Source organism: Streptomyces sp. NPDC007917 (genome assembly GCF_042959105.1).
In the GTDB taxonomy this organism is placed as follows: domain Bacteria; phylum Actinomycetota; class Actinomycetes; order Streptomycetales; family Streptomycetaceae; genus Streptomyces.
Map to the genome: position 1 here is coordinate 338,614 of NZ_JBIBKK010000003.1, position 113,927 is coordinate 452,540.

At 72.4% G+C, this 113,927-nt stretch carries 97 protein-coding genes and 1 pseudogene (2 of these 98 only partly in view); 55 read left to right on the forward strand and 43 right to left on the reverse strand.

All coding sequences use genetic code 11. The annotated features are described in order from the left end of the window. Together ACFZDL_RS07430 and ACFZDL_RS07435 are read right to left on the reverse strand one after the other, a co-directional pair. Nucleotides 1-1,060, reverse strand: the 5' portion of a protein-coding gene (locus tag ACFZDL_RS07430) for a hypothetical protein (RefSeq protein WP_353596134.1). 365 nt of this gene lie to the left of the window's left edge; only the first 1,060 of its 1,425 coding nucleotides appear in the window; it begins with the start codon at nt 1,058-1,060; its stop codon lies beyond the left edge, outside the window. Nucleotides 1,061-1,252: 192 nt separating this feature from the next. Continuing rightward, nucleotides 1,253-2,773, reverse strand: a complete 1,521-nt coding sequence (locus tag ACFZDL_RS07435; protein WP_353596119.1) for a glutamate synthase subunit beta — start codon at nt 2,771-2,773, stop codon at nt 1,253-1,255. A gap of 229 nt (nt 2,774-3,002) precedes the next feature. Between ACFZDL_RS07435 and ACFZDL_RS07440 the strand changes: the two genes are divergently transcribed. Genes ACFZDL_RS07440 through ACFZDL_RS07450 form a run of 3 tightly spaced genes read left to right on the forward strand, consistent with a single transcriptional unit; the run spans nt 3,003 to nt 5,108 of the window. Further along, a complete protein-coding gene (locus ACFZDL_RS07440) occupies nt 3,003-3,452 on the forward strand; it encodes an RlpA-like double-psi beta-barrel domain-containing protein (RefSeq protein ID WP_353596118.1) in 450 nt (149 codons plus the stop codon). A 13-nt stretch (nt 3,453-3,465) separates the two neighbouring features. Beyond that, nucleotides 3,466-4,122, forward strand: a complete 657-nt coding sequence (locus tag ACFZDL_RS07445) for a cell wall protein (RefSeq protein ID WP_353596117.1) — start codon at nt 3,466-3,468, stop codon at nt 4,120-4,122. After that, nucleotides 4,119-5,108 (forward strand): MauE/DoxX family redox-associated membrane protein, encoded by a 990-nt coding sequence (locus tag ACFZDL_RS07450; protein WP_353596116.1) that lies wholly within the window; start codon nt 4,119-4,121, stop codon nt 5,106-5,108. The genes ACFZDL_RS07445 and ACFZDL_RS07450 overlap by 4 nt, the downstream gene beginning before the upstream one ends. A gap of 3 nt (nt 5,109-5,111) precedes the next feature. Here ACFZDL_RS07450 and ACFZDL_RS07455 read toward each other — a convergent pair whose 3' ends face one another. After that, on the reverse strand, nt 5,112-8,522 hold the full coding sequence (locus ACFZDL_RS07455; RefSeq protein WP_353596115.1) for a SpoIIE family protein phosphatase: 3,411 nt from the start codon (nt 8,520-8,522) through the stop codon (nt 5,112-5,114). A 241-nt stretch (nt 8,523-8,763) separates the two neighbouring features. Between ACFZDL_RS07455 and ACFZDL_RS07460 the strand changes: the two genes are divergently transcribed. Next, nucleotides 8,764-9,510: a ribonuclease BN gene (locus ACFZDL_RS07460; protein WP_391190714.1), complete on the forward strand. Its 747-nt coding sequence runs from the start codon at nt 8,764-8,766 to the stop codon at nt 9,508-9,510. A gap of 60 nt (nt 9,511-9,570) precedes the next feature. Here ACFZDL_RS07460 and ACFZDL_RS07465 read toward each other — a convergent pair whose 3' ends face one another. Together ACFZDL_RS07465 and ACFZDL_RS07470 are read right to left on the reverse strand one after the other, a co-directional pair. Further along, nucleotides 9,571-10,527: an MBL fold metallo-hydrolase gene (locus tag ACFZDL_RS07465; RefSeq protein ID WP_353596114.1), complete on the reverse strand. Its 957-nt coding sequence runs from the start codon at nt 10,525-10,527 to the stop codon at nt 9,571-9,573. A gap of 73 nt (nt 10,528-10,600) precedes the next feature. Then, nucleotides 10,601-11,563, reverse strand: a complete 963-nt coding sequence (locus ACFZDL_RS07470; RefSeq protein WP_353596113.1) for a serine hydrolase — start codon at nt 11,561-11,563, stop codon at nt 10,601-10,603. A gap of 37 nt (nt 11,564-11,600) precedes the next feature. Here ACFZDL_RS07470 and ACFZDL_RS07475 point away from each other — a divergent pair, with 37 nt between their 5' ends. After that, entirely contained in the window at nt 11,601-12,626 is a 1,026-nt protein-coding gene (locus ACFZDL_RS07475; protein ID WP_353596112.1) for a LysR family transcriptional regulator, read from the forward strand. 91 nt (nt 12,627-12,717) lie between these two features. After that, nucleotides 12,718-13,215 (forward strand): hypothetical protein, encoded by a 498-nt coding sequence (locus ACFZDL_RS07480; RefSeq protein ID WP_353596111.1) that lies wholly within the window; start codon nt 12,718-12,720, stop codon nt 13,213-13,215. A gap of 67 nt (nt 13,216-13,282) precedes the next feature. Here the strand turns inward: ACFZDL_RS07480 and ACFZDL_RS07485 are convergent, their stop codons facing one another. The 5 genes from ACFZDL_RS07485 to stsA form a co-directional block, all read right to left on the reverse strand. Next, complete coding sequence (locus ACFZDL_RS07485; RefSeq protein ID WP_353596110.1) at nt 13,283-14,113, reverse strand: ABC transporter permease; 831 nt, start codon at nt 14,111-14,113, stop codon at nt 13,283-13,285. Further along, a complete protein-coding gene (locus ACFZDL_RS07490) occupies nt 14,103-15,053 on the reverse strand; it encodes an ABC transporter ATP-binding protein (protein ID WP_353596109.1) in 951 nt (316 codons plus the stop codon). The genes ACFZDL_RS07485 and ACFZDL_RS07490 overlap by 11 nt, the downstream gene beginning before the upstream one ends. After that, complete coding sequence (locus tag ACFZDL_RS07495) at nt 15,050-15,364, reverse strand: PqqD family protein (protein ID WP_353596108.1); 315 nt, start codon at nt 15,362-15,364, stop codon at nt 15,050-15,052. The genes ACFZDL_RS07490 and ACFZDL_RS07495 overlap by 4 nt, the downstream gene beginning before the upstream one ends. A 12-nt stretch (nt 15,365-15,376) precedes the next feature. Then, the gene (gene stsB, locus ACFZDL_RS07500) at nt 15,377-16,795 is read right to left on the reverse strand and encodes a StsB family radical SAM/SPASM domain sactipeptide maturase (protein WP_353596107.1); all 1,419 of its coding nucleotides are present in this window, start codon (nt 16,793-16,795) and stop codon (nt 15,377-15,379) included. Nucleotides 16,796-16,879: 84 nt separating this feature from the next. Continuing rightward, on the reverse strand, nt 16,880-17,053 hold the full coding sequence (gene stsA / locus ACFZDL_RS07505) for a StsA family sactipeptide RiPP (RefSeq protein ID WP_391190623.1): 174 nt from the start codon (nt 17,051-17,053) through the stop codon (nt 16,880-16,882). Nucleotides 17,054-17,306: 253 nt separating this feature from the next. Between stsA and ACFZDL_RS07510 the strand changes: the two genes are divergently transcribed. The 6 genes from ACFZDL_RS07510 to ACFZDL_RS07535 all read left to right on the forward strand — a co-directional run bounded on the left by ACFZDL_RS07510 (nt 17,307) and on the right by ACFZDL_RS07535 (nt 25,938). Continuing rightward, the gene (locus tag ACFZDL_RS07510; RefSeq protein WP_353596105.1) at nt 17,307-18,050 is read left to right on the forward strand and encodes a Mut7-C RNAse domain-containing protein; all 744 of its coding nucleotides are present in this window, start codon (nt 17,307-17,309) and stop codon (nt 18,048-18,050) included. Between the two features lie 210 nt (nt 18,051-18,260). After that, entirely contained in the window at nt 18,261-19,430 is a 1,170-nt protein-coding gene (locus ACFZDL_RS07515; RefSeq protein ID WP_353596104.1) for an ATP-grasp domain-containing protein, read from the forward strand. A gap of 275 nt (nt 19,431-19,705) precedes the next feature. Continuing rightward, nucleotides 19,706-22,459, forward strand: coding sequence for a non-ribosomal peptide synthetase (locus ACFZDL_RS07520; RefSeq protein WP_353596103.1), 2,754 nt, complete (start codon nt 19,706-19,708; stop codon nt 22,457-22,459). Nucleotides 22,460-22,503: 44 nt separating this feature from the next. Beyond that, entirely contained in the window at nt 22,504-23,460 is a 957-nt protein-coding gene (locus ACFZDL_RS07525; protein WP_353596102.1) for an NAD(P)-dependent oxidoreductase, read from the forward strand. Nucleotides 23,461-23,483: 23 nt separating this feature from the next. After that, nucleotides 23,484-25,469 carry an aminotransferase class I/II-fold pyridoxal phosphate-dependent enzyme gene (locus tag ACFZDL_RS07530; RefSeq protein ID WP_353596101.1) on the forward strand — a complete coding sequence of 662 codons (1,986 nt, stop codon included), beginning with the start codon at nt 23,484-23,486 and terminating at the stop codon, nt 25,467-25,469. A gap of 31 nt (nt 25,470-25,500) precedes the next feature. After that, on the forward strand, nt 25,501-25,938 hold the full coding sequence (locus ACFZDL_RS07535; protein ID WP_353596100.1) for a hypothetical protein: 438 nt from the start codon (nt 25,501-25,503) through the stop codon (nt 25,936-25,938). A gap of 44 nt (nt 25,939-25,982) precedes the next feature. Here ACFZDL_RS07535 and ACFZDL_RS07540 read toward each other — a convergent pair whose 3' ends face one another. After that, entirely contained in the window at nt 25,983-27,764 is a 1,782-nt protein-coding gene (locus tag ACFZDL_RS07540; RefSeq protein ID WP_353596099.1) for a carbamoyltransferase C-terminal domain-containing protein, read from the reverse strand. A gap of 432 nt (nt 27,765-28,196) precedes the next feature. On the opposite strand from ACFZDL_RS07540, the gene ACFZDL_RS07545 reads away from it, so the two are divergent. The 4 genes from ACFZDL_RS07545 (at nt 28,197) to ACFZDL_RS07560 (ending at nt 40,651) form a co-directional block, all read left to right on the forward strand. Next, complete coding sequence (locus ACFZDL_RS07545; RefSeq protein WP_353596098.1) at nt 28,197-30,782, forward strand: beta-L-arabinofuranosidase domain-containing protein; 2,586 nt, start codon at nt 28,197-28,199, stop codon at nt 30,780-30,782. Between the two features lie 112 nt (nt 30,783-30,894). Then, complete coding sequence (locus ACFZDL_RS07550) at nt 30,895-34,263, forward strand: glycosylhydrolase-like jelly roll fold domain-containing protein (RefSeq protein ID WP_353596097.1); 3,369 nt, start codon at nt 30,895-30,897, stop codon at nt 34,261-34,263. Between the two features lie 125 nt (nt 34,264-34,388). Then, a complete protein-coding gene (locus tag ACFZDL_RS07555) occupies nt 34,389-37,691 on the forward strand; it encodes a family 78 glycoside hydrolase catalytic domain (protein WP_353596096.1) in 3,303 nt (1,100 codons plus the stop codon). Continuing rightward, nucleotides 37,688-40,651, forward strand: a complete 2,964-nt coding sequence (locus ACFZDL_RS07560; RefSeq protein WP_353596095.1) for a glycosyl hydrolase — start codon at nt 37,688-37,690, stop codon at nt 40,649-40,651. The genes ACFZDL_RS07555 and ACFZDL_RS07560 overlap by 4 nt, the downstream gene beginning before the upstream one ends. A gap of 52 nt (nt 40,652-40,703) precedes the next feature. Here the strand turns inward: ACFZDL_RS07560 and ACFZDL_RS07565 are convergent, their stop codons facing one another. Beyond that, nucleotides 40,704-41,864, reverse strand: a complete 1,161-nt coding sequence (locus ACFZDL_RS07565) for a PP2C family protein-serine/threonine phosphatase (RefSeq protein WP_353596094.1) — start codon at nt 41,862-41,864, stop codon at nt 40,704-40,706. A gap of 149 nt (nt 41,865-42,013) precedes the next feature. Between ACFZDL_RS07565 and ACFZDL_RS07570 the strand changes: the two genes are divergently transcribed. Then, nucleotides 42,014-42,802, forward strand: a complete 789-nt coding sequence (locus ACFZDL_RS07570; protein WP_353596093.1) for a DNA-formamidopyrimidine glycosylase family protein — start codon at nt 42,014-42,016, stop codon at nt 42,800-42,802. A 46-nt stretch (nt 42,803-42,848) separates the two neighbouring features. On the opposite strand, the gene ACFZDL_RS07575 is transcribed toward ACFZDL_RS07570, so the two are convergent. From ACFZDL_RS07575 to ACFZDL_RS07600, 6 genes are all read right to left on the reverse strand, one after another. After that, on the reverse strand, nt 42,849-44,714 hold the full coding sequence (locus ACFZDL_RS07575; RefSeq protein WP_353596092.1) for a transglycosylase domain-containing protein: 1,866 nt from the start codon (nt 44,712-44,714) through the stop codon (nt 42,849-42,851). 148 nt (nt 44,715-44,862) lie between these two features. After that, entirely contained in the window at nt 44,863-46,137 is a 1,275-nt protein-coding gene (locus tag ACFZDL_RS07580; protein ID WP_353596091.1) for a HAMP domain-containing sensor histidine kinase, read from the reverse strand. 2 nt (nt 46,138-46,139) lie between these two features. Then, nucleotides 46,140-46,913, reverse strand: a complete 774-nt coding sequence (gene cseB / locus ACFZDL_RS07585; RefSeq protein ID WP_353596090.1) for a two-component system response regulator CseB — start codon at nt 46,911-46,913, stop codon at nt 46,140-46,142. Further along, nucleotides 46,910-47,641: a hypothetical protein gene (locus tag ACFZDL_RS07590; protein ID WP_353596089.1), complete on the reverse strand. Its 732-nt coding sequence runs from the start codon at nt 47,639-47,641 to the stop codon at nt 46,910-46,912. Before ACFZDL_RS07590 ends, cseB begins: the two co-directional genes overlap by 4 nt. 55 nt (nt 47,642-47,696) lie before the next feature. Further along, entirely contained in the window at nt 47,697-48,668 is a 972-nt protein-coding gene (locus ACFZDL_RS07595; RefSeq protein WP_353596088.1) for a CU044_5270 family protein, read from the reverse strand. Then, on the reverse strand, nt 48,665-49,213 hold the full coding sequence (locus ACFZDL_RS07600) for a sigma-70 family RNA polymerase sigma factor (protein WP_353596087.1): 549 nt from the start codon (nt 49,211-49,213) through the stop codon (nt 48,665-48,667). The genes ACFZDL_RS07595 and ACFZDL_RS07600 overlap by 4 nt, the downstream gene beginning before the upstream one ends. 105 nt (nt 49,214-49,318) lie before the next feature. Here ACFZDL_RS07600 and ctaD point away from each other — a divergent pair, with 105 nt between their 5' ends. Both ctaD and ACFZDL_RS07610 read left to right on the forward strand, forming a co-directional pair. Continuing rightward, nucleotides 49,319-51,034: a cytochrome c oxidase subunit I gene (gene ctaD / locus ACFZDL_RS07605; protein ID WP_391190631.1), complete on the forward strand. Its 1,716-nt coding sequence runs from the start codon at nt 49,319-49,321 to the stop codon at nt 51,032-51,034. Then, on the forward strand, nt 51,031-51,381 hold the full coding sequence (locus ACFZDL_RS07610; RefSeq protein WP_353596524.1) for a hypothetical protein: 351 nt from the start codon (nt 51,031-51,033) through the stop codon (nt 51,379-51,381). Before ctaD ends, ACFZDL_RS07610 begins: the two co-directional genes overlap by 4 nt. A gap of 120 nt (nt 51,382-51,501) precedes the next feature. Here the strand turns inward: ACFZDL_RS07610 and ACFZDL_RS07615 are convergent, their stop codons facing one another. From ACFZDL_RS07615 to ACFZDL_RS07635, 5 genes are all read right to left on the reverse strand, one after another. Continuing rightward, nucleotides 51,502-52,080: a LuxR C-terminal-related transcriptional regulator gene (locus tag ACFZDL_RS07615; protein WP_353596523.1), complete on the reverse strand. Its 579-nt coding sequence runs from the start codon at nt 52,078-52,080 to the stop codon at nt 51,502-51,504. A 240-nt stretch (nt 52,081-52,320) separates the two neighbouring features. Further along, nucleotides 52,321-53,076 (reverse strand): lysophospholipid acyltransferase family protein, encoded by a 756-nt coding sequence (locus tag ACFZDL_RS07620; RefSeq protein WP_353596522.1) that lies wholly within the window; start codon nt 53,074-53,076, stop codon nt 52,321-52,323. 125 nt (nt 53,077-53,201) lie between these two features. Next, nucleotides 53,202-53,957: a GNAT family N-acyltransferase gene (locus tag ACFZDL_RS07625; protein WP_353596521.1), complete on the reverse strand. Its 756-nt coding sequence runs from the start codon at nt 53,955-53,957 to the stop codon at nt 53,202-53,204. Between the two features lie 194 nt (nt 53,958-54,151). Next, nucleotides 54,152-54,805 carry a peptide deformylase gene (def, locus tag ACFZDL_RS07630; RefSeq protein ID WP_353596520.1) on the reverse strand — a complete coding sequence of 218 codons (654 nt, stop codon included), beginning with the start codon at nt 54,803-54,805 and terminating at the stop codon, nt 54,152-54,154. Nucleotides 54,806-55,021: 216 nt separating this feature from the next. Beyond that, on the reverse strand, nt 55,022-56,524 hold the full coding sequence (locus ACFZDL_RS07635; protein WP_353596528.1) for an aminopeptidase P family protein: 1,503 nt from the start codon (nt 56,522-56,524) through the stop codon (nt 55,022-55,024). A gap of 385 nt (nt 56,525-56,909) precedes the next feature. Here ACFZDL_RS07635 and ACFZDL_RS07640 point away from each other — a divergent pair, with 385 nt between their 5' ends. The 7 genes from ACFZDL_RS07640 to ACFZDL_RS07670 all read left to right on the forward strand — a co-directional run bounded on the left by ACFZDL_RS07640 (nt 56,910) and on the right by ACFZDL_RS07670 (nt 64,295). Then, nucleotides 56,910-58,091 (forward strand): MFS transporter, encoded by a 1,182-nt coding sequence (locus tag ACFZDL_RS07640; protein WP_353596519.1) that lies wholly within the window; start codon nt 56,910-56,912, stop codon nt 58,089-58,091. Between the two features lie 66 nt (nt 58,092-58,157). Beyond that, complete coding sequence (locus ACFZDL_RS07645; RefSeq protein WP_353596527.1) at nt 58,158-59,006, forward strand: cupin-like domain-containing protein; 849 nt, start codon at nt 58,158-58,160, stop codon at nt 59,004-59,006. After that, nucleotides 59,003-60,262, forward strand: coding sequence for an aminotransferase class I/II-fold pyridoxal phosphate-dependent enzyme (locus tag ACFZDL_RS07650; RefSeq protein WP_353596518.1), 1,260 nt, complete (start codon nt 59,003-59,005; stop codon nt 60,260-60,262). The genes ACFZDL_RS07645 and ACFZDL_RS07650 overlap by 4 nt, the downstream gene beginning before the upstream one ends. Next, nucleotides 60,262-61,359 (forward strand): aldolase/citrate lyase family protein, encoded by a 1,098-nt coding sequence (locus ACFZDL_RS07655; protein ID WP_353596517.1) that lies wholly within the window; start codon nt 60,262-60,264, stop codon nt 61,357-61,359. The genes ACFZDL_RS07650 and ACFZDL_RS07655 overlap by 1 nt, the downstream gene beginning before the upstream one ends. Further along, nucleotides 61,346-62,272 carry an acetaldehyde dehydrogenase (acetylating) gene (locus tag ACFZDL_RS07660; RefSeq protein WP_353596516.1) on the forward strand — a complete coding sequence of 309 codons (927 nt, stop codon included), beginning with the start codon at nt 61,346-61,348 and terminating at the stop codon, nt 62,270-62,272. Before ACFZDL_RS07655 ends, ACFZDL_RS07660 begins: the two co-directional genes overlap by 14 nt. Continuing rightward, a complete protein-coding gene (gene dmpG / locus ACFZDL_RS07665) occupies nt 62,269-63,288 on the forward strand; it encodes a 4-hydroxy-2-oxovalerate aldolase (protein ID WP_353596515.1) in 1,020 nt (339 codons plus the stop codon). The genes ACFZDL_RS07660 and dmpG overlap by 4 nt, the downstream gene beginning before the upstream one ends. Further along, complete coding sequence (locus ACFZDL_RS07670; RefSeq protein WP_353596514.1) at nt 63,285-64,295, forward strand: ornithine cyclodeaminase family protein; 1,011 nt, start codon at nt 63,285-63,287, stop codon at nt 64,293-64,295. The genes dmpG and ACFZDL_RS07670 overlap by 4 nt, the downstream gene beginning before the upstream one ends. Nucleotide 64,296: 1 nt before the next feature. Here ACFZDL_RS07670 and ACFZDL_RS07675 read toward each other — a convergent pair whose 3' ends face one another. After that, on the reverse strand, nt 64,297-64,788 hold the full coding sequence (locus ACFZDL_RS07675) for a MaoC family dehydratase (protein ID WP_353596513.1): 492 nt from the start codon (nt 64,786-64,788) through the stop codon (nt 64,297-64,299). Nucleotides 64,789-64,883: 95 nt separating this feature from the next. On the opposite strand from ACFZDL_RS07675, the gene ACFZDL_RS07680 reads away from it, so the two are divergent. After that, nucleotides 64,884-66,248 carry a hypothetical protein gene (locus ACFZDL_RS07680; RefSeq protein ID WP_353596512.1) on the forward strand — a complete coding sequence of 455 codons (1,365 nt, stop codon included), beginning with the start codon at nt 64,884-64,886 and terminating at the stop codon, nt 66,246-66,248. A gap of 47 nt (nt 66,249-66,295) precedes the next feature. Here ACFZDL_RS07680 and ACFZDL_RS07685 read toward each other — a convergent pair whose 3' ends face one another. Next, nucleotides 66,296-66,889 (reverse strand): XRE family transcriptional regulator, encoded by a 594-nt coding sequence (locus ACFZDL_RS07685; RefSeq protein ID WP_353596511.1) that lies wholly within the window; start codon nt 66,887-66,889, stop codon nt 66,296-66,298. A gap of 87 nt (nt 66,890-66,976) precedes the next feature. Between ACFZDL_RS07685 and ACFZDL_RS07690 the strand changes: the two genes are divergently transcribed. After that, nucleotides 66,977-67,510 carry a GNAT family N-acetyltransferase gene (locus ACFZDL_RS07690; RefSeq protein ID WP_353596510.1) on the forward strand — a complete coding sequence of 178 codons (534 nt, stop codon included), beginning with the start codon at nt 66,977-66,979 and terminating at the stop codon, nt 67,508-67,510. A gap of 85 nt (nt 67,511-67,595) precedes the next feature. Then, a complete protein-coding gene (locus ACFZDL_RS07695; protein WP_353596509.1) occupies nt 67,596-68,885 on the forward strand; it encodes a zinc-dependent alcohol dehydrogenase in 1,290 nt (429 codons plus the stop codon). Between the two features lie 128 nt (nt 68,886-69,013). Here the strand turns inward: ACFZDL_RS07695 and ACFZDL_RS07700 are convergent, their stop codons facing one another. Together ACFZDL_RS07700 and ACFZDL_RS07705 are read right to left on the reverse strand one after the other, a co-directional pair. Next, a complete protein-coding gene (locus ACFZDL_RS07700) occupies nt 69,014-69,205 on the reverse strand; it encodes a DUF2795 domain-containing protein (protein WP_353596508.1) in 192 nt (63 codons plus the stop codon). Nucleotides 69,206-69,316: 111 nt separating this feature from the next. Beyond that, on the reverse strand, nt 69,317-69,814 hold the full coding sequence (locus ACFZDL_RS07705) for a DUF2267 domain-containing protein (RefSeq protein WP_353596507.1): 498 nt from the start codon (nt 69,812-69,814) through the stop codon (nt 69,317-69,319). Nucleotides 69,815-69,968: 154 nt separating this feature from the next. Between ACFZDL_RS07705 and ACFZDL_RS07710 the strand changes: the two genes are divergently transcribed. Genes ACFZDL_RS07710 through ACFZDL_RS07720 form a run of 3 tightly spaced genes read left to right on the forward strand, consistent with a single transcriptional unit; the run spans nt 69,969 to nt 73,108 of the window. Continuing rightward, complete coding sequence (locus ACFZDL_RS07710) at nt 69,969-70,784, forward strand: methyltransferase domain-containing protein (protein ID WP_353596506.1); 816 nt, start codon at nt 69,969-69,971, stop codon at nt 70,782-70,784. 48 nt (nt 70,785-70,832) lie between these two features. Beyond that, nucleotides 70,833-71,336 (forward strand): NUDIX domain-containing protein, encoded by a 504-nt coding sequence (locus tag ACFZDL_RS07715; RefSeq protein WP_353596505.1) that lies wholly within the window; start codon nt 70,833-70,835, stop codon nt 71,334-71,336. Nucleotides 71,337-71,392: 56 nt separating this feature from the next. Continuing rightward, nucleotides 71,393-73,108: a GAF domain-containing protein gene (locus ACFZDL_RS07720; protein ID WP_353596504.1), complete on the forward strand. Its 1,716-nt coding sequence runs from the start codon at nt 71,393-71,395 to the stop codon at nt 73,106-73,108. Between the two features lie 6 nt (nt 73,109-73,114). On the opposite strand, the gene ACFZDL_RS07725 is transcribed toward ACFZDL_RS07720, so the two are convergent. Beyond that, a complete protein-coding gene (locus tag ACFZDL_RS07725) occupies nt 73,115-73,873 on the reverse strand; it encodes a response regulator transcription factor (protein ID WP_353596503.1) in 759 nt (252 codons plus the stop codon). Nucleotides 73,874-74,121: 248 nt separating this feature from the next. Between ACFZDL_RS07725 and ACFZDL_RS07730 the strand changes: the two genes are divergently transcribed. After that, the gene (locus ACFZDL_RS07730) at nt 74,122-74,703 is read left to right on the forward strand and encodes a hypothetical protein (protein WP_353596502.1); all 582 of its coding nucleotides are present in this window, start codon (nt 74,122-74,124) and stop codon (nt 74,701-74,703) included. 10 nt (nt 74,704-74,713) lie between these two features. Here ACFZDL_RS07730 and ACFZDL_RS07735 read toward each other — a convergent pair whose 3' ends face one another. The 6 genes from ACFZDL_RS07735 to ACFZDL_RS07760 form a co-directional block, all read right to left on the reverse strand. Next, nucleotides 74,714-75,382 carry a CBS domain-containing protein gene (locus ACFZDL_RS07735; RefSeq protein WP_353596501.1) on the reverse strand — a complete coding sequence of 223 codons (669 nt, stop codon included), beginning with the start codon at nt 75,380-75,382 and terminating at the stop codon, nt 74,714-74,716. An 80-nt stretch (nt 75,383-75,462) separates the two neighbouring features. Continuing rightward, nucleotides 75,463-76,152: a pyridoxamine 5'-phosphate oxidase family protein gene (locus ACFZDL_RS07740; RefSeq protein ID WP_353596500.1), complete on the reverse strand. Its 690-nt coding sequence runs from the start codon at nt 76,150-76,152 to the stop codon at nt 75,463-75,465. 6 nt (nt 76,153-76,158) lie between these two features. Further along, nucleotides 76,159-77,241, reverse strand: coding sequence for a zinc-dependent alcohol dehydrogenase family protein (locus ACFZDL_RS07745; RefSeq protein ID WP_353596499.1), 1,083 nt, complete (start codon nt 77,239-77,241; stop codon nt 76,159-76,161). Between the two features lie 96 nt (nt 77,242-77,337). After that, the gene (locus ACFZDL_RS07750; RefSeq protein ID WP_353596498.1) at nt 77,338-78,264 is read right to left on the reverse strand and encodes a universal stress protein; all 927 of its coding nucleotides are present in this window, start codon (nt 78,262-78,264) and stop codon (nt 77,338-77,340) included. A gap of 19 nt (nt 78,265-78,283) precedes the next feature. Continuing rightward, the gene (locus tag ACFZDL_RS07755) at nt 78,284-78,943 is read right to left on the reverse strand and encodes a CBS domain-containing protein (RefSeq protein WP_353596497.1); all 660 of its coding nucleotides are present in this window, start codon (nt 78,941-78,943) and stop codon (nt 78,284-78,286) included. A 152-nt stretch (nt 78,944-79,095) separates the two neighbouring features. Then, complete coding sequence (locus ACFZDL_RS07760; RefSeq protein WP_353596496.1) at nt 79,096-80,367, reverse strand: FAD-binding protein; 1,272 nt, start codon at nt 80,365-80,367, stop codon at nt 79,096-79,098. Between the two features lie 206 nt (nt 80,368-80,573). Here ACFZDL_RS07760 and ACFZDL_RS07765 point away from each other — a divergent pair, with 206 nt between their 5' ends. The 16 genes from ACFZDL_RS07765 to ACFZDL_RS07840 all read left to right on the forward strand — a co-directional run bounded on the left by ACFZDL_RS07765 (nt 80,574) and on the right by ACFZDL_RS07840 (nt 95,833). Further along, nucleotides 80,574-81,401, forward strand: coding sequence for an MIP/aquaporin family protein (locus tag ACFZDL_RS07765; RefSeq protein ID WP_353596495.1), 828 nt, complete (start codon nt 80,574-80,576; stop codon nt 81,399-81,401). A gap of 22 nt (nt 81,402-81,423) precedes the next feature. Then, nucleotides 81,424-82,941, forward strand: coding sequence for a glycerol kinase GlpK (gene glpK, locus ACFZDL_RS07770; protein ID WP_353596494.1), 1,518 nt, complete (start codon nt 81,424-81,426; stop codon nt 82,939-82,941). Between the two features lie 128 nt (nt 82,942-83,069). Then, nucleotides 83,070-83,618: a hypothetical protein gene (locus ACFZDL_RS07775; RefSeq protein WP_353596493.1), complete on the forward strand. Its 549-nt coding sequence runs from the start codon at nt 83,070-83,072 to the stop codon at nt 83,616-83,618. A 6-nt stretch (nt 83,619-83,624) separates the two neighbouring features. Beyond that, complete coding sequence (locus ACFZDL_RS07780; protein WP_353596492.1) at nt 83,625-84,668, forward strand: SRPBCC family protein; 1,044 nt, start codon at nt 83,625-83,627, stop codon at nt 84,666-84,668. 30 nt (nt 84,669-84,698) lie between these two features. Further along, on the forward strand, nt 84,699-85,151 hold the full coding sequence (gene gvpJ, locus ACFZDL_RS07785) for a gas vesicle protein GvpJ (protein WP_353596491.1): 453 nt from the start codon (nt 84,699-84,701) through the stop codon (nt 85,149-85,151). Then, nucleotides 85,148-85,960, forward strand: a complete 813-nt coding sequence (locus ACFZDL_RS07790) for a GvpL/GvpF family gas vesicle protein (RefSeq protein WP_353596490.1) — start codon at nt 85,148-85,150, stop codon at nt 85,958-85,960. The genes gvpJ and ACFZDL_RS07790 overlap by 4 nt, the downstream gene beginning before the upstream one ends. Nucleotides 85,961-85,962: 2 nt before the next feature. Continuing rightward, nucleotides 85,963-86,214 (forward strand): gas vesicle protein GvpG, encoded by a 252-nt coding sequence (locus tag ACFZDL_RS07795; RefSeq protein ID WP_353596489.1) that lies wholly within the window; start codon nt 85,963-85,965, stop codon nt 86,212-86,214. Nucleotides 86,215-86,217: 3 nt separating this feature from the next. Continuing rightward, the gene (locus ACFZDL_RS07800) at nt 86,218-86,658 is read left to right on the forward strand and encodes a gas vesicle protein (RefSeq protein ID WP_353596488.1); all 441 of its coding nucleotides are present in this window, start codon (nt 86,218-86,220) and stop codon (nt 86,656-86,658) included. Continuing rightward, nucleotides 86,658-87,092, forward strand: coding sequence for a gas vesicle protein (locus ACFZDL_RS07805; protein ID WP_353596487.1), 435 nt, complete (start codon nt 86,658-86,660; stop codon nt 87,090-87,092). Before ACFZDL_RS07800 ends, ACFZDL_RS07805 begins: the two co-directional genes overlap by 1 nt. After that, nucleotides 87,089-87,886: a GvpL/GvpF family gas vesicle protein gene (locus tag ACFZDL_RS07810; RefSeq protein WP_353596486.1), complete on the forward strand. Its 798-nt coding sequence runs from the start codon at nt 87,089-87,091 to the stop codon at nt 87,884-87,886. Before ACFZDL_RS07805 ends, ACFZDL_RS07810 begins: the two co-directional genes overlap by 4 nt. Next, nucleotides 87,883-88,074: a gas vesicle protein gene (locus ACFZDL_RS07815; protein ID WP_353596485.1), complete on the forward strand. Its 192-nt coding sequence runs from the start codon at nt 87,883-87,885 to the stop codon at nt 88,072-88,074. Before ACFZDL_RS07810 ends, ACFZDL_RS07815 begins: the two co-directional genes overlap by 4 nt. Further along, nucleotides 88,052-88,396: a gas vesicle protein K gene (locus ACFZDL_RS07820; RefSeq protein ID WP_353596484.1), complete on the forward strand. Its 345-nt coding sequence runs from the start codon at nt 88,052-88,054 to the stop codon at nt 88,394-88,396. The genes ACFZDL_RS07815 and ACFZDL_RS07820 overlap by 23 nt, the downstream gene beginning before the upstream one ends. 67 nt (nt 88,397-88,463) lie before the next feature. Further along, nucleotides 88,464-92,873 (forward strand): trypsin-like peptidase domain-containing protein, encoded by a 4,410-nt coding sequence (locus ACFZDL_RS07825; RefSeq protein WP_353596483.1) that lies wholly within the window; start codon nt 88,464-88,466, stop codon nt 92,871-92,873. 54 nt (nt 92,874-92,927) lie between these two features. After that, nucleotides 92,928-93,527, forward strand: coding sequence for an XRE family transcriptional regulator (locus tag ACFZDL_RS07830; protein ID WP_353596482.1), 600 nt, complete (start codon nt 92,928-92,930; stop codon nt 93,525-93,527). 66 nt (nt 93,528-93,593) lie between these two features. Beyond that, the gene (locus ACFZDL_RS07835) at nt 93,594-94,112 is read left to right on the forward strand and encodes a GNAT family N-acetyltransferase (RefSeq protein WP_353596481.1); all 519 of its coding nucleotides are present in this window, start codon (nt 93,594-93,596) and stop codon (nt 94,110-94,112) included. A 146-nt stretch (nt 94,113-94,258) separates the two neighbouring features. Further along, entirely contained in the window at nt 94,259-95,833 is a 1,575-nt protein-coding gene (locus ACFZDL_RS07840; RefSeq protein WP_353596480.1) for an alkaline phosphatase D family protein, read from the forward strand. A gap of 51 nt (nt 95,834-95,884) precedes the next feature. Here ACFZDL_RS07840 and ACFZDL_RS07845 read toward each other — a convergent pair whose 3' ends face one another. Together ACFZDL_RS07845 and ACFZDL_RS07850 are read right to left on the reverse strand one after the other, a co-directional pair. Then, the gene (locus tag ACFZDL_RS07845; protein ID WP_353596479.1) at nt 95,885-97,363 is read right to left on the reverse strand and encodes an MFS transporter; all 1,479 of its coding nucleotides are present in this window, start codon (nt 97,361-97,363) and stop codon (nt 95,885-95,887) included. A 111-nt stretch (nt 97,364-97,474) separates the two neighbouring features. After that, nucleotides 97,475-99,079, reverse strand: coding sequence for a fatty acyl-CoA synthetase (locus tag ACFZDL_RS07850; RefSeq protein ID WP_353596478.1), 1,605 nt, complete (start codon nt 99,077-99,079; stop codon nt 97,475-97,477). Between the two features lie 194 nt (nt 99,080-99,273). Between ACFZDL_RS07850 and ACFZDL_RS07855 the strand changes: the two genes are divergently transcribed. After that, nucleotides 99,274-99,936, forward strand: a complete 663-nt coding sequence (locus ACFZDL_RS07855; protein ID WP_353596477.1) for a TetR/AcrR family transcriptional regulator — start codon at nt 99,274-99,276, stop codon at nt 99,934-99,936. 27 nt (nt 99,937-99,963) lie between these two features. On the opposite strand, the gene ACFZDL_RS07860 is transcribed toward ACFZDL_RS07855, so the two are convergent. Continuing rightward, nucleotides 99,964-100,344, reverse strand: a complete 381-nt coding sequence (locus tag ACFZDL_RS07860) for an ArsR family transcriptional regulator (protein WP_353596476.1) — start codon at nt 100,342-100,344, stop codon at nt 99,964-99,966. Between the two features lie 132 nt (nt 100,345-100,476). Between ACFZDL_RS07860 and ACFZDL_RS07865 the strand changes: the two genes are divergently transcribed. Further along, complete coding sequence (locus ACFZDL_RS07865; RefSeq protein ID WP_391190653.1) at nt 100,477-101,736, forward strand: MFS transporter; 1,260 nt, start codon at nt 100,477-100,479, stop codon at nt 101,734-101,736. Between the two features lie 38 nt (nt 101,737-101,774). On the opposite strand, the gene ACFZDL_RS07870 is transcribed toward ACFZDL_RS07865, so the two are convergent. Next, entirely contained in the window at nt 101,775-102,542 is a 768-nt protein-coding gene (locus tag ACFZDL_RS07870; protein WP_353596475.1) for a sulfite exporter TauE/SafE family protein, read from the reverse strand. A 42-nt stretch (nt 102,543-102,584) separates the two neighbouring features. After that, complete coding sequence (locus tag ACFZDL_RS07875) at nt 102,585-103,232, reverse strand: TetR family transcriptional regulator (RefSeq protein WP_353596474.1); 648 nt, start codon at nt 103,230-103,232, stop codon at nt 102,585-102,587. Nucleotides 103,233-103,372: 140 nt separating this feature from the next. On the opposite strand from ACFZDL_RS07875, the gene ACFZDL_RS07880 reads away from it, so the two are divergent. Both ACFZDL_RS07880 and ACFZDL_RS07885 read left to right on the forward strand, forming a co-directional pair. Continuing rightward, on the forward strand, nt 103,373-104,575 hold the full coding sequence (locus ACFZDL_RS07880) for a cytochrome P450 (protein WP_353596473.1): 1,203 nt from the start codon (nt 103,373-103,375) through the stop codon (nt 104,573-104,575). A 5-nt stretch (nt 104,576-104,580) separates the two neighbouring features. After that, on the forward strand, nt 104,581-104,796 hold the full coding sequence (locus ACFZDL_RS07885) for a ferredoxin (protein ID WP_353596472.1): 216 nt from the start codon (nt 104,581-104,583) through the stop codon (nt 104,794-104,796). A 48-nt stretch (nt 104,797-104,844) separates the two neighbouring features. Here ACFZDL_RS07885 and ACFZDL_RS07890 read toward each other — a convergent pair whose 3' ends face one another. After that, nucleotides 104,845-107,526 carry a SpoIIE family protein phosphatase gene (locus ACFZDL_RS07890; RefSeq protein WP_353596471.1) on the reverse strand — a complete coding sequence of 894 codons (2,682 nt, stop codon included), beginning with the start codon at nt 107,524-107,526 and terminating at the stop codon, nt 104,845-104,847. 249 nt (nt 107,527-107,775) lie between these two features. Between ACFZDL_RS07890 and ACFZDL_RS07895 the strand changes: the two genes are divergently transcribed. Both ACFZDL_RS07895 and ACFZDL_RS07900 read left to right on the forward strand, forming a co-directional pair. Then, a complete protein-coding gene (locus ACFZDL_RS07895; RefSeq protein WP_353596470.1) occupies nt 107,776-109,221 on the forward strand; it encodes a glyceraldehyde-3-phosphate dehydrogenase in 1,446 nt (481 codons plus the stop codon). 79 nt (nt 109,222-109,300) lie between these two features. Continuing rightward, nucleotides 109,301-110,659: a CAP domain-containing protein gene (locus tag ACFZDL_RS07900; protein WP_353596469.1), complete on the forward strand. Its 1,359-nt coding sequence runs from the start codon at nt 109,301-109,303 to the stop codon at nt 110,657-110,659. A gap of 127 nt (nt 110,660-110,786) precedes the next feature. Here ACFZDL_RS07900 and ACFZDL_RS07905 read toward each other — a convergent pair. The 3 genes and pseudogenes from ACFZDL_RS07905 to ACFZDL_RS07915 all read right to left on the reverse strand — a co-directional run. Beyond that, nucleotides 110,787-111,887, reverse strand: a pseudogene (locus ACFZDL_RS07905) (endo-1,4-beta-xylanase); the annotation flags it as partial. Nucleotides 111,888-111,903: 16 nt separating this feature from the next. Further along, the gene (locus ACFZDL_RS07910) at nt 111,904-113,553 is read right to left on the reverse strand and encodes a glycoside hydrolase 43 family protein (RefSeq protein ID WP_353593582.1); all 1,650 of its coding nucleotides are present in this window, start codon (nt 113,551-113,553) and stop codon (nt 111,904-111,906) included. Nucleotides 113,554-113,854: 301 nt separating this feature from the next. Next, on the reverse strand, nt 113,855-113,927 hold the end of the coding sequence (locus ACFZDL_RS07915; RefSeq protein ID WP_391190716.1) for a TerD family protein. 455 nt of this gene lie beyond the right edge of the window; the window shows 73 of its 528 coding nt (coding positions 456-528); the start codon falls outside the window, past its right edge — the gene reads right to left on this strand; it ends in the stop codon at nt 113,855-113,857.

Here is a 113,927-nt window from a genome sequence, read left to right on the forward strand (position 1 = left end):
AACCCGAGGTGTCCAGCGCGACGACCACCACCTTGGTGCGCTCCGCGCCCCTCCGGGAGAGCATCGGGTCGTGGCCCAGCGCCAGCAGCACGGCCCCCTGCTTCTTCGGATAGACCAGCCGCTCGCCCTCGCGCAGCTTGGAGGCCAGCACATCGGAGAGCCAGCGCCGCCACCACTCGACCCGCCTGGTCCGCGGGGTCTCACCGCGCAGCGCGGCCAGGCCCATACGGCCCCACATGCGCTCCAGCCGTCTGCCGCCCCCGGCGCTGCGGTCCGCCAGGGCCAGCATCTCCTCCCGGGCGATGCCCTCGCCGCGCAGCGCCGCCCGCATCGCCTCGCTCAAGGTGGCCTCGACGACGGAGGAAAGCGTCTCCTCGTCCATCGGCAGCCCGGGGCCCGCCCCTTCGCCCTGCCCGGCCGCGGCCAGGTGCATATGGATGCACACCGCGGGCGCCACGGGCGGCCGTCTCATCCGCTTGAGCTCCCCGTACACCCCGAGGTCGGTGTCGACGAAGTCCTGGTAGGACAGCGGCGTCAGGCCCTGCTCGGCCAGATCGGCCACATAGCGCTGGTGCACCTCGCGCGGATCGACGCCCACCGGCTCGCGGCGGGTGCCCCCGAGGCCGTCCGGCACCTCCTGGGCGGGCAGCTCCGTACGCCCCAGCCGGACCATGGCCACATGGTTGATCGCCACCTCGGCGGCGAGCTCGAAGACCGGGTCGGCGCGCAGCTCCTCGTCCACATACAGATGGCGATGGATCAGATGGCGCGCCTCGTGGTACAGCACGAACCGCACCCCGCTCGGCCCGATCCGGACGAAGAACTCCGGGTTGTACAGCAGCAGGCAGCTGCCGTCGCCCACGGCCACCACCGCCGCCGTGTCCACCGCCGCGGTGGCGATCTGATGGTGGCACTTGGCGTACAGCCACGAGCCCACCACGCTGTCCTTGACCCCGAAGTCCAGCAGCGCCGCCTCCTTGAGCCGGCGGCCCTCCTCCGCCACCGCCGGATCCGCCACCTGACACTCCAGCAGCGCCCGTCGGTCGCGCAGGTCGATCACCCCCCGCGCCGCGGCATGCCGCCTTTCCCCCGTCGCCTGTGCCACTGTCCCCCCTTTTGTTCCGCATGCCGCTTTCCCGCATGCCGCGTCCCGGGCGCGGCCCCGCCCGGCACCGCTACCAAGAACGTTATCCACCGGGTCTGACAGCGCCGCCCCGGGTCCGGCGCGCAGGACCCCGCCGGGCCGCCGTGCTCAGATGACGAGCGGCCGGTCCGCCGGGGTGACGGGGGCCGGGAGCGTCGTGGAGCCGGCGAGATAGCGGTCCACGGCCGCGGCGGCGGAGCGGCCCTCGGCGATGGCCCACACGATCAGCGACTGGCCACGGCCCGCGTCACCCGCCACGAAGACCCCTTCGCAGCCGGTGGCGAACCCCTCGTCCCGGGCGATGTTCCCCCGGGCGTCGAGCTCCAGGCCGAGCTGGTCGATCAGGCCGCTGTCCCGCTCCGGACCCGAGAAGCCCAGCGCCAGCAGGACCATGTCCGCCCGCAGCACCCGCCCGGGGCCCGGCTGGGGCCGCCCGTCGGCGTCGACCCCGACCAGCCGCAGCGCCCGGACACCGCCCGGCGCCCCCGCCGAGCCTCCCGGCCCTCCCGCGCCGGGGTCCGCCCCCTCGAAGCGGATCGTGGCGGCCGAGAACAGCCGCGCGTCCACCTCGGCGTCCGGGGACGTGCCCAGCTCCTGGGCCTCCTCATGGGCGGCGGACATCCGGTAGATCCTGGGGTGGACCGGCCAGGGCTGGTGCTCGGGCCGCTCGGTCCCGGGCCGGGCGTGGATGTCCAGCTGGGTGACCGAGGCCGCGCCCTGGCGCAGCACGGTGCCCAGGCAGTCCGCGCCGGTGTCCCCGCCGCCGACGATCACCACATGTCTGCCCTCGGCGGTGATCGGTGGCCGGGCGAAGTCGCCCTCCTGGACCCGGTTGGCCAGCGGCAGATACTCCATCGCCTGGTGTATTCCGGCCAACTCCCGCCCCGGCACCGACAGCTCCCGCCACGCCGTCGCCCCGACCGCGATGACCAGCGCGTCGTAACGGGCCCGCAGCTCGGCGGCGTCCAGGTCGGTGCCCACGCCCACGCCCGTACGGAACTTGGTGCCCTCCGCGCGCATCTGCGTCAGACGGCGGTCGAGGTGGCGCTTCTCCATCTTGAACTCGGGGATGCCGTAGCGCAGCAGGCCCCCCACCCGGTCGGCCCGCTCGTACACCGCCACCGTGTGTCCGGCGCGGGTCAGCTGCTGGGCCGCGGCCAGGCCCGCCGGGCCCGAGCCGATGACCGCGACGGTCTTCCCGGACAGCCGCTCCGGTGGCTTCGGGGTCACATAGCCGCTCTCCCACGCCCGGTCCGCGATGGCCCGCTCGACGTTCTCGATGGTCACCGCGGGCTGGTTGACGGCCAGCACACATCCGCTCTCGCAGGGCGCCGGACACAGACGGCCGGTGAACTCCGGGAAGTTGTTGGTCGCGTGCAGCCGCTCGCTCGCCCGCCGCCAGTCGCCGCGCGCCACCAGGTCGTTCCACTCGGGGATGAGGTTTCCCAGCGGACAGCTCTCATGGCAGAACGGGATGCCGCAGTCCATGCAGCGCCCGGCCTGCGCGCCGACGATCGGCAGCAGGCCACCGGGCACCTGGACCTCGTTCCAGTCCCGTATCCGCTCGGCCACCGGGCGGCGCGGCGGAAGCCGGCGAGGTGTGGAGAGAAAGCCTTTCGGGTCGGCCATGGCGGCATCCCTTACCCGTGTCTGTCCGTGTCCCGGACCGGCCGCGTGGTGGCGGGCGCACCGTGGCGACCACGCCTTTCCCCACTGTACGTCCGGGCGCAAGGGCGCCCGGCCCGCCACCTGCGGCCGCCGCGCAATCGGCGGACGAGCGATCGCCGCCCGGTGGTGTTCCCCGCACGCTGGAGAAGACGCGCAACAAGGCGGAACAAGCACGGAAGGGAGCGGCGTCATGGCCCGTGGATCGAGGGGAGCGGCCGGATCGGCTGGAGCGACGCCCTTGTGGGCCGGGGAGGCCAGCTGGTTCTGCTGCGGCAACTCCTGGGGCCCGTGCGCGAGCACGGGCGGCGGCGCCTGCGGCACCTGCCGGTCCGGCGAGCCGCAGGCCGCCTGGCCGCACGCCTCCCGGGAGTGCTGGGAGATCACCAGGCCGGACCTGTGCGGGGAGGACATACCCAGACGCGGCTGCGGCAGCGTACTGACCGTCCGCCACCAGTGTTCCCACGCGGCGGTCCGTGTGACGATCACCGACTGCGGCCCGCGCACCAAGAGCTTCTGCTCCGAGAAGACCTGCTGCGACGGGGTCTGCCGGACCAACCGCGTCATCGACCTCACGCCCGCGGCCTTCGCCGCCCTCGGCAGCCTCAGCTCCGGCACCCTGCCGGTGCTGATCGACGAGTGACGGGGGACCGGCCATGACCCCGCCCCGGCAGGCGCCCCGGCGCCTCGAAGACCTCGCGGACCCCGGCAGACGGCGGTTTCTGACCGGCGTGGCCCTGGGCGGTGCCACCATCGTCGGCGCGACCTCGCTGGGCGCCGTCGACGCCGACGCCGCCTTCGCCGCGCCCCTCGCGCCCCTGGATCCGGCCGTCGCCCGGAGCGCGTTCGTGGAGGGGCGTATCCAGCGGATCGACGGCAGCGTGCTGGACGTCGCCGGATCCCACGGCGACCGGGCGCGGGTGCGGCTGACCAACGCCACCAGCGTCTGGAAGGCGGGGGTCGCCACCGCCGAGGAGATCGAGGCCGGTGACGGCCTCTACGCCCGCGGTGTCCCCATGCCCGACGGCACCGTGGCCGCGGACGCGGTGTGGGTGAACATCGTCAACCTCTACGGCACCGTCCGCCGCATCGACCGGGACCGGCTCCACCTGACGCACGGAGCGCACCGGATCGTCGGCCATCTGCTCCCCGCCGCCACCAGTGCCTCGTACGCGCGCGCCGCCCCCACCTCCGATCTGTCCCGGCTGCGGGTGGGCGACGGTGCCCAGGTCCTCGGCGCGTGGCGGCCCGCGGACGGGGCCGTGGACATCGTCCGGGTCTCGGTCGGGCCCCCGCCGGGGAGAGTACGGTGACCGCCCCGCCGGCCGCGGTGGCCCCGCTGCTGACCGCCGCGCTGCTCGGCTGGACCGGCGCGGCCAAGCTGCTGCCCCGCCGCCGGGCCCGCCCGGCGCCGCCCGCCGCGCTCGTGCGGCTGGTGCGCGGTGCCCGCCGGGCCGCGCTCGCCCTCCGGCTGCTCGGCGCCCTCGAACTGCTGCTCGCCGTCGCGCTGCCGGCGCTGCCGGGGACCGTCGCCCCCGGGGTGGCGGCCGCCGTCCTCGGCGCGGGGTTCACCGGCTATCTGGCCTACGCCCGCCGGGCCGCCCCGGGCTCGCCCTGCGGCTGTACGGGGAGCGGCACGGCCCCCGTCACCTGGCGCGCCTTCGCCCGCGCCGCCGCCGTGGCGGCGGGCGGCGCGGTGACGGCCGTCGCGGCGACGGCGGGGGAGCCCTGGTGGGCCGCGGTGGCGCGGCGGCCGGTCGCCTCGCTGTGCCTGGGCGGTGGCGCCGCGGCAGGGCTCGTTGTGCTCTTCGCCGATGGCCGCGTGGGCTGGTGGTGGCGTGGCGTCCGGGCGCGTGGCCTGCGGCGGCGGGGTGCCGGGCCGCCGCTCGCCGGGCCGGTGGACGGCGGCGTGGTCCCGGTGGCCGCCACGGTCGAGCTGCTGGAGCGCTCGCTGGCCTGGCGGGCGGCCGCCCCGGTGGTGCGGTCGGCGCTGCTGGACCACTGGGACGACGGCGGCTGGCGCGTTCTGCAGTACTCCGGGGTGCACGGCGGAGGCCCGGGCGCCAGGCCGGTCTTCGTGCTCTTCGCCCTGGACGCCGGGGCCAGCCTGGACACGGTGGCCGAGCCCGCGGTCCGCGTCGGTGTCGTCGACGCGGACACCGGAGAGCCGGTGGCGGCCCCGACCCGGCCGCTCCAGGGTCCCGGCCGGAGCCCAGGGCCTGGCGGGAGCCGACGGGAGGGCGGGAGCCCACGGGAGGGCGCGGGCCCACAGGATGGCGCGCGCCCGGGACCTGGCTGAGGTTCAGGGCCCGGTCGACGCGGCGAGCAGCGCGGTGTCGTCGTCGACGTGCCCGGGGGTGCTGAGCAGGCCCGTGGAGCAGTCGATGATCCGCTGCGGGTCGAGCCGCGCCGACTCGGACAGCCCCGCACAGGTCGCCCGCAGGGCCGCCAGCCCCTCGTCGACGGAGAGCCTGCTGTTCTCCACCAGACCGTCGGTGAACAGCAGCAGCCCGGCGCCGGCCGGCAGCCGCGCCGCGTGGTTCTCGGGCGCCCCCTGCGTCAGCCCCAGCGGAGCGCCCGGCCGGGTCCGCAGGAAAGCGGTGGCCTCGCCCGCCACCACCAGCGGCGGAAGGTGTCCGCCGGACGCCCACCGCAGCCGCCGGGTCCGCGGCTCGTACACCGCGTACAGACACGTCGCGAAGTGTTCGACGTCCAGCGACCGCAGATACGCGTCCAGCTTGGCGAGGAGCGTGCCCGGGGAGGCGCGGTCGAGCGCGAAGCCGCGCAGGGCGGGCCGCAGCCGGCCCATCACGGTCGCGGCGTCCACGTCGTGTCCCATCACATCGCCGATCGCCAGCCCCATGGCCCCGCCGGGCAGCGCGATGACGTCGTACCAGTCGCCGCCGATCTCCGTACCGGTGGTGCTGGCCCGGTAGTACGACGCGGTGCGCAGACCGGGCACCTGGGGCAGGTGCCGGGGCAGCAGCGCCCGCTGCAGGGTCAGGGCCAGCCGGCGCTCGTTGCGGAACCGGGCGGCGTTGTCGTAGGCGAGGGCCAGCCTGCCGGCGAGGGATTCGAGATGGCTCCGGTCCTCCTCGCGGTACGCCCGCCCGCGCCTGGCGACGGCCAGCGCCCCCAGCGTCCGGCCGTGGGCGACCAGCGGCACGGACAGCACGGTGTCGGGCAGGGGCACCCCGGTGCCTCCGGTGCCCAGGCTCTCGCCGAGGGCGCGCTCCAACTCCGGCGGCCCGGCCGTCCGCTCGCCGGCGGCGAACACGGGCCGCTCCGCCCGCGGGTCGGTCAACCGGATCCGGATCGCGTCGGCGAAGGCCGGAATCAGCACCTCCTTCGCGGTCTCCAGCACCTGCGGCGGGTCGAGGCTGTCGGAGAACAGCATGCTCGCCTGGGCGAGGGCGGTGAGCGCGGCCGCGTGGCGGCGGCTGTCGGCGAGCACCTTCTCGCGCAGCCGCGACAGCTCCAGGTTGGCGCGCACCCGGGCGAGCAGCTGACGGGCGGAGAAGGGCTTGGCGAGGTAGTCGTCCGCGCCCGCCCGCAGGCCCTGCACCGTCGCCTCCTCCCCGGCCCTGGCGGTCAGCACGATGATCGGCAGGCGGGTGGTCCGAGGATCCGAGCGCAGCGCCCGGACGAGCGCGAAGCCGTCCAGCCGCGGCATCATCACATCGGTCAGCACCAGGTCGACCGGGTGCGACAGGGCGGTCTCCAGCGCCGCCCGGCCGTCCCCGGCCAGCAGCACATCGTGGTCCGGGGCCAGCAGCTCCTTGAGGTAGTCGCGCACATCGGCGTTGTCGTCGGCGACCAGCAGCAGCGGCCGGCGGGTGCCGTCGCCGTCCCGCGAGACCACCGCAGCCCGTTCGCCGGCGTCGGCGGCCGTCTCCGCGTCGCCCCGCAGCCAGTGCAGCGCCTCCCCCGCATAGGCGGTGGTGCGCTCGCGCCGGGCGGCTCCGTCATGGCCGCGGAGGCCGACACAGGAGCCGGCGGCCCCCGCCGCCAGATGGGCGGTGCCGAACGGCACCTCCACGGTGAACGTGCTGCCCTCGCCGGGCCTGCTGCTCACCGAGACGGTGCCCCCGTGCAGCTCGACCAGGTCCTTGACGAGCGCGAGGCCGATGCCACTGCCCTCGTGCGAGCGCGAGCGCGCCCCGCGCACCTGGTGAAAGCGGTCGAACAGATACGGCAGCTCCTCCGGGGGCACCCCGGTGCCGGTGTCCGCCACGGTCAGCCGCGCCCGGCCCCCGGCGGCTGCCAGCCGCACCGTGACCCCGCCGGCGAAGGTGAACTTCAGCGCGTTGCTGAGCAGATTGAGGACGATCTTCTCCCACATCTCCCGGTCCACATGCACCGGCTCGGGCAGCGGGGGACACTCCACCCGCAGGCTGAGCCCCGCCAGGTCGAAGGCGGAGCGGAACACCGCCGCCAGCTCGGCCGTGAGACGCGACAGATCCACCGGCTCGAAGGTGCCCTTCAGCCGCCCGGCCTCCGCCCGGGAGACGTCGAGCAGCGTGTTGACCAGCTTCAGCAGGCGCAGCGCGCTGCGCTCGGCGAGCTCGAGCTGTCTGCGCCGCTCGGGCCGGTCCTCCACCGAGAGGGCTTGTTGCACCGGCCCCAGCAGCAGGGTGAGCGGGGTGCGGAACTCATGGCTGACATTGGAGAAGAAGGTCGTCTTGGCCCGGTCCAGCTCGGCCAGCGCCTCCGCGCGCCGGCGGTGCTCCTGCTGGGTGTGCGCCGCCGCCAGCGCCGCGCTGACCCCCTGGGCGAGCACATCGTAGAAGTCCCGGTAGGGGGCGTTGACGGGCAGCTTGGGGTTGACACCCATGACGAGTACGCCCGCCACCTCGCCCGAGCGGATGAGCGGATGGGCCAGGGCCTTCTCCCCCGGCCACCCGAGCAGCGAACCCGGCAGCCAGGCCGGGGCGGCGCCCTCGACCACCGGGGCCAGCCGCGCCGCGAGCCCGCCCTCCGCGGCGGTTTCGTCCAGCCGGAGGTCCCCGGCCGGCCCGGTGGCGTCCGCCGCCTGGGCCGTGGCGGCGGCCAGCCGCAGCCTTCCGGGCCGCGACGCCAGATAGACCGCGGTGAACGGCACGTCCTCGCAGTGGGCGTCCAGCACCTCCGCGACCGTCCGGGCGACGTCCTGCGGGGTGAGCAGCCCGGCCGTCCTGGAGCCGAGGGCGGCCAGCAGCCGCAGCCGCCGCTCGCCGAGCACCCGGGCCGTGGTCTCGGTGACGAAGCTCAGCACACCGCCCACCGTGCCGTCCGGCAGCATGATCGGCTGGAAGGAGATGTTGTAGTAGGACTGCTCCAGGAAGCCGCGCCGGATGAGCGAGAAGCTCATGTCCGTGACCGTGGTCGGCTTGCGGCTGTCCGTCACGGAGCGGAAGAGCGGCCCCGTGGTCCCCTCCCAGTTCTCGGGGAACACCTCGCCGCACGGCCGGCCCAGCGCCCCCGGGTGTTTGCTGCCGATGAGGGCGGCGTAGCTCGCGTTGTAGAGCATCCGGAAATCAGGGCCCCAGAACACCGCCATCGGCTGTTCGGAGCCGAGGGTGATCCGCAGGGCCTCGGTCAGCCGGGCAGGCCATGTCTCCGTCCGCCCCAGGGGGGTCGCCGGCCAGTCGACGCCGCTCATCAGCCTGCCCAGCGGACCGCCCGTGGCGAACAGCTCCTCCGCCGCTGAGCGCTGTCTCTCGGGCCCGTTCATGGAGTCGGCTCTCCTCACCCACAGTGTGGCACAGCGGTGCCGCGGCGGATCGGAGACCCATATGGGGTAGCGTCACCCAAAACGAACTTTCCGAATCATTGGTACGGTGTGCCGAGTGCGCGGGCCCACACCGCGGGACGACGGATCACCGCGAGACGACGGACCGCCGCGCGGCGAACGGGCGCGGCGGGACCACGAATCCCTCTTCAGTCGGCTGCACCAGGCCTTCCACGCCTCCCCGGTGGGGCGCGGGTGGCGGCGTGGCAGCGAGTTCGAACTGCTCCACCGCGCCATGGGTTTCGCCGCGCTCGGCTTCCTCACCCTCGTACCGCTGCTCATCGTGGTCGCCGCGGCCGATCCGGTGAACCGGCAGGGCTTCGCCCAGTGGCTGGCCGAGGGGCTCGGGGTGTCCGACGGGTCGCGGGACGAGGTGAGGCGGCTGTTCGCCCCGCCGCGGCAGGCGTTGGAGACCACGACGGCCTTCGGTCTGGCGACGCTGTGCGTGTTCGGCCTCCGGTTCGGCGCGGCGGTGCAGACCGGCTACGAGAAGGTGTGGGAGCTGCCCCCGGGCCGCTGGCACACCGTCTGGCGCCATCTGGTGTGGCTCGCGGTGCTCATCGGCTACCTCCTGCTGTCCTCGCACCTCGGTCCCGGTCGGCGGCTGTGGACCGGGATCGTGGGAACGGTGGTGTTCTTCTGGTGGTCGCAGCGGGTGCTGCTCGGCGGGCGGATCGGCTGGGGCGCCCTGCTGCCCGGAGCGCTGGCGACCGGGGCCGGGCTGCTGGGCCTGCGGATCTTCTCCCGTCTGGTGTTCTCCCCACTGATCGCCTCGAGCGCCGTCTCCTACGGTCCGGTCGGCACGGTCCTGGTCGTCCAGTCCTGGCTGGTCGGCGTCGGCTACGTGGTCTTCGGCGGGGCGCTCCTCGGCAGGCTGCTGCACGAGGAGTGGGTGCTGATGTCGAACCGGCGCCGGCACGGGAAGGGCTGACGCCGGTCCGCTGACGCGACCGCGAACGGCGGGCTCGGGGGCGGCTCAGAAGCGGTGGGCTCAGAAGCGGTACGGCGTCAGATAGTCGGGCAGCAGGATCCGGGTCCCGGGCGCGGCCGCCCGCACCTGCGCCCGGAAGCCGTCCAGATCCATCGTCGGGTCCTGCACAGGGCCCTCCTCCAGCGGCTTCTCGAAGACGTCCCAGTGCACCGGGACGACGGTGCCCGGGTGTCCGAGGGCCGCCAGCAGCCGGGGCACATAGCGGTGTGTCGAGGTGCTGTTCGGCACCGCGACCATCGCCACATCGGGCCGCAGCCCCTCGGCGTCCCGCTCGCTGAAGTCGCTCGCCCCCATCAGGAACGCCGACGGACCGTCGCCGACCGTCACCTGGAACGCCAGGGTGTCCCCCTCCGGCAGATCGGAGATCGTCTCCGGCTCGGCGGCGGGCGGGGTGTTCAGCGTCCCCGGGGCGAAGTAGCCGTGGGCCTTGTTACGGCTGTGGCGGCCGGCGATCACCTCCACCACGTATCCGCCGAAGTCGAGCACCTCCCCGCCCTTGACCACGATCACCTTGTTCGCGTCGATCCCGTAGGCCCGCAGCAGGTGGTACGTGGTCTCGGTGCCCACGATCCGCGCGCCGGTGGAACGGGCGATGAACGGGACGTCGTTGAAGTGGTCCCAGTGGCTGTGGCTGACCAGGACCAGCTCCGGGCGGCCGATGTGCCGGGCGACCGCTTCCTCGTCGGTCTCCAGTTCGGTGCGCTGGTTGAAGGAGCCCGTGAACAGGCCGGTCTCGAAGCGGGTCAGATAGGGGTCGGACAGTACGGTCCGCCCGTCGAAGTCGATCCGCCAGCCGGTGGTCCCCAGCCAGCGGAACTCCGCCCCGGACGCCTTCACGGTCCGGCGCGGCGCGGCGGTTGCCCCCGAGGCCGCCGACAGCACCGGGACGGCCGCCCCCGCGGCGGCTCCCCGGAACAGCAGACGGCGGGCGAAGCGTGGTCTCTGCTCGTCGTTCATGGCCACAGCACAGCAGGGGACGACCGCCCCCGTCCAAGATCCAAACCTCTCTCGGTCGATATCCGAGTGGATATCACAGCAGGTCAGCGCCTCGTAGATGATCCACGGCCAGCCGAGCCGCCCGGCCGATCGCCGCGTCCACGGCCGGGTCCGCGGTGCCGGGATCGCGGGTCTCGGCGAAGACCGCGACCGCGTACCGGCCGCCGTCCGGGTAGTGGATCACGCCCGCCTCCATGTGCAGACCCGGCAGGGTCCCCGTCTTCGCGGCCACTCGTACGTCACCGGGGAACCCGGAGACCAGCCGGTGGCGGAACACCTGCCGGGACATCAGCTCGCGCACCTGCGCACACGCCTCCGGCGGCCCCGCCTCGTCCCGCCAGATCAGCCCCAGCAGCCGGGTGATGTCGCGGGCCGTGCTGCTGGTGGTCCGCCGCGGGTCGAGCACGCGCAGCCGCCGCACCCGCTCGGGGCTCAGAGTGGGGAAGACGGCGGCGAACTCGGCCTCGTCGCGGGCGCCCACGTCCTCCAGCATGGACTCCAGCTGCTCCCGCGGGCCGCCCACGACCACCGTGTGGTCCAGGCCGAGTTCGGCGGCCAGCAGCCGCACCGTGTCCAGCCCCACCCGGTGCAGCAGCGCGTCTGCCGCCGTGTTGTCGCTCACCGACAGGGCGAAGTACGCCAGGTCGCGCAGCGATGTCTCGACGTCGTCGAGGCATCCGGCGGTGCCCCACCCGCCGAGGCGGTCGGCCGCCGTCAGCAGCACCCGCTCCCGTGGGTCGAGCTGTCCGGCCGCCGACTGCCGTGCGAACTCCAGCACCAGCAGGATCTTGAACACGGACGCGATGACCACCGGCTCGTCCGCGCCGACGCCCACCCCCCGCCCGCCGGCCCCGTCTTCCCGCCCGCCAACCCCGTTTTCCCGCCCGCCGCCCACGCATGTCGCGTGCAGCCGCCCCCGCGCCCCCGCGGCCCCGAAGACCGCCGCCACCCGCTCCTCGATGGCACTGATTCCCTCACCCTCTCCGATCGCTGCCAATGCCACGGCCCCCTCGTGCGTCGCGTATGGTCGCCCGGTGGATCTCATACGCCACCTGCGGCTGTTCATTGTCGTCGCCGAGGAGCTGCACTTCAGCCGCGCCGCCGATCTGCTCGGCATGGCACAGCCCCCGCTGAGCCAGGCCGTCCGCAGGCTCGAGAGCGAGATGGGCGTGGAGCTGTTCGACCGGTCCCGCCGCCAGGTGCGGCTCACCGCCGCCGGTGCCCTGCTGCTCCAGGAGGCGCGCGAGCTGCTGGCCCGCGAGGAGCGGCTGCGCACGGTGATGCACCGCGCCCGCGCCGGGGAGCCGGCCACCCTGCGGGCCGGGGTGCCGCCCCAGACGCCCGCCCGCACCCTGCACGCGCTGCTGGCGGCCTGTGCCGAGCAGTGTCCCGGCCTGCGGATCGACCTGCAGGAAGTGGACACCGCCGAGCAGCTGCGGCAGCTGTCCTACGGGCGGCTCGACGTGGGCTGGGTGCAACACCCGGTTGACGTGACCGAACTGACACCCGGCCCCATGGTGGGGGTCGAGCTGGGCGTGGTGCTGGCCCGCACCTCCCCGCTCGCCCGGCTGCCGGAGGTCTCCCTGGCCGACCTCGCCGGCCATGATCTGGTCCTCTTCCCCCGGGCGGGCGCCCCCGGCTGGTACGACCGGACCCTCGAGCTGTGCCGGGCGGGCGGCTTCGCCCCGCCCGCCGTCCGCCACGCGCGCAACCCCGAGTTCCTGGTCGGCCTGGTCTCCGCCGGGTGCGGGGTGGCCTTCGACGACGGCCGGGTGGCCGGACGGGAACCGCGGGTGGTCTGGCGCCCGCTGACGGGGCGCCCGCTCGTCCAGGAGATGTCCGCCGTCTGGCCCACGGAGCAAACGCATCCGGAGGCCCGGCGGTTCGCACGCATCGCCGCCGAGGTCGTGGCCCGCGACGCGACGACGGCACGGCGGCTGCCCGCGCGCCCGGAGGAGGAACGGCACGGGCAGCGGCCGAGGCCGTGGTCGGTGGTGTTCGAGCCGGGCGCCGGGCCTGCGCCGGATCACCCGGACGGCCGGTCACCTGGATGGCCATGACCTGTCGCGGAGTCACGATCTTGATCAGATCCTCTCCTTATATGACACATGGGCATTGCCGGCCCTGTGCTTTGCAGAGGAGATAAGCGCCATGCACCATCTGAAGCGTGTCGGCCTCGGCGCGGTCACCGGGCTTGCCGCCCTTGTGGCCTGCGCCGTCCCGGCATCGGCCGTGGGGGACGACGGCATTGACCCGTCCCATCGGGAGACCGTGCTCAACCTGGTCACCGAGCCGACCGAGCAGAGCTTCCTGGACCTCGACGGCCTCGGGCCGAGCCAGGGGGACGAGCTCATCATCACCGGAAACGTGCTGCAGAACAGCCAGCCGGTGGGCACCTTCAGCGAGGTGTGCACGCTGACCCGGGTCGCGCCCGGCGACGTGAGCGACCTGCTGTGTCAGGGCACTCTTGTGCTGCCCCAGGGCCAGCTCACCTTCCAGGGGCGGTTCACGATCACGGCCGCCGGCCCCCCGGACGTCACGTTGGCCATCACGGGAGGCACGGGCGTCTACCGGACCGCACACGGCTACATCCAGGCCGTCAACCCGGGCGCCGCCCAGACGGAGATCGTCGTCCACATCATCCCCTGACCGGCAGGTCACGCTCGTACGGCGGACCCGGGGCGCGCGCCAGTGGCGCGGTCCGGGTCCGCCGCTGTCAGATCTCGCGGGCGCGAGCCAGCAACGAGCGTCCGATGAGGGCGCAGGCGACGGCCGCGAAGGCGAGCAGCGTCAGCATCCAGGGCCAGGCGGCGCCGAAACCGCTGAGCGCCCCGTCGCGGATGCAGCGGATTCCGTACGTCACCGGATTGGCCCAGGACAGCCAGCGCAGCACAGGGGCCATCTGCGGCGCGGGATAGAACGAGGGGCTGGCGAACAGGAGCGTGGGCGCGAGCACGTTGATGGTCACCGAGAAGCGCTGGAAGTCCTTGAACAAGGTGGCGAGCAGCAGATAGAGACCGTTGAAGGCCATCGACGCGACGGCGATCCCGCACAGGATCGCCGCCCAGTGGCTGGGCGGCCAGCGGAAGGTGAACACGAGGAGGGAGACTCCCAGCGCGGCCAGGGTCTGGGCGAGGACGAGCAGCGTGGAGACGATCAGCTTGCCCGCCACATAGCTGCCGCGCCGCAGGGGGTAGGACCAGAGCTCCACGTCCATCCGTCCCATGCGCTCCTGGAAGAGGGAGGCGCCCGCGGTGGTGGCCGCCGCGAGCATCGAGGAGAGCAGCAGGGCGGGGACGGCGAATTCCGGGTAGCCGACGAGACGGCCCTCGTACCGCACGTCCCCGATCAGACGGGACAGGGAGGTGGCGAAGAGGAGCAGGTACACGGCGCTCGGGGTGATGGCGAGCAGCAGGTTGGTGCGGTTGCGGGTGAGGAGCAGGTACTCGCGGTACATCGTCGCCGCGACGTCGCCGCGCAGCAGGGATGGTGACGTGGGCGCGGGCGCCGGCCCCGCGGACGGTTCCGGGGCGAGATCAGCCGTCATGTCCGGCTCCCACGAGCGTCAAGAAGGCGTCCTCCAGTGACGGCGTGCGGTACTCGACCGCCCCGATGCCAATCCCGAGCGCCTCCGCACGGGTCAGCAGCGCGGGGAGGCTGGCCCGCATGGACTGGCCCCTGACCTCGACCTCGCCCTCACCGGCCGTGACCCGCAGCGGTGGCCGTGCCCGGCCGAGCACGGCCAGCAACTCCCCGGTGTCCCGGGGGCGCTGCGGGCGCACCAACGCCACCTGGCCGCCGAACCGCTCGGCGAGTTCACGCGGGGCCGCGAACTCGACCAGCCTGCCGTGGTTGACCACCAGGACCCGCCGGCAGTTGCGCTCCACCTCCTCCACGTAGTGGCTGGTCCACAGCATGGTGGTGCCGTGCCGGCGGCGCAGTTCGTGCAGCAGCGACCACACCTGGCGGCGGCCCTCCACATCCAGCCCGGCGGAGGGCTCGTCGAGCAGCAGCAGCGGCGGATCGCCGAGCAGCGCCCGGATGACCTGCAGGCGCCTCCTCTCCCCTCCGGAGAGGGTGAAGGTGAGCTGGGCGGTCTTGCCGTCCAGACCGAAGGCGGTGAGCAGATCGTCCACCTGCCCTCGGATATCGCGCCAGCGCAGCCCCTTGTACCGGGCGGCGCTGCGCAGATTGTCCAGAGCGGGCAGCATCATGTCGAACGGCCCGCTCTGGTGGACGACACCGATACCGCGCTTGACCGCTCCCGTGGGGGCCGCGGGGTCGGCTCCGAACACCTCGACGGTGCCCCGGGTGGGCACCGTGGCCCCGCAGATCATCTTGATGAGCGTGGTCTTCCCGGCCCCGTTCGGACCCAGCAGCCCGATGACCTCGCCCGGCTCGATGGCGAACGACAGGCGGCTCACCGCGTCGTGTTCCATGCCGTCGTACCGTTTGACCAGCTCATGCGCACGGACCGCGGGCGTCATGCCGACGGGCCCGCCATGCCGGACGGGGCGACGTCGTCGGCCAGCAGGAGCCCCTGCCCCGCCAGCCTGTCCAGGAACTCACGCACATCCCGCATGACCACGGCCGCCTGTCCGGTGTCCTCGGCGGCGTACCGCTGCGCCATCCGGGACGCGATGGCGTCCACGTCGGCGGATTCTCCTTCGGACACGAGGATCCACAGCTCGGCCCCCGTACTGTTGAGGGTCTGGAACTCACCTGCACCGGCGTCATAGAGCCGCACTTCGCCGTCGTCGGCCATCCAGACGACATCGGGGGCGATCCGGTAGCGCATGGACGTGTCCCTTCAGTCGACGAGGGGGAGGAGACGGCGGCCCGAGGTCTTCCAGTCCTCGTACACCGGATGGACGGAGTCGTCCCGTACCAGGTGGGGCTGGAGCAACTGGTCCTGGTCAGCGGTGAGTTGGTGTCCGGACACTCCGGCGACCCGCCACCAGTTGGAGATCATGGAGTGGCGCAGCATCCGGCACAGATGGCGGCCGTTGCGGTGCACGTCCCCGCTCTCCGCCATGTGGTACGCCCGGCAGCCACCGCCGCAGGCCGCCCGGATGTAGCAGCGCCGGCAGTCCTTGAGGTTCTCGCCGCTGAACACGCTGTTGCCGCGCATATCGGCCAGCACGGGGGCCTCGAAGAGTTCGGCCAGCCGGTGCTCCCGTACGTTACCGGCCTTGTGCACCTGCTCGGTGACGAGTTTGCACGGATACACATCGCCCAGTGAGTTTATGTAGATCTCATTGCCGCCCATGCCGCAGTTTCCCCTGATGGTGCAGGGTTTGCTGGCCTTCGGTCCGTCGGGGAGAAGCTTCTCGGCCATCGGATTGGTCCAGAAGAATTCCTGGATCTTCTGGAAGTCCCGCCATCCAAAATCGTATCCGTCGGTCGCCGCGCGGCCGAGGTCCGAGTGGTACATGAGGCGCACCCGGCGCACCTTGAGGTCGTCCACGAAGGCGCAGACCTTCTCCAGGGCGTCCACGTTCTCCGGGGTCACCACATGGTTGATGACCGGGACGACGCCCGCCTCGTTGAGCAGCCCCAGGCCCTTGCCGGTCCGGGCGAAGGTGCCCTTGCCGCGGGTCCGCTCGTGGATTTCCGCCGTACCGCCGTCCACGCTCACGGTCACCGTGCCGAAGATCTCCGAGATCTGCCGCGCGATCTCCTCGTTGCGGATCATCGTGCCATTGGTGATCATGTTGACGGTCAGCCCGCGGTCGCGGGCGTGCGAGGCGACCGCGAACAGGTCCTTGCGCAGCATCGGCTCGCCGCCCGTGAAGATCATCTGCCGGACGCCCATGTCCGCCACCTGGTCGACGAGATCGAGCGATTCCTTGGTGGTCAGCTCCCCGGGCAGGCACTTCTCCGACGAGGCGTAGCAGTACGGGCAGCGCAGATTGCAGCCGTCGGTGATCGCGTAGTAGACGGTGGTGAGACTCGGCTCGGGTTGGCGCACCGCCGGGCGGTGCCCGGGCAGATAGACGATCCACTTGAGCACGAGCTTGGCCAGGACGCGCTCCACCCCGGCGGGCCCACCGTCGTACGGCGGGGGCTCCTGACCGCGGCTGAGCGCCTTCAGCACGGCGGATTCCGGATCGGTCAGCATGCACCAGGCCGCCAGTTCGGGGTTGGTGACCAACTGCCTTTCCGAGTCCCGGAAATAGACGAGATCTTCGGGCACAACCAGGTCGGACCACTGTTCCAGTAGCTTCATCCTGCACCTCCGATGAGCAGGCGGGGCGCCGGCCGCGCGCCGGGCCCCGCCTGCCGGCTGACGGGGACTGCCGACAGCCGTCGGTCAGATCTCGAGTCTCGGCTCGGACTCCGCGTTACCGGACCCGGCGCCGGCACCGCCCGAACAGTCGCAGGAGCACGGCTGGTCGATGTCGAACTCGACCGGAAGCATTTCCGGCTTCACCCAGGCAGGACTTTCCATGATTCGTCCTTTCTCACGATTGGCGCTTGCGGTCATCCGCTCTTACTCGGCCGAGCTCCCAAAGCATTGGTGTGGCCGGTCGTGAGTGTCAACCAGGAATAAGGGCGTCCGGATAGCCGGCGATCGATGAGCCCGGTCAGGCGGAAGTATTCACGCCATTTTTCTCCCGTCGATTTAATGGTTCCCGAGAGGCCCTTGTGCTCCGCGTGTCGATCATTTCTGCATTCCGTGGCGAGTGGCGGGAAGTAACTAAAGTGACTGGAGTGGCGCAGCCTGGCATGCTGGCCATGTGAACGGACCGGAGATCCACCTCAGCCTGGCCCCCGAACTGCGGATGTTCGCCGTCCCCGAGCGGCGCCGGGAGCGGACCGCCGTGGTCACCGACGGAGCGTCCACGCTGGGACACGTCGTCGAATCGCTCGGCGTTCCGCTCACCGAGGTCGGCGGGCTGGTCGTGGACGGCCGCGAGACTCCGGTGTCGCATGTGCCACGCGCGGGGGAGTTCGTGGAGGTGCGCGCGGTGGCGCGGCCGCAGCGGGTGCCCGGCGCGCCGCTGCGCTTCCTGCTCGATGTGCATCTGGGCACGCTCGCGCGGCGGCTGCGGCTGCTGGGTGTGGACGCGGCCTACGAGAGCGAGGACATCGGCGACCCCGCCTTGGCCGCGCTCTCCGCCGCCCAGCGGCGGGTGTTGCTCTCCCGGGACCGGGGGCTGCTGCGCCGCCGAGAGCTGTGGGCCGGGGCGTTCGTCTACAGCGACCGCCCCGACGACCAACTGCGCGATGTGCTCGGCCGCTTCACCCCGCCGCTCGCCCCCTGGACGCGGTGCACCGCGTGCAACGGCCGGCTCGAGGACGCCGACAAGGACGCCGTCCGTGAGCGGCTGGAAGGCGGCACGCGCCGCACCTACGACGTCTTCGCCCAGTGCACGGCCTGCGAGCGCGTGTACTGGCGCGGCGCGCACCACGCCCGGCTGGAGGCGATCGTCCGGCAGGCGATGGGGGAGTTCGGTACTCCTATTGGCGGCAGGGCCTAGCCTCCGCGTTTCGGTTGAGTCGGAAAAATGCATCCTGTGGAGCAGGAACGGAGTAAACGGCTCCATTCCCACCCATGGTGCAAATTGTGACTTGCGTCACAGCCTATCGGCAAAGGATCACAACCCTGTATCCCTGTGCGACGATGCCACAGTGTTGGCCGCGACGAAGTGACTAAGCGTTTTGGTCGGCCGTCATACGGGGAGGCAAGAGTGCCGACGGTGATTGTTATCGGATACAGACCCGATCTCGACCAGGCTCTGCGGCGCCGAGGCTTGGATCCCTTCTATATCGCACAGAAACCGGCGATCCCCCCGAAGGATCGGCGATTCAAGCGCGTCATCGATATCGAGGACGTCCAGGAAGTACTGCGAGCGGTGCTCTCCGCGCGCATCGATGACGTCGTAGGGGCGCTGAGCGTTCATGAAATGGGCGTATTCAGTGCAATCTATTTGCGGCAACAGCTGAATCTGCCCGGGAACACGGATTCAAAGACAGCTCTTTATTTCCGGGACAAGTACCTCCAGAAGAGCAAGCTGCCGCCTCACATCAGGCGGGCTCGCTGCCGGTACGCGTCACAGGACACGCCGTTCGCGGATCTCGCCGACGAGCTCGGGAGCGTCTTCGTGATCAAGCCGGCGACCGGAGCCGGCTCGCTCCGTACAAGCATCGTCCGTTCCCCGGAGGAGTATTCACGGGCCCTGGAGCCGTTCCCGGGCCACTCGGACGTCCAGATCGTCGCCGAGTCCTTCATAGACGCCCCGGAAGTCTATATCGACGGGGTCTGGGAGAACGGCGATCTCCGATGGTCGTCCATGAGCAACTACCACGTGTCACCGCTGCGGGCCGCACAAGGCGGCGTGATGGCCGCCTACCTGCTGGACAGGAGGCGGCATTCAACGCTTTTCGATGAGGCGGAGAAGCTCGCCAGTGAGGCACTCGCCGGCCTGAACGCACCTGATTGCGTATTCCATCTGGAGATCTTCACCACGGAGGAAGGGCTGACTTTTGGCGAGTGCGCCATCCGCATCCCTGGGGGGCTGACCCCCCAGATGAACCAGCTGACATTCGGCGTCGACCTCTTCGACGTCGAAATCAGCCTTGCGCTCGGGCAAGGGGCGGCTGGGGCCCTGAGCAGCAACAGGACGCCGGATCGCTTCCACGGATGCATTCTGCTGCGCCCTGCCAAGGGCGGCAATCTGACCCAAGCGGACTTCGAACGCAACTTCGTTTTCGACCAGATCGACTACGATTCATCGCCCGATGCGCCGATCGGGCCGTACGGCCTCGTGGGCAAGGCGATCGTATCCGACCCGGACGAGCTGAAACTGCAGAAAAAGATCGAGGAAATCGTGCGCTTCAACGAGACCGGGTCCACCTGATCCGCTGGACCGCCCGGACCGAGCCGTCGGCCCAGGACGCCCGGCGTCCCTGAGATCACCTCGCCGCGCCACTGTGTGCCGCAGGCGCCACGCCGCGCCCGGCCCCCTCCGCATTCACCCGTGACCCGCCCAGGATGCGTGCCATCCCCAGGGTCCCCATAACCATCCGCTCGCGATGGGTATTCAGAGCCAGGCCCGGTGTCCTGCTCGACGCGCCGCGCCCGAGCCTCTGTTCTCTCTTGTTTTCCGTGACTTCCGATCGGAGGACTTCCCCCATGCCGGATCGACTTCCTGCCTCGACGCTCCCGCGACTGCTCGAACGCGCCGCTTCCGACACCACTCGAGGCATCACCTTCTCCACCTTCGCCGGGGGTTCGTTCCTGTCGTACGCCGAGTTGCGGGACTGCGCGTGCCGGATCTCCCACGGGCTGCGCGGCCTGGGCACCGCCCCGGGCGACCGGGTGCTGATCGAGGCCAATGATCCGGAGAACTTCTTCCGTGCCTTCTGGGGGTGTGTGCTCGCCGGCGCCGTGCCGTGCCCCGTCGCACCGCCGGCCGACCCCTCCCGGTGGCGCGCGCAACTGGAGCATTTGCGCACGCTTCTGGGCGACCCGTTGATGGTCGTCTCCAAGGCGGCCCATGGAGACGTGCCCGATGTCGGGCTGCGGACGGTGACGGTCGAGGAGTTGAGCCATGCCCCGGCCGAGCACGATCAGCTCCACGCGCCCGCGCCGGACGATCTCGCCCTGCTGATGCTCACCTCCGGGTCCACCGGATCGAGCAAGGCCGTCAGGCTCACCCACGCCAATCTGCTGGCCGCTCAGGCCGGGAAGGCGGGGGCGCTGGAACTCGGGCCCGACGACACCTCGTTGAACTGGATCTCGGCCGACCACATCGCCGCGATCGAGGCACATCTGCTGCCGATGTTCAACGGAGCCGACCAGGTCATGACGGTCCCGGCCACGGTACTGGCGGACCCGGTGGAGTTCCTGAGGCTGCTCACGGCCCATCGGGTGCGGGTGACCTTCACCCCCAACTTCCTGTTCGGGCAGATCAACCAGGCCCTCGCCGGGCGGCGGCCCTCGCCGGGGGAGCTGGACCTGTCGCGGGTGCGGCACATCATCTCCGGCGGTGAGGCCACCGTGACCGCCACCGTACGGAACTTCCTGGACGCGCTCTCCCCCTACGGATTGCGCGAGGACGTGATCGTGCCCGCTTTCGGGATGACCGAGACCTGCGCGGGCTCCATCTTCAACCGCGACTTCGCCACCCAGGACCTCGAGACGGAGTTCCCTCCGCTGGGCCGCCCGGTGCGGGGTCTGCGGATCCGTATCACCGGCGGCGACGGCACGGTGCTCGCCTCCACCGACCGGCCCGCGTCGGCCGAGCCGGGTGAGGTGCAGCTGCACGGACCGATGGTCTCCGCCGGCTACTTCGGCAATGACGAGGCCACCGCGCAGGCCTTCACCCCCGACGGCTGGTTCCGCACCGGCGACCTGGGCTACCTCGACCCCGAGGGGCGGCTGATGCTGGTCGGCCGCACCAAGGACTCCATCATCGTCAGCGGAGTCAACTACTACAGCCACGACCTCGAAACGGTCCTGGACGAGCTGGACGGGGTGAAGCGCGGGCAGGTCGCGGCCTTCCCGATCCGGCCGGAGGGGGCCGATTCGGAACAGCTCGCCGTCGCGTTCGTCCCCGCGGGCGACCCCGCCGACGACACGGCTGTGTACCGGGCCATCGTGGCGATCCGCAGCTCCACCGTGATGCACTGGGGGTTCCGCCCGCAGCTGATCCTCCCCGTCGCCGAGGGCGAGATTCCCCGCGGCAACCTCAACAAGATCCAACGGTCGCGGCTGCGCGCGGCCGTCGAGGACGGGAGCCTGGACGCCGCGGCCCGCCGGTCGGACGAGGTGAGCACCCGGTTCCTGGGCGGCTATGTGGCGCCGGAGGGCGACGTCGAGATCGCGCTGGCCGGCATCTACGCCCGTGTCCTGAACACCGAGAAGGTGCCGGCGACCGCCAGCTTCTTCGACCTGGGCGGGACCTCGCTGGACGTGCTGCGGCTCAAGCTCGAGATCCAGGTCGAGTTCGGCATCGACGAACTGCCGATGTCGACGCTCCTGCAGGCCCCGACCGTACGCGCGCTGGCCGGCCGCCTGAGGGGCGGGCAGGGCGCCGATGCCGACGGGGACCTTGCCTACGATCCGCTGGTGCCGTTGCAGGTCACCGGGGACGGGACGCCCCTGTTCTGCGTCCACCCCGGCCTGGGGGAGGTGCTGGTGTTCATCAACCTCGCCAAGTACTTCACGGGCGAGCGGCCGTTCTACGCGCTGCGGGCCCGCGGGTTCGGGCAGGGGGAGACTCACTTCGGGTCGTTCGCCGACATGGTGTCCACCTATGTGGAGGCCATCCGGCGGGTGCAGCCCAGCGGCCCGTACGCCGTCGCGGGTTACTCCTACGGCGGGGCGGTGGCGTTCGAGATCGCCAAGCGGCTGGAAGCCGATGGCGACCGGGTCGACTTCGTGGGTGTCTTCAACCTGCCGCCGCACATCTCCGGCCGCATGAACGAGATCACCTTCACCGACGGCGCGATCAACCTGGCGCTGTTCCTCGAGCTGATCGACGCCGCCGACATCGAGGAGCTGACCGCCACACTCCGCCCACTCCCCGAGGCCGACCAGCTGGCCCATCTGATCGACCACGCACCGCCGCGCCGCCTGACCGAAGTCGACCTCACCCTCGAGCGGTTCGCCGCCTGGGTCGACCTGGCCCAGAGCATGGTGCACCTGGGCCGCGCCTACGAACCGTCCGGGTCGGTCGGGCAGGTCAAGGTCTTCTACTGCACTCCGCTGCGCGGCACCAAACAGGAGTGGCTGGACAACCAGCTGCGCCACTGGGACGAGTTCACTCGCGACGCCAACACCTATATCGAGGTCGACGGGGAGCACTACACCTTGATGAGCCCGCAGCATGTGCACACCTTCCAGGCGACCTTGCGACAGGAACTGGCCCGCGCGCTCGGCTGAGGACCGGCACAGGCAACCGCTCATACGACCAGGAGCCGCTGATCATGCAGGGCAAGAAGATTCTCATCACCGGGGGAACCGGACAGGTCGCGAGGCCCGTCGCCGAAGCGCTCGCCCCCGGCAACGAGGTGTGGTGTCTGGGCCGGTTCGGTGACGCGGACGCCCGCAAGGCCCTCGAGGAACGGGGCGCCCACACCGCCACGTGGGACATGGCCACCGACGATCTGGAGGGCCTGCCGGGCGACTTCACCCACGTACTGCACTCGGCGGTGCACCGGGGCGACGGCCATGACTTCGAGGAGACCACGCGCATCAACGCCGTCGGCACCGCACGGCTGATGACTCACTGCTCCGCGGCCGAGTCGTTCCTGTACGTCTCGTCCGGGGTGGTCTACAACCGGGCCGACCGGACACACCGGTACCGGGAGAGCGACCCCCTGGGCGGCGCGGCGCCGTGGCTGCCGACGTACCCCGTCGCCAAGATCACCGCCGAAGGGGTGGTGCGCGGCCTGGCGGAAGCGCTCGCGTTGCCGACGGTGATAGCCCGCCTCAACATCGCCTACGGCCCGTACGGCCACGGCGGCGTGCCCATGATCTTGTTCAGGGAGATGCGCGGGGGCCGGCCGTGCGCGGTGCCGCGCGAGGGGCAGAACTACTGCAATCTGCTGCACACCGATGACGTCGTCCGCCAGGTACCGCTGCTGTGGGATGCCGCGCAGCTGCCCGCGCGGGTGGTGAACTGGGGCGGTGACGAGGAGGTCGGCATCACCGACCTGCTGGAGTACATGTCCGAGCTCACCGGAGTGCCGGTGCGCCTTGACCGCGGCGACTACAGCCGGGAAACCGCGATCTTCGACCACCAAGTCCGCCGCGGCCTGATCGGCGACTGCTCCGTCGGATGGAAGAGCGGTATCGCCCGCACCCTGTCCGACTTGTTCGAGGAATACCGCGACCGCATCGACGCCCACGTCGCCGCGCATGGAGCCGAGACAGCCAAGTGACGAAGAGGAGTGGGGATTCGAGCATGCGCAGGTCCACAGATATCGACGCGCTCGAGCAGGTGCTGTGCGCCGCCCTCGGGTCCGGTGCGCCTGTGTGTTCCCTGGCCCGACTGGGCCAGGAGGCCCGCGCGTTCGCCGCCCTGGACCCCGCGGTGCTCCAGCGCCCCACCCTCGTCGGCGGCGGGGCCCTGTACCACCCGACCAGCCCCGCCCCCACCCCCCACGCCCTCGACGACCTGGTCCGCCGCGCGGCCGAGCTGGACGTGCCCCAGATCCTGGTGCCGGGCGTACGCCGCAGCGACGACACCGGAGCGCTGCGGGCAGCGGGGCTCGTTCCCATCGCCGCCGAGCCCGAGTGTGTCGTCCGGCTGCCCGCGGAGCCGACGGCGGGCGCTGTGGACGAGGCCCTGCGAGCCCGCGTCGGCTCCCGGCAACTCGGCGATCTGCGCCGCCGCGACCGCGCCGTCTCCCGCGAGGCCGGCTGGGAGCGGATCCGGCTGAGCGAGCTCGACGCGAGTCCTTGGGCGCGAGACGCCTTCGTCAGGCTCCACCAGCGCCGGGCCGAGCGCCACGGCCACGACAACCTGTACAACGCGGACGCCCTCGACGCCCTGGCACACGGAGCCTTGGCGGATCGCACCGAGATGCTGGTGCGCCGCGGACAGAACACCGTGGTCCAGGCCGGACTGATCACCACGTCCCGCAACGGCCGCGGGATCTACTACCTGACCCAGGCCATCGACCACGACGACCCCATCGCGCGGCGCAACCTCTTCGTCGCCTCCCTGTACCGGCTGTACCACCACGCCCGGCGCTCCGGCCTGGAGTGGGTCCACCTCGGCCGGGGGGACGCGGACCGCATGCGCCGCCTCGGAGCCGACCTGTTCGTCCCCCTCGACCACTGGCTGCGCGCTCCCGGCCTCGCACTCCCGGAGGAAGCGGTGGCGGACCAGGAGCTGTCGCGCTTCGCGGCTCCCCCCGTCACGGGGGTGCCGGTCCCGGGCCCGGCCCGCTTCCGCGAGGTGCCCCGGTTCGACACCATCGACCTGTCGAGCAACACCAATCCGTACCTGGGCGCCGCGGGCGAGTACCCCCATCTCGACACAACAGAGCTGGCCGACACCTATCTGACCACGATCGCGAAGCTGCCCGGCCACGCCGACGGCGGCGTCCATGCACTGAGCCCGAATCACCTGCTGTTCAGCAGCGGGTCGGTGGACGGCGTCATGCTGCTCCTCGCGGCGCTGGCCTCACCCGGCGAGCCCGTCTGCGTCACGCCACCCACCTTCCCGCTCTACGGCCACTTCGCCCACCTCCTGCGCCTGCCCGTCGTCGAAGTGCCGCTGTGCGGCGACGATCTGTCCCGGCTGGACACCGAGCGCATCCTGGCGGCCGAGCCACGGGTGACCATCCTGTGCGACCCCAACAACCCCGTCGGCACCAGGCTCGATCCGGAGCAGGTGCACGAGCTGGTGGACCGCAGCCGCGGACTGGTGGTGATCGACGAGGCCTACGTCGAGTTCAGCGAGAAGCCCTCGTACGCCGGGCTGGTCGGTCAGCGCGACAACCTCATCGTGCTCAGGACGCTCTCGAAGGCATGGGGACTCGCGAGCGCGCGCTGCGGGATCGCCCTGGCCCAGCCCGGCATCATCGAGGCACTGCGGCGGCTTCAGGTGCCCTTCGGCTTCACCAACGCCTCCCAGCACGCCGTACGGGACCGGCTGACCAACGCGCGACGGGTGCTCGCCGGTATCCGGCGCATCCGCGCCGAGCGCGACCGGATGGCCGCGGCGCTGGCCGACCACCCGGCGGTGGACCGGGTGTTCCCCTCGGAGACCAACTTCCTGTTCGTCCGACTGCACAAGCACGAGCGGGTGATGGAACAGCTTCAGAGCGCGGGGATTCTCGTCGCCGACACCGGGCGCGTGATCCCGGACACCTGCCGTATCACCATCGGCGATCGGCGCGCGAACACCGCCCTGCTCGAAGCATTCTCCTCCGCTCTATGAGCCCTGTCGTTCAGCCGAAAGGACCCGGTTCGTGGGTAGTGATTCTCGCTCCGATCTCCCTCTGGACAGCACTGTTGTCGCCGAAGGATATGCCCGCTGGAGCCCCCCGCTGAAGCAGGAATTCGTCGACAACGCCCATAACGGCTGGATCGGCCAGTCGCTGGTGAAGGAGACCGATTCCCTGCGCATCTGGGAGACCCACCTTCAACCGGGAGAGCGAGTGCCCGTCCACCGGCATGTACTGGACTACTTCTGGATAGCGCTCACCGACGGCCGGGCCCGTCAGCACTCAGGCGACGGGACCACTCATGAGATCACTTATGTCCGGGGGCAGTCCCTCCATTTTCCGTGCGCCGAAGGGCGATACCATCTTCATGATCTGAAGAATATCGGCGATGAAGTTCTGTCCTTCCTGACCATCGAGACAAAGGGCGGGCCGAACGCACCCATTGAGCTTCGAAAGTCCTGAGGTGCGGAGGCCCGCAGGGCGAATTCGCCCTGCGGGCCCACGGCTCAGCCTTCCTTCTTGGTGACCACGAACCGGTCGATCACCAGGTAGTCGATCTCGGTGGCGAGGAAGCACTCCAACGCGTCCCGCGGCGAGCAGACGATGGGCTCACCGGCCACGTTGAACGAGGTGTTGAGGAGACAGGGCACCTCCGTACGCGCCGTGAAGGCGCGCAACAGCCGTGCGAGCGCGGGGTTCTGCCGCTCGTCGACCGTCTGGACCCGCGCCGTGCCGTCCACATGACAGGCCCCGGGGATCCGCTCCCGGTACTCCTTCCGCACCGGGAAGACGAAGGTCATATAGGGGGACGAGGCCTTCTTGCCCATCTCGAAGACGCGCGGAGCCTCGGATTCGAGGACGACCGGCGCGAACGGGCGGAAGGGCTCCCGGTGTTTCACCCGGAGATTGATGATGTCCTTGATGTCGGGGAAGGCCGGGTTGGCAAGGATGCTGCGGTTGCCCAGCGCGCGCGGGCCGAACTCGGCGCGGCCCTGGAACCAGCCCACGACGCATCTCCCGGCCAGCAGCTCCGCCGTCCTGTCGGCGACGGCGGCGGCGTCGGGCTCCTCCTGCCACTCGACCCGGTCCGCGTACTCGGCCAGCGCGTCCAGGACCTGCCGCTCGTCGTACGAGGGCCCCAGATAGGCGGTGGTGACCGCGTCGGCGGGCCGGTTCCTGAGACCGGCGGTGTACACGGCCGCGCCGATGGCCACACCCGGGTCGCTGGCCCCGAAGCTGACCTCCATGCCGGTGAACGACGACCTCTCCAGCATCTTTGTGTTGGCCACACAGTTGAGCGCCAGGCCGCCCTCGAAGAGCAGGGTGTCCAGGTCGGAGGACGCGGTCAGCGACCGCAGCTGATGGGCGGTGATGGCCTCGACCATGTGCTGAGCCAGCCCGGCGACCTTGACCCGGAACTCGAACTGCTCGCGCTTTTCGCTGTCGCCGCCGAACAGGCTGTCGAACAGGGCGTAATAAGCCCCGGTCTCGCGGGGGATGGAGATGGTGTACGAGCCGTCCTCGTGCAGCCGCACCACGCGTTCGAGCAGGGGGTTGTGCTGCGGCGGCGGACCGTACGCGGCCAGGCCCATCACCTTGTACTCGTCGTTGTTGGGCACGAACCCCAGGTAGCGGGTGATCCGCCCGTAGGCCACCCCGAGCGAGCTGGTCATGGGGACGGTGCCCTCCTCGAACAGGCGGACCACGCCGTTGCGCAGCTCGCCCATGACGGAGGACAGGGTCTCCGCCCGGCCGTCGCTCACCAGGAAGGCGGCGTCGCCCCCGCCGGCCAGGTAGGCGCCGCACATGAGATGGGCCAGATGGTGGGGCACCAGGGCGAGCTTGTTGGGATCCAGCTCATACCCGGTGCGCTCGACGAAGTCGCTGTACACCGCCTCGCGGCTGAACATGCCGGTGTAGACCTCACCGGCGCTGCGCAGGGCGTCGAACTTGGCCGTGACCGGCAGGTCGGAGTCACATATCTGGGAAATCATCTCCTCGGCCACGGCGGGCGAAAAGCGCCAGGGGAAAGCGAAAACGTCCACCTGGTCGAGGTCGATGCCGGCGGAGTCCAGGCACCACCTGATTGCTCGGGCCGGGAAATCGGAGGTCTTCTTGACCCGGCTCAGCCGCTCCTCCTCGACTGCCGCGACCAACTCGCCGTCGATGACCAGAGCCGCCGCGGCGTCATGGCCCACCAAAAGATTACGGCCGACACCGGTCGCCCCGTAGAGGCGTCCGAAAAGCTCCGCGCCTCTGCTGAATCCGTTGTAACCGAGCACGATCACTGGCTCTCAGCCTCCCAAACACGACAGCAGCCACAGCGACAACAGGCTACTCGGGCCGCATACATGAGGGGTAGTCATAATTCCTCGGCGATGGTGGTTTGATTTCCCGTGCCGCGGTAATCCCGGGGGAAATTCGCACCGAATGTCGTACCGCTCAATATCCGGCACACGGGGAGGATTTCCCGGGCCGGCGGCCGTCGCCGCCGAGGCCGGGTCCTGCGGGCCCGATCCGTCAGCCGGGGCGCGGGTCCTGGGGCCGGTCCGCGGGTCGGCCCGGCCCAGCGGCTGAATCGTGTCAACTTCTTTGGGCGGCACAACCCTTGACGTACGACGTCATGCGCCCATAGCTTCCTGGCCATCCAATCGAAACGTTTCAACTTCGGGCAGGTCACGACTCGGGGACCGCCCTGCCCCCGAAGGAGACGCACCGCCATGACCGGATCCGGATCAGTCGCAGAGCCCCGTATGAGCCGCAGACGGGCGCTGGCCGCGGGCGGCGCGGCGGCGGCCGCGTGGGCTGTCGGGCTGCCCGCCCCCGCCTTCGCCGACGCCCCCGCCTTCGCGGACGCCCCCGCCGAGGCCGCCCCCGCGCGGCTGTCGCCCTTCCCGCTCTCCGCCGTACGGCTGCTGGAGAGCCCGTTCCTGGCCAATATGCGCCGCACCCTGGCCTATCTGCGCTTCGTCGACCCGGAGCGGCTGCTGCACACCTTCCGGCTCAATGTCCGACTGCCCTCCACCGCCGAGCCGTGCGGCGGCTGGGAGGCGCCGAACGTGCTGCTGCGCGGCCACAGCACCGGGCACCTTCTCTCCGCGCTGGCCTTCGCCCATGCTCACACCGGCGAGGAGACCTACGCGGACAAGGCGCGGCGGATCGTCGCGGCCCTCGCCGAGTGTCAGGCGGCCTCGCCCGGCGCGGGCTACCGGGCCGGTTATCTGTCCGCGTTTCCCGAGCGGATCTTCGACGAGCTCGAGGCGGGCGGCAAGCCGTGGGCCCCGTACTACACCATCCACAAGATCATGGCCGGGCTGCTGGACCAGCACCGGCTCAGCGGAAACGACCAGGCCCTGACGGTGGCGCGGGCGATGGCGGCCTGGGCCGACTCCCGTACCGCCCCGCTCGACGAGGCCACCATGCAGCGGCTCCTCGGCGTGGAGTTCGGTGGCATGAACGAGGTGCTGGCGGGGCTGTACCTGGTCACCGGGGACCCCGTCCATCTGCGCACGGCGCGCCGCTTCGACCACGAGTCGCTGTACGGCCCGCTGGCCGAGGGGCGCGACGAGCTCGACGGGCGCCACGCCAACACCGAGATCGCCAAGATCGTGGGCGCGGCCGAGGAGTACCGGGCCACCGGGGACCCGCGCTATCTGCGGATCGCGCGGAACTTCTGGGACATCGTGGTGCGCGACCACTCGTATGTCATCGGCGGCAACTCCAATCAGGAGCTCTTCGGCCCGCCCGGGCAGATCGTCAGCAGGCTGTCCGAGGACACCTGCGAGAACTGCAACAGCTACAACATGCTCAAGATCGGCCGCCGGCTGTTCCTCCACGACCCGGACAGGGCGGCGTACATGGACCACTACGAGTGGACGCTGTACAACCAGATGCTCGGCGAGCAGGACCCCGACGCGGACCACGGCTTCGTCACGTACTACACCGGTCTGTGGGCCGGGTCGCGCCGGCAGCCCAAGGGGGGCCTCGGCTCGGCGCCCGGCAGCTACAGCGGCGACTACGACAACTTCTCCTGCGACCACGGCACCGGGATGGAGACCCACACCAAGTTCGCGGACACCGTCTACTTCCGCGACGAGGACGCCGGCGCCTTGTACGTCAACCTCTTCATCCCCTCCGAAGTGACCTGGGCCGAGCGCGGATTCCGGCTGCTCCAGCGGACCGGCTACCCCGACACCGACACCGTCCGGCTGACCGTCACCGAAGGCGGCGGGCGGCTGAGCCTCAAGGTGCGGGTGCCCGGGTGGCTGGCGGACGGGGGCCGCCGGGCCCGGGTGCTGGTGGGCGGGCACCGCCCCGTGGACACCGCCGCCAGGCCGGTGCCGGGCCGCTATCTGACCCTCGACCGGCGCTGGCGCACCGGTGACACCATCGAGCTGGTCTTCCCGCGCGAGCTGGTGTGGCGCCCGGCGCCGGACAACCCGCACATCAAGGCGGTGTCCTACGGTCCGCTGGTGCTGGCCGGCGCGTACGGCGACCAGGCCCTGAGCACCATTCCGCACATCGAGCCGTCCTCGGTGCGGCAGGTGGCGGGGCGCGGCGGGCCGGAGTTCACCGCCGTGGCCGAGGGGGAGAAGGTGCCGCTGCTGCCCTTCCACCGGGTGCACCACCAGCGCTACAACGTCTACTTCGCCGTTCCGCCGCACGGCCCCGTAAGGCGCGAGATCGCCCGTTTCCCGCTGACCGAAGGAGCCGGGGCGACCAGCGCGGACGCGCTGCGCCGCTTCCCGGACGCCCGGCTGGCCGGCGGCGCCACCTGGACCACCGCGGGGCCTCGGGCGGTGGCGCTGGACGGGAAGGACGGCCATGTCGCGCTGCCCCCCGGGCTGCTGACGGGGCTGGCCGAACTCACCCTTTCGGTACGGGTGTTCCTGGACACCGTGGCCAACTCCGCCCGCGTCTTCGACCTCGGCTTCCACAAGAACACCTATCTCTTCCTCACCCCGCGCACCGGGGCCGGCAAGGCCCGCGCGGCATGGAAGATCGGGGGCATGGAGGCGGAGGACTACATCGACGCCCCGGCCGCCCTGGAGCCGGGCCGATGGACCCATCTGGCGCTCACCCTCGGCGGCGGCACCGGCGTGCTGTACGTGGACGGTGAGGAGGCCGGGCGCAATGACGCGGTGGTGTCCGGACCGCTGCTGCTCGGCGCGACCACCCGCAACTACCTCGGCCGCTCACAGAACCCGACCCACCCGTATCTGCACGGCGCCGTGGCCGACTTCCGTGTCCTGGGGCGCGCCCTGACCGCCGCCGAGGTGGCGGCGCTGCACCGTGCCGACGTCTGACCCGTATCCCCCTTGCCACCTCCACCCCTGTCCCCGCGGGAGCACCCCCATGCCTGAAACCGGCACACCAGAGCCCGAAAGACCGATCCGACCGACCAGGCGCCACTTCGTCATGGCCTCCGGGGCCCTCGTCACCGCACTCGGCACCGGCCTGCCCGGCGCGGGCCCGGCCCACGCGGAGCCCGCTGCCGCGGCCGGTTTCCCGGCCGCCCGGTTCACCGACCCGCGCCGCGACAGCCGCCCCACGGTGTACTGGTACTGGAACGGACCGGTCACCCATGAGCTGGTCGACCGGCAGCTGGCGGAGCTGCGCGACAAGGGGATGTACGAGGTCGTCGTCTTCCCCTTCGACAACGCCGAGATGAGCCCGGTGTTCTTCAGCGAGGGCTGGTTCGACGTGGTCGGACACGTCCTGGCCGTCGCAGAGCGCACCGGGATGCGGGTGTGGGTGTTCAACGACAACCACTTCCCGAGCGGGCGCGCCGCCGGGCTGATCGTGAACGGCGGCACGGTCGGGACCCGCCACTACCCCGCCCGCCCGGAGCTGCGGCTCAAGGCGCTGTGGCGGTCCACCACCGTGGTGGAGGGACCGGCCACCGTCGATCTGTACGAGACCACGGGCATCGGTGTCGAGGGCGGCCGGCTGGTGGCCGACGCCGCGGTGCTCGACGGCGCGGCCGTGCTGCGCCGCGGGGCCCGCTGGGGCGACTGCACCGTCACCGGCAGCGCCAAGGCCGAGACGGCCGCCGCGGGTCTGCTGCTGCGCGCCTCCACCGCCTCCGGCGTTGACGGCCACGAGGGCTATCTGGTCGAGTTCGACCAGACCGGGGTGGTCACCATCTCCCGGCGCAGCGGTGGCGAGCGGACCGAACTCGCCCGCAGCACCCGCACGGACGGCTTCAACCGGACCAAGTTCCACACGCTGCGGGTGACCGTCACCGGTGCCACGCTCACCGTCCGCCTGGACGACAAGGACAAGGGCACGGTCACCGATGACACCCACCCGGCGGGCAGCGTCGGCGTGCACGCCACCGGCGCCCAGCGCGCCCTGTGGGAGGACCTGACCGTCACCGCGGCCGACGGCACCGTCCTCTACCGCGAGGACTTCGCCGACCCGGCCGCCCCCGGCGAGTTCGCCACCCGCCGCACACCCCAGGCCGCCGCGCCGGTGGCGGCCGCCGCCCGCCCGGTCGGCGCCGACGACGCCACGCGGCTGGTCGAGCTGACCGAGCGGCTGCGCACCACCGGCCGCTGGGAGGTGCCCGCGGGGCGGTGGCAGATCGATGTGTTCGGCGGGACCGCCCTCGTCGACGACACCCAGGGCTACAGCCGCGCCTATGTCGACCTGCTCGACGAGGAACCCGTCGAGTTGCTGCTGGACATGGTGCCCGGCGAGTACCACCGCAGGTTCGGCCGCTACTTCGGCACCGTCGTGCCCGGCTTCTGGGACGACGAGCCGTTCTTCGCCTCCGCGGAGCCGCACTTCAAGCGCTTGCCCTGGTCGCCCACGCTGGAGGCGGCCCTGCGGGCGGTCGGCGCCGAACCCGGCCGGGCGTACGCGGCGCTGTTCGACGACGGCCTCGGCCGGGAGGGCCGGGTGCTGCGCGGGCGTTTCTGGCAGGCGGTGTCCGACCGGTTCGCGCTCGCCTTCCGCAAACAGGCCCGCTGGTACGAACAGCGGCGCGTCGCCCTGATCACCAACCCGCTCTACGACGAGACAGCCCCCGCCAAGCGCATCGCCTCCACCGGCGATCTGCACAAGATCAACCAGTGGGCGCAGATCCCGGGCGGGGACATCATCACCGCCGAGTACGAGGCGGGAAAGCCCACCATGATCCCGCGCAACCCGGCCAGCGCCGCCCACCAGGCGGGCCGCGAGCGGGTGTTGCTGGAGGCCTTCGGCAACATGGGCTGGCAGGTCGCGCCCGCCTTCGCCCATGCGCTGCTGGGCGCGGCCGCCGCCCGCGGCGTCAACCTGACCGTGCTGCACGCGCTGTGGACCGATGAGACCCGGGTCTACTTCCCGCCGCCCTTCGGCCCCCGCGCCCCCTGGTGGTGGGCGATGCGCCCGCTGTCGGACTGGACCGGGCGGGTGATGGAGTCCGTCCGCGGCACCTCCGGCGCCCGCACCGCCCTGATCCAGCCGCAGCGCGCCGCCGAGCAGTGGCGCGGCACCGGCCAGGGCACCGCGCTGGACACCGCGTTCGGCGCCGCCGCCCGCGCGCTGGAGAGCGCCCAGACCGATTTCGACCTCGTCCATGAAGGCGCCCTGTCCGGCGACCGGGCGCTGCGTGACCACGCCAGGACCGACGGCGGCACCCTGGCCGTCGGCCACGCCCGCTACGAGCTGGCCGTCCTGCCGGACACCCCGGTCCTGGACGCCGCCACCGCCCGTACCCTCGCCGCGTTCGCCCGCGGCGGTGGCACGGTCATCGCCGTCGGCGAGCTGCCCGACCAGGAGGCGGGCGGCGACGACGCCGCGCTGCGCCGCGCCCTGCGGACCCTGTTCCCGGAGCAGGTCCCGGGCAGCCGGCGGGTCGGCCGGGGCCGGGCCGTGCGGATCGCGGACCCCGCCGGCCTGGGCGAGGCGGCCCGCGCCGCGGGTGTCGCGGCCGCCGTGCTCGATCCCCCCGCCCCCTCGGTGCTGGTGCTGCGCACCACCTCCGGCCGGGACACGGCCTTCCTGCTCAACAACGAGAGCGCGGAAACCGTGGCCACCGAGGCGGTGTTCCCGGTCGGCGGTGCGCCGGAGCTGCGCGACCCGGCCACCGGCACGGTCACCGCCGCCCCCGTCCACGAGGCGGCCGGCCGGCCCGGTGCCGAGGCCACCCGGGTGCCGCTGCGCCTGCGCCCGTACGAGACGCTGGCTGTGGTGTTCCGCGCGGGCGCCACGGACCGCCCCCGTCTGACCCGGGCGGACCTGCCGGTCACCGCCGTGACCGCCGAGGGCGGCCGGCTGCTGGCGAAGGCGGTGGCAGGCGCCCCCGGCCGGTACGCGTTCACCGGCACCGACGGGCGCCACACCTACCACGGCGAGGCCGAGATCACCGATCCGCTGCGGGCGATCCCGCTCGACGGCGACTGGACGCTGACTCTGGAGCGGGACGGCGCAGAGCCCGTCGTACGGCCGCTCGGCGGCTGGACCGACCTGGACCCGCGCTTCTCCGGCAGCGCCACCTACACCAAGGACATCACCTTCAGCCGGGCGGACCTGGACGGCCGCCGCCTCCACCTCGACCTCGGGGAGGTGCGCGAGGTGGCCCGGGTGACGGTGGGCGGCACCGCGCTGCCGCCCGCGCTGTGGGCCCCGTACACCGTGGACGTCACCGATCATCTGCGCCCCGGTGTCAACACCGTCGCCGTCCGCGTCGCCAACACCCTCGCCAACGAGCGCGGCAAGGCGCTGCCGTCCGGGCTGCTGGGGCCGGTGGTGCTGCGCCCGGTGCGCCCGGTGACGGTCCGTCTCATCCGCGCCGGCTGACCCGGGCCCGGCCGCCTCGTCGCGCGGGATCGCCCCGCGCCCGCATGGCGCCCGTTTCGCGTGCGGGCGTGCCCGACTTCTGCCCGAATCCCCTCCCGGGCCCCGACCACTGACGGAGATTCCCCATGAATCGACCTCTCCGACCCCCGCGGCCCCCGCTGCGCCGCCGACAACTCGCCCGGCTCGCCACCAGCGCCCTCGCGGCCCTCGCCGCCCTGGCCGCCACCCTGCCCTCGGCGGCCCCCGCGGAGGCGAGCGGCAGCGGCCGTCCCACCGCGCTGCGCACCGGGGCGCTGCGGCAGGCGCTCGGCATCGACGACACCACTCCCGAGCTCAGCTGGCGGCCGACAACCACCGGCCGGGACACCGTGCAGCGCGCCTACCGCGTCCAGGCCGCCACCAGCGCGGCCCGGCTGGAGGCGGGCCGCCCCGACCTGTGGGACTCGGGCAAGGTCGGCTCCGCCGCGCCGCGGGCCACCTACGCGGGCGACCGGCTCGGGGCGCGCACCCGCGTGTACTGGCGGGTCAGGGTGTGGGCGGGCGGCGGGGCGTCGGGCTGGAGCGCCCCGTCCGTCTTCGAGACCGGGCTGACCTCGCCGAAGGACTGGACCGCCCAGTGGATCGGCCACCCCGACTGGCAGCTGAGCGGCCGTCAGGTCACGCCCGTGGTCATCGAGCTGCCGAGGACCACCGCCCGCTACGTACGGCTCGATGTCACCCGGCTCGGACTGCCTCTCGCCGAAGCCGACTTCCCCGCCCTCACCCGGCGGCTGCAGCTGGCCGAGATCGAGGTGCGCGACTCGGCGGACCCGGACGGACCCGACCTCGCCAAGGGCGCGGCGGTCACCGCCTCGGAGAGCAACACCGTCCGCAAGACCTGGGAGCCCGCTCTCGCCGTGGACGGACTCACCAACAGCGGGGCGCAGACCGCCGCCGGGTACGCGAGCAGACCGCATCCCGACGCCGATGTCTCCACCACGCCGATCACCCTCACCCTGGACCTGAAGCAGACCGCCCGCTTCGACCGCGTGCTGCTCTACCCGCGCGCCGACGTCCTCACCGCCGACGGCCGGGTGCCGGGCTTCCCCGTCGACTACACCGTCGCCACCGCGGACGCGGCCACCGGCCCGTTCACCGAGGCCGCCCGCGTCACCGGGCAGACACCGCCGAAGCCGTACCTCCCGGCCGGACTCCCACTGTTCGCCAAGGACTTCACCGTCCCGAAGGGCATCCGCTCCGCCCGTCTCTACCTGACCGGCCTCGGGGTCCACGACGCCCGGATCAACGGCAGCCCGGTGGGCGACGCCGTACTGGAGCCCGCCAACACCGACTTCGCCGACCGCGTGCAGTACGCCACCTACGACGTGACCGAGCGGCTGCGGCGCGGCACCAACACCATCGGGGTCGAGCTCGGAGGTGGCATGGCCAACGTCGTGAGCACCGCCGACAGGTACCGCAAGCTCTACGGCAACCTCAGCGACCCCAAGCTGCTCGCCCAGCTGGAGATCACCCTCGCCGACAGTACTGTTCTGCGCATCGCCAGCGGCCCCGACTGGCGCACCGCGCTCGGCCCCACCACCTCCTCCAACTGGTACGGGGGAGAGGACTACGACGCCCGCCGGGAGCTCCCGCGCTGGGACCGGCCCGGCGGGGACCGCACCGGCTGGCGGGCCGCCACCGCCGTCGCCGCGCCCGGCACCGCCACCGCCCCGGCCCAGGTCAGCGCCCGCGAGACCGAGCCGATCCGGGTGACCGAGACGCTGAAGGGCACCGAGGTCGCGGACTCCCCGCAGGGTAGCCGGGTGTTCGACCTCGGGCGCAACATCGCCGGATGGCCCGAGATCACCGTGCGCGCGCCCAAGGACACCGCGGTACGCCTCTACCCCGCCGAAAGCCTCAAGGACGGCCACGCCCACCAGTCCATCAGCAACGTCGGCGCGCCGCTGTGGGACAGCTACACCACGGCCGGCGCCGGAGCCGAGACCTGGCATCCGCGCTTCAGCTACCACGGCTTCCGCTATCTGGAGCTCAAGGGCCTGCCCGCCGGCGCCGAGGTGTCCGTACGCGGCCTCGTCCTGCACACCGACAACGCCTCGGCGGGGGAGTTCACCAGCTCCAACGAGCTGCTGAACGGCATCCACTCGCTCGTCCGGGGAGCCATCAGAAGCAACATGATGAGCGTGCTCACCGACTGCCCCAGCCGCGAAAAGCTCGGCTGGCTGGAGCAGGACCACCTGGTCTTCCCCGCCCTGGCCGCCAACTACGACATGCGGTCCCAGCTGCGCAAGATCGTCCGCGACATGGCCGACGCGCAGACCCCGGACGGCCTGATCCCCAGCACCGTGCCGGACTACACCCTGCTGCCCGGCGCCTACCGCAACGACGCCAACTGGGGCGGGGCGTTCGTCCTCGTCCCCTGGCAGCTCTACACCACCTACGGCGACCAGGAGACGCTGCGCGCCTACTACCCGAGGATGAAGCAGTACGCGGCCTTCCTCCAGCGGCAGGTCACCGACGGCATCCTCGACTACGGCCTGGGTGACTGGATCACCCCCGACCGCACCTTCCCGCGCGCCGTCGCGGGCACCTACGGCTACTGGCGGGTGATCGACGCGCTCGGCCGGATCGCGGGCGTGCTCGGCGAGCGCGAGGACGCCGCCGCGTACCGGGCGGAGGCCGACGCCTCGGTCGCCGCCCTGTCCGCGAAGTACTACGACGCCACCACCGGCACCTTCGGCGGCGGCGGACACGGCGCGGAAGCGCTCGCGCTGGACATGGGGGCCGTGCCCGACGGCCGGCGGCAGCGGCTGCTCGACCACTTCGTGCACAGCGTCGAGCAGGCCGGTGACCATCTCGTGCTCGGCGAGATCTCGCTGCCCGCCGCCTTCCGGGTGCTCTCCGCGGCCGGGCGCGACGACGTGGTCTACCGGATCGCCACCCGGACCGACAGCCCGAGCTACGGCTATCAGGTCGAGCACGGCAACACCACGCTCGGCGAGACCTGGGACGGCGGCTCCGGCCAGTCACAGAACCACTTCATGCTCGGCGCGATCGACTCCTGGTTCACCGGCTCCCTCGCCGGAATCCGGCAGACCGACGACTCGATCGGCTACCGCAGGCTGCTCTTCGCGCCCGCCGTCGTCGGCGATCTGACCTCGGCGGCCGCCTCGTACACCACACCGTACGGGCCCGCCCGCAGCTCCTGGCGGCGCGACGGCTCCGCGTACCGGCTGACCGTGACGGTGCCCGCCGGGACCACCGCCGAGGTGCGGGTGCCGGTCACCTCCGGGGCCGTGGGGGCGCCGGACGGGGCGCGTCCGCTGCGCACCGGGGACGGTGTGCGGGTGTACGAGGTCGGCTCCGGGATCTGGAGCTTCACCTCCGTGTACCAGTCCGTGTCCGAGCCGCCGACCGGGAGCGACGCATGAGGGACGACAGAGGCGGCCCGCGCCGCCGGACGCTGCTGGGCCTGGGCGCCGCGGCCGGGGCGGCCGCGGTCCTCCCGGCGACCGCGGCGATCGGGGCCCCCGCCGCGGCGCGGGGCAAGGCCCCGCGGCCCGGCTTCGCCGCCGCGTTCGCCTCGCCCGGCCGCGCGGTGCGGCCCAAGTTCCGCTGGTGGTGGCCGGACGGCCTGGTGGACCCGGCCGAGATCGCCCGGGAGGTCGACCAGATCGCCGACGCCGGGTTCGGCGGGGTGGAGGTCGCGGCCGTCACCCACAGCCTGAGCGAGCCGATCGACGCCGAGCGCTACGGCTGGGGGACCGCGGCCTGGGTCGCCGGTCTCGAGGCCGCCCTGCGCCAGGCCGACCGGCGCGGCCTCACCGTCGATGTGACCATCGGCCCGGCCTGGCCCGCCGCCGTGCCCACCGTCACCCCGGACAGCGACGCGGCCGCCCGCGAGCTGGCCCACGGGCTGGCCGTCTTCCAGGGTTCCTACACGGGCCCGGTGCCGCCGCCGGTGGTGCCCGCGGCCGAGGGCGTGACCGACCGGCGGCTGCTGTGGGTGCAGACGGCCCGGATCGGCGGCGGCGCCGCGGCGGCCCCCGCGCCGCTGCCGCTGGACCGGGACTCGGTCACCGACCTGACCGATCGGGTCCGTGACGGGGCGCTGCGGTGGAGCGCGCCCGACGACGGCCAGTGGGCGCTGATCTCGTACTGGGAGCGCGGCTCCGGGCAGCGGCCCGAAGGCCCCGCCCACACCTCCCCGCTCGCCTATGTCGTCGACCACTTCAGCGCCGCCGGCACCCGCGCGGTCACCGACTTCTGGGAGCGGCGCATCCTCACCCGCCGGGTCCGCGGGCTGCTGCGCCGGGCCGGGGGCGCGCTGTTCGAGGACTCCCTGGAGATCGAGACCGACGCCACCGTGTGGACCCCCGGCCTGGCGGAGGAGTTCGAGCGGCGGATCGGCCATCCCCTCCTGCCGTATCTGGCCGCGGTGGTCGAGAAGGACGAGAAGTACGTCTTCGCCTTCGACGCCGCCACCAACAAGGCGGTGCGCCGCGACTACATGCAGGTCATCACCGATCTCTATCTGGAACACCACCTGCTGCCGCTGCGCGAGTGGGCCCATTCGCTGGGCCTGGCCCTGCGCGTCCAGCCGTACGGCCTGGAGACCGACGCGATCCACAGCGCCTCGCTCCTGGACATCCCCGAAGGCGAATCGCTCGGCTTCAAGAACCTCGACGACTTCCGCTGTCTGGCCGGCGGCCGGGACATGGGCGGCGGGCGGGTGCTGTCCAACGAGGCGGGCGCCACGGCGGGCGGCGCCTACGCCACCACCTGGGACGCCACCCTGCGCAAGCTGGTCACCCAGTACTGCGCGGGCGTCAACCAGGCGGTGATCCACGGCTTCGGCTACGCGACCGCGCCCGGCGCCGCCTGGCCGGGCTTCGCCGCCTTCTCCCCGTACCACGGCGGCCCCGGCTACGGCGAGGCATGGGGGCCGCGCACCCCGGCCTGGCGCCATGTGTCCGACGTGGCCGGCTACCTCGGCCGGATCCAGGGCGTGCTGCAGACCGGCACCCACCGGGTCGACGTGGCCGTGCTGCGCCAGAAGGGGTACGCGGGCTCGGGGCTCGGCGCGCCCTGGTTCACCGCGGACGGGGTGCCGCTCGGCTGGACGCACACCTTCCTCAGCCCGCGCTCGCTCGGCCTGCCGAGCGCCGTGGTGCGGGACGGTCGGCTGGCGCCCGACGGGCCCGCCTTCAAGGTCCTGGTGCTGGAGGGCGACGTCATGATCGGGCGTGAGCACACCCTGGAGCTCGGGACCGCCCGCAGGCTGATCGAGCTGGCCGAGGACGGTCTGCCGGTGATCGTGGTGGGGGACTGGTCGGACGGCCATGTGCCCGGGCTGCCGCGCGAGGGCGACGCCGATGACGACCAGCTGCGCGCCCTGATCACCCGGCTGCTCGCCGTCCCCGGGGTGCGGCGCGTCGCCGACCGGCCCGGCATCCCCGCGGCCCTGGCGGACCTGGGCATCGAGCCCGACGTGGCGTACGCGGCGCGCTCGCCGCTGCTGCACGCCCACCGGGCGGGGCGGGACGTGGCCTACCACTTCTTCGCCAACGGCTCGGCGACCGCGACGGTCGACCACGAGGTGGCCATCGTCTCGCCGTGGGCGAAGGCCGCCCCGTACGCGCTCGACGCCTGGACCGGCGAGGTGGCGCCGGTCGCCGTCCACCGCGACGACGGGGGCCGCATCACGCTGCGGATCACCCTGGCGCCCGGGGCCACCGCCCTCGTCGCGCTCGCGCGCGGCACCGGACCGCTCCACGCGCTCGGCACCGACGCCGAGTCGGCGCGGATCACGGACGGTGTTCTGGAGGTGCTGGACACCCGCCCCGGAGCCCGTGAGACCGTGCTCAGCGACGGCCGGAAGGTCGTCGCGCACATCGCCGAGCTGCCCGCGCCGCTCACCGTGGACCGCTGGTCGCTGCGGGTGGCGGACTGGCGTCCCGGCCGCACGCCCGACCGCCATGTCACGGTGGACCACCGGCTGGACCCTGGCCCCCTCGCGGCCTGGCCGGACCTCCCCGGCCTGGAGGACGTCTCCGGCGTCGGGCGCTACCGGGCCACCCTACGGCTGGGGAGCGGCTGGACCGGGGCCACCGGCGCCCGGCTGGAGCTGGGCGAGGTCTTCGACACCTTCCGGGTCACCGTCAACGGCACGGCGTTGGGCCCGGTGGACCAGGTGACGGGCGTGGTGGACCTCGGGGGTCTGCTGCGGCGCGGCGAGAACACGATCGAGGTCGAGGTGGCCACCACCCTGCTGAACCGGCTGCGGACCGTGCGCCCGGCGGAGTTCGGGGCCGCGGGGCGGCAGCGGTACGGCCTGATCGGACCGGTCCGGCTGGTGCCCTACGGGCGGGCGGTGGTGTCCGCCGACTGAGCCGCCACCGGCCCGGACCTGCCCGGACAGCCCGGACCCGCCCGGACACGGCCTACGGGTCGCCGGGCAGGGTGGCCCCGGGGGCCGCCTCGGCCCGTTCGATGAGGATCATCGCCGCGTCGTCGGTCAGACGCCCCTCGGCGTGCCGGACCAGCTCCTGGCGCAGCCGGTCCAGGTACTCCTTCGGGGTGGCGCCGTCCAGGACCTCCAGGGTCTCCGGCAGCGGGAAGAACTCGTGGGAGCGGTTGCGCGCCTCCAGCACACCGTCGGTGTGCAGCAGCAGCCGCTCTCCCGCGGCGAACGGGTAGCTCTCGGTGGCGACGGGCGGGCCGGTGAGGAACTCCTCCAGGCCCAGCGGGGGCAGCGGGCGGGTGGGGTCGAGGGTCCGTACGCACCCGTCCTGGACGATCAGGGGCGGCGGATGGCCGCGGTTGATCAGCTGGATCGTCGCGTCGTCCGGCACCTGCGCCAGCAGTACGGTGACGAACTGCTCGGCCTGCTCCTCCCAGTTGCGCGGATCGGTCCGGTCCAGCAGCGCGTACTCCCGCTGCAGCGCGGCCGCGCAGCGGTGCATGACCTCGGCCAGGTCGCTCTCGTAGTGCACCGCCTCGCGGAAGGCGCCCAGCACCGCGGCGGCCGACCGCACGGCCGCCAGCCCCTTGCCCCGTACGTCGCCGACGATCAGACGCACCCCGAACCGGGTGGTCATCGCCTCGTAGAGATCGCCGCCGATCTGCGCGCCCCGCTCGGCCGCCAGATACACGCTGGCGGCCATCACCATGCCCATCCGGGTGGGCAGCGGCCGCAGGACCACGTTCTGCGAGACCTCGGCGATCCGCCGCACCTGTGTCAGCTCACGCGCCCTGCGGACCCGCACGGCGCTGCTCACCACGCTCGCGATCGCCACCAGCAGCAGGGCGGTCATGTTGGCGTACACCTGCTGGGTGCCCCAGGCGTGGTTGACGGTCGCGGTGGTCGAGCTCACCCCGAAGGCGAGCAGGGCCACCGCGCTCGTGCCGAGCGGCCCCATGGTCACCGCGGCCAGCGCCGGGGCCGGGGACAACAGGGGACCGGTGTATACGACGTGCAGCGGTGAGAACTCGATCGAGATCACGGCCGCCATGGCCATGAAGGGCAGGCACCGTGCAACCACGAAGAGCTTACGGCTGTGGCCGTAGGCCCCCCGGTCCGCTGGAGAGCGGAAGAATCGCATAACCGGCTACTTTAATCGGGTTACATCACATTCAGGTGTTCATGGGTGGTAAAAGCAGTGAATCACGGGAGACGGGCGCTGTGCGGTGTCGCGCGCCATCTTTTGCGTCCTGAGGGGTGCGGTCGGCCATTCGGGCGTAGTGTGGCGCTATGCCTGAACTGCCGGATGTGGAGGGTTTTCGGCGAGTTTTGGCCTCCTGTGCGGAGGGCCGCCGGGTGGAGCGCGTCGAGGTGAGCGATGCCGGGGTGCTGCGCGGGGTGACACCTCAGCGGCTGCGGCGGGAGCTGGCCGGCCGCCGCTTCGACGCACCGGAGCGGCACGGCAAGTGGCTGATCGCCCACACTGACGGTCCCACCGTACTCCTGCACTTCGGGATGACCGGGGATCTGCGGTGCCATGCGCACGACGACCCGGCCCATCCGCACGACCGCGTCATCTTCGTCCTCGATGACGGCCATGACCTCCGCTACCGGGACCAGCGCAAACTGCGCGGCCTGTGGCTGGCCGCCACCGACTCCGACGTCGACCGGATCCTGGGTGACCAGGGCCCGGACGCCCTGTCGGTGAGCCGCGCCGAACTCGACGAGCGGCTGGCGGGGCGGCGCGGCCGGGTCAAGGCGACCCTGACCGACCAGTCCGTCGTCGCCGGACTCGGCAATCTCCTCGGCGACGAGATCCTGTGGCGCGCGGGCATCAACCCGGCGCGCCGGACCACCGATCTGACCTCCGAGGACCGCGCCCGGCTGGAGCGCGCGATGCGCGGGGTGCTCCGCACCTCGGTGCGGGCCGGGCACGTGCCCACCCGCCCCTCCTGGCTCACCGGCCGCCGCGACGACCCCGACCCCCACTGCCCGCGGTGCGGCGGCCCGCTGCGCCGCGGCCGGATGGCCGGGCGGACCACCGCCTGGTGCCCCCGCTGCCAGCCGGACGGGTCATGACGGGCGTCGGCGCGGACGGGCACCGGCGGGCGGGGCATGACGGCCGTCAGGGCCGGAGCACGGGATTCGGCTCCACCGCCGCGGGGAAGGCCCCCTCCAGGTCGAACCCGGACGCGGGCGTACCGCGCAGCGCCTCCCGCGCATAGGCGCTCCAGACCTTCTCGGGCACGTCGGCCCTGGTGTCCTTCAGCCGGATCTGCTTCCGGCTCTTCGCGTCCTCGCCGAAGAAGGCGACCGTCGTGACCAGGTCGGGGGTGTAGCCGACGTGCCAGACCGCCTTCTTGTCGTCGGCAGTGCCGGAGATGCCCGCGGCGGGCCGGGCGAGGGCGCGCGCCGCCCGTGGTCCTCCGCCGTTCTGCACCAGCTCGGAGGTGAGGAAGTCGGCGGTCGCGCGGGTGAGCGCCTGGCCACCGACGGCTCCCGGCGGCCCGGCCGTCTCGTCACCGCGCCGCGCGGACTTCACGATGACGGGCGTGACGCGCTCGCCATGGTGGGCGACCGTGGCGTAGACACCGGCCATCCGCAGCGGACTCGCCCCCGCCAGGCCCAGCGACACCGTCTGCGGGTCGGTGAGGCCGGTGGTGTCCGGGGGCAGGCCGAGGGCCACCGCGATGTCCTTCACCTCCGCCTGACCGCCCTTGCGCGTCCCCTGCTTGTTCTCCAGCGCGGTGGCGGTCACGACCGGCAGGAAGACGGGCCCCACCTGGTAGTCGGCGCGGGTGGCGTTGCTGAGGTAGTGCTTGGTGTAGTCCCGGCCGCCGTACAGCGCCACCACCCGGCCGCTCCCGGGGTCCACCGAGACCGCCGCGCCCTGGGTGTCCGCGTCGCGCAGCGCCGGCTTCATCGCGCGCTCCAGGGCCCGCTGCTTGTCCGGGTCGATGGTGAGGGTGATGGTCCAGCCGCCCGCGGCCAGCTCCTGTTCGCTGACTCCGGCCGCGATGAGTTCGTTCCTCGCGGCGTCCACCAGATAACCGGCCTGCCCGCCGAGGCCCCGGGCGGGCTGCGGGGCGACCGGCTCCGGGAAGCGCAGGGCCTGCCGCTCGCCCGCGTCCAGCCAGCCCATCTCGACCATGTTGTCCAGGACGTAGTTCCAGCGCCGGGTCACCAGCCGCTTCGCGGTGGGGGTCGCGACCGCCCAGTCGTACTGGCTGGGGGCCTGCACCAGCGCCGCGAGGTAGGCGCCCTCGGCGACCGTCAGTTTCCCGACGTCCTTGTCGTAGTACGCCCGGGCCGCGGCCTGGACGCCATAGGCCACCCGGCCGAAGTAGCTGGTGTTCAGATAGCCCGCGAGGATGTCGTCCTTGGAGTTCCGCTGGTCCACCTTGAGGGAGATGATCAGCTCCTTCACCTTGCGGGTGACGGTCTGCTCCTGGCTGAGGTAGTAGTTCTTGACGTACTGCTGGGTGATGGTCGAGCCGCCCTGGGTGCCCTTGCCGGTCACGGTGTTGACCAGGCCGCGGACGACGCCCATCGGATCGATGCCCGGGTCGTCGTAGAAGGTCTTGTTCTCGGCCGCGACGAACGCGTGCTGCACGGCTTTCGGCACCCTGCTCAAGGGGACCGACTCGCGGTTGACGTCACCCGTGCGGGCCAGCACCGTTCCGTCGCTGTACTGGTAGACGTTGCTCTGGGCCTTCGCCAGGGCGTTGGCCTCGGGGATGTCGATGAGGTAGTAGAGGACCGCGAAGGCCCCGACCAGCAGCGCGCCCAGCGCGACGACGTAGGCAAGGACCTTGCGCCAGGTGAAGAAGCGCCGCAGACCGGTCCGTTTGACCCCGTTCCCCTGCTTCCCCCGCGTGGCCTTGCCCGGAGTTCCCCGTGTCCCCCGTCCCGCTCTCCTTCTCGTCCGGGCCCCCGCCGTCTCCTCGTGAGCCGTCGCGCCGTCCGGCTCGCGCCGAGTGCGTGACGCCATACGCGGACCTGTCATACCGGGAGCACCTCCGTCGAGCCCCGCGAGATGTTCGCGGGCGGCGCCATCCTCGACAGCGAAGATCTTCAAAACCGCAACGCCCGGTATCGGCCCCGGCTCGGCCGGGCCTCGAATACCGCTCGACGATGTATCAGTCGTGTATCGGCGCCGCTTCGGGGCCCGCGGGGAGGCGCAGCGTGGCCATCGCCCCGCCGTCCGGGGCATTGCGGAACGCCAGCTCGGCGCCGATGACCTCCGCCTGGCCCAGCGCGATGGTCAGCCCCAGGCCGTGGCCCCGGCCGCGCTCCCGCGCCCCGGTACGGAACCGCTGCGGGCCGTCCCGCAGCAGGTCGTCCGGGTAGCCGGGGCCGTGGTCGCGCACGGTCACCCACCCGCGGTCCGGGTCCACCGTCACCTCCACCGGGGTACGGCCGTGCCGGTGGGCGTTGACGACCAGATTGGCCACGATCCGCTCCATCCGCCGGGGGTCCGTCCATACCCTCGGCCCGTCCCCGGCGCCCTGCTCCGCCCCCGGACCAGTGGCCTCCCGGCCGATGCGCAGCCGTACGTCCAGCCCGGTACGGGCGACGGCCTCGGCCACCAGCGGCCCGAGGGGGCAGGGCGACAGATCGGCCCGCTCCGCGCCCGCGTCCAGCCGGGAGATCTCCAGCAGGTCCTCGACCAGCGTGCTCAGCACCCGTACCCGGTCCCGCACATAGCCGGCCGCCTCGCCCGGCGGCAGCAGTTCGGCCGCGGTCACCAGACCCATGAGCGGGGTGCGCAGCTCATGGGCCACATCGGCGGTGAACCGCTGCTCGCGCAGCAGCCGTTCCTGGAGCGCGGCCGCCATCGAGTCCACGGCCCCGGAGATCTCGGCGATCTCGTCGCGCGGGCGGGCCGTGGCCGAGATCCGGGCGTCCAGGTCACCGGCGGCGATCCGGCGCGCGGTCGCCGCGGCGGTGCGCAGCCGCCGGCTCATCCGCCCGGCGGTCACCACGCCCAGCGGCAGCACCACGGCGGTGGCGATCAGGCCGGCCAGCACGATGTTGCTGTCGAGCGCGCTGATGTCGCGCATGGAGGTGCCCAGGTCCACGCGGACCGACAGGACCTGGCCGTCGGCGGGCCTGGCGGCCCACATCGCGGGCCCACCGGGCCCCGTGGTGAACTCGGTGCCCTGGTGCCCCTTGCGCACCAGGGAGCGCAGCCCGCCGGGGAGCCCGGGCGCGTCAAGCAAGGCCCCGGAGCCCTCGACTGCGCCGGTGCGGGCATAGATGACGGCGGCCCGCTCCAGCGTGGTGCGGGCGGCGTCCCGCGCCTGCGACAGCTCGCGCTCCTGCGAGGCGCGGTGCACCAGCACGCCGACGGCCGCGGCGACCGCACAGGCGGCCGCCGCCACCAGGGCGGCTATCCGCCATCTGAGCGCCATCCTCAGCGCCGCAGCTTGTAGCCGAAGCCGCGGACCGTCTCGATCCGTTCCGCGCCTATCTTCGCCCGCAGCCGCTGGACATGGAGGTCGACCACGCGGGTGTCCCCGTGCCAGGCGTGGTCCCACACCCGGCTGAGCAGCGTCCGGCGCTCCAGTACGACGCCGGGGGAGGCGGCGAACTCCAGCAGCATCCGCAGCTCGGTCGGCGTCAGGGCCAGGAGCCGGCCCGCGCGGCGCACCTCCATCCCGCGGGGGTCTATGGTCAGCTCGCCGAAGGCGAGGGTGCGCGGCCCGTCCTCCTCGGCCGTCTCCCACTCCGCTCCGCCGGGCGCGCTCCGCTCGACGGGGGCGAAGGAGGCGCGGCGCAGCAGGGAGCGGATACGGGCCACCAGCACCGCGCTCTCGACCGGCTTCACCACATAGTCGTCGGCTCCCGCCTCGAGGCCGGAGACCACGTCCAGGGCGTCGCCGCGGGCGGACATCATCAGGATCGGGGCCAGGCTCAGCTCACGGACCCTGCGGCACAGCCCGATGCCGTCCAGTTCGGGGAGCATGATGTCCAGCAGCAGCAGGTCGGGCCGGCGCTCGCGGAAGAGCTCCAGGCCGGTGAGGCCGTCCGCGGCGGTGGACACGGTGAACCCGTACCGCTCCAGGAGCATGCGGACCGTGTTGCGGATCACCTCGTCGTCCTCGACGAGGAGAAGGTGGGCCTCGGTGGCGGGGCCGGGCGCGACGGGGCCCGGCTCGGCGGCGGGCGGCGGGAAGACGGAGGTCATGGCGTCCTCCTCGGCGCGGCGCTCTCGGCCACGCCGCCGGGGACGGACTCCGCGACGTCCGGGGCGGTGGGGACGGGAACCGCGGCCTCCGGGGCGGTGGAGGCGCCGCGCGGGGTGACGGCGGCCATGACCTCGCCGTTCCAGCGGTAGCGCACCGTGAACCGGCCGTTGTCGCCGGTCGACGTGATGATCAGGTCATGGCCGTACGTCTCGCCGGTGACGCCCAGTTGGCCCCAGTACATCAGCACCGGCCTGACCGTCCGGCCCGCCGCCCGGTACACCTGGACCAGCGTCCGCTGGAACTCGGGCAGGTCGACCGCGGCCACCAACTCGTCCCGGCCGTCCCCGGTCAGATCGCGCAGGACCGGCTTGCGCAGCGGGCAGTGGGCCCCCGGACACCCGGTCAGTGACTCCTGTATCACCTTCGGCACATTGGGATCCTTGTCCAGCAGCCGCTTGGCGGACAGCCCCGCCAGCCCGCCGGCGGGCGCGGACACCCCCTCGACGGGCAGATAGCGGACGAAGCGTGGGGCGGTCTGCGCCTGCTCGGGCGTGGGCGGCGGAGTGAAGCCGGGCCACAGCGGCACGGCGCTGGTGGGCGGGGACAGCCGGGGCGCGCGGCCGTCGTCCTGGGCACCGGTCCCCGATGCGCAGCCCGCGATCCACACGGCGGCGGCGAGCGCGGTCAGCAGGAGCCGCGCCCGCCGCTGTGAGGGAGAGGAATGCATAGGCGGATCAGCCTATGACACCCTTGTGCCGCACGGACGTTGTGCGGCCGAGCGCTCACGACAGCCAGGCCGTGTACGAGAGCACATCGCCCGCCTTGATCCGGTACTCGGCGTCGTCGCGGGTGGAGGTCTCCTCGATGTCGAGTACCCTCCCGTCGTCCGGGTCGAGGACGACCATCTGCCGCAACCCGTCGGTGGTGCGCACGAACGCCTGCCCGTCCCGGCCCATCCGGTCGGTGACCCGGCCGGCCGGCCGCAGGTCCGCGTCGCGGGAGAGCAGGGTGGCCAGGTTCGCGATCTCGCGCGGGCCGGGTGTCCACACCCGGAGGAAGTCGCCGACCGCGCCCAGCAGTTCGTCCGGGTCGCGGTCCGCGTCCGGGTGCCAGACGGCGAGGTAGTCGCGCAGCGCGGCGGTGCCGGCGGGCGGCGGCTCGAAGAAGCTCTGATTCGCTCCGTCGATGCCCGCCGGGTAGCTCTCCCGGCGCACCACCTTGCCGTCGTGGACCGTACGGGGCGGGTAGCCGTCGTCGATGACCGGGCGCCCCGGGTGCCGGGGGTCGGTGGCCACCACGAGCAGCGAGCCGCTGCCGTCCGCGTTCCAGCGCGTCAGCGACTCCTGGGGGACCGTCACCGCGTCCTTGCCCGACTCCAGGCCCAGCGACCAGTCCTGGACATGGCTGCCGCGCACCGACTTCCCGGGCTCCGCGGCCGCCGCTGCCCGGGCCCGGCGGGCGATCTCCGCGAGCGGTACGTCGGCGGCGGAGGCGTGCGGCCGCAGCGCCACCGGGGCGGCCACGGCCGGGGAGGAGGCCGGGCCCGAGACGGTCAGGGCGATGACCGCCACCGCGCCGGCCGTCGCCGTGGCCACTCCCATGACGAGGCGCCGGACGGTGCGGCGCCGCCGGGCCCCGGACACCAGCTGCCGCAGCCGCCGCTCCCCTTCGAAGTCCAGCGGCCGGTCCCGCCAGCGCTCGTCGTCGGCGGGGACGGGGTTGGCGCCGCGGAGCAGGTCGAGTTCGTCGGTCATGTCCGTTCATCCTTCGTGCTCGTCCGCGTCGGCACCGGGACGGCCCCGCGCACCGTGTCGATCTGCGCCCGCAGCCGCTGACGGGCCCGGTGCAGCCGCATGGCCGCGGCCGACCGGCCGCACCCCAGGACGGTGGCCAGCTCCTCGACGGTCAGCTCCTCCCACGCCGTCAGCTTCAGCACCTCCTGGTCGGCCTCGGACAGCCGGTCCAGCGCCTCCAGCACCCAGGAGCCCGGCTGCTCGGCGTCCGGGCTCGGCACGGTGCGCCGACCGCCCGTCACCTCGTGATGGCCGAGCCTGGCGAGCAGTCTGCGGTACCGGCCGCGCCCGCGTACGGCGTTGGCCAGGCAGTTGCGCGCCACCGCGTACAGCCAGGGCAGCGGCGGCTCGGGCAGTTCGCGGCGGCGCCGCCAGGCCACGGCGAACGCCTCCGCGACGACTTCCTCGACCTCGCTCGGCTGGCCGTCCAGCCGTCGGGCCACGAAGCGGCTCACCGCCCAGTAATGCTCACGGTAGGCGGTGTCGAAGGCTTCGTCGGGGCTCATGCCCGGTAGGTGTCCGGCACGCCCCCGATCATCACACCCCCGGGAAGTTTTCTTTTTTCCGCCTCCCCTGTGAAGGTCGCCAGGGGTGCCGGACACCTACCGGGCATGAGTAACAACAGTGTTGTCGCGGCACCGGCGCCCCTGCCCACGCGCCGCCCGGGCGCCGGTTCCGCGGCCGTGCGGTGGCTGACGACCACCGACCACAAGACGATCGGGACGCTCTACCTCGTCACCTCGTTCGCCTTCTTCTGCATCGGCGGGGTCCTGGCGCTGTTCATGCGCGCCGAGCTGGCCCGCCCGGGCCATCAGATCATGACGAACGAGCAGTTCAACCAGGCGTTCACCATGCATGGCACGATCATGCTGCTGATGTTCGCCACCCCGCTGTTCGCCGGCTTCGCGAACTGGATCATGCCGCTGCAGATCGGCGCCCCCGACGTGGCGTTCCCGCGGCTGAACATGTTCGCCTACTGGCTGTACCTGTTCGGCTCGCTGATCGCCGTGGGCGGATTCCTCACCCCGCAGGGCGCGGCCGACTTCGGCTGGTTCGCGTACTCGCCGCTGTCGGACGCGGTCCGCTCGCCGGGCGTGGGCGCCGACATGTGGATCATGGGTCTGGCCTTCTCCGGCTTCGGCACCATCCTCGGCTCGGTCAACTTCATCACCACCATCATCTGCATGCGCGCTCCGGGCATGACGATGTTCCGCATGCCGATCTTCACCTGGAACGTGCTGCTCACCGGTGTGCTGGTGCTGCTGGCCTTCCCGGTCCTGGCCGCCGCGCTGTTCGCCCTGGAGGCGGACCGTCAGTTCGGGGCGCATGTCTTCGACGCCGCCAACGGCGGGGCGCTGCTGTGGCAGCACCTCTTCTGGTTCTTCGGCCACCCGGAGGTGTACATCATCGCGCTGCCGTTCTTCGGCATCATCTCCGAGGTCATTCCCGTCTTCTCGCGCAAGCCGATGTTCGGCTACATCGGGCTGATCGGCGCGACGATCTCGATCGCCGGGCTCTCCGTGACCGTATGGGCGCACCACATGTACGTCACGGGCGGCGTGCTGCTGCCGTTCTTCTCGTTCATGACGTTCCTGATCGCGGTGCCGACGGGGGTGAAGTTCTTCAACTGGATCGGCACGATGTGGAAGGGGTCGCTGAGCTTCGAGACGCCGATGCTGTGGGCGATCGGCTTCCTGATCACGTTTGTCTTCGGCGGTCTGACCGGTGTGATTCTGGCCTCGCCGCCGATGGACTTCCATGTCTCGGACACCTACTTCGTGGTGGCCCACTTCCACTACGTGGTCTTCGGCACCGTCGTGTTCGCGATGTTCGCCGGATTCCACTTCTGGTGGCCCAAGTTCACCGGCAAGATGCTGGACGAGCGCCTGGGCAAGATCACCTTCTGGACGCTGTTCATCGGCTTCCACGGCACGTTCCTGGTCCAGCACTGGCTGGGGGCGGAAGGAATGATCCGCAGGATCCCGGACTATCTCGCCGCTGACGGCTTCACCACGCTGAACACCGTCTCGACGATCTTCTCCTTCGTGCTCGGCCTGTCGATCCTGCCGTTCTTCTACAACATCTGGAAGACCGCCAAGTACGGCAAGAAGGTCGAGGTCGACGACCCGTGGGGCTACGGCCGCTCGCTGGAGTGGGCGACCTCCTGCCCGCCGCCGCGGCACAACTTCACCTCGCTGCCCCGCATCCGCTCCGAATCCCCGGCGTTCGACCTGCACCACCCCGAGATCGCAGAGCGGGAGCGTGGCATGAGCGTGTCTGCCCGCGCGTCAGAGTGCGCCGAGACTGAGCGGGAGGGAGGAGCATGAGTGCGGCGGGCGCTCCGCGGCCCGGCGATATCGCCATGGGCATCAGCCAACTCGAGGGCTATTTGCTGCTCCAGGCGGAACGCGACTGGGCCTCGGACCGCGCGCGCCGGTTCGCGGGCCGGCTGGAGTGGCTGACCGTCGCCCAGCGCGAGGAGGTCGAGCGCCTCTACGCCCAGGACCAGTGGGACCTCACCGAGCAGACCCTGCGCAAGGTGGCGCGGCGCGGTGAGGAGCTGAAGGCGGAGTACCAGCGGATCTACCGCCGGCTGCGGCTCCGGCTGCTGGTGGCCGCCCTGCTCGGCGGGGTCGCGCTGACCGTCGTCGCCGTCGTGCTCGGGGCGGGGTAGCGGCGGGCGCCCCTTGGCCGGGCGCCCCTTGGCCCGGGGCACCTCCCCGCAGTGGTCGGCGAGAGCCGAGCGTTCGAAGTCCCCGCGGCGGCACGCCCCCGCCGTGCCGCCGGGCGGGGGCTACTTGACGAAGTCCGGGAGTACCCGGGCCGGCCAGGTGCCGACGGTCAGCATGCCCGCCGCGTAGGCGCGGGAGACCAGGGCCGCGCGGTTGGGCGCCTTGAGTTTCCGCAGCATCGAGCTCACGTGGTACTCGACGCCCTGCCTGCTCAGATAGAGCTTGGTGGCCAGCTGCACGGTCGAGGCGCCGGTGGCCACCCCTTCGAGTATCTGGGCCTCCAGAGGGGAGAGCAACAGCCGTCGCAGGGTGGCCGCTTCATCGGTGTCCGCCGCCTCGTCGTCCGGCTTGACCAGGACGACAATGGCGGACGGCTGGTCCGAGGGGCCCTCGATGGCCGTGCCGGTCAGATCGCCGGAGAACACCTGGCCGTCCGTGCGGCATCCGACGACGCGCTCGGTGAAGCGGGTGCGCCGGCCGTCGTGCAGGCGCGAGAAGTGTTCCCGCAGGACGGAGGGTGCGCTGGGATGCAGCAGATCGAACAGGTCGCGGCCGCACAGCTCCGCCGACGAACCGCCGAAGTGGCGGAAGAAGTCGTCGTCGCCCGCGAGAACCCGCAGGTCCGAGGTGAGCGTGGCCATACCGGTGGCGTACCGGCTCCCCCGCCTGGGGGCTTTGGGGCGATCGGGGGTGACCTGGGCAGTGTGGGGGTGGGCAGCCAAGGGTAGTCACCACTTTCTGTCGTATCGGCAACGGCTGTGGATTCTGGTGACGGGTGTTTAGATCCGCTTCAAGGTGTATACCAATGCCGCGCCCCGTTGTCCCTGACCGTATTCGAAAGACTTCTGCCCGTTTCTGCCCGAATGGAATTCGCTCCGAGATCATCCCTGTGCGGACAACGCCGCTCCGCACACCGCCGCCTGGGCCCGTGCGGCGAGGATACGCCGGTCGTCCGCGCCCAGTTGGGCCCACAGCGGTTCGTGTATCCGCATCCGTACGGTCAGCCCGGTGGCGCCCAGCACCCGCCGTACGGAGCTGCCGAAGTCGTCCTCGCCGACGAAGGCGGCCACCGTGGTGGGCGCTCCGTGCTGGAAGTAGTCCAGGGTCACCGGCCTGACCGGCGCCCCCGCGTCGATCGCCGCCTGGAAGGTGGCCCGCCGGAACCGGCCGCCCGCCCCGGCACACCAGGTGACGCCTTGCGGGAAGACCATGACCGAACGGCCGGAACGCAGGCGCCCGGACACCGACGCGACGGTGTCCGGCAGCCCGCGCAGGGTGCTTCGGTCGATGAACAGCGTCCCCGCCCGCCGCACCAGCGAGCCGACCACCGGCCACTGACTGACCTCGCGCTTGGCCAGCATGGTCACCGGCTCCACGGCCAGCAGGGCGATGATGTCCAGCCAGGAGATGTGGTTCGCGACGACCAGCGTGCCGGTGCGGCCCGGCACGCTCAGGCCCCCTCCGTGCACCTCAAGCCGGATGTCCAGGGCATCCAGCACCGCCGCGGCGCGGGCCCGCAGCGTATCGGGCTCGGCCAGCCGCCCGCCGCGCAGCAGCGCGCCCCCCGCCACCCGGGCGAAGGACGCGGCACGCCCGGCCGCGCGCGGGGCCCGCACCCGCGCGGCGGCGTGTGCCACACAGCGGGAGTCACACGGCGACCAGGCGGTCCACGGGGACCGGGTGGCCCCCGCGGCCCCCGTGTCCTCCGCGGCACCCGTGTCCCCCGGTGCCCTCGTGTGCGAGGGCACCGGCATCGACAGGGTCATCGGGACTCGCCCAGGAAGTAGCGCCGATAGCGGTCGTTCATCCGCTCCGTGTCCAGCAGCACGAAGAAGTCGGCGTCGTCGAAGTCCCGCTCGTGCTGCGGCGCCCCGCACATCCAGGCCCCGATCCGCAGATAGCCGCGCAGCAGCGGCGGCAGCGCGGCGTAGCCCGGCTCGGCCACCAGCGCCCGCGTGGGCATCCAGGGGTCGCGCGGGAGCACCCGCACCTCGGCCGGCGCGGCGTGCCGGGTGGTGCCCAGCAGCCAGGCGTCCGCCGCGGCCTGCCCGCCGTCGGCGAGCGGGACCGAGGCGCAGCCCGCGAGATAGCGGTGTCCGGACAGCAGTACGTAGCGGGCCAGCCCGGCCCACATCAGATTGATCACCGCGCCCGAGCGGTGGTCGGGGTGGACACAGGCCCGGCCCGCCTCGACCATCGACGAGCGGATCTCCTCCGGGAGCCCGCGCAGATCGAACTCGGTGTCCGAGAACAACCGCTCGCTGCGCCCCGGCGGCAGCAGCCGGTAGGTGCCGACCACGGTGTCCGTCGCCGTGTCCGTGACGATCAGATGGTCCATGACCTCGTCGAACTCATCCACGTCCCGGTCGGCGACGGTGTTCAGCCGGGCTCCCTTTTCCTGTCCGAAGACCTGGTAGCGCAGCCGCTGCGCGGCGTGGACCTGCTCTTCGGTGTGTGCGATCGAGGTGACGTAGGAGCCGGCGTCCGCCGGAACCGAGGTTGTCGAGAGCACGGGCATTCCTGTTCTCCGTTCAGGGGAATCGAGCACCAGCGAAGGCTTGGAATGGCTTCGCAAGTGTTGCCCCGGCACGAGAACGCGGCAGTGTCCGGACGGTGATTCGACGACTGCCGGTCGATGACGAACGTGTGCTGCCACGGGCGCCACACGCGATGTCCACCCGAGCGACGCCCATGTGTCGTCTGGGACAGGGTTTACCGGTCGGCGGCGCCCGGCAGCGGGAAGCCCAGGGCGCGGGCCGCGTCGGCGGGGGTGGGCTGGGACCACAGCTCGGCGACGGACCGCGCCGAGGCGAGCGAGCGGGTCTCGGCCCGGTCGAGGTAGAGCGTGCCGTCGAGGTGGTCGGTCTCGTGCTGGACGATACGCGCGGGCCACCCCGCGAACTCCTCGTCGAGCTCGCGCCCCCGCTCGTCCTGGCCCCGCAGCCGGATCCGCTCGGGACGGGCGACCACGGCCTGCCACCCGGGCACGCTGAGACAGCCCTCGTAGAACGCGGCCCGGCGGCCGGGGTCGCCCACCGGCTCGTACGAGGGGTTGACGAGCACCCGGAAGGGCAGCGGCACCCGCCCGCGCGCCTCACGCACCTCCGCGCTCACCTCGGCCGGGTCCTCGATGACCGCGATCCGCAGCGGAATGCCGATCTGCGGGGCGGCCAGGCCGACCCCCGGCGCGGCGTGCATGGTCTCCCGCATGGCCCGCACCAGCCGGTCCAGTTGCCCGGCGGACAGCTGCCCCTCGTACGGAAGGGCGGGCCGGCGCAGGACCGGGCGGCCCGCGGCGACGATCGACAACGGGCGCGGGCCGGCGAGGAGTTCGTCGACGAGTTCGGGCAGCGGGGTGGTCGGCATGGGGACAGCCTGGCAAGGTCCTGGCCGCCGCGGCAAACCGAATGTGGTGGAAGGCTGAACAATTGGGGGCCGTGATCCGTACTGCCCGGCGAGCCTTCGGAGAACCCACGCCTCCGGGGGCTCGGGCCGGGCCGTTTCGGCTCGGACCGGCTGCCGCTCCGCGGTGACTCTCCCCGTTGTGCGCTGCGGGGCGGCAGCCTCGCCCTCGGGCGGGCGTCAGCCCCTCAGAGCGGCCATCCAGGCCTCGACCTCGTCCGCCTGCCGCGGCAGGCCGGCCGAAAGGTTCTCGGTGCCGTCCGCGGTCACCAGGATGTCGTCCTCGATCCGCACCCCGATGCCCCGGTACTCCTCGGGCACGGTCAGGTCGTCGGCCTGGAAGTACAGCCCGGGCTCGACGGTGAGCACCATCCCGGGCTCCAGCGTGCCGTCGACGTACATCTCGGTGCGGGCCGCGGCGCAGTCGTGGACGTCGAGGCCGAGCATGTGGCCGGTGCCGTGCAGGGTCCAGCGGCGCTGCATGCCGAGTTCGAGGGCCTTGTCCACCGACAGGTCGCCGAGCAGGCCCCAGGCCACCAGGCGCTCGGTGAGCACCCGCTGGGCGGCCTCGTGGAAGTCGCGGAAGGCGGCGCCGGGCTTGACGGCGGCGATACCGGCCTCCTGCGCGTCGTACACCGCGTCGTAGACCTTGCGCTGGACCGGGGTGAAGCGGCCGCCGATGGGCAGGGTGCGGGTCACATCCGCGGTGTAGAGGTTGCGGGTCTCCACGCCCGCGTCGAGCAGCAGCAGTTCCCCGGGGCGGACCGGGCCGTCGTTGCGCACCCAGTGGATGGTGGTGGCGTGCGGGCCGGCGGCGCAGATGGAGGCGTAGCCGACGGCGTTGCCCTCGACGCGGGCGCGCAGGAAGAACGTGCCCTCGACATAGCGCTCGGAGGTGGCCTCGGCCTTGTCGAGGACCTTGACCACGTCCTCGAAGCCGCGCGCGGTGGCCGCGCAGGCGAAGCGCAGATCGGCGATCTCGAACTCGTCCTTGACCCGGCGCATCTCGGAGAGGAAGACGCGGAACTCCTCGTCGCGCTCGGCGGTCACCTTGTCGTGCAGGGCGGCCTCGACGCCGGTGTCGTAACCGCGGAGCACCCGGACCGGGCCGGTGGCCTCCTTGAGCCGGTCGGCCAGTGTGCGGACGTCCTCACAGGGCAGGCCGAGGAGCTTCTCGTTCTCGGTGAGGCTGTTGCGCCGGCCGTCCCACAGCTCGCCCTGCGCCGAGAGCCAGAACTCGCCGTTCTCACGGTCGGAGCGGGGCAGCAGATACGCGGTGGCCGTGTGGCCGCCCTCGTCGTGCGGCTCCAGCACCAGGACGCCGTCAGCGCACTCGGCGGGCCGGTCGCCGGTCAGGTAGACGTAGTCGGAGGAGGGGCGGAAGGGGTAGTCCGTGTCGTTGGCGCGGACCTTCACCCGGCCGGCGGGAATCACCAGGCGCTCGCCGGGGAAGCGGGCGGAGAGCTCGGCGCGGCGGCGGGCGGTGTGCTCGGCCTGCGGGACGGGCTGGAGGTCGTGCCGCTCGGTGTCGGCCCAGCCCTGTTTCATGTTCTCGGCGAGCTCGTCGCTCACGCCACGCGTCAGGCCGTTCTTGCGGGGCTTTAAGGTCTCGTCCTGCTCGCCCTCGGGGCCCTGTGGGGCCTGGAGCTCGGGCTCCTGGCTCTCGGACGTCCGCTCGGTCACGACTGCCTCCTCGGTCGAATCGGTCACAACCACCTCCTGAATCGCATGCGGCCGGCAGCCATCGTATGGGGGACGGGGCCGGGACGGGCTTCGACGAGTCAGGCACCCGAAACCCGCGCCGGCCATGGCCCTCGGTCCCGGATACCGCCGCACCCATGGCCAACCGGGTGACGGCCCGCCTATTATGACGATTCGCTGTATTGCGCGGGGGCACGGGGATCGGCACAGTCAATGCGGAACAATTCGTTCCTTGATCTGTGGCGTTCCTCAGGTTTTCCGGATCGAGATCGTCAGTAATTTTTCGGAATGGCCGTTTCGCACTGACGGGGGCAGGGTGTCCGAAGGCACATCGAGCTCGAATTCCGGGCCCGGGTCCTATTTCCGATTGCTACGGGCGCCCGGCGCCGCCGCGCTCGCGTTCTGGGGGATGGTCGGCCGATTCCCCATCGCCATGCGGTCCCTGAGCTGTGTGATGCTGATCTCCTCGGTCACCGGTTCGCTGGCGGACGCCGGGACGGTGGCCGCGGCCATGCTGGTCTCGCAGGGGGTGGCCAGCCCGGTGCTGGGGCGGCTGGCCGACCGGCTCAGCCAGCGGCGGGTGCTGCTCACCGCGTGCCTGGCGCACACGGTGGGGATGGCGCTGCTGCTGGTGTCGATCCTGCTCGAGGCCCCGCTGTGGCTGCTGATCGTCCCGGCGGTGGCCACCGGGTGCGCCTCGGTCTCGTTCACCTCGTTCATGCGGGCGCGGTGGGCGGCGATGGCCGACCGCGGAGCGCTGCGGACGGCCTATGCCCTGGAATCCATGCTGGACGAGACGATTTTCCTGCTGGGGCCGCTGCTGGTCACCGCCCTGGCCTCGGCGGTGCACCCGGCCGCGGGCCTGATCGCCTGCGCGGTGCTGACCTTGACCGGCTCCATCGCCGTGGCGCTGCACCGCCGCTCCGAGCCGGCGCCCGAACCGGCCCCGGGCCATGGGCCCGAGCGGGCGATCGCGGTGCCCGGGGTGCGGGTGCTGATGGTGTCGTACGCCGGGATGGGGTTCCTGCTCGGCGCGGTCGACGTCACGATGATCGCGTTCGCCCAGGAGCGGTCGGCCTCCGGTCTTGCCGGTGTGTTCCTGTCGCTGACGGCGGTCGGCAGTCTGATCGCCGGGGCGGTCTACGGGGCGGTGAACTGGCGGCTGTCGCAGGCGCGGCTGCTGTCGATCACCACCTCCGTGCTGACGCTCGGCGTGGTCCCCCTGGCCTTCGCCGACTCCTCCCTGGTGATGGCCCTCCTCGCCGTCGTCGCGGGGGTGGCCATCTCCCCCGGGCTGATCGCGGGCAGCACGCTGCTGGAGTCGCTGGCCCCGAAGGGTTCCTTGTCGGAGGGGTTCTCATGGCTCACCAGCGCCGGTGCCCTCGGCATCGCCCTGGGCACGGCCGTGGGCGGGCGGTTGGCCGACCCGGGCGGCTTCGAGCAGGCGGCCTGGGCGGCGGTCGGCGGCGGGCTCCTCGCCATGGGGCTGAGCCTGGCGGGACAGCCGGCGCTCCTGAGGACGAGGCCCGCCCCGGAAGCGGCCCAGTGAACCAGGTTTTGGGAACAACGACGTTACGAGAGCGATGAGGACTGAGTTGTGAGCACAGCACATCACATGTCCGAGCGGGAGGGACTCGGGGGATTACCGGTTCCCCGTCTCTCGTTCGACGAGTTCATGGCCTTCGGGCGGCGGGCCCTCATCCGGGCGGATGTCCCCGTGGTGATCAATTTACCGAAAGGCGCCCGGGGCCTGGGCGAAGAAGGCGTGGCCGAGCGCCTGGGAAACATGAAGGTGACCCTGTTCACCGAGCCGAGCGACAAGCGGAATTCGCGGCGCTGGACCACCCAGGAGATCCGGCTCCGCGAGTTCTTCGACGACGACCGATACCGCACCGACCCCGGCACCTGGCACCGTATCGTGTCGAACATCCGCAACAATCCGGCCGATGTCGACGCGATCCTCGGCTTTGACGCCGAGGAACTGTTCGGCTACCAGCGCTCGTTGAACGCGGCCAACCTGTGGATCAGCCACCGCGGAGTGTTCACCCAAAGCCACTTCGACGAGCTGGAGAACTTCAACATAGCGCTGGAGGGCCGTAAGCGGTTCGTCCTGGCGCCCCCGGGATTCCGGGAGTACTACCCGAGGTCGGTGGCGCGCGGGTTCGGCGACAAATCGCAGGCCTTCGACTTCGACGAGGTCGACCGGCGGCGCTTCCCCAAGCTCGTCGCCAAACTGGCCCAGCGCCGGGAGCTGGTCCTGGAGCCCGGACAGATGCTCTACCTCCCGCTCGGCTGGTGGCACCAGGCCGAGTCGCTGGACGAGATGAACATCAACATGAACTTCTGGCTGCGTGACGCGAAGATCTTCCGCAGGCCGTATGTGCTCGGCGTCGCGCTCTACACGGCCGCCTACCGCAAGCTCAAGGGCGTCTACAACTACCAGCCCGCCGAGGCGGCGTCATGACCGGGCGCAAAACCATTCACCCCACGCACCGATACCGCGACAACGACAAGGCCGTCGGCATCGGAAACGGCTTCTGGGACCTGTCCGAGCGCAGCGGTCTTGCCGGGATCGTGGCCGAACTCGAAGACGGCAGGCCCGGCGTGCTGCACACCGCGGACGGCCATGAATTCACCAACTTCACCTGTTGCTCCTATCTCGATCTGGACTCACACCCCAAGGTCATCGAGGGCGCGGTCGACGCGCTGCGCCGGTTCGGCGTGCTGGACCACTGCATTCCGCGCAGCCGGGTGCAGATCCCGGCGCTGCTGGAGCTCGAGGCCTCGCTCGGCGAGCTGTTCGGCGCCGATGTGGTGGCCGCGATCTCGGCGGGCGTCGCCAGCGCCGGGCTGCTGCCGCTGATCGCCTCCGGACATCTGGGCAACGGAGTCAGACCGCTGATGGTGTTCGACAAGAACTGCCATGTGTCGATGGCCGGGGCCAAGCCGGCCTGCGCCGACGAGACGGAGGTGGTCACCTGCGGCCACCACGACCTCGGCTTCCTCGAGGACATGTGCAGGCGGTACGAGCGGGTCGCCTACGTCGTGGACGGCTCGGACAGCCTGGGCGGATACGCGCCGGTGCGGGAGCTGGCCACGCTGCAGGACAAGTACGGCCTGCTGGTGTACTACGACGACTCGCACTCCCTCTCGGCGTACGGGGAGCGCGGCATCGGCTACATCCGCTCGCACTGCCCCGCGCTGGACGAGCGGACGATCACCGTCGCGACCCTGAACAAGGCCTTCGGGACCAGCGGCGCGGCGATCCTGCTCGACGGCTGTCCGAAGGAGACGCTGCGCGTGGTCGAGCGGTTCGCGGGCGCCCTCAGCTACTCGCAGCCGATGAACACGGCCGCGGTCGGGGCCTCGCTGGCCTCGGCGGAGATCCACCGCACCGAGGAACTGACCGGTCTCCAGCGGCGGCTGCGGGCCAACATCGAGCTGTTCGACAGCCACATCAAGACCGAGCAGACGGGGACGACCTTCCCGATCCGTCTCGTGCCGATGAGCGACGAGACGGTCATCGAGGCGGGCCGCCGGGTGTACCGGGCCGGGTTCTATGTCTCCCCGGTGTTCTTCCCGATCGTTCCCCGGGGCACCGCGGGCCTTCGGGTGATGCTCCGCGCGGGCCAGACCGAGGAGCAGATCCGCGGGCTGTGCGCGGCCCTCGTCGAGGTGGGCGTCCCGCAGGCGGCCCCGGTGCCGGGGGAGGCAACCTGATGACACTGACACCGCCACTGCCACCGCCGCTACCGTTGCCGCTGACGCCGGCGGGCACCGCCCGGGCGATCCCGCGCTCCGTCCTGTACACGCCCGCGCTGTCGCTTGACCGGGTGGTGGGGGCCTGGTCCTACGACGCCGATGTGCACCTGATCGACCTGGAGGACGCCGTTCCGCTGCCGGAGAAGGCCGCCGCGCGCAGGGTGTGCCGGGCGGCGCTGGAGAAGGCGCCGGAGCCCGCGAACGCCGCCGTGCGCATCAACGAACTGGGCACCATCGAGGCGGTGCACGATCTCGTGTTGCTCACCGAATGCCCGGTCAAGCCCGGCTTCATCGTGATGACGATGGTGAAGTCCGCGGTCGAGGTGGAGCTGGCGCGCGCCACCCTCGCCTCGGCGGGGGTCCGCCCCGAGATCTATGTGACCGTGGAGACCCCGGCCGCCGTCGCCGGTGTCGACGCCATCGCGGCGGTCGCCGACGGACTGATCCTCGGCTCGGCGGACCTGGCCGCCGCCCTGGGCATCGAGATCAGCTGGGCGGGCCTGCTCGCGGCCCGCCAGGCGATGGTCCTGGCCGCCGCCCGGCACGGCACCGCCCTGATCGACACCGCCAACTTCCGGCTGGCCGAGCCGGAAACGCTGGCGGAGGAGATCGACCGGGTGCGCGAACTGGGCTTCCACGGCAAGGTGACCGTGCACCCGAGTGAACTGGGCGCGATCAACCGGGCCCTGCGGCCAGACCCGGCCGGGCTGCGGCTGGCCCGGCGGGTGACCGAGGCCGTGCGGGCGGCGGACGGCGGGATCGCCGTCCTGGACGGGAACATGGTCGGCCCGCCGTTCGCCCGGATGGCCCGCGCGACGGTGGCGCGCGGGGACGCCTGGGCCGAGCGGTTCGGCCGGGGCGGCGGTGCGGAAGGCGTGGACCGTGCGGGTGGTTCCGGCGGCACCGATCGCAGTCAGGGCGGTGCCGGCGGCACCCGGGGCGACGGCCTGACCGGCGGCCCCGGCGGCCCCGGCGGTGTCGGTGGCCCCGGTGGCCCCGGTGGCCGCAGTGGCTCCGGTGAAGACGGCGAGGAGGCGGGCCATGACCGTCGCTGAGCACGCCACCGCCGGGCCCGGCACCGTCCCGCCCATCACCGCCGCCGTCATCGGCACCGGGGCCATCGGCCAGGACCTGGTCGGCAAGGTCCACCGCTCCACCGTGCTGAACTGCGGTCTGGTGGCCGGGCGCAACCCCGAGTCCGCCGGGCTGCGGTACGCCGCCGGGCTCGGCTGCCCGACCACGGCGGAGGGCATCGACGCGATCCTCGCGGCCCCGCGCCCGTTCGACGTGGTGTTCGACGCCACCAACGCGACCTCGCACGCCGAGCACTGGCGGCTGCTCCAACCGCTGGGCACCCTGCTGATCGACCTGACCCCCAGCCGGGTCGGCCGGATGGTGGTGCCCACGGTGACCGGGACCCGCCCGCCGGCCGGGCGCAACGTCAGCCTCATCAGCTGTGGTGGACAGGCGTCGATCCCGATCGCACACGCCCTCGCCCACCGGTTCGAGGTGGAGTACATCGAGGCCGTCTCCACCGTGGCCGGCACCATCGCGGGCCGGGCCACCCGGCTCAACCTCGACGAGTACATCGCCACCACCCAGCACGCCCTCACCGCGTTTTCCGGGGTGCGCGACACCAAGGCGATCCTCAACATCAGCCCGGCCGTACCACCGGCGCCCTTCCGGACCGCCGTCCACGCGGTCGTCCCCGGGGCCGACGCCGCGGCGGTGCGCGCCCTGGTCGACGACGCGGCGAAGCGGGTGCGGGCGCATCAGCCCGGGTACGAGGTCATCGCCTGCACGGTGACCGGCGACCGGGTCATGGTCTCCCTGGAGATCACCGCCGACAGCGACGTACTGCCCCGGTACGCCGGAAACCTGGACATCATCAACTCGGCCGCCATCCTGGTCGCCGAGCAGCACGCGGCCCGGCTCGCCCCGGCCGCCCGGGCGGGGGTGGGCCGATGAGGTCCGTGGTGATCCACGACCCCACCTTGCGCGACGGCCAGCACGCGGTGCGGCACCAACTCGGCGTGGCGGCGTTGCGGGGGTACGCCGAGGCGGCCGACGCGGCCGGGGTCCCGGTGGTGGAGGTGGGCCACGGGAACGGCCTGGGCGCCTCCTCGCTCCAGGTGGGACGGGCGGCCGTCAGCGACGACGAGATGCTGTCGACCGTGCGGGAAGCCCTGCGGCACAGCAGAATGGGGGTGTTCATGCTGCCCGGCTGGGGCACCTCCGGCGATCTGCGCAAGGCGGTGGCACACGGCGCCGATGTGATCCGCCTCGGAGTGCACTGCACCGAGACCTCGCTGGCCGAGCGCCATCTCGGGCTGCTGGCAGAGGAGGGCGCGGAGGCACACTGCGTACTGATGATGAGCCACATGGCCACCCCCGCCGAACTGGCCGAGCACGCCGCGCGCGCGGTCGGGTACGGGGCACGGGCGGTGGGCATCATGGACTCCGCCGGCCACTTCCTGCCCCAGGACGTCACCGCGCGGATCGGCGCGATGGTCGAGGCCGTCGGGCCCTTGGGCATACCGGTGATCCTCCACGGGCACAACAACCTCGGCATGGCCGTCGCCAACTCGGTGGCCGCCGCCGAGGCGGGGGCCGGGATCATCGACGGCTGCGCGCGCGGCTTCGGTGCCGGGGCGGGGAACACCCAGCTCGAGGTGGTGGTGCCGGTGCTGGAGCGGACCGGCTTCCGGACGGGCATCGATCTGTACGCGCTGCTCGACGCCGCCGAGTTCGCCGAGCGGGAGCTGATGCCCGCGCCGCCGGTCACCGGCTCGCTGTCCATCGTCAGCGGTCTGGCCGGGGTGTTCTCCGGGTTCAAACACCAGGTGCTCGACCACTGCGGGCGGGCGGAGGTCGATCCGCGGGATGTGTTCTTCGAACTCGGCAGGCGCCAGGCCATCGCCGGGCAGGAGGACCTGATCGTGGACGTGGTGGCCGAGCTGAGCGGCCGGAAGGCCACCACATGACCGGGCCGGTGACCATCGGCGCACGGGACATGGCGGGCCGGGACCGGCTGGTGAGGGTGATCGACGCGCTGGCCGAGGTGTTCGCCGATCTGTCGGCGGGCCGGACGCGGTCCCCGGCCCGGACGATCATCGAGCACGGCGCACACGTCCCGCGGCGGCAGTTGCTGGCCGGAACGGCGGTCTGGGAGCGGCGCGGGGTGGGCAGCGTCAAGATCACCACGCTCACCCCGGACAACCCGGACCGCGGCCTGCCGCTGATCCACGGCGTGGTCGTCCTGACCGACCTGGCCACCGGGCGGATCACCGCGCTGCTGGACGGCGCCGAGCTGACCGCCGTCCGCACCGGCGCCGTGGCCGGTCTGGCGACCCGTCTGTGCGCCCCCGAGGACGCCGAGGAACTGGCCGTCCTCGGCGCCGGGGTGCAGGCGCGGGCGCTGGTGCGGGCCGTGTCCGCGGTGCGCCCGATCCGCTCGGTCCGGGTGTTCTCCCGCACCCGGGCCCGTACGGAGGCGTTCGCGGAGTGGATCCGCGCCACAGCGGGCCAACCGGGCCGCCCTGCCCGGGTCTCGGTGTGCGACACCGCACGGGACGCCGTCGCAGACGCCGCGGTCGTCTGTACGGCGACCTCGACCGACGGCCGGACACCGCTGGTGGCGGCCGACTGGGTGGCCCCCGGGGCACATGTCAACGTGATCGGCGGAACCCACGAGGACGCGATCGAGGTCGACCCGGCGCTCCTGGCGTCCGCGTTCGTCGTCGTGGAGGAGCGGGCCGCCGCGCTCGAGGACGCGGGCGAGGTGCGGGCCGCGCTGGCCGGCGGGCTGATCGGCGTCGCCGACCTGCATGAACTGGGCACGCTGGTGACCGGGGCGACCGGGGCGACCGGGGTGACCGGGGTGACCGGGGCGGACGGCCGGACCTCGGTGTTCCGCGGGGTGGGCATGGCCATCGAGGACACCGCCGCCGCGGCCGCGCTCCACGAGGCCGCGGGCGCGGAGGCGGGATGAGTCAGCCCGTCTCGCGGCAGCGCACCATGAAGGACCGCTCGAAGACGATGACGGTCTCCCCGGTCGACTTGGCGCCGGTGGTCTCCACCGTGACGATCCCCTGCCCCGGCCGCGACCTGGACAGCCGCTTGCCGAGGATACGGCTGGTCGCGTAGAGCGTATCGCCGACGAACACCGGCTCCCTCAGGCGGACCTTGTCCCAGCCGAGGTTGGCCACCGCCCGCGCGGACAGCGCCTGCACGGTCATACCACCGACCAGACACAGCGTGATCCCGCTGTTGACCAGCACCCGCCCGTACTCGGCGCCCTCCCCGTAGGCCCGGTCGAAGTGCAGCGGGTGCTGGTTCATGGTCAGCAGGGTCAGCCAGGTGTTGTCGGTCTCGGTGATGGTCCGGCCCGGCCAGTGCCGGATCACCATGCCGGGCTCGAAGTCCTCGTAGTCCCCACCGTGCTCTTCGACGTACTCGTTGTCCCCGACCCGGCGCAGCGTCATGACGCCAAGGGTAACGGCGCCGACTATGCTGACGTTTCGCCAAGTCACGTTCTGCGAAGGCGATGTGGGATCTGCTGGGATGCGGGGGAAGCCGGATGGGCGCGCTCGAGGACATCGGCACGCAGGGGGCGTCGGGACACCCGTGGTTCGGGCGCCACCGGCTGAAGCCCGTAGTGCCCGCGGACACCATCCGGGAGATGCTGCGCACCGAGATCCGGGACACCGGCTGGCCGCACCAGCCACTGCTGCCCGCCGCTCCCATCGCGCTGCCGCGCGCGTCGTACGCCGAGCTGTTCCGCGCCACCGCCGCGCTGCTCGACCTGGTGCGCCGCACCGCCCTGGAGTCCGCGCCCACCACGGACGGCAGGCTGGCGGCATATCGCATGCCGGCGAGCGAACACCAGTTGTTCCTGGCCGACCAGTTCGTCGAGGAGCGCTACGCGGACTGTGTGACCCGGCCGGACATCGTGATCGGGCCGAACGGGCCGCGTTTTCTGGAGTTCAACGTCAGCGGGGCGCTCGGCGGGCCGGTGGAGACACACTGCCGCCTCGAGGTGTGGCGCAAGCTCTACGCCGATGACGCGGGCCGGTTGCCGTTCGGCTACCAGGACCCGTTTACCGTACGCGCCGAGATGTTCCGGGGGCTGTGCGCGGAGCTGGCCGTGGCGCCCCGGGTGGCCCTGGTGGGCAGCGCCCGCGACCAGGGCGTGGAGTCCACCCGGTACTTCGACATGGAGGCCGACCACTTCAACGGCCACGGGCTGACGGCGCGCTTCTTCGAACCCGAGGATCTGCACGAGGCCTGGGACTGTCCGCCGCGGCTGCGCTACCCGCTGGGGTTGCGCAACTTCACCATCCCGGACTGGGCCGAGCTGGGCATCGACACCGCGCCCGTACAGGCCGCGCTGGCAGGCGGCTGTCTGCTGGTGTCCACCCAGACCTCCACGTTTCTGTCCAGCAAGCTGACCATGGGCCTGCTGTCGGAGGGGCGGCCGTGGATGAGCGCGGCGGAGCGGGCCCTGGTCGACAGATATCTGCCGTGGACACGCGTCCTGTCCCACCGGTGGACGAGCCGGGGCGAGCGGAGGGTCGACCTCGTCCCCTTCGCCGTGGACAACCGGGAGCTGCTGGTGCTCAAGGAGAGCATCGGGATGAGCGGCAAGCAGGTCGTCATCGGCCGGGAGACCGGCCAGGCGCAGTGGGAGGCGGCGGTGGCCACGGCCGCCGGGACGGGCACCAGCGTGGTGCAGGAGTACGTGGCGCCGCGCAGCTGCCGGCTGGCGATGGTCGCCGACGGCGCCGAGGAGCCGCATGACGTCGATGTGGCCCCGGTGTTCGGGCCGCTGCTGTTCGGCGGCCGCCCGGCGGGCATCTTCTCCCGGTTCTTCGGCGACGGCACCGCCGGGATCGTCAGCGTCCTGGGCACCAACAGCTCCGACGACTGCGTGGTGGCCGTCTAGGTCACGTCCAGGTCCTGTCCGGGACCCAGGCGCGTGGCCGCGCCACCTCAGCCGCCCGAGGGGCGGGCCCGTACGTGCATCCGCTCGCCCTGCGCCCCGAAGAGGCTCAGCACCTCGACGGGCCGGTCGCCCGCACTGGCGAAGCCGTGGGGGACACGGGTGTCGAACTCGGCGGCCTCGCCCGCGGTCAGGACCAGGTCGTGCTCGCCCAGCGCGAGACGCAGCCGGCCGGAGAGCACATAAAGCCACTCGTACCCCTCGTGCACCTTCTGTTCGAGCCGAGTGCCCTCGGGTGTCTGCCCGGCGGGCAGGATCATCTTGTAGGCGTGCAGCCCGCCGAGGTGGCGGGTCAGTGGCACGAAGACCCTGCCGTGCCGGGTGAAGGGCTGGGGATGGATGCGGGGATCACCGGTGGCGGGCGCGCCGACCAACTCGTCCAGCGGCACCTGATAGGCCTTGGCCAGGGGCAGCAGCAGCTCCAGGGCCGGTTTGCGCTGCCCCGACTCCAGCCGCGAGAGGGTGCTCACCGAGATCCCGGTCGTCTCGCTCAGCTGGGACAGCGTGGCGCCACGCGCCTGGCGCAGCGCCCGCAGCCGCGGCCCCACACCCGTCAGCACATCGGTGAAATCCTCGTCCGTCACCCTTCTATTTGCCGATCCGGCAACCGGCTTTGTCAAGCTGTCGAAATCCCGCTGCACCGCCCGCCCGCCGGATGTGACGATGGCGTCATGGCCGATATACGCACCGCACACACCTCCGACCTGGATCTCGCCGTCCTCAAGGCGGCCCGCGCCCTCCTCGACGATGTCTTCGAAGGCGATATGAGCGACCACGACTGGGACCACGCCCTGGGCGGCATCCACGCCCTGGCCTGGGAGGACGGCGAGCTGATCGGCCACGCGTCGGTGGTGCAGCGGCGGCTGCTGCACGGCGGGCGGGCGCTGCGCGCGGGCTATGTGGAGGGCGTCGGGGTACGGGCGGACCGGCGTGGCCGCGGACACGGCGCGGCCATGATGGCGGCGCTGGAGCGGGTGGTGCGCGGCGCCTACGACCTCGGCGCGCTGGGCTCCAGCGACGAGGCGACGGACTTCTACGCGGCGCGCGGCTGGCTGCGGTGGCAGGGGCCCACCTCGGTGCTCACCCCCGAGGGCGTCCGGCGCACCCCGGACGAGGACGGCGGAGTCTTCGTCCTCCCGGCCCAGACCTCCCTGGACGTGTCCGCCGAGCTGGTCTGCGACTGGCGCGACGGCGACGTCTGGTAGCGCGCGGGCCCGGCTGTTTCCCCCGCTCCCCCCTGGGCACCCCGGTAAGCCGGGAACCATCCTGTCGCCCAGGAAGAGAGCAACCATGAAAGCTGTCGTATGGCACTCCGTCGGCGACATCCGCCTCGAGGACGTGCACCAACCCAAGATCCAGGACGCGTATGACGCGATCGTACGGATCACCACGTCGGCGATCTGCGGCACCGATCTGCACTTCGTACGCGGCACCATGACGGGCATGCGGGAGGGACGGATCCTCGGGCATGAGGCCGTGGGCATCGTCGAGGAGGTGGCCGGCGGGGTGCGTAACTTCCGCCCCGGTGACCGGGTGGTGATCCCCTCCACCGTCGCCTGCGGGGTGTGCAGCTACTGCCGGGCCGGCTACCACGCCCAGTGCGATCAGGCCAACCCCAACGGGCGGCTCGCGGGAACCACCTTCTTCGGCGGGCCCGACCCGGCCGGCGGGCTGGACGGGCTGCAGGCGGAGTACGCCCGGGTCCCGTACGCGCACACCGGGCTGGTCCCGCTGCCCGACACGGTGGACGACGCCCAGGCCATCCTGCTCTCGGACATCTACCCGACCTCCTGGTTCGGGGCCAAGCTGGCCGAGGTGAGCACGGGCGACACGGTCGCCGTACTCGGCGCGGGCCCCGTCGGACAGGCCGCGGTCGCCTGCGCCCGGCTGTGCGGGGCGGGCCGGGTCATCGTCGTCGACGGGGTCGTCGACCGGCTCGAACTGGCCCGGCGGCAGCACGCCGAGACCGTCGACTTCAACGCCGAGGAGCCGGTGTCCGCCGTCCGCGAGCTGACCGGTGGCATCGGCGCGGACCGGGTCATCGACGCCGTCGGCATCGACGCCGCGTGCCCCCACCACGGCCCCGCGGCCGACAACCTGGCCGGGCAGCGGGAGGAGTTCGCCCACGAGGTGCGGGAGACCGCCCCCGAGCAGAACCCCGACGACCAGGGCACCTGGCGGCCCGGCGACGCCCCGTCGCTGGCCACCCGCTGGGCCATCCAGATGGCCGCCAAGGCCGGCACGGTGGGGATCGTCGGCGTCTACCCGCCCGAGGCGCAGCACTTCCCGATCGGCGAGGCCTTCCAGAAGAACCTCACCGTCAAGATGGGCAACTGTCACCACCGCCACTATCTGCCCCATCTGGTCTCGATGGTCGCCTCCGGCGAACTCGACCCCTCCCCGCTCATCACTCACTGGTCGGGGACCCAGGACGCCATCGAGGCCTACCGCGCCTTCGACCGCCGGGAGCAGGGCTGGACCAAGGTGGCCCTGGGCATCGGCGGCCCCGGCAGCGTGGCCCCGGGCCACGGCCACAGCGCGGGCACGGGCGCGGCCACCACGGCGGGTGCGCACGGCTGACCGGCTGGCCGGACGGCTGTCCTCCGCCACCGCTGATCTCCGTCCTCGCCCCTGACCCCGCCGCACGGGGTCAGGGGCGAGGAGCGTGTGCAGCGGCAGCCGTGGCTGCCTCCGCGCGCCGTCGGGCGCTAGGACCCGTAGAGCTCCTTCTCGACCTCGTTGGGGCCCTCGTACCGGTCGCGTTTCAGATGGGAGATCTCCTCCACGATCTTCTTGTCGGCGCGGTTGTCCTTCGCGACCCTGGTCAGGGACTCCCGGTCGGCCGGGTAGCTGGCGCCCTTGAGGGCCTTCTGCACGTCCGTGGGCCTGGTCTCGGCCATGGTGATCCTCCAGAGTGTGCGTTCCGACCCCGCTTCAGGGATCGATCGCTCCCCAGTACCCTCACGCGGTGGGGTCAACCCGGACATAACGCCTCAACCGGGGCGGGCTCATCACGCGGACCCACGCTGCGGGCGGGAGCCCTGTTCCCTCCGGCCCCGTTCCTCCCGGCCCCGCCGGTCTTCGAGCGCCCGCGCTTCCGGCAGCAGCTCCCGAATGTCACCCGGCAACGCCTTGTACAGCCTCTCCATCAGCTCCGGGCTCACCGCGGAGTCCAGCACCTCGAAGAACACGCTCGCCTCCCGGATCGCCTCGTCCTCCGACGTCCGCGCGCGCCAGGCGATCCGCCCCGCGAAGCCGGTGAGGTCGAACCGTTCGCCGTGGTCACGCCGGTAGGTCCGCTGCGCGGGCGACGCCTCGTGGGACGCGGCCACCCGCCGCATGGGCTCGGCCGCCTCGGCCGGGAGCTGCGCCGCCATGTGATCGGCCAGGCCGTCCGGGATCCGCTCGGCAAGGGTCTCGAGCGTGGCGCGCACCGCCCGCTCCGCCGACTGCCGGTCGGGCAGTTGCGCCAGCGCCTGAACCTGCCTCGTCAGCTCTTCGTAGCGCATGATCAGCACCCCCAGCGTCGCGTTGTCGGCATCGTCAGCCGAGTGCCCACGCCCGCCCCCGCGAACCGCCGGCGGGCCGTCATACGCCCCTTGTTAACGTCGGACACAGCCGCACACGAGGGCAAGGCCGAAGAAGGACGAGAGGGAGCAGAGGATGGCCCGAGCGCCGCGCATCGAACTGGACTCACCGTCACCCGAAGCGGTGGACGGCCGTCAGATCAGAGCCGTCGCCTTCCAGGCCAGCCGCCTGGAGTACGTGGGAAGAACCCTGCGGGGCGTCGGACTGACCGCGGCCGGGAGCCGGGCCCTGGTGGTGGGGAGCGGCCGCGGACTGCTGGCCCGCGGACTGGCCGGGCTGGGATTCGACGTCCTCGCCGTCGACCCCTCCGCGTCCGCGACGGCGCTCGCGCGGGAGGCGGGCGAGCGTGAAGCGGGGGAGCGGGGATCGGACGAGGGAGCGGGAGGGGAGCGGGAGCGCCTTGCCGTCCGGTACGAAACCGCGCCGCCGGAGGAACTGGGCGTCGCCGACGCCGCGTTCGACCTCGTCTACTGCGCGGACACCTTCGAGGTCACCCCGGCCCTCGACCGGGTCCTGGCGGAGGCGTCCCGGGTGCTCGCGCCGGACGGCGTGCTGGTCTACGACACCGTGAACCGCACCCCGCTGTCCCGGCTGATCTACCTCCTCGCCTTCCAGCGCCTGCCCATGACCCGGATCATGCCGCCCGGGCGCTACGCCGCGGCCCGGCTGCGCACCCCCGCCGAACTGACGGAGGCGCTGCGCCGCCACGGCCTGCGCAACGAGGACGTCTGCGACTTCCAGCCCCGTGATCCGCGCGGCCTGGTCAAGGCCACGATGGCGCGTCGCCGCGGCCGGATCACCGACGAGGAGATCCCGCCCATCGTCGACTTCGTCCTGGCCCCCGACGCCCGGCCCCAGGTCACCTACCTCGGCTACGCCCGCAAGGGCTGATCCGCCGCGGCGCGGCCTGGTGGGCGGGCGCAGCGCACACTGGGCACTGTGACGGCAAAGCGAAGCGCCGGAATCCTGCTGTTCCGCGGGGTGGGGGCGGCCCGGACGGGCGCGGCGGAGACGGACCCGGCCCCCGTGCCGCAGGTCCTGCTCGGCCACATGGGCGGGCCCTTCTGGGCGCGCAAGGACGAGCGCGCCTGGTCCATTCCCAAGGGCGAGTACGAGCCGGACGAGGCCCCGGAGGCCGCGGCACGCCGGGAGTTCCAGGAGGAGCTGGGCCTGCCGCCGCCCCCGGGCGACCTCCTTCCGCTCGGCTCCGTCCGGCAGACCGGGGGCAAGGTCGTGACGGTCTGGGCGCTGGCGGCAGACCTCGATCCGCGGCAGGTCACCCCGGGCACGTTCGAGATGGAGTGGCCCAGGGGGTCCGGGCGGCTTCAGGCCTTCCCCGAGGTCGACCGGGTGGCCTGGCTGGATCTCGCGCAGGCGCGGCAGAAGATCGTGGCCAAGCAGGGGGTCTTCCTCGACCGCCTCGAGGAGCTGCTGCGCGGCTGACAGCGTTCGCCCCTCCGCGGTGCGCGGCTACCGTAAGGAGTGGGAGGTCCGTGGGCATGGGTAGCGCGAGGAGCTCCAGGAATCCGCCCCGGCTGCGGCTCGACGAGCTGCTGGACGAGCTGCGGCTGCGCATCGACGCGGTGCGGGGGACGCAGGACAGGGTGCACAGCCTGCTGGAGGCCGTGCTCTCGGTCGGCCGGGAGCTGGATCTGCCGCAGGTGCTGCGGCGGATCGTCGAGGCGGCCGTGGTGCTGGTGGACGCCGAGTACGGCGCCCTCGGCGTGATCGGCGAGGACCGGCGGCTGGCGGAGTTCCTGACCGTGGGCGTCGACGAGGGGCAGATCGCTCGGATCGGGGCGCTGCCGTGCGGCCACGGCATCCTGGGCGAGCTCATCCGCCGCCCCCAACCGCTGCGGCTGGCCGAGCTGTCCGAGCACCCGGCCTCCTACGGCTTTCCGGCGGGGCATCCGCCCATGCGCTCGTTCCTGGGGGTGCCCATCCGGGTGCGGGACGAGGTCTTCGGCAATCTCTACCTGACGCAGAAGCGGAGCGGCGAGGAGTTCGACGGCGAGGACGAGACGGTGCTGTCCACCCTCGCCGTGGCGGCCGGCGTGGCCATCGAGAACGCCCGGCTGTACGAGGAGGCCCGGCACCGCCAGCGCTGGCTGGAGGCGAACGCGGAGGTCACCCAGGGGCTGCTGTCCGGGGTGGACGAGACCCGGGTGCTGGGGCTGATCGTCGGGCACGCCCGGCGCCTGCTCGCGGCGGACCTGGGGGTGCTCGCGCTGCCGGTCGAGGGGACCGCCGACCTCCAGATGGCGCTCGCGGACGGCATCGACGCCGAGGCGCACCGCGGTCTCGTGCTGCCCTGCCGGGGCTCGTTCGCGGGCGCCGCCTTCCTCGAGTCCGAGGCCGTCACCAGCGTCGACGTCGAGAACGATCCCCGGATCACGCTGGGGCCCAAGCGCTGGACGGGCCTCGGCCCCGCGGTGGCCGTTCCGATGCGGACCAGCGAGGGGGTCCAGGGGGTGCTGTCGCTGGCCCGGGCGGCGGGCAGCGCGCCCTTCACCCCCATGGAGACGGACATGCTGCTCGGCTTCGCGGGTCAGGCCGCGATCGCCATGAAGCTGGCCGAGCGGCGGCGCGACGCCGAGCAGCTGGCGCTGCTGGAGGACCGCGACCGGATCGCCCGCGATCTGCACGACCTGGCCATCCAGCGGCTGTTCGCCGCGGGGATGTCGCTGCAGTCGACCGTGCGCTTCGTCCACCACCCGGAGGGCTCGGAGCGGCTGTTGCGGGTGGTGGACGACCTGGACGACACCATCAGGATCATCCGGTCGACGATCTTCGGTCTGCGGTCGCACGAGGCGGGCCCGGCCGCCCAGGGGCTGCGGGTGCGTACGGCCAGGACGGTCGAGGAGGCCGTGCCCGCGCTGGGGTTCACGCCCTCGCTGCGCACGGAGGGGCTGGTCGACGCCGATGTGCCGTACGACGTCGCGGACGACGTGGTCGCGGTGCTGGCCGAGGCGCTGTCCAACATCGCCCGCCATGCGCGGGCCCGCGGCGCGGAGATCTCCCTGGCCGTCGGGTCCGGCCGGCTGACCCTCACGGTCACCGACGACGGGGTGGGCCTTCCGGAGGGCGGGCGGCGCAGTGGGCTGCGGAACCTCACCGAGCGCGCCGGGAAGCGCGGCGGTGAACTGGCGTTGGAGGTCCCGCCGGGCGGCGGCACGCGCCTGGTGTGGAGCGTTCCGCTGCCGCGGGACGCGTGACGGGCGTCAGCGGGCGGAGTCGGGCCGGGCGGAGTGGGGCCGGGCGGAGTGGCTGCCGGGGTGGCCCGGTTCCGCATGGGTGGCGATCACCGCCGCCTGGACGCGGCGTTCGACGCCGAGCTTCGACAGCAGGCGGGAGATGTGGTTCTTCACCGTCTTCTCGGACAGATAGAGCCGCTTGCCGATCTGCCGGTTCGTCATCCCCTCACCGATCAGGGCCAGGATCTCCCGCTCCCGGGTGGACAGCCCGGCCAGCGACCCGTCCCGCGGCCGCGGCTCGGCGCCCTCCCCGCGCAGGGTGCTCATCAGCCGGGTGGTGGTGGCCGGGTCGAGCATCGACTGGCCGGACGCGACGGTGCGTACGGCGGAGACCAGGTCGGAGCCCTTGATCTGCTTGAGGACGTATCCCGCGGCCCCCGCCATGATCGCGTCCAGCAGGGCATCGTCGTCGTCGAACGAGGTCAGCATCAGACAGGCCAGCCGGGGCATTCCGGAGCGCAGTTCGCGGCAGACGGTGACCCCGTTCCCGTCCGGCAGCCGTACGTCCAGGATCGCGACGTCGGGCCGCAGCGCGGGCCCCCGGGCGAGCGCCTGGGCGACGGTTCCCGCGTCGCCGACCACCTCGATGTCCGGCTCGGCGTCGAGGAGGTCGTGCAGCCCGCGCCGTACGACCTCGTGGTCGTCCAGCAAGAACACCCTAATGGGGCTGCTGGGGCTGATCGGGGTGCCCGGGGTCGGCGGGGGGTGGTGTGGTGAGTCCGTCATGGCGGCCTTCCGTTCGCACGGCTGTCGTGGCCCGGCCCCCTCAGACCGATCATGGCGCGCCCCGGGTGGCCACGCCAGGGCCGAACGGGCCCCGCGATGGGGCGGCGGGGCCGATGGTCCCGCCGCCGGGTCTGCCCGGCCCTCGCCCCCGCGGCCCGAGCGTGGGAGGGTCGAGACAGGGAGCCCTCGCGCTGCCGCGCGGGTTTCCGCCGAGCAGTACGCGACTGCACGCGACAGGGGGTGCGGCGATGAGCGCGAAGGCGCGGGGGCGGCTGTGCTGGAGGTGGCGGCGCAACCCGCTCAAGCGGCGTTCGGACGTCGTGGAGGCCTGGGTCGCGCTGGTGGCCGGGCTGGTGATGGTGGTCGGCGGCACGGCGGCCGGGGTGGCCACCTCCGCCGCAGTGGAGGCGCCGCTGCTGGCGCAGCGGGCCGAGCGGCACCCCGTTCCGGCGCGGCTGTTGGAGGACGCCCCCGTGGGGGCGCCGGGCGCCGACGGCGGCAGGGCCGACCGCGTCCCCGCCACCGTGCGTTGGAAGGCGCCCGACGGCACCGTCCACACCGGCACCGCCCAGGTACGCGAGGGGGGCGCGGCGGGGACGTCGACCGTGGTGTGGATCGACGGGCGCGGCCGACTGGTCCACGCGCCGCTCACCCCGCAGGAGGCCGAGAGCCGGGCGGCCCTGACCGGCGTCACGGCGGCCACCGGCGTGTGCCTGGTGACCCTGGCGGGCCGGCGCGTCGTACGGTGGCGGCTGGACCGCAGCCGCGCGGCGCAGTGGGAGCGGGCCTGGGCCGAGGTCGAGCCGCGCTGGAGCAGCCGCGGCGGCTGAGCCGCGCGGGTCACGACGGCCGGGCGACGTGGTGGACGGCGCTCAGCTGGTTGTCGAAGTCCACCACGCCCTCGACCGAGCGGATCAGCCGCTCCGCCGCCGGGATCAGGGCGGCGTCCCTGACCTGGCCGGCGAGGGTGACCACGCCCTCCCGCACGTTCACCCGCACCGGCTGCCCCGTCGAGGCCGGGAAGAGATACGACACGACCTCGCGCCGCACCTCCTCCTCGATGTCCTCGTCCGCGCGCAGAAACACCTTCAGCAGATCGGCACGGCTGACGATGCCCTCGAGCCGGCCCTCGTCATCGACCACGGGAAGCCGTTTGACGCGCCTGTGGGTCATGATCCGGGCGGTCTCGGCCAGGGTCGCGTTCGCATGCACCGTGATGGCGGGAGAGGTCATCAGCTCCTCGGCGGTCACCGCGCCCGCCTTCACGATGTCGGGCAGGTCGCGCAGTTGGCCGAGCCGGGTCGGGTCGCTGTCCCGGAACTCCTCCTTGGGCAGCAGATCGGCCTCCGAGACCACGCCGATCACCCGCCCCTCGCCCTCCAGGACCGGCAGGGCGCTCACCTTCCACTGCTCCAGCGTCTTCACGATCTCCTTGAACGGGGCCTCGCGGCCGACGGCGACGACGGTATGGGTCATCACATCACTCACGATGTGCGAGGTCCGATGCACCGGGACCTCCTTCCTTGCCTCAGCGGCGGGCTCCGCCCGGGCGGCGGGCGGCGGCCGCGCCGCGGCGTCCTGACCCGCGCTCAGCGCACGTGGATCCGGCGCCCCGTGACGCCGGCGGGGTCGAAGCCAAGCCACAGGTCGCGGCTGCCGCCCGGCCAGGGCCTGTGGTGCTGCTCCCGGCCGGCCAGGCGCCGCACCGCCTCCGGCTCGGTGAGCTGCCGGGCCCGCCCGACGACGAGCACGCTCCAGCCCTCGCTGAGCGTCTCGTCGACGTGGTCCACCTCGAACGCGACCTCGGACCCCGCGGCGGCGGCCGGGGAGGCGTCGGGGGCGGTGCGGAGGACCACCGCGTCGCCGACGACGCTGTAGTCCACCGGGACGACGGCGGGTCCCCACGAGGTGGACACCGAGATCCTGCCCACCCCGGAGGCGGAGAGCAGGTCGTGGCACTCCTCGGGGCCCAGCTCCACCAGGTGCGGGTGGCCGGCCTCCCGGACGGGGCCGGGCGCCTTGGCCGCGCCGCCACGGCCCCCCAACTCGTCGGCGGTGGTGTCCAGGGCCGCGGCCAGCCGCAGGAGGAAGCCCGCGCCGGGGGCGGCGGGAGTCTCCTCCAGATGCTTCAGATACCCCGGCGCCGTGCCCGCCCGCGCGGCCACGTCCTCCCGGCTCAGCCCCAGCCGCTCACGGCGCCGGGCCACGCGCCGTCCGATGTCACCGCCGCCGGTGGCCGGCCGGGCGATGGCCGGGTCCGGCCGTGCTGGTTCGGCCATGGCCGATCACTTCTCTCCGTTCGTCTCCCGGGGCACCAGCGGCCTGGTGGGCACCCCGAGCGCGATCTTGAGCGCACCGGTGTCGGCCGCCTGCGAGAAGACGTCGTACGCCTCCTCCATCTGGTCGAGCTCGAAGGTGTGGGTGATGAGCGACGCCGCCGCGGGCAGCCGCCCGGTGGTCAGCATGGACAGCAGCGTGGGCGTGGTGCGGGTGTCGACGAGACCGGTGGTGATCGTCAGATTCCGCATCCACAGGTCCTCCAGATGCAGTGTCACGGGCCGTCCGTGCACGCCGATGTTGGCGATCCGCCCGCCGGGGCGCACCATGCGCGTACACGCCTCGAAGCTCGCGGGGGTGCCCACCGCCTCGATGACCACATCGGCGCCGAGGCCTCCGGTGAGGTCGTCGACCAGCGGCTCGGGCCCCTCCGTGGTCTGCACCACCGCGTCGGCGCCCAGCCGTTTGGCCGCCTCCAGCCGGGCGGGCAGCAGGTCGACGGCGATGATCCGGGCGGGGGAGAAGAGCTCCGCGGTGGCGATCGCGGCGAGCCCGACGGGCCCGGTGCCGACGACCGCGACCGTGTCCCCGGGCCGCACCCCCGCGTTCACCACCCCCACCTCGTAGGCGGTGGGGAAGACATCGGCCAGCAGCACGGCTTCGAGGGTGTCGGCCGCGCCGGTCAGCGGGTGCAGCGACAGGTCGGCGAAGGGCACCCTGACGTACTCGGCCTGCGTGCCGTCGATCAGGCGCCCCAGGACCCAGCCCCCGCCGCCGTGGCACTGACCGTATGCCTGCTCCCGGCAGAACCGGCAGCGGCCGCACGGCGAGACGCAGGAGACCAGCACCCGGTCCCCGGGGCGTACGGTGCGCACGTCCTCGCCGGTTTCGACGACCTCGCCGACGGCCTCGTGGCCGAGGACGGTACCGGGCCGCACGTCGGGCACATCGCCCTTGAGGATGTGCAGATCGGTGCCGCAGATGGTGGTGGTGTCGACACGGACGATCGCGTCGGCGGTCTCCTGGAGGCCGGGGTCCGGAACGTCCTCCCAGGAGGAGCGCCCCGGTCCGTGGAAGACGAGTGCTTTCATGACCGCTTCCCCTCGGATATGTCCCCTAAATCTTGATATACCCAATTGTCCCCAGCGGGCACGTACCGTGCACGGGCTCTCCCGCCCCGGTCGCTCTCACTCCCGCCGGTCGATCGGGACGAGCACCACCGGACAGTGGGAGTGGTGCAGCACCGCGTGGGTGACCGGGCCGAGCTGCATGCCCAGCGGGGCCGTACGGCGGTGGACCGGGAGGACCACGACGTCCGCCGCGCGCGAGGCCTCCACCAGGGCGGGCGCCGGGGCGCCGTGGGGCGTGTGCTCCCGCACCCCCACCTGCCCGAACTCCTCGGCCAGCGCCGCGACCACCTGGTGCGCGCCCGCCCGCTCCCGCTCGGCCCGCGCCGCCGGATCCTCCCGCGAGGGCAGCGGGTGGTCGCCCCCGAGCAGTGGCGGGCGGGCCCCCGCGTACAGCACGCGCAGCCGTGCGCGGCGGCGCACCGCCTCCTCGAACGCGTACCGCGCCGCCGCCTCGTCCGCGCTCGACTCGACCCCGACCAGCACCTTGCCATGGCCCTCGGGGCCGTACGCGGCCGGGATGTCGCCCCGCACCACCAGCAGCGGGCGCGCGGTGTGCGCGGCCAGCCGCAGCCCCACCGAGCCCAGCAGCAGCCCGGTGAAGCCCCCCAGGCCGCGGGTGCCGATGACGGTCAGCGCCGCGTCCTGGCCGATGCGCAGCAGCTCCGGCACCGCGTCCTGCGCCGTGAGGGTGGGCACCACCCGCAGGTCCGGGGCCTTCTCGGCGGCCCGCGCCACCGCCAGCCGCAGCACCGTCCGGGCGATCTCCACCGGCGTCCGGTGCGCCTCGGTGCCCACGCCGAAGACGGCCGGGTCGGTCTGCGCCCACGGCCAGGCGTGCACGATCTCCAGCGTCGTCCCGCGGCGCTGCGCCTCGCCGACCGCCCGGTCCAGCGCGACCCACCCGCTGTCGGAGCCGTCCAGGCCCACCACGACCCGGCCGTCGGGCGGCGGGGTGCCGGAGGGCTCGGTGCCCGAACGCGTCATGGGCGACGACCTCCCGTCCTCACCCCGGCCCGGCCTTGGACGGCGGTGCCGGCCCGCGCCGCAGCCACCGGTCCGGTTCTTGGGCCGGCCCCGGCGCCGCGTCGTCGACGCGGTAGGTGAGGCGGTCGACGACGGCCACCACCCCGTCCACCTGGCCGGCCATCCGCACCGCGATGGGGACCTCGCTGTGCCGCTCCAGCTGCCCCTCCAGCCGCACCACCCCGTCGGTCACCGTGACGTCGACCGTGTGGGGCAGCAGCCACAGGGAGCGGACCAGCACCTCGTCGATCACCTCGGCGCGGATCTCATGGTCCGGGCGGAGGAAGACCCGCAGCAGGTCGCGCCGGGTGACGATGCCGACCAGCCGGTCCTCCTCGTCGATCACCGGCAGCCGCTCCACGCCGTGCCGCGCCATGGTCCGCGCGGCGTCGACCACGCTGTCCTGCGGGCGCACGGTGACCGCGGGCCGCGACATCAGCTGTCCGGCGGTGCGGGCGCCGGCCCCGGCCCGCAGATCGGCCCCCGAGACCACGCCGACGACCTTCTCGTCCTCGTCCACCACGGGCAGCCCGCCGATGCGATGCCGTGCGAGCAGCTCCATGACCTCGTGGGGCGAGGCACCGGAGCCGATCCGGACGACGTCGTCGGTCATCACATTGCCGATCTTGCGGTGCTTCATCGCGGGCTCCTTCTCCGCCCCCTACGACCAGCCTCCCGCGGCCGGACCCCGGGCCACATGGGCTGCCCGGGGACCGGATGAGGGACCTTCGGCCCAGCTGATCCCGACCGGGGTGCGGCGCCTCCCAGCGGTGACAGGGGAGAACCGAGCCCTCACAAAAGAGGGAACAGCCGGTCCAGGTACGGGTTGCGGAACTTGCCCGCCGGGTCGTACTCCCGCAGCAAGCGTCCGAAGTCCGCGGCCCGTTCATAGCCCGCCACCACGTCCCCGGGCGCGGCCGCGGTCAGCTTGCCCCAGTGCGGGCGCGCCCCCAGCGGCAGCAGCTCCTCCTCCATCGCGGCGACGACCTCGAGCACCGCGGCGCGGTCGGGCGCCCAGGTGAAGTGGAGGGCGACGCTGTCACGGCCGTACGCCGGGCTCAGCCACAGGTCGTCGGCGGCGATCGTGCGGACCTCGGACACCAGCAGCACCGGCGCGATCCGGCCGCCCAGCCGGCGCAGCGCCGCGAAGGCCTCGGGCGCAGCGCCGCGCGGCAGGATGAGCTCCGACTGCAGCTCCTCGCCGCTGCTGGGCGTGAAGTCCGGCCGGAAGTGCGGCAGCCGCTCGTGCCACGGCCCGGGCACGCCCGCCTGCCGCGTGCAGTGCGAGGGCGGCATGCCGGGCACCGGGTGGCGCGGGCCGTCGGCCGGGCGGGCGCCCAGCCAGGGCTGCCCCGGCCGGGGCGGGCCTGGCCGGTCGGCGCGGCACTTGAGCCACACCACCCCGTCCCCGGAGTGCCAGTCGGTGAACACGCTCACGCTGTACGCGGCGCCGGACACCTCGTCGAACCTGTCGGCCAGCCGGTCCAGGGGCAGCCCGTCGTAGACCCACTGGGCCACGTCGTAGGCCGGCTCGATGTCCAACGTGACGCCGGTGACGACGCCGAGACCGCCCAGCGAGACCACCGCCCCGGCCAGCCGGTCCGCATCGGCCTCACGGCTCAGCCGCGTCAGGTCGCCCTCCGGGCCGACGATCTCCAGCCCCGCCACCGACGCCGCGAGGCTCCGCTGTGTGTTGCCGGAGCCGTGGGTGCCGGTCGCGCAGGCCCCCGCGACGGTGATGTGCGGCAGCGAGGCGAGGTTGGCCAGCGCGTAACCGGCCGACTGCAGGGCCTCGGCGACCTGCGCGTACCGCATACCCGCACCGACGGTCACCCGCGAGCCGTCGGGGTCGATCTCCACCCGGTGCGGCAGCCGGTCGAGGCGGACCAGATCGCCGCTGGTGTCGGCTATGCGGTTGAAGGAGTGGCCGGTGCCGAGCGCGCGGACGCGTTCGGCGGAGCCGACGATCCGTCGCAGCTCGGCGACCGAGGCCGGGTGGTGCACCCGTGCCGCGCCGAAGGTGATGTTGCCGGCCCAGTTCGTCGGGGCTCCGGTTGTCGGCATCCGCGTTCCTGATCCTGTCTCACGAGAATGTTCTGCTCTGGCGAAAGCGATCGGCCGCCGAGGCGGCCAGGACCGTAGTACAGGGCCGCCCACCTCCCCGTACAGCCCCGAGCGCCGTGACGTTGCCCCGATCGGCCCACCTGCGCGAGCCGACGGGACCCGGCCCCTCCACGATGGTCGTCAAAGCGCCGGAGACAGGTGGCCCCATGAGCGAGCAGAAACCAGCCGTCCACAGGACGGGGCTGCTCGGCGAGCTGTCCGCGGAGTTCGTCGGCACCATGGTCCTCATCCTCTTCGGCTGCGGCGTGGTGGCCCAGGTCGTCGCCGCGGGGCTCGGCGACCACGACAGCATCGCCTGGGCCTGGGGGCTCGGCGTCACCTTCGGGGTGTACGTCGCGGCCCGGCTCAGCGGCGGCCACCTCAACCCCGCCGTCACCCTCTCCCTGGCGGTCTTCAAGGGCTTCCCGTGGAGCAAGGTCCTGCCGTACGCGATCGCGCAGACCGCCGGCGCGTTCGTCGCGGCTCTGCTGGTGCGCTGGAACTACACCGAGGTGCTGGCCAAGGTCGATCCGGGCCACACCCTCAAGACCCAGTTCGTCTTCTCCACCCTCCCCGGCAACGGTGTGCTTCCGGTGAGCGAATGGGGCGCGCTGCGCGACCAGGTGATCGGCACCGCGATCCTGCTGCTGCTGGTCCTCGCGGTCACCGATCTGCAGAACACGCCCCCGGGCGCCAACCTCGCCGCCGTCGTCATCGGGCTCATCGTGGTCGCCATCGGTATGGCCTGGGGCACCGACGCCGGCTACGCCATCAACCCGGCCCGTGACTTCGGTCCCCGCCTCGCCAGCTTCCTCACCGGCTATGACACCGCCTGGCGGGATCAGTACGGAAACCTCTACTTCTGGGTGCCCATCGTCGGTCCACTCGTGGGCGGCCTGGTCGGCGCGGCCCTCTACCGGATCCTGGTCAGCCCCTTCCTCCCGGTGCTCGGGCCCGGGCCGCAGGAGGTGGGGCAGACCCCCTCCGAGACCTGAGACCGAACGAGAGGCGGGCAGGATGCCGGACTTCATCGGGGCGGTGGACCAGGGGACCACCAGCACCCGTTTCATGATCTTCGACCACGACGGCGGGGAAGTGGCGAAGTACCAGCTGGAACACCGCCAGATCCTGCCGCGCTCCGGATGGGTCGAACACGACCCGGTGGAGATCTGGGAGCGCACCAACTCGGTGATGCAGAACGCGTTCCGGGCCAGCGAACTGGCGCCCGCCGACCTGGCCGCGATCGGCATCACCAACCAGCGGGAGACCACCGTCGTCTGGGATCCGCGCAGCGGGACGCCGTACTACAACGCCATCGTCTGGCAGGACACCCGCACGGACACCATCGCCGCGGCCCTGGAACGCGACGGCCGCGGTGAGGTCATCCGCCGCAAGGCCGGCCTGCCTCCGGCCACCTACTTCTCGGGCGCGAAGATCCAGTGGATCCTGGAGAACGTCGACGGCGTCCGCGAGGCCGCCGAGCGCGGCCACGCCCTCTTCGGGAACACCGACAGCTGGGTGCTGTGGAACCTGACCGGGGGCCCCGGCGGCGGTGTCCACGCCACCGATGTGACCAACGCCAGCCGCACCATGCTGATGAACCTGGAGACCCTGGACTGGGACGACGAGCTGCTGGGGATCTTCGGGGTGCCGCGGGCGATGCTGCCGACGATCAACCCCTCGGCCCACCCCGAGGCGTTCGGCCACACCCGCACCACCCGCCCGCTGCGCACCGCCATCCCCGTCACCGGTGTGCTCGGCGACCAGCAGGCGGCCACCGTGGGTCAGGTCTGCTTCGCGCCGGGCGAGGCGAAGAACACCTATGGCACCGGCAACTTCCTGCTGCTCAACACGGGCACGGAACTGGTCCGTTCGCGCAGTGGGCTGCTCACCACCGTGGCGTACCGGTTCGGCGACGGCCCCACCGTCTACGCCCTGGAGGGCTCCATCGCGGTGACCGGCTCGGCCGTGCAGTGGCTGCGCGACCAGCTGAAGATCATCGAGGATGCGGCGGGGAGCGAGCGGCTGGCCCTCACGGTCGAGGACAGCGGCGGGATCTACTTCGTCCCGGCCTTCTCCGGACTGTTCGCCCCGTACTGGCGCTCCGACGCGCGCGGCGCGATCGTCGGCCTCTCGCGCTACCACACCGGCGGTCACCTGGCGCGGGCCACGCTGGAGGCCATCTGCTACCAGAGCCGGGACGTGGTGGAGGCCATGGACCGGGACTCCGGCGTCCACCTCGATGTGCTCAAGGTGGACGGCGGGGTCACCGCGAACGACCTGTGCATGCAGATCCAGGCCGATGTGCTCGGCGTCCCGGTCAGCCGCCCCCGGATCGCCGAGACCACCGCGCTCGGCGCCGCCTACGCCGCGGGCCTGGCCGTCGGGTTCTGGCGCGACACCGACGAACTGCGCTCCCACTGGCAGGAGTCCAGGCGGTGGGAGCCGCAGTGGAGCCGGGGGCGGCGCGAGGAGGGCTACGCGGGGTGGAAACGGGCCGTCGAACGCACGCTTGACTGGGTGAAGGTTCACTGACGGGCCTTGCGTTTGCCTCCCCCCGCCGGGCGGGGGTTACCTGGAAGTATCAAGCTATAGGGGATATGCGCCATACTTGGTGGTATGTCCATATAGTGCGCTCACCCGACAAGGGGAGGTAAGAGCGGATGACGAACAACGGCCAGGTGGCGCTCGCCTTCACCAGCGGATATCTCTTCGGGCGCGGCCACAGGATGCGGTCGGCGCTCGCCCTCGCGGGCCTGACCGCCGGCAGGCGGCTGGTGACGGGTCGGGGGGCGGTGGGCCCGGAGCGGCTGATGTCCTCCGAGCTCGGCAAGCTGAGCCACGAGGTGCGCGGCCAGCTGCTGGCGGCCGGGCGATCGGCGGCCATGTCGGCGGCCAGCCACCGCATCGACGCGCTGAGTGACCGGCTGGAGCAGCGGGCCACGGCGCTGCGCTCGGGCTCGGACGGCCACAAGGGGAACGAGGGCCGCGAGGAGAACAAGGACAGCAAGGAAGCCGACGAGGGCAAGGAGGGCAAGGAGGCCGGGGAGTCGAAGGCGCGTGACGAGGGGCGCGGGAGCGAGCGGGGGTCCGGCCGTGAGGAGCACGCCCGCGGTGAGCGGGAGACCAGGCACAAGAGGACGGCCGACCGTCCGGACCGGGCCGGGAAGAAGGCCGGCGCCGGAGGGTCCGAGCGGCGCGACCGAGGGTGAGGAACCATGGCGGAGCAATCAGACGGCGACCGGCGTGAGGGCGGGCTCGGCACGCTGACCAAGGAACTGCCCACCGATCGGCTGATACAGGAGACGCAGAACCTGATCACCGCGCTGGGCGAGCGCGCCCTGAGCACGGTCAGCCACCTCGGCGACGGTGGTGGCGGCGGCGGGCTCAAGCTGCCGATGAAGCCGATGCTCAAGGCGGGTGCGAAGCGGTTCGCGAAGAAGATGAAGGACAAGGTCAAGGACGCCATCCCCGGGCTCGGCGGGGGAGGTGGCGGAGGCAAGGGCAAGAAGCTCAAGGTCACCAATATCGTCGAGCAGATCGACGTGGGTGTCCCCGTCTCGGTCGCCTACAACCAGTGGACGCAGTTCGAGGACTTCCCCAGCTTCATGAAGAAGGTGGAGAACGTCGACCAGACGAGCGACACGGAAGCCGACTGGAAGGCCCAGATCTTCCTCTCGCACCGCGAGTGGCACGCCGAGATCATCGACCAGGTGCCCGACCAGCACATCGTATGGCGGTCCCGGGCCGCGAAGGGCCACGTGGACGGCGCGATCTCCTTCCACGAGTTGGCCCCCCGCCTCACCCGGATCGTAGTCGTCCTGCAGTACCACCCCCAGGGCTTCTTCGAGCACACCGGCAACCTCTGGCGCGCCCCGGGTCGGCGCGCGCGCCTGGAGCTGAAGCACTTCCGCCGCCATGTCATGTCCGACGTGCTGCTGCACCCCGACGAGGTGCAGGGCTGGCGCGGCGAGATCCACGACGGCGAGGTCGCCCAGAAGGAGGACGAGGGCGAAGGCAAGCGCGAGGAGCCCGAGGAGGAGGCCGAGGAGGAGCCCGAGGAGGAGAAGAAGGCCGAGGGCGAAGGCAAGCGCGAAGAGTCCAAGGACGAGTACGACGAAGAGGACGAGGCCGAGGACGAGTACGACGAGGAGGAGGGCGGCTCCCGGCGTGCGGAGGGCGAAGACGAATACGACGAGGAGGAGGACGAGTACGAGGAGGAAGGCGAGGAGGAGGAGCCCCGGCAGCGTTCACGCCGCTGACGGACCCCCGCCCCGGAACGGGAGAGCGTGGTGACCGTAGCAAGCCAGCAGGGCCATTATCTGGACCGGCCGTCGTCCAGCGGTCTCGCCGACGTCGTCGGGGTGATCCTGGACAAGGGACTGGTCATCGACGTCTACGTCCGGGTGTCGCTGGTCGGCATCGAACTGCTGACGGTGGACGCCCGCGTCGTCGTCGCCAGCGTCGACACCTATCTGAAGTTCGCCGAGGCGACCAGCCGGCTCGACATCGCCCGCAGCGGAACCGAGACCCGCGGCATTCCGGGGCTGATGGAGGAGATGCGCGAGGGCGGTGCGCGCCAGAAGACCAAGGGCGCGCTGGAAGGCGTCAAGGAGAAGGTCAGCGACCTCCTCCAGCCCGCGGACGACGACGAGGAAGAGAGAGCGGAGGCGCGTCGGCGCGACGCCGAGGACAGGCCCCGGCGCAGGAAGAGCCAGTCGAGTGACAGGGAGCGCGAGCGGTGACGGCCGAGGACGGACACGCCTGCTACGTCTACGGGGTGGTCCCGGACGAGAAGGGCGCACAGGGCGAACGCGCCGGTCAGGCGGTCAAGGACCTGCCGGCCGTCGGCACGGCCGGCAGCGAGGGGGTCCCGATCACCTTCATCAGGCACGGCGGGCTGGCCGCGGTGGTCAGCGAGGTGGCCACGAGCAAGCCGCTCGGCACCCCCGACGACCTGCGCGCCCACGCCGGGGTGCTGGACACGCTGGCCGCCACGGGCATGCCCGTACTGCCGTTGCGGTTCGGCACGGTGGTGCGGGACCCGCGGGCGGTGACCGACGAACTGCTGACCGAGGGCCACGACGACTTCGGCTGGGCCCTCGACCGGCTCCGGGGCAGCGCGCAGTTCACCCTCAGGGCGCGCTACGTCCAGGACGAGGTGTTGCGCGAGGTGCTGGAGGAACACGTCGAGGCCAGGCGGCTGCGCGAGGAGCTGGAAGGGCTGCCGGAGGCCGCCGGGTACGACCTGCGCATCCAGCTGGGACAGCTGGTCGTGGAGGCCGTCGAGGTCAAGCGGGAGGCGGACGCCCGGGAGATCGAGCACCGGCTGGCGCCGCTCGCGCTCGCGGTGGCGACCTCGGAGCCGGCGTCCTCGGAAGGGGTGGTGAACGCCGCCTTCCTGGTCGAGGACAAGAGGCGCGAGGCGTTCGAGCAGGCCGCGGAGGAGTTGGCCAGGCAGTGGCACGGCCGGGTCCAGCTGCGGCTGCTGGGGCCACTGGCCCCGTACGACTTCGTGGCCGACGCGCTGCGCCAAGGCGACGAAGGCGGCTAGCCATGGGCCTGATCACCGGGCTGCTGACCCTCCCGCTCGCACCGGTGCGCGGTGTGGCGTGGATTGCCGAGCAACTGCGGCAGGAGGCGCTGCGGGAGCTGTACGACCCCACGGTGATCCACCAGCGCCTGGAGGAGGTCGCGGAGGCCCGCGAGTCCGGTGAGCTGTCCGACGAGGAGGCGGCGGAGCTGGAGAGCGAACTGGTCGACCGGCTGATGCAGGGTGCGCAGTCGGCCGGGGGCCTGGAGGTATGAGCCGTGTCCCGTGCGGAACGGGACGGGCGCGACCGCCGCGAGGACGAGCGGGACCGCGGCGATGACCGCGAGCCGGACCGCCGCGAGGACCGCGAGCGGGACCGCCGCGACGACCGCGAGCCGGACCGCCGCGACGACGAGCCGGACCGCCACGAGGACCGCGGGCGGGGACGGCCGCGGCGGCGGCCCATGGACGCCCGCGGGGCCGCGGTGAGCGCCGTGCGTCAGGTGTGGGAGCTGACCGGGGAGGAGCCCGAGGGCGTGGTCTCGCTGGAGCGCGGCGAGGAGGGCTGGACCGTCGGCGTCGAGGTGGTGGAGACCCACCGGGTGCCCGACACCGCGGACATCCTCGCCCTCTACCGGGTCACGGTGGACGACCGCGGCGACCTCGTCTCCTACCGCCGCGGCAAGCGCTACTCCCGCGGCGGGGCGGAGGAGGGCTGATGAGCGAGAACTTCGGCCCGGATCGCGGGTTCGTGCCGAGTCGGCGCACGGGCGCCTCCCGCGAGCCGGCCCGCCACGAACCGGCCAACCTGGCCGACATCCTCGAGCGCGTGCTCGACAAGGGGATCGTCATCGCGGGGGACATCCGGATCAATCTGCTGGACATCGAACTGCTCACGATCAAGATCCGGCTGCTCGTGGCCTCCGTCGACCGGGCCCGTGAGATGGGCATCGACTGGTGGGAGCACGACCCCACGCTCTCCTCCGGCGCCCGGGACGTCCTGCAGGAGAACGAACAGCTGCGGCGGCGGATCGGCGAGTTGGAGAGCGGCCGCAGCGCGCGCCGGGAGGAACGCGAAGAGCGGGAGGAAAGCGAAGAGCGGCAGGAACCCGAAGAGCGGCGGGAAGGCGGCGAGGGGGAGGAGCAGGGGTGACCGGGACCGAGGCCACATGGCTGTACGCGGTGACTTCCGCCGACCTGGCCGACGCCGGTGTGCCCGCGGGCCTCACGGGTGTGGCGGGCGAGCCGGTGCGCCTGGTCGTGGGCGGGGGACTGGCGGCCGTGGTCGGTTCCGTACCGCTGAGCGACTTCGACGAGCGTGCGCTGCGCGAACACCTGGAGGACCTGCGCTGGCTGGAGCGCGCGGCCCGCGCCCACCACCAGGTCATCGACACCGCCGCCGGCCGGCGCCACGTCGTCCCGCTGCGCTTCGCGACGCTCTACCACGACGACGACCGGGTCCGCGCCATGCTGGAGGAACGGCGGGAGGACTTCGCGACCGCGCTGCGGCGGGTGGCCGGGCGGACCGAATGGGGTGTGAAGGCCTATGTCGATCCGCGGGCCTTCCTCCCGGACCCCGCCGAGGACGCGGCCGACGGCGGCCACCGGCCCGGCGCCGCCTACCTCGCGCGCCGCCGCACCCAGCGGCAGGAGCAGGAGACGGCCCATCTGCGCGCCACCGAGCGGGCGGAGGAGGTGCACGCGACCCTGGCCGGCCTCGCGGTCGCGACCGCCGAACACCCGCCGCAGGACGCGGCACTCGCCGCCTACGAGGGGTGGATGGTCCTCAACAACTCCTATCTGGTGCCGGATGACCGCACCGACGAGTTCACCGCCGCCGTGACCGCGCTCGGGAAGCGCTTCCCCGAGGTCGGCCTCGAGCTCAGCGGCCCATGGCCGCCGTACTCGTTCACGGCCCTGCCGCGAGCGGAGGCGGAGGAGCCGTGACGCGCGCGGTCGAACGGCGCGAGGTGGCCCTGGTGGACCTGCTCGACCGGGTGCTGGCGGGAGGGGTCGTGATCAGCGGAGAGATCACCCTGTGCATCGCCGACATCGATCTCGTGCGCATCTCCCTCAGGGCACTGATCGCTTCCGTACGAGTGGAAGCCGAAGATGACCACCGACCACACCCCTGACGACCGGCGCCCCGATCACCGCTTCCACGACGACCGCCGTCCGGCCGACCCGCGGCGCATCACCGTGGACCCCGAGTCGGTGCGGCGCAGCCTGGCCGGTCTGGTGCTGACCATCGTGGAGCTGCTGCGCCAGCTGATGGAGCGCCAAGCGCTGCGCCGGGTCGACCAGGGTGACCTCAGCGACGAGCAGATCGAGGAACTGGGGCTGACCCTGATGGCCCTGGAGGAGAACATGGCCGAGCTGCGCGAGCACTTCGGCCTGACCGAGGACGATCTGAACATCGACCTCGGCCCACTGGGCCCGCTGCTTCCCCGCGACTAGCGCGGCAACGCGCCACCGGGGGCCGTGTTTTGGCCCGGCCGCCGCCCGGGTGATTACCATGCTCCGCATGGCAGGGGGAGCCGAGGTCGAGGCCGGGCGGGTCGCCGAGGTCATCGTCGCGCTGGGGGAGGACCGGGGGCGCCGGGGATCGGGCTATCTGATCGCGGCCGGCACGGTGCTCACCGCCGCGCACGTCGTCGACGACGCGCTCACGGTCGCCGTGCGGTTCGACGCCGACCGGCCCGAGGAGCGCACCTTCGAGGCGTCGGTGGCGTGGCGGCACGACGGCATCCACGTCGCCGTCCTCACCCTCGCCGGGCCGGGCCTGGAGGAGGTGTCCGCCACCCCGCTGGGCCGGGTCGGCGAGCACGACGCCGAGGTGCGGTGCAGCGCCGCCGGGTTTCCGCTGCACAAGCTGCGTGCCGGCGATGCCCGGTACCGCGATGTGGCGCATGTGTTCGCCGTCTGCCCGGCGTTCTCCAACCGCCGTGAGGGCACGCTCGAGCTCAAGGTCGACGTCCCGCCGGCCGACGTCGGCCCCGGGCGGTCCCCCTGGGAGGGCATGTCGGGCGCGGCGGTGTTCAGCGGTGGCCGGCTCGTCGGAGTGGTCGCGGAACACCACACGTTCGAGGGGCCGGGGCGGCTGGCCGCGAGCCATGTGGGCCGTTGGGCCGAGGTGCTGGAGAAGGAGCTGAAGGGGGCCGAACTCGACCGGCTGGAGTCGCTGCTCGGCCACCGCCTGCGCCCCGCCGACCTGCCGGACGTGGTGGAGCACTCGGGCCCGCCGCGGCCCGCGCCGGACGAGGACGCGCGGCGGCCCGCGCGGGGCATCCGCACCCATGCGCAGGAGCTGGCGCGCGGCGCGAACAAGAAGAAGTTCCTGACGGAGGATCGGCTGCCCTTCGTCCACCCGCGGGAAGGGCGGCACCCGGCCGATCCGGTCAACCTGTGGTCCCGGCTCGCGGCGCCGTCGCCGGAGCCCGCGCGCGGGGTGATCCTGATCGGCCCGGCCGGTGCCGGCAAGACCCGTACCTGCTTCGAGGTGGCGGCCCTGGCCGACCGGACGGACGGCTGGCGGGTGCTGCACATCGCGGCGGACGCCCGGGTCACGGCCGCGGACCTGGTCGCCGCGGTGAGCATGCCGCCCCGGCAGAACGTGCTGCTGGTCTTCGACTACCTGGACACCTACGCGGAGCTGAACCTCACCCACCTCGTCGACGAGTTGGAGGAGCGCGAGTCGCCCGGCACGCGGGTGGCGTGCATCGCCTCCGTACGTCCCGGCAGGCGGAGCATCGTCGAGCGGCAGGACCGGCGCCGGCTCTTCGAGTGGCAGGACATGTGCGAGGACGACGACTACCAACGGGCCGTCACCGACCGGATCCTGGCCCGTGTCGCCCCGAGCGCGGTGGCCGAGTTCGGCCAGGCGGCGGTCGCCGCGCTGTGCGGTCGGCGCCGCCCGACCGTCGCCCTGATGCGGGCCCAGGCGATCGAGTCGGGCGCGCGCGACGGCGCGACGCTGCGGGAACTGTCCACGGTGGGCAGCGACGACCTGTCGTTCTGGGCGCGGCAGCGCACGGACGAGGACTTCCCCGGCTCGCGCGGCACAGCCGGGCCCGGCCGTGCCGACCCGGGAGCGCCCAGGACCGCGCTGCTGGCCGCGGCCGTCGCGGCGGTGGCGTGCGCACAGGACCGGGCGTCGGTCCAGGAGGCCGTCAGATACTTCCTCGACCACCACGAGGGCCCGAAGCCGGCCACCGGGGCCGAGGGCGTGGTCGGCGGCCTGGTCCGGCTCGGATGGCTGCTGTCCTCCGACGGTGAACTCGACGTCGTGCACGACACCGTGGCCGACGAGTTCCTGCACAAGGCGTGCTTTCCGGACGGGCCGTGGTTCCAGGGCGACACGGCCAGGGAGCTGTTCTCCGCCGCCCTTGTCAGCACGCGCACCCTGCGCCTCGCGGCGGGCCATGTGCGCCGGTGGGCCGCCGACCTGGACGCGGAGGCGCAGACCGGCGTCCGGCTGGTGTGCGAGGACTGGCTCGACTCCCACGCCTCCGCCCTCGGCGAGCGGCTGAGCGTACCGGCGGAGCGGGAGACGGGCGGTACGGCGCTGCTGACCCTGCTCGCCGGGGCGCCCTGGCAGTCCGGCGCCGTGGCGGCGTGGGACCGGCTGGTGGAGCCCTGGCTGCGGGCGGCCGGGCAGGACTCCCCGTCCCTGGTCCGGAGCCTGTTCGCCAACGCCCTCAGGAACACCTCCGACACCGTCCCCGAGCGCCTTGCCGCCGCCGCCCTGGACTGGCTGAGGCGCCACCGCGACCAGGCCGAGGCCCGCGGTGTCGTCGAGGCGCTGGCCCGGGCTGCCGGGCTGCCGGACGAGCAGCGGGCCGCCGCCGTCCACGAGGCGGTCGAGTGGCTGGCGATCCACGGCGTGGGTCCGCGCAACCGGCCGGTCTTCGCGGCCCTGCTCGACCGGGACGACCTCACGGCCGACGTCATGGGGCGCGTCCTGGACCTCGGACTGACCGGAATCCGCCGCTACCTCCCCGCCACGGCGACCGTCCATCTGCTGCGGACGGTGCTCTACCGCACCGACCTGACCCGCGCCCGGCTCGACAGCGCCGTGCGGCTCGGCCATCTGTGGCTCACCTCCCACAAGGGCAAGCCCGACGCCTCGTTCGTCCTGCGGCCCCTGCTCACCCGCCCGGAAGCCGACGCGCCGTGGCACGCCGGCACGATCAGACACGCGCTGGAGTGGCTGAGGGTCCAGGACACTTCCCGGGAGGCCAGTTTCGTCGTCGGCCATGTGCTCGCCCACCCCCGTCTCGCGGCCCAGGACGCCCCGCGCGCGGTGGGCCACGCGGCGCGCTGGCTGGTGGCCCACGGGACCAGCGCCGACGCGTCGTTCGTGCTCCGACCGCTGCTGTCCCGGGACGACCCGGAGCGGATCTGGACGGCCGAGGCGACGGCCGCCGCGGTGATGTGGCTGGAGCACCACGCCACGCGGGAGGACGCCGCCTATGTGCTGCGGCCCCTGCTCGACCACCCGGCCCTGCCACCCGAGCTGACCCGCCCCGTCGTCGAGCGGACCCTCGCCTGGCTCGCGGTCCACCACCGGGCCGAGGCCGCCCGTTCGGTGCTGCCCGGCCTGCTCGCGCTGCCCGGTCCGCACGGTCCGGACGCCTGTGCCGCGGCGCTCGGCTGGCTCGAGGTCCACCACACCACCCTGGAAGCCTGTTACGTCCTCGACCCGGTGCTCGACCATCCCGCGCTCGACGGGCGGCCTGCCGAGGACGCCACCGGGTACGCGCTGGCCTGGCTTCACGGACACGGCACCCATGACGCCGCGTCGTTCGTGTTCCGCCGTCTGCTCGCGCGTGACGATCTGTCCGACGCCGCCGCGGCCGCCGCCGTGGGCTCCGCCCTGACCTGGCTCGAACCCCGCCACACCGACGTCGAGGCGCGGTTCGTGCTCGGCGCCGTCCTCAGACATCCGGACCACGACACACATCCCGGCCAGGACACACACCCCGGCCAGGACACACACCCCGGCCAGGGCAGGGCCATCACCTTCGCCCTCGCCTGGCTGCGGGCCCACGGCACGGCCGACCACGCGGTGTACGTCCTCGGACGGCTGCTCGGCCATCTCGACGGACGCCCCGCCGCCTCGGCCACCGGCCCCCACCCCGAGTGGGCGGACCAGGCCGTCCGCCACGCCTTCCGCTGGCTGGAGCTCCACCACACCGGCAGACAGGCCGGATTGGTGGTGTGGCCGCTGCTCGCGCAGCCGGGGCTCGACCCGCGGCAGCGCGCCCGCGCCGCGGAACTCGCCCTGCGGCGGCTCGCCGACCACCCCTCGGAGCTCGGCTCGCAGCGGGTCCGGCAGCTGTGCCGGCTCGGCGAGGTGCCCCCCGACCTCGGCGCCCGCATCGCCGACCAGGCGCTGGCGCTGATGGATTCGCGGCGCGGCGTCCGCGAACTGCTGCCGTCCGTCCTGCGGCGCCAGGACATCCGCCCCGACCAGGTGGCGCGGCTCGCCGACCGCGCACTGGAACACCTGGCCGACAGCCCGGCCTGGAGCAAATGGGGGCAGACGGTGCGCGTCCTGCTGTCCCGGGCCGATCTGGACGCCGAGCGGAAGGAGCGGGCCGCCGAGCGGGCGCTGGAGTGGCTGAGGGCCAACCCGGCCGCCACGTTCGCCGGCCTGATCCTGGAGCAGCTGCTGAAGAACGGCCCTCTCGAGGCGGCCGGCGGTGACGTGGTCGCGATGGCGCTCGACTGGCTCGGCGCGCACGCCACGCACACCTTCGCGGGGAACTTCCTGGCGGAGCTGGTGCGCCGGCCCGATCTGACACCCGAACAGTACGACGAATGCGCCGCGCACGCCCTGCGGTGGCTCGGCACGGCCGAGCGCACCGACAGCCGCGTCCCGCCCCTCATGGAGGCGCTGCTCCACCGGCCGGAGGCCACCGACGGCGCGTGAGGAGGGACACAGGGCCCTTCCCGCGTCTCTCATATCTGGGATAGATTCCCGCTCATGAGAGAGGTGACATCGGCGGCCGAGGGGGCGCCGCCCGACCCCGAGCCCCTGGAGGCCCGGCTCGCGGCTCGCCTCGCCGAGCTGCGGGTGGAGCGCGGCTGGTCGCTGGACGAGCTGGCGCGGCGCACGGGCGTCAGCCGCTCCACCCTGTCCCGGCTGGAGCGGGCGGAGATCAGCCCCACCGCGGCGCTGCTGGGCAAGCTGTGCGCGGCGTACGAGCGGACCATGTCCCGGCTGCTCGCCGAGGTGGAGCAGGAGCCGCCCCGGCTGGTCAGGGCCGAGCGGCAGCCGGTGTGGCGGGACGAGAAGTCGGGCTTCACCCGGCGGTCGGTGTCCCCGCCCCACCCCGGGCTGCGCGGCGAGCTCGTCGAGGCGGTTCTGCGGCCGGGCGCCGACATCGCGTACGACGCCCCGCCCGTGCCGGGCCTGGAGCAGCACATCTGGGTGCTGGAAGGGGCCCTCGACGTGACCGTGGGCGGCGCGGCGCACGAGCTGCGGGCGGGGGACTGTCTGCGCTTCCGGCTGTGGGACAGGTCGCGGTTTCGCTGCCCCGGGCCCGATCCGGTGCGCTACGCCGTGGTGGTGGTCCCGCCGTGAGCGTGCGCCCCCGCCCGCCGCGCCCCCGTCCGCCCCCTGCCCAGGGCCGAGCGAAGGAAGCACGTCTTGCACACCATCACCCGCCTGTCCGCCGACGCGTTCCACGACAGTGTCAAAGGCCTGGCCGACCTCCTGGTCGACGCCGTCCGCGGCGGCTACTCCCTCGGCTTCCTGGACTCCTTCGACCAGGACGCGGCGGTCGACTGGTGGCGCGCCCGGCAGCCCGCGGTGGCCGACGGCAGCCTCGCCGTCTGGGCCGCCGACGGCCCCGACGGCATCTGCGGCACCGTCAGCCTGGCCCTGGAGCGCAAGCCCAACGGCCGCCACCGCGCCGAGGTCGTCAAGCTCATCGTGCACCGCGAGGCCCGCGGCCTGGGCCTGGGCCGCGCGCTCCTCGCCACCGCGGAACAGGCCGCGGCCGGGGCCGGGGCCACCCTCCTGATGCTGGACACCGAGACCGGCAGCGTCGCGGACCACCTCTACGCCGCCGCCGGCTGGACCCGGTACGGCATCGTCCCCGGGTACGCCGCCGATCCGGCGGGCTCCCTCCAGGACTGCAGCTTCTACTACAAACAGCTGGCCTGACAGGTCCGTTGCGCCCACTGAACGCTTATTAGCCATGGACGCGTCATCATCCGGACGGTCCTCGTTCAAGGTCCGTCCCAGGTCTGCCTGAAAACGTCTCGTCCGGTTCACAATGATCCATTGCTCGACGGACGAGAGGGAACGCCATGCCTGGACAGGCCACCGACGCACAGCCATCCGACAGACGCCCTTCCGACAGACGCCGATTCCTCGCCGCCGGCGCCGCGGCCGTCGGCGCGGCAGCCGTGGGTCAGTTGGCCCTCGCGGGCACCGCGCGCGCCGCGGACCCCGCGCTCCCCAGCGGGGTCTTCACCCTCGGTGTGGCCTCGGGTGACCCGCTGCCCGACGGGGTGGTGCTGTGGACCCGGCTCGCCCCCGACCCGCTGAACGGCGGCGGCATGCCAGACCGGGCCGTCGACGTCGCCTGGCAGGTGGCCGAGGACCCGCGCTTTGGGCGCATCGTCAGGCAGGGCACCGCACAGGCCGTGCCCGCCCTCGGCCACAGCGTCCATGTGGACGTACGGGGCTTGCGGCCGCACCGCGAGTACTGGTACCGCTTCCGCGCCGCGGACCAGATATCCCCGGCCGGCCGCACCCGCACCGCCCCCTCGCCGCACGCCGCCACCCCGCTGCGCCTGGCCCTGGCCTCCTGCCAGAACTGGCAGCACGGCTACTTCACGCCGTACGCCGACATGGCCGAACAGGACCCGGACGCGGTGCTGTTCATCGGCGACTACATCTACGAGAGCACTCCCTCCGCCACCGCCGTACGCCGTCACGAGGGCAAGGGTGAGCCGTACTCGCTCGGCCAGTACCGCAACCGCTACGCGCAGTACCACACCGACCCCGACCTCGCCCGGATGCACGCCCAGGCGCCCTGGATCGTCACCTTCGACGACCACGAGGTGGACAACGACTGGGCGGGCGAGATCCCGCAGGACCCGGACAAGCAGTCGCACGACGCGTTCGTCGCCCGGCTGACCGCCGCCTACCAGGCGTACTACGAGCACATGCCGGTGCGGGCCACCGCGGTGCCGAACGGCCCGCACATCAAGATGTACCGCAGCCTCGACTTCGGCCGCCTGGCCCGGCTGCAGGTCCTGGACACCCGGCAGTACCGCAGCGACCAGGCCACCACACAGGAGGGCGCGCAGAGCCCGCTGCTGACGATGCTCGGCGCCGAGCAGAAGCAGTGGATGCTGGACGGGCTGCGCCGCTCGCCCGCCCGCTGGAACCTGATCGGCTCACAGATCATGATGGCCGAGACGGATCGGCTCGCGGGCCCCGGCAAGCTCTGGTTCTACGACGCCTGGGACGGCTACCAGGCGGAACGCAATGAGCTGATGGCCGAGTTCGCCCACGTCCGCAACCCGGTGGTGCTCTCCGGGGACCGTCATCTGACGATGATCAGCGACCTCAAGCGGGACTTCGCCGACCCCGCCTCGCCGGTGGTGGGGGCCGAGTTCGTGGGCACGTCCATCTCCTCGAACGGGGACCAGGACCAAGCCGCCTTCCACGCCGAGTTCGACCCGCTGGTGCCCGACAACCCGCACTGGAAGCTGCTCGACGCCCACCGGGGATACCACCTCTTCGACATCGACAGCGGCGGCATCGACGCCCAGGTACGGATCGTGGACACCGTGGTCAAGACTCAGTCGGCGGCGCGGACCCTGGCGCGGCTGCGGGTGGAGAACGGACGGCCAGGGGTCGAGCCGGCCTGAGCCCCGCCTCTCGCGGATCTCGCCACCGCCGCCAGGGCCCCTGAACGGGGCTCAGCCCTGGCGCACCGGCTGCGGTCCGGCCGGTGCGCCGGCGGTGGTGGCGGAGGGCCGGCCCGCGCCCTTCCCCGGTATCAGCGCGGCGATCAGCAGCGCCACCACCGCACCGCCGGCGCCCATGGCGAAGGCGGTGCGGAAACCGTCCTCGGAGGGCATCGCCAGCGGGCCGAGCCGGGTGGTCATATGGGCGAGCACGACGCCGACCACCGCGCTGGAGGTCGAGGTGCCGATCGCCCGCATCAGGGTGTTGAGGCCGTTGGCCGCGCCCGTCTCGGACACCGGCACGGCCGACATGATCAGCGCCGGCATCGCGGCGTACGCGAAGCCGATCCCGGCGCCGATGACACAGGAGACCAGGACGATCTGCCAGACCTCGGCCATGAGGACGACGGCCAGCAGATAGCCGACGGAGATCACCGCGGAGCCGATCAGCAGCGAGGACTTGGGCCCCCATGTGGCGGTGATCCGCGCGGAGACCGGCGACACGGCCATCATCACCAGCCCGGAGGGGCCCAGGCACAGACCCGCCGTCATGATCGACTGGCCCAGCCCGTAGCCGGTGGCCTCAGGCAGCTGGAGCAACTGCGGCAGCGCCAGCGACATGCCGTACATCGCGAAGCCGATCACGATCGAGGCGAGATTGGTCAGCAGCACCTGACGGCGCGCCGTGGTGCGCAGATCCACCAGCGGCGAGGCGGTCCGCAGTTCCCACCGCCCCCACAGCAGCAGGATCACCACCGCCGCGCCGAACAGCCCGTCGGTGAGCGCGCTGGTCCAGCCCCAGTCGGCGCCCTTGGAGATCGCCAGCAGCAGACACAGCAGACCGGCCGACAGCCCGGCGGCCCCCACCAGGTCGAACCTGCCGCCGCCGCGGACCGGGGACTCCGGCACCACCGCCGGCACCAGCGCGATCACCACCACGCCCGCGGCCGCCGACACCCAGAACAGCACGTGCCAGTCGGCGTGTTCGGCCAGGGCCGCGGCGCCGGGCAGCCCCAGCGCGCCGCCGACCCCCAGCGACGAACTCATCAGCGCCATGGCCGAGCCGAGCCGTTCGGCCGGGAGTTCGTCCCGCATGATGCTGATGCCCAGCGGGATGACGCCCGACGAGAAGCCCTGCAGCGTACGGCCGACGACCATGGGCGCCAGCGAGTCGCTGAGCGCGCACACCACCGACCCGGCCACCAGCAGCCCCAGGCTGATCAGCAGCATCCGCCGCTTGCCGTACATGTCCCCGAGCCGCCCCAGCACGGGGGTGGCCACCGCGCCCGCCAGCAGCGTGGCGGTGATGGCCCATGAGGCGTCCGAGGCCGAGGTGTGCAGCAGCCCCGGGAGGTCCGGGACCAGCGGCACCACGAGCGTCTGCATCAGGGCGACCACGATCCCGCCGAAGGCGAGCACCGCGACCACCGGTCCGGTGCGCGGCGCAGGGGTGTCCGTCGTCGTCTCGGCCGTATGGGGCGCTTGGGCCACGGGTGTCCTCCGGAGTGCCGACGCCACGGAACGCGCCATGCCGCCGCGGCTGTATGACGCCCCCTCAGGGGGGCGGCGGCAAGTGTCGCATATTTTTGTGTAACGCGTACGTCAAATCTGGGCGGGGTCGGTGCCCTCGCCCAAGTAGGCGTACTCTTCGCGGAGTTCACGCTTGAGGATCTTGCCGCTCGGGTTCTTCGGCAGTGACTCGGCGAAGACCACGTACTTGGGCACCTTGAAGCCCGCCAGCCGCTCGCGGCAGTACGCGATCAGCTCCTCGGCCGTCGGCCGGCCGCCGGGCCCGGCCACCACCACCGCCGTCACCGCCTCGACCCAGTACGGGTGCGGCACGCCGAACACCGCGGCCTCCGTGACCGCCGGATGGGTGTGGATGACCTCCTCCACCTCGCGCCCCGAGACGTTCTCCCCGCCGCTGTTGACCATGTCCTTCTTGCGGTCGACGATCGTCAGATACCCCTCCTCGTCGAAGACGCCCAGGTCACCGCTGTGGAACCAGCCGCCCCTGAACGCCTCCGCCGTCCGCTGCGGGTCCCGCCAGTAGCCCGGTGTGACATGCGGGCCGCGGTGCACGATCTCCCCGACCGTCCCCGGCGCCACCGGGCGGCCCTGCTCGTCGACGAGCCGGGTCTCCACATGCAGACCGGGGCGCCCCGCCGAACCCGCCTTGCGCTCCTGGTCGGCGGGGCCCAGCACGGTCGCGATCGGCGACATCTCGGTCTGTCCGTAGAAGTTGTACAGCGCCAGCCCCGGCAGCCGCCGGCGCAGCTCGGCCAGCACGGGCACCGGCATGGCCGCGGCGCCGTAGTAGCCCTTGCGCAGCGAGGACAGGTCATGGCGGTCGAACTCCGGATGGCGCAGCAGGGAGATCCACACGGTCGGCGGCGCGAACAGCTTGGTCGCCCGCTCGGCCGCCACCGCCGCGAGCAGCGCCGCCGGGTCGGGTCCGGGCAGGACGACCGAGGTGGCGCCGAGAAGGATGTCGGGGGTGAGGAAGGCGTGCAGCTGGGCGCAGTGGTACAGCGGCAGCGCATGGACCTCCACATCGTCGCCGGACATGCCGCCGTCGACGATCGCCGTCTGGTACTGGGAGATCAGACCGCGGCTGGTCATGATGGCGCCCTTGGGCCGCGACTCGGTGCCCGAGGTGTACATCAGCTGCACGGGCTCGTCGTCGGCCACCACCGGGTCCGGCACCGGATGGCCCTCCTCCGCGCCGAGCGCCGCCAGATCCTCCCAGCCGGCCCGCCCCTCCGGCCCGCCGATCGCGGCCCGCAGCGCGATCCGCGGCGGCGCGGCCTCGGCCAGGGCGGCGTCCGCGGCGCCGATCAGACCGGCGCCCGCGATGACGCCGACGGCGCCCGAGTGGCGCAGTACGTAGGCGACCTCGGGCGGCGTCAGCATGAAGTTGACCGGCACCGACACCGCGCCCAGCCGGGCGAGCGCGAAGTAGGCCACCACGAAACCGTGCGAGTTGCGGGCGTACAGCACGACCCGGTCGCCCCGGGCGACCCCGCGCGCCGCGAGCGCCCCCGCGGTCCGGCTCACCAGCGCGTCCAGCTCCGCGTACGTCTGGCGGAGCGCGCCGAACACGACCGCCGTCCTGGCGGGCACCCGCGCCGCGGTCCGCGACAGCAGGTCGGCGATGCCATGGCGGCGGGCGCGCGCGACGTCCGGGGGCAGGGAAGGTGCGGTCACCGGCGATCTCCCGAGGTGAGGGGGCGGAACGGAACGCCCGCCACGCTGACACGGCCCGCGGGGCCCGGCAAGGTGTGTGACACGGGCGCCCTGCGCGGAGGCGAACCGAGCCTCAAAAAGGGGAGGGTGCGTAGCCTTGGCCTTCGGTGCCCGCGTCGGCGGGCGGGAGACGGACGGAAGAGGGGATCCACCGGATGGCGCAGCAGGTGGACGGGACGGCCCGCAGGGGAAGGGGGCGTCCGCCGCGCCTGTCGCGCGATCAGATCGTCAGCGCCGCCGCGGAACTGGCGGCGCGTGAGCCCGGTGTCGTCCTGACCGTCAAACGGGTCGCGGAGGCCGTGGACTCCGCCCCCATGGCCCTCTACCGCTACTTCCCGGACCGCGACGATCTGCTGCAGGCCGTCGCCGACCGGATCATCGCGGACGCGGAGCACACCGAACCTCCCGGCGACACCTGGCAGGACCAGCTGCGCGCCTGGATGCACACCAGCCGCGAGCGCCTGCGCCCCTACCGGCAGCTGCTGTCCTACATGGCCGCGACCGAACAGCCCGCATGGGTGCCCGCGCTGGTCACCCTCACCCGCGTGCTGCGCCCGCTGCGGCTGGGCGAGGACGAGCTCGCCCTGGCCGTCACCCTCGTGTGCTCCACCGTCATCGGCCACGCCGTGTACGAGACCCACCGGCGCCCCGCCGAGCAGAAGATGGCCGCGCTGCGGGAGGCCCTGGCGTTGCGCCCCCAGGAGGAGCAGGAGGCCGTGGGCCCGCTGCTGTCCAGGCTGCCGGACGCCCAGCGCCGCCTGTTCGACGCGGTCGTCGACCGCACCGTCGCCGCGGTGGAGGCCCTGGCCGAGGGGTGAACCGCGGGACTCATCGCCTCGCGGGGCTCATCCCTCGGGCGGGGTCCAGTCCGCGATCAGATCGAGCAGCCCGGGAAACCGCGCCTGAAGGTCGTCGACGCGCACATGGCTGCGCCGCTCCAGGCCGTACTGGCGCTGCCGGATCAGCCCCGCGTCGCGCAGGGCGCGGAAGTGGTGGGTGAGCGAGGACTTCGGGCGGCCGATGCCGAACCAGCCGCACGGGTGGTCGTACGCCTCCGATTCCAGCAGCAGCGTGCGGACCACCCCCATGCGCAGCGGGTCGCTCAGCGCCGCCATCACCACCTCGAGGCGCAGCTCGTCGCGGGCGGGCTCGGGCAGGGGTTCCGGCAGGTCGGCGGGGGCTGGGTAGGGGCCGGCGAATCTGTCGGCCGTGGTGGTCTGCGGCATCCACGTCACCTCCGGTGAGACAGCACAACCATCAGTACGAGTTGAATCGTACCGGAGTTTATGTTCGACTCTTCTCGTACTGATGGTTCGACTTTTCTCGTACAGCATGTGTACGGCTCGGAGGGAGCCCCCATGGGGAGCGCAGGAAGCGCCCAGCACGCCGAAACCCCGGCAATGGCTACGACGGCGGCGGCCGCGGCGACGGCCACCGCGGCCGAGCCCCCGCCGCGCCGGGAGGTCTGGCTCGCGGCATGGCCGGTGACCGCCGTCTTCATCCTGTCCAACACGGCCACCCCGCTCTACGTCCTGTGGCAGAAGGAGCTCGGGTTCTCCTCGGGGATGCTGACCGTCGTCTTCGCCTGCTACATCGTGGGCCTGATCGCGGCCCTGCTGGTGGCCGGAGTGGTGTCCGACCGGGTCGGCCGCAAGCCGGTCCTGCTGCCGGCCCTTGCGCTGGGCATCGTGGCCAGTGTGCTGTTCGCGACGGCCGGCTCGATCGTGGTCCTCGCGATCGCCCGGCTGCTGAGCGGCGTGGCGGTCGGCTCCATCGTCTCGGCGGGCATGGCGGCCGTGACCGATGTCGCGGGACCGGACCGCAAGCGGCTCGCCGCACTGCTGGCCTCCACGGCCATGGTCCTGGGCGCGGGGCTCGGCCCGCTGCTGGCCGGGGTCCTCTCGGAGACCCTGCCCGGCCCCACGGTCACGGTGTTCCTGGTGGAGATCGCGCTGCTGGCCCTGGCGGTGCTGGTCGTGGCGCGCATGCCGCTGCGCCGCCCCACCGGTGCGCGGCGAGGTGCCTGGGTCCGGGTGCCGTCCGTGCCGCGCGCCAACCGTGTCCACCTCCTGCTGGGCATCGCGGTGTTCGCCCCCGGTATCACCTCCACCTCCTTCGTCCTCTCGCTCGGCCCCTCGCTCCTGGCGGACCTGCTCGGCACCACCAGCCGCGTCGTGGCCGGAGCCACCGCCTTCGTGATGTTCACGGCGGCGACCGCCGTCCAGTTCGCCGTGCGGCGGCTGAGCGTGGGCGTCATCCTGACGGCGGGAGCCGCGTCGACCACCCTGGCCATGGCCTCGCTGGCGCTGGCCATCCAGCTGTCCGCCACCCCGCTGCTGGCCCTCGCGGCGGTCCTGGCCGGCGCGGGGCAGGGGATGGGACAGCTGGGCGGGCTCACGCTGATCAGCGCCCATGTGCCGGCCGCCCGGCTGGCCGAGGCCAACGCGGCGCTGAACGTCGGCGGTTACGTGCCTGCCGGGCTGCTGCCGGTCGCGGTCGGATACCTCAGCGACGCGGTCGGGCTCTCCCGCGGCACCACCGTCTTCAGCGCCGTCGTCGCGGCCGCCGCGCTCGCCGGGGGCGCCGTCGTGCTGGCCAACCGCCGTACCACCCCCTGAACATCCACCCGTCCGCGCCGGGAGCGGCGGCCGTCGGCTCAGCCGACCAGCATCTGGACGATGGCCACCGTGCCGACGGTCACGATGAGGCTCCGCAGCACCACGGGGCGCAGCCGACGGCCCGCCCGGGCACCGAGCTGGCCGCCGAGCGCGGAACCGACCGCGATGAGCCCGACGGCCGTCCAGTCGAACTCCGCGACGAAGAGGAAGAACAGCGCGGCCACCGTGTTCACGAGGGCGGCGAGGACGTTCTTGGTGGCGTTGAGGCGCTGCAGGGGCTCATCGAGCAGGATGCCCATCAAGGACATGTAGATGATCCCCTGCGCGGCGGCGAAGTAGCCGCCGTAGACGCTGGCCAGCATCAGGCCGATGAACAGCAGCGGGCCGCCGTCGCGGCGGGCGGCCCGCCCGGCCCGCTCGCGGCGGCGGCGCACCCTGGCGCTGATCAAGGGCTGGAGCGCCACCAGCACGAGAGCGAGCCCGACCAGCACGGGGACGATCGTCTCGAACGCGGACGCGGGCAGGGCCAGCAGCAGTGAGGCGCCGGTGAGACTGCCCAGCAGGGCGCCGACACCGAGCTTGAGGATGCGCCGGCGCTGGCCGGTGAGCTCGCTGCGATAGCCGATGGCCCCGCTGACGGAGCCGGGGATCAGGCCCAGCGCATTGGACACCGTGGCGGTGACGGGTGGCAGACCCGTCGCGAGCAGCACCGGAAAGGTGATCAGGGTCCCCGAACCGACGACGGTGTTGATGGCGCCCGCACTGATGCCCGCCACGAAGACGGCGACCATCTCGCCCGGCGTCATACGGTGTCCTCTCGTGGAATGTACATGTGCATGGCACCGACGCTAGCGGGCCGAGGTTTCGGTGGTCACCGAACCCTGCCCCTGCACCGAACCCCGCGCCGGCATCTCCGGCAGCTCCGGCAGACCATCCAGCAGGGTGCCCAGCGCGACCATGACCAGCGAACACACCTCGTCCGGGTCGGCGTCGGCCAGCGGCTCCTTGCCGACGACCACCCGCATCATGCCGATCCCGAGCATCCAGGACAACGCCAGGTCCGCACGCAGCGCACGGTTGTCGGCGCTGCTCAGGGACGCCAGCACCCGCGCGTAGTCGTCGCTGATCGAACGTACCGCCGTACCGATCTCGTCACCGCTGCCGACGGAGCGCAGCAGGGTCGCCAGCGCGCGGTTCCCCGGCTCCCTCCCGCGGTGGGCGAGCAGCCCGCGCAGAGCGGCCTCGAGCAGTTCACCGGGCGGGGTGCCGCGCATCTGCTCCGCCCCGTCGTGCGCCACCACCTCGCCGAACAGCGCTCGTTTCGAGCCGTAATAGCGGAAGAGCAGCGCCTGGTTCACCCCGGCGCGGTCCGCGATCTCGCGGACCGTCGTCCGCTCGTAACCCCGCTCGGCGAACAGCGCGGACGCGGCCTCGAGCAACCGCCGCCGCGTGGCCCGCGCATCCCGTCGCCGCCCCTTGGACGTGGTCGTACCCACCGCGACACTCCTCTCGTCCGCCCCGCGATCCCCGCGGTCCTACGGGAGGATCGCCGGATCAACGGCGCAATCGGGCCGTTGACCGTACCAAGTGGCGACTCCTACGTTTGTAAGCACGTGCTTACGCAAGGGAGGTCACGGTGACCACAGCGGAGACGACCGTGCGGTCGGAAGCGATCGCCTATCCCTTCAACTCCTCCGAGGGCCTGGGGCTCAGCGAGGCGTACCAGGAAGCCAGGAACCGCCCGGGGTTAATGCGGGTGCGCATGGCGTACGGCGAGCCCGCCTGGCTCGTCACGCGCTACGCCGAGGCCCGGCTGGTGCTCGGCGACCGGCGCTTCAGCCGCGCCGCGGCGCTCCACCACGACGAGCCCCGGCAGTCCGAAGGCCGGCGCAACAGCGGCATCCTGACCATGGACCCGCCCGATCACACACGGCTGCGCACCCTCGTCGCCAAGGCGTTCACCGTCCACCAAGTGGAGAAACTCCGGCCGTCGGTGCGGCAGTTGACCCATGAGCTCCTCGACGAACTCGAGGCCGCCGGACCGCCCGCCGACCTCGTCGACCGCTACGCCCTGCCCATCCCGGTCGGGGTCATCTGCCGACTGCTCGGTGTGCCGGAGGAGGACCGTCCCAAGTTCCGGGCCTGGAGCGACGCCGCGCTGTCCACCAGCTCCCTGAGCGCCGAGGAGTTCGACCGCAACCGCGACGAACTGCGCGCCTACATGGCCGGGCTGATCGACACGCACCGCGCCGCGCCCCAGGACGACCTCATGACCTCGCTGATCGAGGCCCGGGACGCCGGCGACCGGCTCTCCGAGCTCGAACTCGTCGACCTGTGCGTGGGCATTCTGGTGGCCGGACACGAGACCACGGCCACCCAGATCCCCAACTTCGTGCTGACGCTCCTCGACCACCCCGGCGAACTGCGCCGGCTGCGCGAGCAGCCCGACCTGCTGAACGGCGCGGTCGAGGAGCTGCTGCGCTTCGTACCGCTGGGCGTGGGCGCCTCCCAGCCGCGCTACGCGACCGAGGACATCGAGGTGGGCGGCACACTGGTGCGCGCCGGAGAGCCCGTCCTCGTCGCCGTCGGCTCCGCCAACCGTGACGCGCTGCGCTTCGACGAGCCGGGCAAGCTGAACGTGGCCCGCCCCGCCACCCAGCACCTGGGCTTCGGCCACGGTGTGCACCACTGCCTCGGGGCGCCCCTGGCCCGGCTGGAGCTCCAGGAGGCGCTGGGCGCGCTGATCACCCGCTTCCCGGGGCTGCGCCTGGCCGGGGACGTGGTGTGGAAGGACCAGATGCTGGTTCGCGGGCCGCGCGTCATGCCGGTCGGGTGGTGACCGGGATGACCTGGAAGGCCGAGATCGACGGGGGCCGGTGCATCGCGTCCGGCATGTGTGCCGGAATCGCTCCCGACCTGTTCGCCCTCGACGCGGAACACGCCCGCCCGCTGGCCGACGAGGTCCCGGAGGAGGAGCGGGTACTGGACGTGGCCGACTCGTGTCCCGCGGCGGCGATCACCGTCCGGGACGGCGCCACGACGGTCGGACCGCGCCCCTGACCCCAGGGTCGTACCGCCCGGCCGCCGCAAGGGCGACTACAAAGCCGACTACAAGGCCGACGGATCCTCCGGCTGCAGGGCCGACGGGTCCCCGTGGCCGACCAGGCTCTCGCCCGGCGCCCCCGCGCCATCGGGCGCCGCCACGCCGCTCAGGGCCTGCTCGGCCCAGATGACCTTGCCGTGCGGGGTGTAGCGGGTGCCCCAGCGCTGGGCGAACTGGGAGACCAGGAACAGCCCGCGCCCGCCTTCGTCGGTGGCCCTGGCCCGCCGCAGATGGGGGGAGGTGCTGCTGCCGTCGGAGACCTCGATGGTCAGGTCGCGGCCGCGGAGCAGCCGCAGACGCACGGGAGCGGCGCCGTAGCGCAGGGCATTGGTGATCAGTTCGCTGATGATCAGCTCGGCGACGTAGTCGGCCTCCTCCAGACCCCACGCCCGTATCCTCTCGGCGCAGGCGGCGCGGAGCGGGGCCACCGCCGCCGGGTCGAGCGCCACATCCCACTCGGCCACGTCCTTTGGGTCGAGCACGCGGGTGCGGGCCACCAGCAGGGCGATGTCATCGCGCGGGCGGGTGGGGAGCACGGAGTCCAGCAGGCTCTGGCAGGTCTGCTCGGGGCTGAGGTCCGGGCTGTCGGCGAGGGCGTGGCGCAGCCGGTCGAGGCCGGCACCGGGGGCGCCGTCGTGCCCTTCGAGGAGCCCGTTGGTGTACAGCACCAGGCGAGTCCCTTCGGACAGCGGGAGCTCGGCCACCTCGAAGGGCTCCCCTCCCAGGCCCAGGGGCGGGGAGACCGGCACCGCCGGGGTGTCCACGGCGCCGTCCGGGCCGATCAGCACGGGCCCGGGGTGGCCGGCCGTGGCCACGGTGCAGTGGCCGCGCACCGAGTCGTAGATGGCGTACAGACAGGTGGCTCCGGTGATCCGGGTGCCGTCCGGGTCGGCCTCCTGCTCCAGGTCGAGCCGGGTGACCAGCTCGTCCAGGAGGGAGAGGAGCTCATCGGGCGGCAGGTCCAGGGCCGAGAAGTTCTGGACCGCGATGCGCAGCCGGCCCATCGTGGCCGCGGCGTGCAGGCCCTGCCCGGCCACCTTCCCGACGGCCAGGGCGACCCGGTGTCCGGGCAGCGGGATGACATCGAACCAGCTTCCGCTCGTCCCGCCCTGTGCCGGCAGATAGCACGAGGCCACCTCCGTGGCGTCCTGATCGGGCAGGCTGCCGGGCAGCAGATTGCGCTGCAGGGTGGTGACCATGGCGTGTTCGCGGGCGTAACGGCGAGCGTTGTCGACGCAGACGGCGGTGCGCGCGGACAGCTCTCCGGCGATCGCCAGGTCCTCCTCCTCGAACGGTTCGCTCCGCCGCGTCCGCCAGAAGTTGGCCAGCCCCAGGGTGACGCCGCGGTAGCGCAGCGGAACGGTGATCAGTGACTGGACCCCGTGATCGGGGAGGCACTCGGCCCGGGGGCCGAGCTCGGTGGCGTCGCTCACCAGGGCCTCGAGGATGGCGTGGCCGGTCCGCAGGGCCCGGCTCTGGGGCGCGGCGGGCGGGTAGACGGCCCGCTCACCAGGGCGGAAGAGGGGGTGTCCGGTGGCGTCGCCGCCCACCGCCGTCCGGTGCAGGACCTCGTGCGGCGGCTCCGGTTCCTCGCCCTGGAGCACGGGGTCCAGCAGCTCGACGGTGACGATGTCGGCGAACCGGGGTACCGCCACTTCCACCAGCTTCTCGGTGGTTTCCGTCAGCTCCAGGGTCGAGCCGATCCGCACCCCGGCGTCGTACAGCAGCTCCAGCCGCTCGCGGGCCGCCGCGGCCCGGCCGGACAGCGCCTGCAGTTCGGTGGTGTCCCTGAGCGTCGCCACGCTCCCGGCGGGGCCGCCCGTACGGTCCGTGGGCCGGAGGTTGACCGCCAGCAGGCGGTTGCCGCACGGGTACACCTCATCGGTGACGGGCCGCCCCGAGGCCAGCAGTTCCGTCAGCTGCGGCTCGAGGCCGAGTTCGCCGATGTGCCGCCCCTCGGCGTCCGGAGCGAGGCCGAGCAGTGTCCGGGCCTCGCTGTTGACCAGCAGCAGCCGTCCGTCCGCCGCCAGGACGAGCACCCCTTCGCGGACCGAGTGCAACACCGCGTCGTGGTGTTCGTACATCCGCGTCATCTCCATGGCGCCCAGGCCGTGGGTCTGCCGCCGCACCCGCCTGCTGATCAGCGCCGTCCCGCACGTGGTCAGGGCCATCGCCCCGGTGGCGCTGCCGATCAGCAGCGGCAGCCGCTGGGTCATCACGCTGTTGACGCTCTCGACCTTGACCCCGACCGACACCCCGCCGAGGACGCTGCCGTCGGCCTTGGTGACGGGGACCGCCGAGACCACGGACAGGCCCTGGCTGGCGTGGAATGTCTGGGAGATGATCTTTCCGGCCAGCTCTTGCCGTACCAGCTTGGCGGGGCCGATGATCCGCTTGCCGATCAACGTCGTGTCGGGGTGGGTGAGACGGATCCCGCGGCGGTCGAAGACCACCACGCTGTCGACGCCGGAGGCCCTCCTCGCCGCCTCCGCGGAGGACTGGAGCAGCGCCGTCGGGTGGTCGCTGGTCATGGCCTGGCCCACGCCAGGGGCGTGCGCCAGTGTCCCGGCGACCGCGAGGGAGCGCCGGCGGGCATCCGTCATGCCCTGGCTCCGCGCCTGCAGCGCGAGCATCACGACCGCCCCCGCGACCAGGAGCAGGATCAGCAGCAGCTGCAGGACGAACACCTGCCCGGCGACGCTGCGGGTACGCGACAGGGCCCCCAGCCGTCTCCAGGGGGATGCGGGGGGTGTGAGGGGGGCTTCGGACCCGGATCGGGGCCGATGCCGCCGCCAGGACATACGAGCATGTGTGCTCATGTCCGCATTTATAACATTCCATTCAGTGCGATCGACAGGGCTGGGGTGGCTCCATTTGAAAGATCAAAATGGCGGGGGGTTAGCATATGAGCGCCGCCTAGCTCGAAAGATAAATTTGTGACTGTCAACGAGGACTCGTTCACCAACTGGAAGCACCGCGAGGAGATCGCGGAGTCGATGATCCCGATCATCGGGAAGCTGCAGCGCGAGCGGGATGTCACGGTCCTGCTCCACAGCCGCTCACTGGTGAACAAGTCAGTGGTCAGCATCCTCAAGACCCACCGGTTCGCCCGGCAGATCGCCGGTTCGGAGCTCTCCGTCACCGACACCCTGCCATTCCTGCAGGCCCTCACCACCCTCGACCTGGGCCCCTCCCAGATCGACATCGGCATGCTCGCCGCGCTGTACAAGACCGACGACCGCGGTCTTCCGGTGGAGGAGTTCACCGCCGAGGCCGTCGCCGGCGCCACGGGTGCCAACAAGATCGAGTGCCGTGAGCCGCGCGACGTCGTCCTGTACGGATTCGGCCGCATTGGCCGCCTCCTCGCCCGCCTCCTCATCGAGAAGGCCGGCTCCGGCAACGGCCTGCGGCTGCGCGCCATCGTCGTCCGCAGGGGCGCCGGCCAGGACCTCGTCAAGCGCGCCTCGCTGCTGCGCCGCGACTCCATCCACGGCCAGTTCCACGGCACCATCACCGTCGACGAGGCCAACAGCACGATCGTCGCCAACGGCAACGAGATCAAGGTGATCTACTCCGACGACCCGACGTCGGTGGACTACACGGCGTACGGCATCAAGAACGCCATCCTCATCGACAACACCGGCAGGTGGCGCGACCGCGAGGGCCTGTCCCAGCACCTCCAGCCCGGGATCGACAAGGTCGTCCTGACCGCGCCCGGCAAGGGCGACGTCCCCAACGTCGTCCACGGCGTCAACCACGACATGATCAAGCCGGATGAGCAGATCCTGTCCTGCGCCTCCTGCACCACCAACGCGATCGTCCCGCCGCTGAAGGCGATGGCGGACGAGTACGGCGTTCTCCGCGGCCACGTGGAGACCGTCCACTCGTTCACCAACGACCAGAACCTGCTGGACAACTACCACAAGTCGGACCGCCGCGGCCGCTCGGCCCCGCTCAACATGGTCATCACCGAGACCGGCGCGGCCTCCGCCGTCGCCAAGGCGCTGCCCGACCTCAAGGCGACGATCACCGGCAGCTCGATCCGGGTCCCGGTGCCGGACGTCTCGATCGCGATCCTCAGCCTGCGGCTCGGCCGCGAGACCACCCGCGAGGAGGTCCTCGACCACCTCCGCGAGGTGTCGCTGACCTCCCCGCTCAAGCGGCAGATCGACTTCACCAGCGCCCCGGACGCGGTCTCCAGCGACTTCATCGGCTCGCGCCACGCCTCGATCGTCGACGCCGGGGCCACCAAGGTCGACGGGGACAACGCGATCCTCTACCTGTGGTACGACAACGAGTTCGGCTACTCCTGCCAGGTCATCCGCGTCGTCCAGCACGTCTCCGGGGTGGAGTACCCGACCTACCCGGCCCCGCAGGTCTGACCCCGGCACGATCAGCGGTCCGGCGCCCCGCCAGGCGGGGCGCCGGAACCCCGCGCGGCGCCCCCGCGTTGGGTGTGACATGGGCGAACTGGTTCCTGGCGGAAACGCCTTGCTCCCGGACGGCATGCTGTTCATCCGGGTGCCGGGCCCCTTCGACCTGTCCTTGCTGATCACCGGAGACGACGGAAAGGTCGCGTGGGACGGCGACTTCGTCTTCTTCAACCAGCGCTCCGCCCCCGGCGTCTTGCTGCAGACAGACACCATCACGCTCCGGCCGGGGCGGCTGCGTCGGGGCGCGAGCCGCGTCACAGTGGTGATCAGCCCCGCCGACCCCGGCACACCGCTCGGCCGGCTGCCCAGCCCCACCATGAGGATCACGGGGGTGGGCGGGGCGCGGGCCATTCTGTTCACCCCGCCGCGCCCGACCCAGGAGACGGTGCTGCTGCTCGCCGAGATCTACCGGCACGGCAACCGGTGGAAGGTGCGGGCCCTGGGGCAGGGGTACGCGGACGGGCTGGCCGGGGTGGCGAGGGACTTCGGCGTGGACGTGGTGGACGACGGCGGGCAGCCGCCACTTCCGCCGTCCCCGCCCCCGTCTCCGCCGCCGTCCCCGTCGTTCATCACGCCCTCCATGACGTCCCCCGTCGGCGCCGCCCACGACCCCGACGGGTTCCTCGGCCTGGTCAACGGCGTACGGTCGCGGACCGGAGCCCCGGCCGTCGCCCTCGACGCCCGGCTGAGCACGGCCGCCCGGGCCCATGCCGACGCCATGGCGGCGCAGGGCTGCCTCGGCCTCGAGAGCCCCGAGGGGACGTCGGTCTTCCACCGGATCGCCGCTACCGGTTACACCTGTCTGACCATCGCCGAACACATCGTCTCCGGGCCCCGCACGGCGGCCGAGTTCGTGGACTACTGCCTCGCGGACGGCGACCGCGGCGCGCCGTTCCGGGATGCCTCGGTCGCGCACATCGGGATGGGCCGGGCCGTCGGCGGCCGCTCGGGCGAGGTCTTCTGGACCGCGCTGTGGGCCCAGCCGCTCACCGCCGAGGGCCTCGCCCGTACGGCGGACGCCGTCCGCGCCCTCACCAACGCGGAGCGCGCCGCGGCCGGACTGCCGCCGCTGGCCCCGGACTCCCACCTGACCATGGCCGCGCAGCGGCACAGCGAGGACATGGTCGCCCGCGACTTCTACTCCCACACCGCCCCCGAGGGCAGCCGGCCCTGGGACCGGGCGGCCGCCGCCGGATGCCGCCACCGCGGCATCGGCGAGAACATCGCCTGCGGCCAGCGGACCCCCTCGGAGGTGGTCCGGGGCTGGATGAACAGCCCGGGACACCGGGCGAACATCCTGAAGCCGGAGTTCAGCCACCTCGGGATCGGCTACGCGACGGGGAGCCGGGCGGGCACCTACTGGACACAGCTGTTCGGCAGCGTATGACACACCCGGGCGGATGAGCGGTTGCGGCGGCTGGGGCCCTCGCCGGCCCCCATCATGCCGCTGGTCCCGGCGGCGGTGGCGGTGGGGGCGGCGCGGGGCCCCTGGGCGGTTCTCACCTCCAGTGTGCTGCGGCCCTGGTCGCGGTGTTAGTCGTGGCCTTCGCCGCGGGGGTGCCGCCGAGCGCGGTCAGCGCCGCGTTGTAGGCCGGCTTCTTGTTGCCGTTGCCGTCGAAGAGCAGTGGCTTCTCCCCGGAGCGCCAGGAGTCGGTGTCCCGGATGCCCCAGACCGTGATGCCGTTGCACCGCGCCACGTTCATGCAGGCCTTCACCGTGTTCGCGTACGCGGTCGTCGGCGCCTGCGCGATGTCCAGCTCGGTGATCTGCACGTCCACACCGAGGGCGGCGAAGTTGGACAGGGTGGTCTGGAAGCTGGCGGGCGGGCCGCCGGTGCCGAAGTGGGCCTGGAAGCCGACGCAGTCGATGGGCACGCCACGGGACTTGAAGTCGCGGACCATGCGGTAGACGCCCTGGGTCTTGGCGTCGCTCCAGTTCTCGATGTTGTAGTCGTTGTAGCAGAGCTTGGCCGACGCGTCGGCCGCCCGCGCGGTGCGGAAGGCCTGCTCGATGAAGCCGTCGCCCAGCAGGTTCTGGAAGACCGAGGGGCGGTGTGCTCCGCTGCCGCCGTCGGCGAACGCCTCGTTTACCACGTCCCAGGCGTAGATCTTGCCCTTGTAGTGGCTCATCACGCCGTTGATGTGGTTGTTCATCACGCTGCGCAGGGTGTTGGGGTCGCCGATGGAGCTGACCCAGCTGGGCAGCTGGGAGTGCCAGACCAGGGTGTGGCCGCGTACGCGCTGGCCGTGCGAGGTGGCCTGGTTCACGATCTGGTCGGCCGGGCCGAAGTTGAAGGAGCCGCGGGAGCGCTCGGTGGTGTCCCACTTCATCTCGTTCTCGGGGGTGACCATGTTGAACTCGCGGTTCAGGATGGCCGAGTACGTCCCGTCGCCAAGCTTGCCGGCGGCCACGGCGGTCCCGAAGTACCGCCCGGACTGGGCCGCCTGAGCGCCCAGGGTGGACGCCTGAACAGAGGCGGAGGCGTCAGTGGCCGTGGCAGTGGCAGTGGCGGACGCCGGCGCGGCGGTCGCGGTCCCGGCCACCGCCATCACGCCGGCGGCCAGCAGACCTAACGCCGCGTATCGGCGCCGGCCGGATCGGATCAGAGGGGTCATGTCTCTCCTTGAGCGGTCAGGGCGTGCTCAGTTCGAAGCGCGCGACTCTCACCGAGCCGCCGAGTGCCTGGGTGGCGTAGTTGAAGAGGGCGTAGCGATAACCCATGAAGAACCGCCAGTCGTTGCCCATCGTGAACGAGGGCCCGAGGCGGGTGAAGGTGGTGCCGTCGGTGCTGTAGGAGAACGTGCCGGGCCGTGCCGCGCCGGGGCGGATGTCGGCGTTGGCCCGTAGCCAGATGCGGCCGCCGGAGACGGCGGCGCTCGCGGCCTCGGCGCCGGTGCCGGTGGTGTTCCAGTTGCTGTCCATGGTCAGGCCGTTCACCATCACCACCCTGGTCGCGCCGCCGTCTCGCTTGATGCCGATCCACGCGGAGGAGTCGCGCAGGAGCGCGAGGCCCGCCCGGTCTCCGTCCCTCATCGCGGAGTAGTCGAGCTGGATGGTGGCGGTGGAGGTGGGCCCCTGGATCCGGTGGGTGAGGGTGTTGCGCGCCCAGTACAGATCGCCGGTGACGGTCGCGGTGCGCAGGGTCAGTCCGTTGTTGACGGACCACTTGCTGTTGTCGGGGTTGTGGTTCCACTCCCACTGGGGTTTGAGGGTGGTGCCGTCGAAGGTGTCGACGCCGGTCATCGGGGTGGTCTGGCGGGGCGGGGCCGGGACGGCGGGGCTGGGGTACGAGGCGCCCCAGGCGCCGTTCACGAGCTGGATGACGGGCCAGCCGTCCGAGGTCCAGGTGATCGGGGCCAGGACGGGGATCCGGCCGCCGGGGTAGGCGTCGACGAAGGCCATGTAGTGCCAGGCGCCGTTCTGCGTCTGCACCAGCCCGCCCTGGTGCGGCACCCCGCCGCCGGCGACCGGGCCGCGCAGGTCGAGGAGGACCTGTCGCAGGGTGTAGGGCCCGAAGGGGCCGCTGGTCGACTTGAGGATGTACTGGCCGTTGGCGGGGCGGGTGAGGAAGATGTAGTAGTTGCCGTTGATCTTGTAGAAGCGGGAGCCCTCCAGGGTGCCGATGCTCGACGGTGTGGAGAACACCTGCTGGGTGCGGACCTGGGTGCGGCCGTCCGCGGAGAGCTGGGCCACGTTGATGGTGGTGTTCCCGTACGCCACGTACAGGCTGTCGTCGGTGTCGACGAGCAGACCCGCGTCGTAGTAGGCGTTGTTGATCGTGGTGAGTCTGGACCAGGGCCCTTCGACGGCGGTGGCGGTGTAGATGTACGTCTTGGCGAAGTCGATCTGGCCGAGCCAGTAAAACGTCCTGTTGCTGGGGCGGTAGGCCAGCGACGAGGCCCAGATGCCCCGGACGTACCCGCGTGCGCCGTTCAGGTCGTACTTGGCGCCGAAGTCCAGGACCGGCACGGAGTGTCCGGCGAACTCCCAGTTGACCAGGTCGTACGAGCGCAGGATGGGCGCCCCCGGCGAATAGTGCATCGTGGAGGCCGAGTAGTAGTAGGTGTCGCCGACGCGGATGATGTCGATATCGGCGAAGTCCTGCCAGATCACCGGGTTGGTGTACGACGCGGCAGCGGCCGACGGGCCCTGCGCCTTCGCCGCGCGGGCCGACGCCGCGGCGGGTGGGGCGGCGGTCATCGGGGCGGCGGCCGCGGCGATCAGGCCGGTGGCCGTCGTCAGCGCTCTCCGGCGGCTGTGAGGGTGATGGGTCCATGACATATGACTCACTCCCTTGCGCTGTGGGACCGCTCCCACGGGCGGGTGCGGGACGGCGGGAAGGACTCGCCGATAGGGGGGTGGGGGTGCTGTCGTGCCCGGTTCGCGCTGTGTGTCCTGGTCAGGCGGTCCAACGTTCGGCATGCCGAATGACAGTCGGTTGTTCGGACGCTGTGGATGATAGGTGACTCACGGGGCGCGTCAATACCCCTCGCATCATCCGGCACCGCCGCACCATGCCGCGCCGACGAAAACCAGCGGTGCTCCGGGGAACACCGCTGGGGGGGCGACTGTGCGGGCGCGGCTACACGTTGACGCCGTAGTCCTTGGCGATCCCGGCGAGACCCGTCGCATAACCCTGGCCGATGGCGCGGAAC

Bases quoted from the DNA above. Each gene is read 5' to 3' on its own strand.
- ACFZDL_RS07435 (WP_353596119.1), bottom strand. From the start codon at position 2,773: ATGGCCGACCCGAAAGGCTTTCTCTCCACACCTCGCCGGCTTCCGCCG.
- ACFZDL_RS07440 (WP_353596118.1), top strand. From the start codon at position 3,003: ATGGCCCGTGGATCGAGGGGAGCGGCCGGATCGGCTGGAGCGACGCCC.
- ACFZDL_RS07445 (WP_353596117.1), top strand. From the start codon at position 3,466: ATGACCCCGCCCCGGCAGGCGCCCCGGCGCCTCGAAGACCTCGCGGAC.
- ACFZDL_RS07455 (WP_353596115.1), bottom strand. From the start codon at position 8,522: ATGAACGGGCCCGAGAGACAGCGCTCAGCGGCGGAGGAGCTGTTCGCC.
- ACFZDL_RS07465 (WP_353596114.1), bottom strand. From the start codon at position 10,527: ATGAACGACGAGCAGAGACCACGCTTCGCCCGCCGTCTGCTGTTCCGG.
- ACFZDL_RS07480 (WP_353596111.1), top strand. From the start codon at position 12,718: ATGCACCATCTGAAGCGTGTCGGCCTCGGCGCGGTCACCGGGCTTGCC.
- ACFZDL_RS07485 (WP_353596110.1), bottom strand. From the start codon at position 14,113: ATGACGGCTGATCTCGCCCCGGAACCGTCCGCGGGGCCGGCGCCCGCG.
- ACFZDL_RS07490 (WP_353596109.1), bottom strand. From the start codon at position 15,053: ATGACGCCCGCGGTCCGTGCGCATGAGCTGGTCAAACGGTACGACGGC.
- ACFZDL_RS07495 (WP_353596108.1), bottom strand. From the start codon at position 15,364: ATGCGCTACCGGATCGCCCCCGATGTCGTCTGGATGGCCGACGACGGC.
- stsB (WP_353596107.1), bottom strand. From the start codon at position 16,795: ATGAAGCTACTGGAACAGTGGTCCGACCTGGTTGTGCCCGAAGATCTC.
- stsA (WP_391190623.1), bottom strand. From the start codon at position 17,053: ATGACCGCAAGCGCCAATCGTGAGAAAGGACGAATCATGGAAAGTCCT.
- ACFZDL_RS07520 (WP_353596103.1), top strand. From the start codon at position 19,706: ATGCCGGATCGACTTCCTGCCTCGACGCTCCCGCGACTGCTCGAACGC.
- ACFZDL_RS07525 (WP_353596102.1), top strand. From the start codon at position 22,504: ATGCAGGGCAAGAAGATTCTCATCACCGGGGGAACCGGACAGGTCGCG.
- ACFZDL_RS07530 (WP_353596101.1), top strand. From the start codon at position 23,484: ATGCGCAGGTCCACAGATATCGACGCGCTCGAGCAGGTGCTGTGCGCC.
- ACFZDL_RS07545 (WP_353596098.1), top strand. From the start codon at position 28,197: ATGACCGGATCCGGATCAGTCGCAGAGCCCCGTATGAGCCGCAGACGG.
- ACFZDL_RS07550 (WP_353596097.1), top strand. From the start codon at position 30,895: ATGGCCTCCGGGGCCCTCGTCACCGCACTCGGCACCGGCCTGCCCGGC.
- ACFZDL_RS07555 (WP_353596096.1), top strand. From the start codon at position 34,389: ATGAATCGACCTCTCCGACCCCCGCGGCCCCCGCTGCGCCGCCGACAA.
- ACFZDL_RS07560 (WP_353596095.1), top strand. From the start codon at position 37,688: ATGAGGGACGACAGAGGCGGCCCGCGCCGCCGGACGCTGCTGGGCCTG.
- ACFZDL_RS07565 (WP_353596094.1), bottom strand. From the start codon at position 41,864: ATGCGATTCTTCCGCTCTCCAGCGGACCGGGGGGCCTACGGCCACAGC.
- ACFZDL_RS07570 (WP_353596093.1), top strand. From the start codon at position 42,014: ATGCCTGAACTGCCGGATGTGGAGGGTTTTCGGCGAGTTTTGGCCTCC.
- ACFZDL_RS07575 (WP_353596092.1), bottom strand. From the start codon at position 44,714: ATGGCGTCACGCACTCGGCGCGAGCCGGACGGCGCGACGGCTCACGAG.
- ACFZDL_RS07580 (WP_353596091.1), bottom strand. From the start codon at position 46,137: ATGGCGCTCAGATGGCGGATAGCCGCCCTGGTGGCGGCGGCCGCCTGT.
- cseB (WP_353596090.1), bottom strand. From the start codon at position 46,913: ATGACCTCCGTCTTCCCGCCGCCCGCCGCCGAGCCGGGCCCCGTCGCG.
- ACFZDL_RS07590 (WP_353596089.1), bottom strand. From the start codon at position 47,641: ATGCATTCCTCTCCCTCACAGCGGCGGGCGCGGCTCCTGCTGACCGCG.
- ACFZDL_RS07595 (WP_353596088.1), bottom strand. From the start codon at position 48,668: ATGACCGACGAACTCGACCTGCTCCGCGGCGCCAACCCCGTCCCCGCC.
- ACFZDL_RS07600 (WP_353596087.1), bottom strand. From the start codon at position 49,213: ATGAGCCCCGACGAAGCCTTCGACACCGCCTACCGTGAGCATTACTGG.
- ctaD (WP_391190631.1), top strand. From the start codon at position 49,319: ATGAGTAACAACAGTGTTGTCGCGGCACCGGCGCCCCTGCCCACGCGC.
- ACFZDL_RS07610 (WP_353596524.1), top strand. From the start codon at position 51,031: ATGAGTGCGGCGGGCGCTCCGCGGCCCGGCGATATCGCCATGGGCATC.
- ACFZDL_RS07615 (WP_353596523.1), bottom strand. From the start codon at position 52,080: ATGGCCACGCTCACCTCGGACCTGCGGGTTCTCGCGGGCGACGACGAC.
- ACFZDL_RS07625 (WP_353596521.1), bottom strand. From the start codon at position 53,957: ATGCCCGTGCTCTCGACAACCTCGGTTCCGGCGGACGCCGGCTCCTAC.
- def (WP_353596520.1), bottom strand. From the start codon at position 54,805: ATGCCGACCACCCCGCTGCCCGAACTCGTCGACGAACTCCTCGCCGGC.
- ACFZDL_RS07645 (WP_353596527.1), top strand. From the start codon at position 58,158: ATGTCCGAGCGGGAGGGACTCGGGGGATTACCGGTTCCCCGTCTCTCG.
- ACFZDL_RS07650 (WP_353596518.1), top strand. From the start codon at position 59,003: ATGACCGGGCGCAAAACCATTCACCCCACGCACCGATACCGCGACAAC.
- ACFZDL_RS07655 (WP_353596517.1), top strand. From the start codon at position 60,262: ATGACACTGACACCGCCACTGCCACCGCCGCTACCGTTGCCGCTGACG.
- ACFZDL_RS07660 (WP_353596516.1), top strand. From the start codon at position 61,346: ATGACCGTCGCTGAGCACGCCACCGCCGGGCCCGGCACCGTCCCGCCC.
- dmpG (WP_353596515.1), top strand. From the start codon at position 62,269: ATGAGGTCCGTGGTGATCCACGACCCCACCTTGCGCGACGGCCAGCAC.
- ACFZDL_RS07670 (WP_353596514.1), top strand. From the start codon at position 63,285: ATGACCGGGCCGGTGACCATCGGCGCACGGGACATGGCGGGCCGGGAC.
- ACFZDL_RS07675 (WP_353596513.1), bottom strand. From the start codon at position 64,788: ATGACGCTGCGCCGGGTCGGGGACAACGAGTACGTCGAAGAGCACGGT.
- ACFZDL_RS07680 (WP_353596512.1), top strand. From the start codon at position 64,884: ATGGGCGCGCTCGAGGACATCGGCACGCAGGGGGCGTCGGGACACCCG.
- ACFZDL_RS07690 (WP_353596510.1), top strand. From the start codon at position 66,977: ATGGCCGATATACGCACCGCACACACCTCCGACCTGGATCTCGCCGTC.
- ACFZDL_RS07695 (WP_353596509.1), top strand. From the start codon at position 67,596: ATGAAAGCTGTCGTATGGCACTCCGTCGGCGACATCCGCCTCGAGGAC.
- ACFZDL_RS07700 (WP_353596508.1), bottom strand. From the start codon at position 69,205: ATGGCCGAGACCAGGCCCACGGACGTGCAGAAGGCCCTCAAGGGCGCC.
- ACFZDL_RS07705 (WP_353596507.1), bottom strand. From the start codon at position 69,814: ATGCGCTACGAAGAGCTGACGAGGCAGGTTCAGGCGCTGGCGCAACTG.
- ACFZDL_RS07710 (WP_353596506.1), top strand. From the start codon at position 69,969: ATGGCCCGAGCGCCGCGCATCGAACTGGACTCACCGTCACCCGAAGCG.
- ACFZDL_RS07720 (WP_353596504.1), top strand. From the start codon at position 71,393: ATGGGTAGCGCGAGGAGCTCCAGGAATCCGCCCCGGCTGCGGCTCGAC.
- ACFZDL_RS07725 (WP_353596503.1), bottom strand. From the start codon at position 73,873: ATGACGGACTCACCACACCACCCCCCGCCGACCCCGGGCACCCCGATC.
- ACFZDL_RS07730 (WP_353596502.1), top strand. From the start codon at position 74,122: ATGAGCGCGAAGGCGCGGGGGCGGCTGTGCTGGAGGTGGCGGCGCAAC.
- ACFZDL_RS07740 (WP_353596500.1), bottom strand. From the start codon at position 76,152: ATGGCCGAACCAGCACGGCCGGACCCGGCCATCGCCCGGCCGGCCACC.
- ACFZDL_RS07745 (WP_353596499.1), bottom strand. From the start codon at position 77,241: ATGAAAGCACTCGTCTTCCACGGACCGGGGCGCTCCTCCTGGGAGGAC.
- ACFZDL_RS07750 (WP_353596498.1), bottom strand. From the start codon at position 78,264: ATGACGCGTTCGGGCACCGAGCCCTCCGGCACCCCGCCGCCCGACGGC.
- ACFZDL_RS07755 (WP_353596497.1), bottom strand. From the start codon at position 78,943: ATGAAGCACCGCAAGATCGGCAATGTGATGACCGACGACGTCGTCCGG.
- ACFZDL_RS07760 (WP_353596496.1), bottom strand. From the start codon at position 80,367: ATGCCGACAACCGGAGCCCCGACGAACTGGGCCGGCAACATCACCTTC.
- ACFZDL_RS07765 (WP_353596495.1), top strand. From the start codon at position 80,574: ATGAGCGAGCAGAAACCAGCCGTCCACAGGACGGGGCTGCTCGGCGAG.
- glpK (WP_353596494.1), top strand. From the start codon at position 81,424: ATGCCGGACTTCATCGGGGCGGTGGACCAGGGGACCACCAGCACCCGT.
- ACFZDL_RS07775 (WP_353596493.1), top strand. From the start codon at position 83,070: ATGACGAACAACGGCCAGGTGGCGCTCGCCTTCACCAGCGGATATCTC.
- ACFZDL_RS07780 (WP_353596492.1), top strand. From the start codon at position 83,625: ATGGCGGAGCAATCAGACGGCGACCGGCGTGAGGGCGGGCTCGGCACG.
- ACFZDL_RS07795 (WP_353596489.1), top strand. From the start codon at position 85,963: ATGGGCCTGATCACCGGGCTGCTGACCCTCCCGCTCGCACCGGTGCGC.
- ACFZDL_RS07805 (WP_353596487.1), top strand. From the start codon at position 86,658: ATGAGCGAGAACTTCGGCCCGGATCGCGGGTTCGTGCCGAGTCGGCGC.
- ACFZDL_RS07820 (WP_353596484.1), top strand. From the start codon at position 88,052: ATGACCACCGACCACACCCCTGACGACCGGCGCCCCGATCACCGCTTC.
- ACFZDL_RS07825 (WP_353596483.1), top strand. From the start codon at position 88,464: ATGGCAGGGGGAGCCGAGGTCGAGGCCGGGCGGGTCGCCGAGGTCATC.
- ACFZDL_RS07830 (WP_353596482.1), top strand. From the start codon at position 92,928: ATGAGAGAGGTGACATCGGCGGCCGAGGGGGCGCCGCCCGACCCCGAG.
- ACFZDL_RS07840 (WP_353596480.1), top strand. From the start codon at position 94,259: ATGCCTGGACAGGCCACCGACGCACAGCCATCCGACAGACGCCCTTCC.
- ACFZDL_RS07855 (WP_353596477.1), top strand. From the start codon at position 99,274: ATGGCGCAGCAGGTGGACGGGACGGCCCGCAGGGGAAGGGGGCGTCCG.
- ACFZDL_RS07860 (WP_353596476.1), bottom strand. From the start codon at position 100,344: ATGCCGCAGACCACCACGGCCGACAGATTCGCCGGCCCCTACCCAGCC.
- ACFZDL_RS07865 (WP_391190653.1), top strand. From the start codon at position 100,477: ATGGGGAGCGCAGGAAGCGCCCAGCACGCCGAAACCCCGGCAATGGCT.
- ACFZDL_RS07870 (WP_353596475.1), bottom strand. From the start codon at position 102,542: ATGACGCCGGGCGAGATGGTCGCCGTCTTCGTGGCGGGCATCAGTGCG.
- ACFZDL_RS07885 (WP_353596472.1), top strand. From the start codon at position 104,581: ATGACCTGGAAGGCCGAGATCGACGGGGGCCGGTGCATCGCGTCCGGC.
- ACFZDL_RS07900 (WP_353596469.1), top strand. From the start codon at position 109,301: ATGGGCGAACTGGTTCCTGGCGGAAACGCCTTGCTCCCGGACGGCATG.
- ACFZDL_RS07910 (WP_353593582.1), bottom strand. From the start codon at position 113,553: ATGTCATGGACCCATCACCCTCACAGCCGCCGGAGAGCGCTGACGACG.